Source organism: Microcella alkaliphila (assembly GCF_004216855.1).
GTDB classification, from domain to species: domain Bacteria; phylum Actinomycetota; class Actinomycetes; order Actinomycetales; family Microbacteriaceae; genus Microcella; species Microcella alkaliphila.
In genome coordinates this window covers 57672-171211 of record NZ_SGXT01000018.1, presented here as the reverse complement: position 1 = coordinate 171211, position 113540 = coordinate 57672, and the positions used below count along the sequence as shown (strand labels likewise).

The window sequence follows — 113540 nt, the reverse complement described above, 5'->3', positions numbered from 1 at the left end:
TCGCGAGCATGAGGGTCGCACGCTCCATCGCCCAGAGTGCGGTCTTGGCGGCACGGGAGCCCGCCTCGGCACGCGGCTCAATTTGCGAGCGCTTGGCTGAGATCACCGCGAACTCGGCGCCCACGAAGAAGGCGTTGCCCGCGAGGAGCACGACGAGCCAGACGAGGCCCCACCAGTCTGCTGACGTGATCACAAGGCGCTTCCCGCCGACGGGGCGTCCACCGTGACGGGGGTGAAACGCACGCGGTCGATGCGGCGACCGTCGAGCCGTTCGACACGGAAGACGCCGGCGTCGAGCTGCACGGTATCGCCGACGCGGGGCAGGCGGCCGAGCTCAGCCATGAGCCAGCCGGCCACCGTCTCCCACGGGCCGTCGTCGGGCACGGTGACGCCCGCTCGGTCCGCCAACTCGTCGGGTCGCAGGATGCCCGGGAACGTCAGCCAGTCACGGGCGCGAACGACGTCCACGACCGCCCGATCGTGTTCGTCGGCGACCTCACCGACGAGCTCCTCGACGAGGTCTTCGAGCGTCGCGACGCCGGCGGTGCCGCCGTACTCGTCGACGACGATCGCCATCTGATAGCCCTGACCGCGCAGTTCGGTGAGCAGGTGTCGAGGCGCATCGTCTCGGGCACCCGCAGCGCCTCGGACATGAGGGCCGAGGCCGGCACGTCGGCACGGCGGTCGTGCGGCACGGCGACCGCCTGCTTGATGTGCACGATGCCGACAACATCGTCAAACGACTCCCCGACCACCGGAAAGCGCGAGTGCCCGGTGCGGCGCGCCGCGGCAATGACATCGGTGGCCGAGTCGCCGCGTTCGACACTCACGAGTCGCGCGCGCGGCGTCATGACGTCTTGCGCGGTGAGCTGCGAGAACGCGAGTGTGCGCGACAGGAGCGTCGCAGTGTCGGCCTCGAGCAGGCCGTGCTGTGCCGACCGCCGCACGAGCGACGACAGCTCTTCGGCGGTGCGGGCACCGCTCAGCTCTTCCTTCGGATCGATGCCCATCGCCCGCAAGATGCGGTTCGCCGTGCCGTTGAGCACCCGGATCGCGGGGCGGAAGACGGTCGTGAAGAGCCACTGGAACGGGATGACCACCTTCGCGGTCTGGCGCGGCAGCGCGAGCGCAAAATTCTTGGGCACGAGCTCGCCGACGATCATCGACAGCAGGGTCGCGATGACGATGGCGGTGATCGAGCCGACCGGGCGTACCGCGCCCTCGGGAATTCCGATCGCGAGCAGGGGGCCGGCGAGCAGCCGCGAAATGGCCGGCTCCATCGTGTAGCCGGTCAAGAGGGTTGTCAGCGTGATGCCGAGTTGCGCGCTCGAGAGGTGCGTCGACGTGATCTTGAGCGCGGCAATCGTCATGCCCAGCCGGGTTTCGCCGCGGTCGCGCCGCGCCTCCAGCTCAGAGCGATCGAGGTTGACGAGTGCGAACTCGCTCGCGACGAACAGGCCGGTGCCGATGGTCAGCACGACCCCGATGCCGAGCAGGAGCCATTCGTCGCCGAGTAGCTCTGCGCCCACGGGTGTCCCTCAGTACGTCGAGGGTGGCGGTAGACGGAGGCTCCATGGTGCTGATGAGTATAGGTGTGCGCGAGCTACCAGGAGACGGGCAACGCCTTGCCCTCTTCGTAGCCGGCCGCCGACTGCACGCCCACCACCGCACGCTCGTGGAACTCGGGCAGCGTCGCGGCACCCGCGTAGGTCATCGAGCTGCGCAGCCCCGAAGTGATCATGTCGAGCAGGTCGTCGAGGCTCGGGCGCTGCGGGTCGAGGTAGATGCGTGACGACGAGATTCCCTCGGCAAACAGCGTCTTCTTCGCGCGCTCGAACGCGTCGAGGCGTCGGAAGCGCTGCTCGACCGCCTTCGTCGACGCCATACCCCACGAACTCTTGAACCAGCGACCGCTCTCGTCGCTTTCGATCTCGCCGGGCGCCTCAAGGGTGCCGGCGAACCACGAGCCGATCATGACGGCGGATGCACCGGCGGCGAGCGCGAGGGCCACGTCGCGCGGGTAGCGCACTCCCCCGTCAGCCCAGACGCGCGCCCCCAGCTCGCGCGCGGCCGCCGCCGTTTCGAGCACGGCCGAGAACTGGGGTCGCCCGACGGCGGTCATCATGCGCGTCGTGCACATGGCGCCCGGCCCCACCCCGACCTTGAGGATGTTCGCCCCGGCCTCCACGAGGTCGCGCACCGCGTCGGCCGTCACGATGTTGCCGGCGACGATCGGCACCCCGAGGTTTCGGGCGGAGACCGCACGCAGTGCGCTCAGCATCTGCTCCTGGTGGCCGTGAGCCGTGTCGAGCACGAGAACGTCGACACCGGCCTGCACGAGGGCGGCGGCCCGCTCGGCGGGGTCACCATTCACCCCGACTGCCGCGGCGACACGCAAACGGCCGTGCGCATCCACCGCCGGCGTGTACAGCGTCGCCCGCACGGCGCTGCGCGCACTCAGCGAGCCGACGATGCGCCCGTGGTGGCGGACGGCGACCGCGTCAGCGTCGGCCGCATCGATCAGGTCGAAGGCGGTGCGCGCATCCGTGACGTCTTCGTCGTCGATCGACGGGACGGGGTCGCCGACGAGATCGCCGATGACAGCGTCCGGCAAGGCGTGCCGCAGGCGCGCGGCCGGGATGCACGTGGTCGGCTCGCCGTCGGAATCGACGATCGTGACGAGGGCGCCCTCGGTGTCGGGCACGCGACGCCGGGCCTCGGCGACCGACGTCTCGCGGGTCACAGTCACGAGCGGGTCGAGCATCGTGGGCGCAGCCTTGACCTCGCGGATGGCCGCGTCGAGCTCTTGCAGCGGAAGGTCCTGCGGCAGCACGCCGAGGCCCCCACGACGGGCGAGGGCTGCGGCGAGACGAGAGCCCGTGACCGACGTCATGTTGGCCGCGACGATCGGGGTCTTCAAGCCCGCCGGGTCGTCCACGGTGAGGTCGACGCTGAGCCGGCTGCCAGCAGCCGAATGCTGTGGCGTCAGGAAGACGTCGGAGTAGGTCAGGTCATGGACGGGGGTCTCGTTCGCAAAGCGCACGCGTCAACGGTACAAGCCCGCGGATGCGCGCCCACAGCCCCAGCCCCATCGAGCGTTTGCCCCCGCGCAAGGCGTTACGCTTGTGCGGTGCCGCCATCGTCGGTGGCGCGTCGAGAATTAACCCTCCAGCAGAAGCGAAAGTGGGCGGTCGGCTGTGTCAAGCCACGTGTCCGGTACCGGCGCCGAGGGCGGCGCCTCCGGAGAGTTCGGTGCCAACGAATGGCTCGTCGATGAACTGTACGAGCAGTACCGAGAGAACAAGGATTCGGTTGACCCGTCGTGGTGGCCGATTCTCGAGAAGTACGAACAGTCAACCGCCACCGCGGCGACCAGCACAGCCGCATCGGTTGCGGTCGCGGAGGCGACTCCGGTGACGCCCACCACGGTCACCGGCGACGACGATCCGACGACGGCCCTGCCGAGCGCTACGACCGGCGGTTCCGTCGGCTCGATCAGCATCGGGTCGGCCCCCGTCACGGGTAGCCAGCCGATCGCGAAGACGACGGCGCGGGCCCCGCAGCCGCAGCCGATTCCCGCGCAGGCCCCCGCGACGGCCCCCGCCCCCGTCGTCGATGAAGAGGCGGCCGAGAAGCAGGACGAGGTCACGCCCCTGCGCGGCATGGCGAAGACGCTAGCGACCAACATGGATGCGTCGCTCACGGTCCCGACGGCGACCAGCGTCCGCACCATCCCCGCCAAGCTGATGATCGACAACCGCATCGTCATCAACAACCACCTGAAGCGCGCCCGCGGCGGCAAGGTCTCGTTCACCCACCTGATCGCGTGGGCCATGGTGCGCGCGCTGCGCGAGTTCCCGAGCCAGAACGTCTACTACGACGAGCAGGACGGCAAGCCGGTCGTCGTCACGCCTGCCCACATCAACCTCGGCATCGCGATCGACATCCCGAAGCCCGACGGCACGCGTGCGCTGCTTGTTCCCGGCATCAAGAAGACCGAGTCGATGACGTTCGGGGAGTTCCACGCCGCCTACGAAGACGTCGTCAAGCGCGCCCGCGACAACAAGCTCGCGGCCGCCGACTTCCAGGGCAACACGATCTCGCTGACAAACCCTGGCGGCATCGGCACCGTGCACTCGGTGCCGCGCCTCATGAAGGGGCAGGGTGCCATCATCGGCGCCGGAGCGCTCGAGTACCCGGCCGAGTTCCAGGGCATGTCGCAGGCGACGCTCGCTGAGCTCGGTATCGGCAAGACCATCACCCTCACGAGCACCTACGACCACCGCGTCATTCAGGGGGCCGGCAGCGGCGAATTCCTGAAGAAGGTGCACGAGCTGCTCATTGGTCAGCGCGACTTCTACGACGGCATCTTCTCCGACCTGCGGATCCCGTACGACCCGATCCACTGGGCGCAGGACATTCACGTCGACCTGGCCGACGAGGTCAACAAGACGGCTCGCGTTCACGAGCTGATCAACTCGTTCCGCGTGCGCGGTCACATGATGGCCGACGTCGACCCGCTCGAGTACCAGCAGCGCAGCCACCCCGATCTCGACATCTCGAGCCACGGCCTCACGTTCTGGGATCTCGACCGCGAGTTCGTCACCGGCGGCTTCGGCGGCAAGCGCACCATGCTGCTGCGCGAGATTCTCGGCGTTCTGCGCGACACGTACTGCCGCACCGTCGGTATCGAGTACATGCACATTCAAGACCCCGAGCAGCGCCGGTGGTTCCAGACGCGACTCGAGAAGCCGTACCAGAAGCCGACGCACGACGAGCAGATGCGCATCCTCGGCAAGCTCAACCAGGCCGAGGCGTTCGAGACCTTCCTGCAGACGAAGTACGTCGGGCAGAAGCGCTTCAGCCTCGAGGGTGGCGAGTCACTGATCCCGCTGCTCGACGAGATCGTGCAGCAGGCCGCCGACACTGACCTCGACGAGGTCGCGATCGGTATGGCCCACCGCGGCCGCCTGAACGTGCTGGCCAACATCGCCGGCAAGACCTATGGCCAGATCTTCCGCGAGTTCGAGGGCACCCAAGACCCGCGCACTGTTCAGGGCTCGGGCGACGTCAAGTACCACCTCGGCACGCAGGGCACCTTCACGTCGGCCAGCGGCAAAGAGATCGAGGTCTACCTCGCCGCGAACCCCTCGCACCTCGAGGCCGTTAACGGCGTGCTCGAGGGCATCGTTCGCGCGAAGCAGGACCGCAAGGGCGACGGCAAGTTCGGCACCCTGCCGGTGCTCGTGCACGGCGACGCGGCCATGGCTGGTCAGGGTGTCGTCGTCGAAACCCTGCAGCTGTCGCAGCTGCGCGGCTACCGCACGGGCGGAACCGTGCACGTCGTCGTCAACAACCAGGTCGGCTTCACGACGCCTCCCGGTGAGGCGCGCTCGTCGATCTACTCGACCGACGTGGCGAAGACCATCCAGGCGCCGATCTTCCACGTCAACGGCGACGACCCCGAAGCGGTCGTGCGCGTCGCCGAGATCGCGTTCGCCTACCGTCAGGAGTTCAAGCGCGACGTCATCATCGACCTCGTGTGCTACCGCCGTCGCGGTCACAACGAGGGCGACGACCCGTCGATGACGCAGCCGCTCATGTACAACCTCATCGAGGCCAAGCGCAGCGTTCGCACCCTCTACACGGAGGCGCTCGTCGGTCGTGGCGACATCACCGAGGAAGAGTTCGAGAACGCCCACAAAGACTTCCAGGATCGCCTGGAGGTCGCGTTCGCCGAGACGCACGCGGCGCAGACGGGTGCGATTCCGGTCGTCGGCGGTGACGCATCCGTCGAAGAGGGATCTGGTGAGCCGGAGAGCACCGGCGTCGACGTCAGCGTCGTGCAGCACATCGGTGACGCCCACGACAACCCGCCCGCCGGATTCACCGTGCACACCAAGCTGCAGGCGATGCTGAAGAAGCGCGTCGAGATGAGCCGCAACGGCGGCATCGACTGGGGCTTCGGCGAACTGCTCGCGCTCGGCTCGCTGCTCATGGAGGGCACGCCCGTCCGCATGGCGGGCCAAGACTCCCGTCGCGGCACCTTCGTGCAGCGGCACGCCGTGCTGCACGATCGCGCCAACGGCCAGGAGTGGCTGCCGCTCGCGAACCTCAGCGAGAACCAGGCGAAGTTTTGGATCTACGACTCACTGCTGAGCGAGTACGCGGCCATGGGCTTCGAGTACGGCTACTCGGTCGAGCGACCCGATGCTCTCGTTCTCTGGGAGGCCCAGTTCGGCGACTTCGCCAACGGCGCCCAGACGATCATCGACGAGTTCATCTCGTCGGCCGAGCAGAAGTGGGGTCAGCGCTCGAGCGTCGTGCTGCTGCTTCCGCACGGCTACGAGGGCCAGGGACCGGACCACTCGTCGGCTCGCATCGAGCGCTTCCTGCAGATGGCGGCGGAAGACAACATGACGATCGCCCGGCCCTCGACGCCGGCGTCGTACTTCCACCTGCTGCGCCGTCAGGCCTATGCGCGTCCGCGCCGCCCGCTCGTCGTCTTCACGCCGAAGGCGATGCTGCGCCTGCGCGGCGCGACGAGCGACGTGCTCGACTTCACGCAGGGTCGCTTCGAGCCGGTGATCGACGATGCGACGGTGACCGACCCGCAGGCCGTGCGGCGCGTTCTGTTCCACTCGGGCAAGATCCACTACGACCTGAAGAGCGAGATCGCGAAGCGCGACACGCAGGGCGTGGCGCTGGTGCGCCTCGAGCAGTTCCACCCGCTGCCGGCCGAGCAGATCGCGGCGGTCATCGACCGCTACCCCAACGCCGAGCTGGTGTGGGTGCAGGACGAGCCCGAGAACCAGGGCGCATGGCCGTTCTTCACGATCGAGCTCGCCAAGCGCGGCATGAAGCGCGTGCGCGTCGTCTCGCGCCCGGCCTCCGCGTCGCCCGCGACCGGCTCGTCGAAGCGCAGCGCGGAAGAGCACGCCGCCATCATGGACGCGGCGCTCAGCGACTAGTCGCAAACGCGAGAATCCCCGGGATGCTGAACGGGCATCCCGGGGATTCTTGCCTATCGGGGCGGTAGCCCCGCTGAACGTTAGGCGCGGTTGTCGAGGTTCGAGATCGCTCCGAGGACGAGCTCGCGCAACTCGTCGGGTGCCTTCTCTTGGCACGCCTCTTTCACCTTGTTGGTGAGGGTGAGGCCGACGAGGTGCTCAGCGGAGCAGTCGTCGCAGACGGCCATGTGGTCGCGGATGTCCTGGCACTGCTGGGGGCTCAGCTCGTTGTGCAGGAACTCCTCGAGCTCGGCCTTGGCTTTGTCGCAGCCGCAGTCGGTCATGTCGTGCTCCTGGTGGTGGTGGGGGTCGAGTCGGGGATGGCGTAGCCGCGCTCTCTCGCGTAGTCGGCGAGCTTCTCGCGCAGCTGTCGGCGACCGCGGTGGAGGCGACTCATCACGGTCCCGACCGGCGTTTTCATGATGTCGGCGATCTCTTGGTAGGCGAAGCCTTCGACGTCGGCGAGGTATACCGCCAGTCGGAAGTCTTCGGGGATCTCTTGCAGAGCGTCCTTCACGGCGCTCGCGGGCATCCGGTCGATCGCTTCAGCCTCGGCCGAGCGACCGGTGGACGACGTGGCGGACTCGGCACCGCCGAGCTGCCAGTCCTCCAACTCCTCGAGCGCACCCTGGTAGGGATTGCGCTGATTCTTGCGGTACTGGTTGATGAACGTGTTCGTGAGGATGCGGTAGAGCCACGCCTTCAGGTTCGTGCCCTGTTCGAACTGCGCGAACGCAGCGAAGGCCTTCACGAAGGTCTCTTGCACGAGGTCGGCGGCGTCGGCCGGGTTCTTCGTCATGCGCATTGCGGCGCCATAGAGCTGGTCCATGAACGGCAGAGCCTGCTCTTGGAACAGTGCTCGCTTGGTTTCGGCCTCGTCAGTCATCGAGCGCCAGTGTACTGACGGGGCATCCGTGACAAGCGTCGCGCTCAACGAGCACCGTCCTTTCATTCCCGTGCGTGCCGACTACCCTGATAACCGATGCTCGTCTCGAATAATTCCGGCCCCCGCTTTTCGCCGTACGGCGACGAAGACCGCACCGAGGCCGCGACCGGCGGCCCCGCGGACCGGCGCTGGGTCGCCCCGACCGCCGCGGACCCCCTGAACGCCCGCATCATGCTTCCCGGGTCGAAGTCGCTCACCAACCGCGAGCTAGTGTTGTCGGCTCTGGCCGATGCGCCGTCGCTGCTCCGCCGCCCGCTGCACTCGCGCGATACGCGCCTCATGGTCGAGGCCCTGCGCTCGCTCGGCGTTGACATCGAGGAGGTCGACGGCGACGGCGCCTTCGGCCCTGATCTGCTCATCACGCCGCCCGACGAGCTCACGGGATCCGTGTCGATCGACTGCGGGCTGGCCGGCACGGTAATGCGCTTCGTGCCTCCCCTGGCCGCCCTCGCGCTCGGCCCCGTCGCGTTCGACGGCGACGAGTCGGCGCGTCGGCGCCCCATGCGCACGACGGTCGAGGCCCTGCGAGCGCTCGGTGTCGACGTCAACGACGACGGCCGCGGCACGCTGCCCTTCAGCCTCTGGGGTCGCGGGGCGATTCGCGGCGGCGAGCTCGCGATCGACGCGAGCGCGTCGAGCCAGTTCGTCAGCGGTTTGCTGCTTGCCGCCCCCCGCTTCGAGGAGGGCATTGTGCTGCGCCACACCGGCGAACACTTACCGTCGATGCCGCACATCGAGATGACGGTGCAGTGCTTGGCCGACCGTGGTGTGCGCGTCGACAGTCCCGAGCCGGGCGTGTGGGTCGTCGAGCCCGCCCCGATCGCCGGACTCGATGTCACCATCGAGCCCGACCTCTCGAACGCCGCGCCGTTCCTCGGCGCCGCCCTCATCGCCGGCGGCACCGTGACGGTCGACGGCTGGCCTGCACGCACGACGCAGGTCGGCGCAGACCTCACCCACCTGCTACCGCACTTTGGTGCCACCGTTCGCCACGACGCCGACGGCGCTGTCACCGTCGACGGCGGGGAAGGTCTGCGCGGTGGCCGCGCGATTAGCGGCGTCACCCTCGACCTGTCGACCGGGGGCGAACTTGCCCCGGCCCTCGTCGCGCTCGCCGCGCTCGCCGCGGGTCCCAGCACCATCACCGGCATCGGGCACCTTCGCGGCCACGAGACTGACCGGCTCGCGGCGCTCACCGCCGAGATCACGGCCCTCGGAGGCGCGATTCGCGAACTCGAGGACGGCCTCGCCCTCGAACCCGCCACCCTCACAGGGGGCCCGTGGCGCGCGTACGAGGACCACCGGATGGCCACGGCGGGCGCGATGATCGGGCTGGTCGTCGAGGGCGTCGAGGTCGACGACATCACGACCACGGCGAAGACACTGCCCGAGTTCCCCGAACTGTGGCAGGGCCTGCTCGCATGAGTTGGCTGCCTCCCGTCGACGACGATGACGACGAGCCCTGGGGCGACTACGACGAGAGCGCGGTGCGCGAGCGGCCGAATCCGAAGGCAAACCGACCCCGCACGAAGCAACGTCCGGCGCACGACAACGCCGTGGTGGGCCGGGTGGTCACGGTTGACCGCGGCCGCTATCTCACCCTGATCGACGAGGGCACCGACACCGAGCGGGAGGTCCTGAGCACCCGCGCGCGCGAGCTGCGTCGCACCGCGATCGTCACGGGCGACCGGGTCGACGTGGTGGGCGACGTCAGCGGTGCCGAAGGAAGCCTCGGACGCATCGTGCGCGTGCACGAGCGACGTACCTTGCTGCGGCGGAGCGCGGATGACACCGACGCCGTCGAGCGGGTGATCGTCGCGAACGCCGACCAGCTCATGGTCGTGGTGGCCGCCGCCGATCCCGAGCCCCGCCCCCGCCTCATCGACCGCTATCTCGTCGCCGCCTATGACGCCGGCGTCACCCCGCTCGTCGTCGTGACGAAGACTGATCTCCGCGATCCTGCCGAGCTGATCGCGCCGCTGAGCGCGCTGGGGGTCGAGATCGTGACGAGCGCCGCATCCGACCCGCCGCTTGATCGGCTGCGCGCACTGCTGCACGGCCGCACCACCGTCGCTGTCGGACACTCCGGGGTCGGCAAGTCGACGCTCGTGAACGCGCTCGTGCCAGGCGCGGGGCGCGCGACCGGCGTTGTTAACGCGGTCACGGGCCGCGGGCGACACACGTCGAGTTCGACCGTGTCGCTGCGCCTGCCCGACGGCGACGGCTGGATCATCGACACCCCCGGGGTGCGTTCGTTCGGGCTCGGCCACGTCGACCCGGCGAACATCCTGACGGGCTTCGCCGACCTCGCCGCCGTGGCGGAGGGCTGCCCCCGCGGATGCACGCACTTGCCCGACAGCCCCGACTGCGCCCTCGTCGAGGCGGTGGAGGCCGGTGAGCTCGGCGAGGCGGGCGCCGCACGGCTCGACTCACTGCAGCGGCTGCTCGCCACCCTGATGCGGCCGAAGGACTACTAGATTCGGTCTGTGACCGACAGCGCATCGACCCACGCCGACGACCTCGCCCTGGCCCTTCGGCTTGCCGCCGCCGCCGACGAGGTGTCGCTCGCGCGCTTCCAATCGCTCGACCTGGAGGTGACGACGAAGCCTGACCGCACCCCCGTCACCGACGCCGACCGCGCGGTCGAAGAGACGATTCGTGCGGGCCTTGCCGCCGAGCGCCCCCATGACGCGATCTTCGGCGAAGAGTTCACGGCGGCAGCGGATCGGACAGAGGTCGCCGGGCGTCAGTGGATCATCGACCCGATCGACGGCACCGCGAACTTCTTACGCGGCGTGCCGATCTGGGGCACGCTCATCGCGCTCGCCGTCGACGGTCGCCCCGTCGTCGGCGTGGTCAGCTCCCCCGCGCTCGAGCGTCGATGGTGGGGCGCGACGGGCCTCGGGGCATGGACGACCCGCACCGGAGCCCTCGCGGGTGCCGAGCCGACCCGACTGCGGGTCAGCGGCGTCTCGACGCTCGCCGATGCCGTGGTGTCGTACAACAGCCTGCCCGGCTGGGCTGATGCCGGGCGCCTCGACCAGGCCATCGCCTTCGCCCGGAGCGCGTGGCGGGCCCGCGCCATCGGCGACATGTGGTCGTACATGCTTGTCGCCGAGGGCTCGCTCGACGCGGCCGGGGAGTTCGACCTGCAGCCCTACGATATGGCGGCGCTGCAGCCCATCATCGAGGAGGCGGGTGGCCGATTCACGTCGGTCGACGGTGAGGAGGGCCCGTGGCACGGCAGCGCGCTCGCCACCAACGGGGTTCTGCACGACACCGTGGTCGACTTCGTCAGAAATCGCTGACTATGCTCGCCGTGTGACCAGCCCCCGCCTCTTCGCCCGCCGCCTGTCGCTGCTCGCCGTCGCTGCTGCGGCAGTCGTCAGCGTCGCCGGATGCTCGCTTCTGAGCTCCACATTTGGCGCCGACTCGACGCCTCGCGGCGACGACGGCCAGGTTGTCGAACAGAACGACAGCGCCGACGTCTTCAGCATTCGCGTGGGCGACTGCCTGAACGACGCGTCTGCCAGTGACGAGGTCACCGAGGTTCCCCTCGTGCCCTGCAGCGAGCCGCACGACAGTGAGGTGTACGCGTCGATCATTATGACGGGCGACGCGTTTCCCGGGAACGACGTCGTGATCGCCGAGGCCGACGACGCATGCTTCGAGCGCTTCGAAGAGTTCGTCGGTATCCCCTACCTCGACTCGATCTACGACTTCAGCTACTACTTCCCGACGGAAGGCAGCTGGGCGAACGGCGACCGCGAGATCCTCTGCGTGATCTACGACCCCGCGGGCCAAAAGCTCACGGGCTCGCTCGCCGGAATCGCTCGCTAGCGACCGAGCGTCAGCACAAGTTTGCCCGCGACCTGCTTCGCGGCGAGCCTGTCGAGCGCGGCGCGCGCGTCTGCGAACGGCACCACCTCCGTCACCGCTGACGCGATGCTGCCCTCGGCCACCTGGCCCAGCACGCGGGCGACATCGTCGCCGGTCTCCGTCTGCATGACCGACGCAATACGCTGCGACGCCACCACGTTGGCGAGCGGAACCCGAAACAGCTGCCGGTCGAAGCCTTCGAACACCGGCCCGCCGACCCCGTCGGCGCCCACGATGACGAGCGTGCCGCATCGGGTGAGCGCGCGACGCAGCACGTGCAGCGGTCTGCCGTCGGCGGTGTCGATCACGACGTCGAACGTGCCCCAGCGCGATGGGTCACTCTCGCGCGCGTAGTCGATCAGCCGCTCCACGCCGAGGCTGCGCACGAAGTCGGACTTGCGGGCGCTGATGACGGCGGTCACGTCGGCTCCGGCGAGCGCCGCGTACTGCGCGACGAACGCGCCGACACCGCCGCGGGCACGAGCGCGAGCTTGCGTGCCGGCGCGATCGCGTAGTCGGCGAGGGCACCAACGCCCGACCCCGCGACGCGGTCCCCCACGGCGATAGTCGTCACCCCCTCGCCGACCGCGACAACGTGTCCCGCGAGGGCGAGCCCCGGGATGGGCTGACGAGGGGTGCGCCAGCCGACGGCGGGGCGCACCATGAGGGGTCGCCCGGCCAGGAGGTGAATCGTGCCCGCATCGGGACTCATGGCCTCGACGCGCACGAGCACGTCACCACGCCGCGGTGTCGGCACGGGGCGGGTCTGCTCGGCGAGCACATCGCTCGTGCCGTATCCACGCTGCACGAGGGCACGCATGGTGGTCGGGATGCTCGAGGCTGTGCGGGTCATCGGGTCGCCTTTCGTGGGCGGGCGCTCACGCGCCGTCGGGGTACTGGAAGACGTCGTCGAGGCCGACCCCGAAGACGCGCGCGATCTGGAAGGCGACTTCGAGCGAGGGCGAATACTTGCCCTGTTCAATCGCGTTGACCGTCTGCCGGGTGACGCCGAGCGCGTCAGCAAGTTGCCCCTGGGTCATGTCACCGTGCTCGTCCCGCAGGGCGCGAATACGGTTGGTGACACGCGTCGGCTTCACCACGACGGCACCCCCGTGCGGTGCATGACGATACGGGCGATCGACGACAGGATGCCCGAGGCGACAAAGCCGACGAGGATCGCGTTGGCGATCCAGAAGTGCTCAACCTCGAGGATGGCGAGGATCATCGCGGCGACGGCGCCGATGATGATGAAGGATGCGCCGACCTGATCGGAGAGCCGGTTGATGGCGCGGTCGCGCACATCGGTTCGCCGCGCACGCTCGCCGCCGAACATTCCGATGATGATCGTCAGCACGACGCCGACGACGATCGATCCCCCGATCATCCACGCGATGAGGTCGCCATACGGGGTTGCACTGAGCGGAGCGCCGTCTGCGCGGCGGACGAGCAGCGTCAGGTAGGTGGCGTAGGCGCCGATGGTGACGGCCAGTTGAATCCACGCGCCGCGGTGTTCGAAGCTCATCGCGAGCATCCCCTCAATCGTTCGGGTGTCAAGAATTCTTGACACCCGAACGGTAGGGCACGCGCAGCACGCGTGTCAATAATTTTTTACATGTCGACGATCTGCTTGCCGAGCGGCAGCAACGCGACGGGCACCATCTTCAGGTTCGCCCAGGCGAACGGGATGCCGATGATCGTGATTGCGAGGGCAAGAGCCGACAGGATGTGTCCGATCGCGAGCCACCAGCCGGCGAGGACCACCCACACGATGTTGCCGAGCGCGGACCCCACCCCGGCGGTGCGGCGATCGACCACGGTCTTGCCGAACGGCCATAGCGAATACACGCCGATGCGCCACGCGGCAATACCCCACGGAATCGTGACGATGAGCACGACCATGATCAGGGCCGCCAGCGCGTAGCCGAGGAACAGCCACAGGCCCGACAGAATGAGCCAGATCACGTTGAGGATGACGCGCATGGTCCCAGTCTTGCAGGGCAGCGCACAAACACGGGCGCGCGAACCCTCCGACAGTGCGTGACAACAACCCATGGTGGAGATGGGGGGAATCGAACCCCCGTCCACTGCTGTGAGCCTGAGCCTTCTACGGGCGTAGTCTGCTGAGACGTTCTGCTCGGCCCCGACCTTTGTTGCAGACCCCTAGGTCGACGGGCCCAGCCTCAGTTCGAGTCCCGCGTGGCCCTGAGACACAACCACGCAGCAAGCCCCCTCAATGACGCCAGCGACCGGGGCGGAGGCGAACCCGGGCTGACGGACTATCTACTCTGCCTTAGGCGGCGAGAGCGAAGTCGGTGCGCTTAGCATTGGCACCTGTTGGTTACAGGGAGCGTTTACGAGATAACCCTGCATCCTCGACCCGCTTCTCACAGTTTCGCAGGCAGTGTCGAAACCGATCATCCCCGTGGGACTCGCAGCGTGCATCCGCCCTCAAAAAATGAAAAACGGATGCCCGTGCGAGCGAAGCGCTGTCACGCACTGTGGAGTTTCGTAAGCCGTTGGCGGCCGTTCGGGCCGGCCACCGGCGTTCTCACACGCTCGCGGGACCCGCGGCGTAGCCCTTCAGTATAGCCGCCCTAGACCCTGTCGGGAACCCTGCCCGCACGCCGAGCACGAAGGTCGACGACGGCGACGATGAACGCGATCGACACGAACAGCACGATCACGCCCCCAGCGTTGCGGTAGGCGTCCTGGTAGACGACCAGCTGCGAGAACATGCCCTCCTCGCGGTAGACGGTCGCGTAGAAGGCCGAGACGGCCGCGGCGAGGCCGACGGCCGTGCCGACGCGCTGGCCGACCTGGCCGATCGAGCCGGCGACGCCGCCCGAGGTGACGGGCACCTCCGCAAGGGCGAGGGTCTGGTTGGGGGCGATGACGGCCCCTCCGCCGGCCCCGGCAACAAGCATTGCGACGGCCATCGCCCACGGCACGGCGATGGGCGGCAACAGCAAGGCCGAGGCGACCGCTCCGCCGAGACCGACGAGCACGCCGACGAGTCCGACGACGACGACGAGGCGCCCGTAACGATCGACGACCTTCCCCGAGTAGAAGGAGGTCACGGCGCTCGCCAGGGCGAACGGGATTGTGACCATTCCGGCGTACACGGCAGGAAGATCGAGCCCGAGCTGAAGGAACAGCGTGAGCGTGAGGAAGGTCGCCGGCATGGCGGCGAAGTAGGCCATCGCCAGCACGGTCGCGTTGCGGTAGCTGTGGATGCGGAACAGCGTGAAGTCGACGATCGCCGTGCGGCCGGCGGCGAGGTAGCGGCGCTCCCACGCGATGAACAGCGCGGCGATGGCGACGAAGACGCTAAGGAACCACCAGCGCGCGGGATTGTCGTCCGGGCTGCCCGTCGTCAGCACGAACGGCAGCATGAGCGCCAGCACGCCCGCGCCGAGCAACGCGGTGCCGACGAGATCGAGGTCGGCCGGTCCGTCGGAGGCAGGTTGGGTGCGGGGCAGCAGCTTGTACGCGAACGGGAACAGCAGCAGCACGAGCGGCACGTTCATCCAGAAGATGAGGCGCCAGCCGACGTCGTCGCTGCCGAGGCTGACGAAGAGGCCGCCCAGGGTCGGACCGAAGGCGGTCGAAAGCCCGATGACGGCGCCGAAGATGCCGAACGCGCGCCCGCGCGCCGGGCCCTGGAAGAGCTGCTGGGTGAGCCCGAGCACCTGCGGCATGAGCAGCCCCGCCGAGATGCCCTGCAGGATGCGCGAGGCGATCAGCACCTCGACACTCGGCGCGATGGCGCAGAACAGACTGGCGAGCAAGAAGACGACGAGCCCGGCGAGGAACATCCGTCGCCGCGAGTTCAGGTCACCCCAGCGACCGGCCGGCACGAGCACCACGCCGAACGCGAGCACGTAGCCGGCGACGATCAGCTGCACCTCGGTGGGGCCAGCGCCGAGCGCCTGCTCGATCGCCGGAATGCCGACGTTCACCTTCGACAGGTCGAGAATCGTGAGCGAAGCGACCGCGACGGCGATCGCGAACGCCTGCCAACGGGTGCGGTCGGAGTACGTCACCTCGTCGCGCGCGCCGTCTGCCACAAGGGTCGAGCATAGACCGGGGGATGCTGTGCGCCCGGTGAGCGCGCTCCCCTACTCGCCGAGGCGGTTGCGGCTGCGCATCGCGCGCTCGGCCTCGCGCTTGTCTTGCTTCTCGCGCAGCGTCTGGCGCTTGTCGTACTCGCGCTTACCCTTCGCGACCGCCAGTTCGACCTTCGCGCGGCCGTCGCTGAAGTAAATGCTCAGCGGAATCAGCGTGTAGCCGCCCTCTTTGGTCTTCTGGCTGATCTTGATGATCTGCTGCTTGTGCAGAAGAAGTTTCCGCTTGCGGCGCGGGGCGTGGTTCGTCCAGGTGCCCTGCGAGTACTCGGGGATGTGCACGGCATCAAGCCACGCTTCTCCGCCGTCGATGAAGCCGTAGCCGTCGACGAGGCTCGCCCGGCCTTGCCGCAGCGACTTCACCTCAGTGCCGCTCAGAACGAGCCCGGCCTCGAAGGTGTCCTCGATCGTGTAGTCGTGACGCGCCTTGCGGTTGGTCGCCACGACCTTCTGACCCTGCTCTTTCGGCATGGCGCCCCTCCTCTCGGCTCAGCGTTGCGAGTTCTCTCGCCCGGGCGCGCGGGGCAGCGCGCAGCCCTCCAGCATAGCCCGGCCCCGAGCATCCATTTCTGTTGGATGCTCGGTGCGCGTCGGTCGCGAGCGATCAGACGCGCAGATACCGGCTGATTGCGACGTTCGACGCGATCGCGGCGAGCAGCCCGCCGGCGACGAGCAGCACGGGCGCGACGATGAGCGCGTCGTTGACGGTGACGAAGCTCGTGCCCGGGAGAGTTTGCGTCAGATAGCCCTGTACGAAGAAGTGCACGATCGCGATGACGGCGCCGCCGGCGAGCAGCGAGCCGAGCAGGGCCGCGACGACGCCTTCGAGCACGAACGGGGTCTGGATGAAGCGGTTGGAGGCTCCGACAAGGCGCATGATGCCGAGCTCGCGTCGACGCGAGAAGGCGCTCAGGCGGATCGTGGTGGCGATCAGCAGGGCGGCGGCGACAAGCATGAGGGCGGCGATGCCCACCGCCGTGAGGCTCGACGCGTTCAGGATGGCGAAGATCTGGTCGAGGTAACTGCGCTGGTCGACAACCGACTCGACCCCGGCGAGGCCCGCGAGCGCGTCGGAGAGGATCTGGCTCTGCTCGGGGTCGACGAGGTTCACCCAGAATGCCTCGGTCATGAGTTCGGGCGTGACGAGGGAGGCGATCGCGTTGCCGGCGAATTGGTCTTGGAAGTTCTGGAAGGCGAGCTCTTGGTCTTCGAAGTAGTACGCGTCGATGAACGGTGCGAGCGTCGCGGACTGCAGCTGCGCTTCAACGGCGGCGATCTGATCGTCGGTGGCGGCCTGCTGGTCGCAGCTGCCGGCGGTCGTGAAGTCGGTGCAGAAGTACACCGCGACCTGGGCGCGGTCGAACCAGTACGTCTTCATTTGGGTGATCTGCGACTGCAGGAGGATCGCGGTGCCGACGAAGGTCAGCGAGATGAAGGTCACGAGCACGACCGAGACGACCATCGAGAGGTTGCGGCGAAGCCCCTGCCCGACCTCGCTGAGAACGAGTCCGAGTCTCACGGGGTGACCTCCGCCGGGCCGAAGGACTGCTCGCGCACAAGCGGCACGGCCTGGGTGTAGCTGCCGCCGCGCTCGTCGCGCACGATGCGGCCGCCGACGAGTTCGACAACGCGGCGCTGCAGCCGGTCGACGATGCCGACGTCGTGGGTGGCCATGACGACGGTCGTGCCGTTCGCGTTGATGCGCTGCAAGAGAGTCATGATGCCGTCGGAGGTTGCGGGGTCGAGGTTTCCGGTCGGCTCGTCGGCGAGCAGGATCGACGGCTTGTTGACGACGGCGCGCGCGATCGCGACGCGCTGCTGCTCGCCGCCCGACAGCTCGTGCGGGAAGCGCCCGCCCTTGCCGTCGAGGCCGACGGTCGCGAGCGCGTCGGGCACGGCCTCGTGGATGAATCCCTTCGACTTGCCGATGACCTGCAGGGTGAAGGCGACGTTGTCGAACACGGTCTTGTTCGGCAGAAGCCGGAAGTCTTGGAAGACGACGCCGAGGTTGCGGCGGAAGTACGGCACCTTGCGGCTCGAGATGCGGCCGAGGTCTTGCCCGAGCACGTGGATCTGCCCCGAGGTGGGGCGCTCCTCCTTCAGCACGAGGCGCAAAAAGCTCGACTTACCCGAGCCGGACGCGCCCACGAGGAAGACGAACTCGCCCGCGAGAATTTCGAGGTCGACGGCGTTCAGCGCCGGCCTCGCGTTGCCGCGGTACACCTTGGTGACCTCATCGAATCGAATCACGCCGGTCAGCGTAGGCGCGGGTTCAGGATGCGCGGGGCAGCCACGCCCGCATGGTCACGACTCCCAGCCGCCCCTTGTTCGCGATGGCCGGGACCTGCTGCTGCGGCCGGTGGGGTGCCGAGTGTCGCTCTCCCCCGGCGCGCGGCTGCGCCACGCCGGTCAGTCGGCAGCTGCCTCGGCGTGTCGGGCTCGTTACCGGGGCGACGCGACACGCAGTCCGCGGCACGCGGCGCACGAGTGGCCGAGTGGAGCGGGGCGGGGCAGTGAGAGGCAGTGCGGAGTGGCGGGGCGGGGCAGAGCGGTGCGCCACGGCGCGGCCTCTAGTCGGCCCGCGTCGGCGTGCCCATGCGGCGACCGTCGAGCACCGCGATGCGCTTCCCTAATCGACCGGTCGCTGCTTGCGCCACTTGATGCCGGCGGCGATGAACGCGTCGAGGTCGCCGTCGAACACCTTCGAGGGGTTGCCCTCTTCGTGCTCGGTGCGGAGGTCTTTCACCATTTGGTACGGCGCGAGCACGTAGGAGCGCATCTGGTCGCCCCAGCTGGCGGTGATGGTGCCCGCGAGCTCTTTCTTCGTCGCGGCTTCCTGCTCTTTCTGCAGCAGGAGCAGCCGCGACTGCAACACGCGCATGGCGGCCGCGCGGTTCTGGATCTGGCTCTTCTCGTTCTGCATCGACACCACGGTGCCGGTCGGCAGGTGCGTGATGCGCACGGCCGAGTCGGTCGTGTTGACGCTCTGCCCACCGGGGCCCGACGAGCGAAACACGTCGACGCGGATGTCGGATTCGGGAATCTCGATCTCGGCGGTCTCCTCCATGAGGGGAATCACCTCGACTGCGGCGAAGCTCGTCTGGCGTTTGCCGGCCGCGCCGAAGGGGCTCATGCGCACGAGTCGGTGGGTGCCCGCCTCGACGCTGAGCAGCCCGAACGCGTGCGGGGCGTCGATCTGGAACGTCGTCGACTTGATACCGGCCTCTTCGGCGTAGGAGGTGTCCATGACGGTCGCCGGGTAGCCGTGCTGCTCGGCCCAGCGCAGGTACATGCGCTGCAGCATCTCAGCGAAGTCGGCGGCGTCGACGCCGCCGGCGCCCGAGCGAATCGTCACGACGGCAGGGCGGTCGTCGTACTCGCCATCGAGCAGGGTCTGCACCTCAAGATCAGCGAGCGTCTTCTCGATGGATGCCAACTCGTCGGCGGCCTCGGCGGCCGCATCGGCGTCGTCGGCCTCGCGCGCCATCTCGATGAGCACGTCGAGGTCGTCGAGGCGCTGCTCGAGTTCGGTGATGCGCTTCAGTTCGGCCTGCTTGTGGCTGAGCGCGCTCGTCACCTTCTGGGCGGCGTCGACGTCGTCCCACAGGTCGGGGGCGGCGGCCTTCTCTCCCAGCTCGGCGGTCTCCGCGGCGAGGCGGTCGACGTCGACGACGGCGCGGATGTCGCGGAAGGTGGAGCGGGCGGCGGCGATGCGCTCAGAAAAATCGAGGTCGATCATTGTGCCCCCAGCCTATCGGCGTGGCCAGCGCCGCCCCCGAGCGTTAGGGTCGCAGTGACGTCGCCCCGTGCATCCCGATGTGTGTAAAGGAACCCCGTGTCGACCGCCACGCTGACTGCCGCGCTGACGCACCGCCTCGCGCTGTTCGCCGCCGGGCAGGTGCTGCTCACGCTGATCTTCGCGCTCGCGGGCGTCGCCGAACCGTTCGCGGCGGCCGGCGCCTGGTGGCCCCTCACGGCAATCGTGGTGAACGTCGTCTCGCTCGTGCTGATGCGATGGTGGCTGCACCGCCACGACAGACGCCTGCGCGACGTGTACCGCGTCGAGCCGCACCGCGTGCCGCGCGTGCTGGGGCTGGTCGCGCTCGTGACGGTGATCGCGCTGGCACTCGGAGCCGCGGGAAGCCTCGGTCTCGGTGCCCTGCTGTTCGGCGCTCCGCAGCTGGCGGTCGCCGCGCTCGTGCAGCCGCTGCCGGCGTGGGCGATCATCCCGGTCGTCGTCGTGTTTCCGCTGACAACGGCGGCGGTCGAGCTGCCGCTGTACTTCGGCATCGTGCTGCCCGAACTGCGCGAGCGGGGCCTCGGCGAGTGGAGCGCCGTTCTGATCGCCGGTGGCGCGCTCGCGGTGCAGCACGTGGCGCTTCCGCTGAGCGCCGACCCAGCGTTCATCGCCTGGCGGGCGCTGATGTTCGTCGCCTTCGCCGTGTTTCTCGCGCTCGCCCTGTCGCGTAGGCCCGTGCTGCTGCCCTACCTTGTGGGCATCCACTATCTGCTCGACCTGGCAGTCGCGCTGCAGTTCGCCGGCGTCGCGCGCTAAGTGCTGCTGTCGGGCGCGGGTGGGGCTGCCTGGGCACTCGACGGGGAGTGGGCGCTGGAGGCCGAGCGCACGCTCGACACCGACTGCGCGCTCGCGGCCGACTGCGTACTCAGCGGAGTGGCGACCTCGAGCGACATCTCGGCGGCCATCCGCGCCGCCGGATGCATGTCGGCGTCGACGGGATGCTCGGGGGCGGGAACTGTCTCGGTGGGCGCCGCCGGGATGTCGGTGAAGGCGGTCGACGGCAGATCCTTCTCACCGTTCACGATCGCCTCGACGATGCGAGCGGCGACCGCCTCGGGGAGGTACCCGGTGGGGAATTTCGGCGTCTCGCCCGCGATGGGGTGCCGTGACAGCTCGGTCTCGGTGTGGCCGGGCCGGGCATCCAGGACGCGGATTTTCTGGCGGCGCAGCTCACGCGCGGCGACCTGCGTGAACGCGTGCAGGGCCGTCTTGACTGCGGAGTAGGCGGCGAGACCGTTGGTGGGACTCTCGGCGACGAGACCCGACAGGGTGACGACGAAGGGCTCTCCCCCGGCTTCGGCGCTCGTCGCGAGCGAGTCGGTGGCGGCGCGCATGACGCGCACGGGCCCGGCGGCGTTGACCTGCCAGAGCTGCTCGAGGGTCTCATTGGTGAGTTCGGCGACGGGGCCGAACGCGACGACTCCGGCGGCGTTGATGACTCCGTCGAGCCTGCCGTTGGCGGTGACGGCCGTCGCGACGAGAGTGCGGGCGAAGGTGGGATCGGCCAGGTCGCCGGGCACGAGCGTCGCCGGGATACCGAGCGCTTCGAGGTTGGTCATGTTTCGGCCGCTCAGCGTGAGCTTCGCGCCGCGCTCGTGCAGCAGGCGCGCGATGTGCCGGCCGAGGCCGCCGGTTGCGCCCACGACGATGATCGACGCGCCCTCCAGGTTGGTCATGCGGTGAGCGTATCGGCCGCACTCTGGGAACGTGCATGGGGCACTCAGAAAACTCAGTGAGCGCGCAGGTTTTGTGCGGCCAGGTGTCGACGGCGCGGGGTGTGACGGCGCGGGTGCTGCGGACGCTACTGCAGCACGCTGCGGGCGGTCGCCGTCACCTCGATCGTGAGCCCCTCCGGCACGAACAGGGTGACGACGGGCGGGCGCCAGGCGGCCTCGAGCGTCACCTCGGCGGAGACCCCGTCGGGGGTGCGGGCGGCAACGAGGCGCAGGGCCTCGAATCCCGACGTGGGCGCCTCGCTCAGGTACGCGCTCACGTCGCGCGCGACGCCGGCATCGTCAAGCCTCGGTCGCAGGCTGCCGTCGGGCGCGCGCACCGCGTCGAGATCGAACGACTCAGCTCCGACGAGCGCGGCCCCGTCGGCCAGCGTGAACAGTCGCTTGCGTTCGAGGTAGAGCGAGGTGGCGGCCGAGACCAGCAGCACGACGACGAGTCCGAGCGCGGCGTACCCCGCAATCAGCGGGAGGATCGATCCGGTGTCGTCGGCGAGCATCCGGGATGCGCGGGGCGACGTCGCGCGCGCTCGTCGCCTCATCGCGCGCCCCAGAACCGCGAGACCTGCTGGGTGGCGGCCGCGTCGACGGGCACGGCGAGTGGGGTGCGCAGGTCGAGCGCGTCGGGGACGAGCGGCAGCGGAACGCGGGCGCTGACCTCGACCGTGACCCAGCCTCGGCGCGTGTGGCACGCGGTCGGGTTCGGCTGGCACGAGATCGTGATGTCGACGGCCTCGGCGGCGACCCCGTGATCGGCGAGCGCGAGCTCGAGCGCCCGCGCGGCCGCGGCACTTCCGGCCGCGGTGTCGGGAGCCTGCACGAACACGCGGGCTGCGTGGCGGGCCGCCCCCTCGGTGGCGAGCGCGGCCGACTGAATCGTGGCGAGCGCGACGATGAGGTACACGAGGGGAATGAGTAGGAGCATTCCGGCGGTGATGAATTCGAGCGAAGCGGAGCCGTCGTCGGCCGCCGCGCGGTCGAGGAGACGGCGCCGGGCGTCGCTCCGCCGTCGAATCTCAGCGCAGCGGTTCGAGCGCCGCACGGCCGCTCACCTCCAGGGCTCCGTCAATGCCGAACAGCCCCACCATCGGTAGCGGCGCGCGAACCGTCACCACGACAACGGGATGCTCGCCGAACGTTCCGAAGCCGGCGCCCACGTCGCCGGCGTAGCGCGGCCCGATCGCGGTCGCGATGAGCTCGCGGGAGCGCTCAACGCCCGCCTCGAGCGAATTGTCGGCAAGCGCCGCGAAGCGCGCCCCCTCGGCAGCGGCGTCGATCAGCGTGGTGCGCACGTGCAGGGCGAGAGCCAGCTGCAGCACGGCCAGCAGCACGAGGGTCAGGAGCGTGCCGACGAGCACGAACTCGACCGGGGCCGAGCCGCGGTCGTCGTCGAGTCGTCGAGTCGTCATGGGCGCCGAATGCGGGGGCGGGCGTCGCTGTCGTTGTCGTCGCGCGCCTAAAAGGTCGCTACGCGGTCGATCGCCTGCTGGAAGACGCCAGACAGGGCGGGGCCGGCGAGCGCCCAGATCAGGATGACGAGGCCCGCGGTCATGAGGGTGATGAGAACCCAGCCGGGCACATCCCCTCGGTCATCGTCGAGGTGGCGGGCGAGTCGGGCGCGGAGACGGGACATGACGATTCCTTCCGGGGGCGGGATGAACGCGAGCAATAATGCGCGTTCCAGTGAGGCGAGTGGTGACCTGTCCACAGGCGTCAGAAGCCGAACTGCAGGACGAGCAAACCCGGGTACACCGCGAACAGCACGGTCACCGGCAAGATGAGGAACACCAGCGGGATGAGCATCGCGACCTCGCGGGTGCCCGCCGCCTCGAGCAGCGAACGCTTGGCGTCGTCGCGGGCGTCGGCCGCCTGGGCTCTTAGCACCTCGGTCAAGGGCGTACCCCGTTCGATTGCCGCCAACACCTGATCGACCAGGCGCGACACCGGCGGGATCGCCAACTCGTCGCGCAGTTCGGCGAGGCCCTCCGCTATCGGCTGGCCAGCCGCCTGCCGAGACACCACGCGGTCGAGTTCGCCAGCAAACTCTCCACTGCCCGTGCGGGCAACCCGACGCAGCGCCTCCACGATGGACTCCCCCGCCGCCACGCTCAAGGCGAGGAACTCCACGACGGTGGGGAATTCCTGGGCGATGCGCTGGGAGCGGCGCTTCGCCGCCCGCGCGAGAAGAGCATCCACGAGGGCGATGCCGGCGATCGCGCCGGCGCCAATCCCGACAATGGCGACCGGGATGACGGCCAGCGACTCGCGGCCGGCGACGACTCCGAGCGCGGCACCGGCTGCGGCGCCAATCACGGCCCCGGAGAGTTGACGGGTGCGGTGGCCGCCCACCGTCGCGGAGGAGCCGGACTGCCGAAGTCGCGTGCGAATGGTCGTCTCGCCCCCGAGGACGGACTCGAGGAGCCGAGTGCCACGCTCGGCAAGCGGGGCGAGCAACGCGCCGAGCACGGGCAATGGGTCGGACCGTCGCGGGGCGACAAGCTGGGCGGCGACCGGGCTGACATCGACGAGGTAGGGCGCGAGGCGCTGGTCGAGCCGAGGGCGGCCGATGCGTGGCACGGTGCTCGCGAGCAACCACAGCCCGAGGCCTAGGGTGCCGCCGGCGACGAGGGCGGCCGCGAGGGCGGGATTCACCGGAACCACCGTCCTTCTTCGGGCAGGCGGCCGATCGCGACCATCAGTCGGTACGCCACGAGGGTTGCCGCGAGGCCCGCGGCGACGAGCGCAACGCCACCCGGAGTGTTGTAGGCGGCCTGAGCCTCAGGGCGCGAGCCGAGCATGAGCAGCACCACCCAGGGCGCTGCGACGCCGAGCCGCGCGGCCGTGCGCACCCACGACTGGCGCGCCTCAACCTCGCCGCGCACCGCCACCTCGGCACGCAGGTAGTGCGACAGCGACCGCAGCACCGCGGGCAGCTCGGTGCCGCCCACCTCCCGCGCCATGCGGAGCGTCTCGACGATGCGGTCGGCGACCGGGTCGGCGAGGCTTCGCTTCAGGGTGTCGAGGCTCTCATCGAAACGGGCGGTGCGCATCCAGTCGCGGCGAAACGCGACGAATGCCGGGCGGACCGCGTCGGGCGCGCTGTCGCCCAGCGCGCTGATCGCGTCGGGAAGCCCACGCCCCGCACGGATGCTCGACAACAGCAGGTCAACGACGTCAGGCCAGAGGGCGCGCAGCGCGCGGCGCCGGGCGGCGGCGCGAGCGCGCAGGAGCAGGATCGGAGCCACCGCGCATACGGCCGCCGCCGCCGGAGCGAGGGCGAGAACAGGGACCAGCAGGAGGACGAGGCCCGCGCCGATTACCGCCAAGACCACCATCACGGCGACGAGCACGGCGGGCGACACCGCGGCGAGGCCCGCGCGGGCGAGCAGGTCGGCGAGGCGTCCGGGGGAGCCGGGGCGAGCATCCGCCGGTTTCGGGGTTCGAGGCCAGAGCCAGGGCGAGGCGACCAGCAGTACTCCCGCGGAGAGGAGCAGGGCGACGACGACGGTCATGCGGCGTGGCCGATCACGGGGCGCGGGTCGAGCCCCGCGTCGGCGAACTTCTGCGGGCGGGGCGGAAGCGAGCCGGTGGCGACCAGATTGCCGAGAGCGTCGCGGACGAAGAGGGGCGCATCCGTGATTCCGTCGGCGGCGACCGCGCCGGTCGGGGCAACGATCTCGCGCACGCGACGGCCCCTGTCCGGAGCGAGTTCGAGGTGCACGACGATGTCGATCGCGCTCGCGACCGTCGGCACGACGAACGACGAGTCGATATTGCGGCCGGCCAAGAGGGGCAGCGTCGAGAGCTTGATGAGGGCATCCCGTGCGCTGTTGGCGTGCAGCGAGCACATGCCCGGCATTCCGCTATTCAGGGCGATGAGGAGGTCGAGCGACTCGGCCTCGCGTACCTCGCCGACGACGAGGCGGTCGGGGCGCATGCGCAGCGCCTCCTTGATGAGGCGGCGCAGCGTGATCTCGCCCGTGCCCTCGAGGTTTGCGCTGCGGCACTGCATCGCGACGACGTCAGGGGCGTCGAGGTCAAGCTCGAACGTCTCTTCCACCGTGATGATGCGCTCGCTCGGGCGGGCGCTCGCCAACAGCGCACCGAGCATCGTCGTCTTGCCGGTGTGCGTCGCGCCGCTGACGAGGATGTTGCAACCCGCCAGCACGCTCAAGCGCAGAAACTCGGCCGCCTGGGGAGTAAGCGAGCCGAGTTCGACGAGGCGCGTCAGCGAGCGGATGCGCTGCGAGAACTTGCGCACGTTCACCGCCCAGTGGCGTCGCGTGACATCGGGAATCGCGACGTGCAGGCGGGAGCCGTCTGGCAGGCTCGCATCGACGAAGGGGGAGCTCAAGTCGACCCGGCGACCGGTGGCCTGCAGCATCCGCTCGACGATGACGCGCACCTGATCGTCGGTGAGCGTGAGCGGCACGCGCTCGGTCACACCCGAGCGGGCGACGAAGATCGCGTCGGGCGCGTTCAGCCAAATCTCTTCGACCTCGGCGTCGTCGAAGTAGGGCTGGAGGGCGCCATACCCGGTGAGGCCGGCGAGCACCTCGCCGTGCGTGCGCACCTCATCGTGGATGCGCGGCAGCGCCCCCGACAGCGACCGCTCGGCGTAGACGCGCAGCTCTTCGCGCACGAGACGCTCGGCCGCGTCGGGATCGCGGTGCAGGTCGACGCGCTCGCTGCGCACGCGGGCCCGCACCCGGTCGGTGATGGTGGCGACGGGGGTGGACATGCGCGACATTGTGCGCGGGGGTGGGGCGGGCATCCGAGTTTCTGTCCACAAGCGGGCGCAGCTCGGGATGCACGCCATCCGAAAATGCCTATCGTTTGTTTCCGAATGAATCGCTAGGCTGGGGCAATGGCTGACCTCACCGGCTTCATGGCCCCGCAAACCCCCACCGGCAAGAGCGCGATCATTCCCGACATGCCGTGGTACTACTCCGGAACGCTACTCACCGCCGAGTACCGCACCGACCCCGCGAACGTCGCCGCACTCCTTCCCGAGGGCCTCGAGCTTGCCGACGACGACCCCGGTGCCGTGGCTCTCATCTGGGCCGACTGGCAGTCGTGCTCGGCGTCGGGCGCGGAACTGCTCGACCCACAGCGCTCGCAGTACCTCGAAACCTTCGCCGTCGTGCGCGTGAAGCACGACGGCCAGACCTACACCCGCTGCGTCGCCATCTGGGTGACAAGAGACTTCGCGATCGCCCGCGGCTGGTTCCAGGGCTACCCGAAGAAGCTGGGGAGCATGGCCGTCACGCGCGTCATGAACGTCGGGCGCGCCGCGCCGCGCCTCGCCCCGGGCGCGAAAATCGGCGCCTCGCTCGCCGCCTACGACCACCGACTGGCCTCGCTGGTCGTCACCCTCGAAGCCGAGAGCGACAGCAACGGCTTCGTCAACGGGCACCCCATGCTCCACTCGCGCTGGATGCCCTCAATCACACCCGGAGCCGGCAACTCACTCGACCAGCTCATCACCATGGGTGGAGTCGACGCCGAGGTCGGTGCCACCTGGCGCGGCGACTTCGAGCTCGAACTGCACGACTCCCCCTGGGACGAGCTCGCGTCGATCCTGCCCATCCACGAGAAAATCGGTGCCTACTACCGCGAAATCGGCGTGACCTTCAACGGCGGCACGCTCGTCGCCGACCGGTCGAACCCGAGCATCTAGCGTGTGCGCGGCAGGATGCCCTGCCGCCACGAACACCCGAGTGGTACCGTATGTGGTACGACTCGGGAGGCCGTCATGACCGCGATCAGTGCATCCGAAGCGCGAAAGACGCTCTTCGGGATCATCCAGCAGGTGAACGACGACCATGCGCCCGTTGAAGTGGTGTCGAAGCACGGCAACGCCGTCATTCTGTCGAAGGCCGACTATGACGCGATGGCCGAGACCGCCCACCTACTGCGGAACCCTGCCAACGCCGAGCGGCTGCTCGCGTCGATCGAGCGCGCCCGGCGCGGAGAGTTCGAGCAGCACGACCTCGTCGACCCGTGACTCGCGCCCTGGCGTTCGACGCCCACGGCTGGGAAGACTACGGCTTCTGGCAGAGCCAAGATCGTAAGACGCTAAAGCGCATCAACACCCTCATCGCCGACGCACTGCGTGATCCCTTCGCAGGGATCGGCAAGCCCGAGCCACTCAAGCACGTGCTGTCGGGCGCCTGGTCTCGCCGCATCGACGACACCAACCGGCTCGTGTACTACGTCACCGACGAGCACATCGTGATTCTGCAGGCGCGGGCGCACTACTAGAGGTCGAGACGGCACCCACGCTTCCTCGACTAGAGATCGAGACAGCACCCACGCTTCCTCGACTAGAGGTCGAGGAAGTACTCCTTGACCTCCCACTCGGTGACCTCGTCGGGCATCTCGGGGCCGACCGCCTCGGTGAAGCGCTCGATCTCGTCGCGCTTCATCACCTCGAAGACGTCGACCAGCGGGCCGCCCATCAGCTCGATGAGGCGCTCGTCGGCGCGCAGGGCATCGGCGGCATCCCCCAGGAACTTCGCGAGCACAGGGAAGAACTCGTCTTGGCGGGCGCAGGCAACGGCGTGGAAGACGCGGTGGACAGCCTAAGCTCACGACTGATTTCACCAACGGCCGTCGCAAATGTCGTCAGGTGTTTAACTGAGAATTATCCGACTGTATCGTGGCTGGTCGATGCGTCGCGTCTGGCGTGAGTGCGAACAAGAAACACCTGAGTCATGAGCCATCCTGCTGTGATTGCGAAGCCATGCCAGACCGGCTGGATCGTCCCAGCGAGTGCGGATAAGGCGACTCCCGTCGCGAGCGCAAGGCCGCTTCCGGCAAGCAGCGCCCACCCCGTATTGAACTTGCCTAACAAGAACGGCAGCGAGGCCGCAATACCCGCTAATGCTCCTACGCACACCCCTAGCAGCAAGTAAGAGACAGCGAGAGGGACCCACCCGCCGAGAACAGATACAGCGGTCGCTAGATAGAGCAAACTAGCGAGGCTACAACTAACGAGACCCGCGAGTAACCGACGTGTTCTCACGAAGCGTTCCTCAGATTGTTTGCGAAGACAGCCCAGTTTGCCGCGGCCGCCGCGCGGTACACCGCGTTATTGATCCATCCGTTGTTGATCCGAGCGTTCACATAGAAGGGCACCTAGCTTCACCGTGTCTCCGATCGTAGGTGATTCGGACAGTAACACACTCAAGCTAAATTGACCACTACTTGCTTACGCGGCCGCCCAGTGGGAGTCAACCGGCGACGATTTCGGCGGAACGTTTTCGAAAGAAGAGACGAGCGTGGAGCGCAGGAGTTGGCCCTCGCAACCTCGGCCTGTACGCGGCATTACGGTCGATCACATCGTCACATCGTCGTTCGTCGGGTTCACACCCACTACGTGTGTCGGCTTGGCGCTCCTCGACTAGAGGTCGAGGAAGTACTCCTTGACCTCCCACTCGGTGACCTCGTCGGGCATGTCGGGGCCGACCGCCTCGGTGAAGCGATCGATCTCGTCGCGCTTCATCACCTCGAAGACGTCGACCAGCGGGCCGCCCATCAGCTCGCGGAGGCGTTCGTCGGCGCGCAGGGCGTCGAGGGCGTCGCCGAGGGACATCGGCAGCACCGGGAACGACTCGTCCTCGTAGGCGTATCCGACGGCGACGGGCGGCGGCTCCAACTCGCGGCGGATGCCGTCGAGACCCGCGGCGAGCAGCGCCGCCGTCATCAGGTAGGCGTTCGCGGCACCGTCGCCGAGGCGAATCTCGAGTCGCGTGCCGCCGCCGCGCTCCGGCGGGATGCGCACCATCGCGCTGCGGTTGTCGAAGCCCCAGTTGGCGCGGTATGGCGCGAGCGTGTCGGGCCCGAGGCGGCGGAACGAGTTGATCGTCGGGTTGCAGATCGCGACCAGGGCGGGCGCGTGCTCCATGATGCCCGCGATCATGTGGCGGGCCGTCGTGCTCAGCCCGTCGGACGCCGACGCGTCGTGCATGAGGTTCTCGCCCGTCGGGCTCTCAAGCGATAGGTGCAGGTGGAACCCGCTGCCCCCTTCGTCGCTCCACGGCTTTCCTGAGAACGTGGCGGCCTGGCCGAGGCGGGCGATGACGTCCTTGACGCCGGCCTTGAGCATCCAGATGCGGTCGCACGCGTCGAGCGCCTCACCGTGCCAGATGTTGATCTCGTACTGGCTGGGGCTGAACTCGTGGTTGCCGGCGAACACGCCGATGCGCAGGCGGTCGAGCATGCGCAGCAGGTGCAGGAATGTTCCCTTGGGGTCGACCGTCGCGCCAGACGTGTAGACGCGGCCCGACGGGTTGATCGCGCGGCGGTAGGTGCCGTCGTCGTTGACGTCGGCGATGTAGAACTCGAGCTCGGGCCCGGCGACCGGCACGAGGCCGAGCTCTTCGTACTCGTTCACCATGCGCTCGAGCAGCGTGCGCGGGGCGAGCTCGTTCGGGGTCATGTCGGGGTTGTTCGCGCCTGCGACCACGTAGGCGACGCCCGGCTCCCACGGCAGCGCCCGCCACGAGTCGGGAACGATCTGCGTGACGAAGTCCTCCAGCCCGTTCGAGAGCACGTCGGCGCCGTCGAGCACGCCACCCTGCGTCGTCGTGACCCACACGCCCTGGCAGAAGGTCGGCCCACCGTGGTGGATCTTGTCGAGCTCGCTCACGAGCAGATCCTTCGAGCGGATCGTGCCGATAATGTCGGCGTAAATCACGCGGAGCACGTCGATCTCGGCGGCGATGAGCTCGCTCTGCAGGTTGGCGAGGCTGTGCGTCATGGTGCGACTCCCTTGTGGCACTCGTGGCGTATCTGGGCGACGCTACCGCTCGATTCGGGTGGTCGGTCGGGGCGCGCCCTGGCGAATCGTCACTGATTCGTTCGTAAACAAACGATACTGTAGTTGCGGCGGCGCGTCGATGGGCCGCCACGCCGATCCGAGCATCCCCCGCTCGCGTGAGGCGACCGCGATCTCAACGAGGAGTTCCCGCGATGCGTGCCCTGTTCATCCAGCACGACCACGTCTCACCGCTCGGCCCGGTCGGCGACCGCTTCGCCGATCACGGCTACGACATCGACACGGTGCTCGTCGTACCCGAAGAGCAGTTCGGCTCGCCCAATCTTGCGTTCGAGTTTCCCGACGCGGGCGCCTACGACGTCATCGTGCCGCTCGGCTCGCCGTGGGGCGCCTGGGACGACGCCTGCATCGGCAACTGGCTGCTGCCCGAAATCGAGTGGATGCGCGAGGTCGTCACCGACGACATCCCCGTTCTCGGCATCTGCTTCGGCGGGCAGCTGATTGCCCGCGCGATGGGCGGCTCGGTGGCGCCCGCCCCCAAGGGCGAGATCGGCTGGACCGCCATCTGGAGCGACCGCCCCGCGCTCGTGGGGCCGGGGCCGTGGTTCCAGTTCCACTACGACCGGTGGGAGGTGCCGCCCGGCGCCGTCGAGATCGCGCGTAACCCGGTCGCCTCGCAAGCGTTCACTATCCGGCGCTCGCTCGCCGTGCAGTTCCACCCCGAGCTCGACGCGGCCGGGCTGAAGGGCTGGCTCGACTGGGGAGGCGACGCGAAGGTGGCCGCCGACGGGCAAGACCCGGCCGTGATGCTCGCGCAGACGGTGGCCGAGCAGGGCGCCGCACGCCAACGCACGAACGCGCTCGTCGACGCGTTCCTCAGCGAGGTGGCCGGGCTGCCGACGCGGGCATAGCTCGGCTTCGCCCACCACCCAATCGACGACACGAATGAAGGGGGCCGGCCGCGCAGCGTGGGCGTGTCGCACCCAACACGCCACGTGAGGCGCCGCGGGGTCCTTCACTCGTGCGGACGCTAGCGCGCGATGCGCACGATGAGCTTGCCCCGCACGTGGCCGCTCTCGCTGTGCCGCACGGCGTCGGCGATGCGCTCGAGCGGGTAGACCTCGCCCACGACGACGCGGATCGCGCCCTCGCCGACCAGCGTCGCGAGCGTCGCCAGGTCGTCTGCGTCGCGGCGGGCCAGGATGCTCGCCAGCGTCTTCCTCGTGAACCGGTTCGCGACGGCCCGCCCCACAACGCTCGCGACCGGCGCGATCCAGTCGCCGCGGGGCGCCCCGACGACGGCGAGCACGCCGTGAGGGGTGAGCAGCCGGGCCAGTTCGCGGGTGGGACGGGAGCCTCCCGTCTCGACGATGAGGTCGTACCGCGCGAGCCCGTCATCGAGCGGGTCGGCGGCATAGTCGAGCGCCTCTTCGGCGCCGAGGCGCAGGGCGAGTTCGCGGTTGCCGGCGCTCGTGACGGCGGTGACGTGGGCGCCGAAGTGGGTGGCGAGCTGCGTGGCGATGCTGCCGACCCCGCCGGTGGCTCCGATGATCATGACGCGCGGCGGCATCGGTTCGACGCCGGCTCCGTCCCAGGTGCGCGGGGCGTCGAGCCCGCCGCGGCGGATGGCCTGGAGGGCGGTGACGGCGGCGATGCCGAGGCCGGCGGCCTCCTCGACGCTGACGCTGTCTGGTCGGTGAGCGAGCCCCTTCTCGGCGACGACCGCGTGTTCGGCCCAGGCTCCTGTGCCGTAGCCGAAGACCTCGTCGCCGACCGCGAAGCGGGTCACTCCGGGGCCGACCGCCTCGACCGTGCCCGCGAGATCGCTGCCGAGTGACGGGTCTTTCGGTTGCGGCATGCCGCGCGCGAGCCGAACCAGATGCGGCGTGCCGCGCAGCTCGTGCCAGTCGAGCGGGTTCACCGAGCTCGCGGCGATCCGCACGCGCACCTGACCTTCCCCGGGCTCCGGGAGGGACACATCCACGATCTGCAAGGTTTCGGGACCGCCGTAGCGGCGCGCAACGACAGCCTTCATGCCCCCAGCATGGCGGGTTGTGGGGACGAGCGTGACGTTTCTCAGGAGTAGAGACGCGCCGACGCCGAAACAGCGCGCGTTTTCGGGGCGAGCGGCGCTCTACTCCTGAGAAACGTCACGCAGCACAGCGGTACAGAGCGGCCAGCGCACCGGAGCCTCACCACGGTGGCGGCCAGCGCACCGGAGCCTCACCACGGTGGCGGCCAGCGCACCGGAGCCTCACCACGGTGGCGGCCAGCGCACCGGAGCCTCATCACGGTGGCGCGGCAGCGCACCGCGGTCGCACTACGCCTGCACGCACGAGCAACCAGCGTCGGGCGCCCCCGACGGCGGGCCGCGCCCGGTCGACTAGACCACCCGCACCGGCATGCGCTTGATGCCGTGCACGAAGTTCGAGCGCAGGTAGTCGACGGTGCCGGTGCGCTCGAATGTCACGTCGCGGGTGAGCAGGTCTTCGAACATGATGCGCAGTTCGATGCGGGCGAGTGCGTTACCGAGGCACATGTGCGGGCCGCCGCGTCCGAACGACATGTGCTCGTTCGGCGAGCGCCGCACGTCGAAGCGGTACGGCTCGTCGAAGACGGCGTCGTCGCGGTTGCCGGAGGCGAACCACACGACGACCTTGTCCCCCTCGGCGATGTCCGTGCCGGCGAACTCGGTGTCGGTCGTCGCCGTGCGACGGAAGTGGTACACGGGCGAGGCGAAGCGTAGGAACTCCTCGACGGCCCACGGGATGAGCGAGGGGTCATCGCGGAGGATGTCCATCTGCTCGGGGTTCGCGAGCAGATTGTTCATCGTGTGGGTGATGGTGTGGCGCGTGGTCTCGTTGCCGGCGACGACGAGCAACAGGAAGTTCGTGTTGAACTCGTCTTCCGTGAGCGGCTGACCGTCGGACGGCACGCCGTCGGCGAGCAGGGTGACCAGATCGGTGCCACCCTTACCTCGCCGCTCTGCCGCCATGTGCCGCCCGTACTCGTACACCTCGATCGCGGCTGGCGAGCGGAACGGCACGTGCTTGTACTTGTCGCTGTCGGCCGAGCTGATGAGCAGATCGGCGTGTTCGGGGTCGGTGTTGCCGATCATGCGGTTACCCCACTCGATGAGCTGCCCCGTGTCGCTGTCTGGCACGTCGAGCAAGCGCGCGAGCACCCGGATGGGGAAGTCGGCACTGACCTCGTCGACGAAGTCGAATGAGCCCTTCGCGATGGCCGCGTCGAGCGTCTTCGCGGTGATGCCGCGCAGGAACGTTTCGTACTTGGCGACCGCCTGCGGGGTGAACTGCCCCTGCAGCATGCGCCGCAGCGCCCGGTGCCGCAGTCCGTCGGTTTCGAGCAGCGACCGCCGCTTGTCTTGCAGCTCGGGGTCGACCTCTTCAAGGTTCGTGAACTTCGTCGACGTGAAGGTTTCGGTGTCTCGTAGCACGCGCACGATGTCGTGGTACCGGGTCACCGACCAGAAGCCGTGGTTGGGTGCGTCCTCGTCTGACCAGTGCAGTCCGGGGCTCGCGCGCAGTTCGTCGAAAGTCGACCAGGGGGCGCCGTTCGCGAACAGGTCGAGGTCGGCGAGGTTCGGCTGGGTGAGGGTGTGCGTCATTGCAGCGCCTTTACTCTGGGAACGATTGTTTGGATGCTAACGAATCCGCGCGCATCCGTCGAGTCCGCCGCGCGACGGACCCTCGGATCGGAGGCCTCACGGACGGCGCCGACGCAGCGAAACGCACGCGGTGGCGGGCCGCGCCGACGCGGCGCGAGAGCCGGAATCTCGGCCATTCGCCCCCGAATGGCGTTGAATGGTGCCTGACCAAACGGAAGGGTCAGCATGCCCAGTGCGCACACGCTCGTCGAAACCGAGCAGCAGGTCGCCGAGCGACTCGGCGGCCTGCCGATCGACTTTGAGGCGATGGCGGTGATCTCGAACCTGTTCCGCGCGGCGAACGCGACACGCAACTACTTCGAGCGCACCGTGCTCGCCCCCACCGACCTCAGCTGGACCGCCTTCGTCGTGCTCTGGGTCACCTGGATCTGGGAGCCCATCGAAACCCGCCAGATCGCGGAGGAGGGCGGCTTTTCGAAGGCGACCCTCACCGGCGTGCTCGGCACCCTCGAGGCGAAGGGCTACGTCACGCGGGCGCGCAGCGCCAGTGACGGCCGGCTCGTTATCGTGTCGATGACCGATGCGGGGCGCGAGCTCATGCTGACCCTCTTCCCAACCTTCAACGCCCACGAGCAGCAGGCCACCTCGACGCTCGACCCCGAGCGCCGACGCGAACTGGCCGAGATGCTGCGGCAGATCACGCGGCTTACCGAGCGCTGACCGCGCGAGTGGCCGCGGGATGCCCGATTCGCGGCACCGCGCACCGGACGACCGTGGGATGCTCGGCGCACTTTTCGTGCCCCGATCGCCGCCGCGCCCTACCGCTGCCCCGACCCCGTGGTCTACTATCGAAGGAATCGTTCGTACACGAATGACATACCACTGCAAGGGAGCAGCCACGTGCACCAGGTGACACTCGCCGGCCTCACCGTCGACACCCGCCACTACATCGGCGGGCAGCGTGTCGCAAGCGACGACACCTTCGAGTCGGTCTCGCCGATCGACGGCCAGGTGCTCGCGCACGTGGCGCGCGGCGGGTCCGCGGAGGTCGACCAGGCCGTCGCCGCCGCCCGTGCCGCGTTCCCCGGCTGGCGCGACCTCGGGGCCGAAGGCCGCCGCGAAATCCTTCACCGGCTCGCCGACCTCGTCGAGCGTGACCTCGAGGGCCTCGCGAACCTCGAGACCCTCGACAACGGCTCGCTCCTACGCAGTCACCGCCGCGGCGTCATGCCGCGCGTGGCCATGAACATTCGCTTCTTCGCCGACTGGGCGATGAACAAGCTCGATCACCCGGTGTGGCAGACCCGCGGCCACGACAACGTCGTCACGTGGGATCCGTCGGGCGTCGCCGTGATCATCACGCCCTGGAACGCTCCGCTGATGCTCGCCACCTGGCGCATCGGCCCGGCCCTCGCGGCCGGTGACACCGTGGTGCTGAAGCCTGCCGAGTGGACCCCGCTTACCGCGAGCGTCTTCGCCGATCTCTGCGAGCGGGCGGGCATGCCCGCGGGCGTCTTCAACGTCGTTCAGGGCTACGGCACCGAGGCGGGGGCCGCGCTCGTCGCCCACCCTGGCGTCGCCCGCATCGCCTTCACTGGCTCGGTGCCAACGGCGAAGGCGATCATGCGCTCGGCGGCCGACAACCTGACGCCCGTGAGCTTTGAGCTCGGCGGAAAGAGCCCGTTCATCGTCACCGACGACGCCGATCTCGACCTCGCCGTCGACATCGCCATCGAGCAGTACGACAACGCCGGGCAGGTGTGTCTCTCAGGCACGCGCCTGCTCGTGCACGAGAACATCGCCGACGCCTTTGCCAAACGCTTCGCTGAACGCGCGGCCCAGATCGTGCAGGGCGACCCGCGCGACGAGGCGACGCAGATCGGCCCGCAGATTCACCGCGTGCACCTCGACCGCGTCACCGGCTTCGTCGAGCGCGCCCGCGCAGAGGGCGCCCAGGTTGCGTTCGGAGGCGGCCCGAACGACGAGCTCGGTGGCCTGTACTTCCGGCCGACCCTGATCGCCGACGCCAAGCCCGGCAGTGAGATTCTCACCGCCGAGGTGTTCGGCCCGGTGCTCGCGATGCAGACGTTCGCAAGCGACGACGACGCCGTCGAGCTTGCCAACAACACCGAGTTCGGGCTCGCCGCCGTCGTCGTCTGCGGCGACCGTGAGCGTGCCGAACGCCTCACGAAGAACCTCGTTGCTGGCACGATCTGGGTCAACTGCTTCTTCGTGCGCGACCTCGCCGCCCCCTTCGGCGGCTCGAAGAAGTCGGGCATCGGCCGCGAGGGCGGCACCTGGTCGTTCGACTTCTACGCCGACGTCAAGAACACCGTCTACGCACCGACCGGATGGAAGGACTAATCATGGGAAAAGTCGTTGGAGCAGCGCTGCTCGCGCACGTGCCCACAATCATGCTGCCGCAGGACGTGCGCTACGACCTCAATGACGGCAAAGAGATCAGCCTCGTACCGGGGCTGAAGCGACTGCGCGAGGAGGTCTGCGAGACCCTCGACTATGACACCGTCGTCGTGCTCGACTCGCACTGGGCGACCACTGTCGAGTTCGTCATCACCTCGCACGCCGAACGCTCCGGCCTCTTCACGAGCGAAGAGCTGCCGCGCGGCATGTCGCAGATCCCCTACGCCTTCAAGGGCGACCCCGAGCTCGCGAACGCCGTGGCGAACTACGACGAGAAGAACGGCACCTGGGTCACCCCGATCTCCGACCCGCACCTGCCGATTTTCTACGCGACCGTGAACCTCTGGCACTACCTCGGCCGCGGCCTCGACAAGCGCTGGGTGAGCCTGTCGGTCTGCCAGACGGCGACGACGGAGGACTTCCTGCGCGCCGGCCGTGCACTCGGCGAGGCGATCCGTGACAGCGACCGCAAGGTGCTGCTGCTCGCCTCCGGCGCCCTGTCGCACACGTTCTACAAGCTGCGGGACCTCCGCCGCCACGAGTCGAGCGACCCGAGCCACATCTTCAGCGCCGAGGCGCGCGAGGCCGACCTCGAGCGCATCGAGTGGATGAGGCGCGGAAACCATAAGCGCATCCTCGAGACCATGCCCGAGTTCAAGAAGTACAAGCCCGAGGCGAACTTCAGCCACTGGCTGCAGATGGCGGGTGCCACGGGCGAGGAGGCGAACACCGCGAAGGGTGTCATGTACTCCGAGTACGAAAACTCGATCGGCACAGGCCAGGTGCACGTGTACTTCCCCGAGCCAGAGGGCGGCTTCCCGCTACCGAAGGACGTCACGCTCTCGCGCGACGACTCGGTCGAGGCGGGCGCCGCGTGACCGAGTATCGCCGCATCCTGCTGGGCGGCGCGCCCGTTCAGGTGACGCGCGACGGCGACGTGCTGCGCGCATCCGATGGTCGCGAAATTGCGATCGAGGATGCCGTTCACCTGCCCCCGACGGAGCCCCAGAAGATCATCGCCGTGCACCTGAACTACCAGAGCCGCACCGACGAGTTCATGACGAAGCTGCCGGCGGCGCCCACGTACTTCCACAAGCCCGTGACGGCGCTCAACAGCCACGGGGGCGACATCGTGCGCCCCGTCGGCTGCCAGTGGCTCAACTACGAGGGCGAGATTGTCATCGTGATCGGCAAGACCTGCCGCAACGTGAGCCCTGCGGAGGCAGGCGACTACATCGCCGGGTACACGGTCGGCAACGACTACGGGCTACACGACTTCCGCGACACCGACGCCGGCTCGATGCTGCGGGTGAAGGGCAGCGATACGCTCGCCCCCGTCGGGCCTGGCCTCGTCACCGACTGGGATTTCCGAGGCAAGACGATCCGCACGATCGTCAACGGTGAGGTCAAGCAGGAGGACTCGACGGCCAACATGGAGTGGGACATGCACTACCTGGTCGCCGACCTCGCCCGCACGATCACGCTCGTGCCCGGCGACATGATCTTCTCGGGCACACCCGCGAACTCGCGGCCCGTGGTTCCCGGCGACGTCGTCGAGGTCGAGGTCGAGGGCCTCGGCCGCCTGAGCAACACGATCGTCGAGGGCCCGACACCCATCCGCACCGACGTGGGCGCCCAGCCGACCTCGAGCGAGGAGGTCGTCTCGACCGCGCTCGGCGGCGACTGGGAGTTCCGCGGCAAGCGCACCCCGTCGAAAGACCTGTACCCGTCCCGCATCGAGGAATCGACCCCCGAGGAGAAGAACTGATGATCACAATCGACGTCGACATGAACAAGTGCCAGCACTACGGGCAGTGCGTCTTCGAGGCGCCCGAGGTGTTTCAGCTGAACGCCGACGACAAGCTCGAGTACCAGGCCGAGGCGCCCGACGAGATGCTCGGCGACCTCGAGGCCGCGGCCGACGTCTGCCCCATGCAGGCGATCACGCTCACGCGCGAATAAGGCCCCTTCATGGATGCTGACGCGCGCCTCGTACTGATCGTCGGCGCGTCGATGGCCGGCTTGCGCACGGCCGAGAACCTGCGCCGTGCCGGCTACGCCGGCCCGATCACGTTTCTCGGCGCCGAACCGCACGCGCCCTATAACCGGCCGCCGCTGTCGAAAGAACTGCTGCAGACCGAGGGGCAGGGTCACGACGACGTGGCCTTCCCGATCCGCTCGGCACTGGAAGAGAACGTCGAGTGGGTGCTGGGGCGCGCGGCCCAGTCACTCGATGTCGAGCGGCAGGTGGTGGTCGATGAGACCGGGGCCGAGCATCCGTATCGCGCGCTCGTGATCGCGACCGGGCTGCGACCGAAGCCGCTGCCGATCGACGACCACGGGCTCGCGGGTATCCACGTGCTGCGCACGCTCGACGACGCGGTGGCGCTGCGCGAGGCCCTGCGGCCGGGCGCGAATGTCGTGATTCTCGGCTCGGGCTTCATCGGCTGCGAGATCGCGGCAACGGCGGCGAAGGCGGGTGCCGCGAGCGTGTCGGTCGTCTCGCAGTCGCGCATCCCGCTCGAGCGGGCGCTCGGGCCGCTGCTCGGCGCTGAGGTGCGTCGGCGACACGAGGCCCAGGGCGTGCGCTTCTTCTGCGAGAACGGGCTGTTCGGCCTCGTCGGCGACCCGGGCGTCGAGCGCGTGATCCTGACGAGCGGCGTCATGCTCGAGTGCGACGTGCTCGTTGTGGCCATCGGGTCGGACGCGAACACCGAGTGGCTCGAGGGCTCCGGGCTCGACGCGAGCGACGGCGTGCTCGTCAACGGCGGCATGCAGGCGGTGCGCGCCGACGGCCAGGTGCTCGAGAACGTGTACGCGGTGGGTGACGTGGCCCGCTACCCGAACCCGCTGTTCGACGAGGTGGCGCGCCGGGTCGAGCACTGGAACCTCCCGACCGAGACCGGCAAGCGGGCCGGCCAGGTGCTCGCGGCGCACATCCGCGGCGACGACTGCGCGACGATTGTGGCGGCACCCTTCGCCCCCCTGCCGTCGTTCTGGTCCGACCAGTACGACATGCACCTGCTCGCCTTCGGCCTGACCTACCTTGCCGACCGCAGCGAGGTCGTCGCCGGGGATCTCACCGACGAGTGCGTGGTCGAGTACTTCCGTGGTGACGAGCTTGTCGGTGTCTGCGGCATCGGGATGCGCGGGGCGGTTCAGAGCTACCGCTCGCGGTTCGCGGCGCCGGTCGCCGCCCACTGAGCGCGAGCGGGCCCGACCGACTCGCTCGTCTTAGCTGCGGTAAACCTCGCGGCGGTGCCCGAGCGCAACAATGACCACAACGAGGACCCCATCGTCAACGGTGTACAGAATGCGGTAGTTGCCGACGCGCACTCGGTACCCAGCCCTGCCGCGCAGGGCAATCGCGCCGGGCGGTCGCGGGTCTTCGCCCAACAACGCGATCGCTCCGCGAATGCGGTCGGCGTCGCGCTTGTCGATCCGCTTTAGCGCTCGTAGGGCCGCGGGCGTGACCTCGATGCGATAGCTCACACCCACCCCAGGTCAGCCTTGACCTGATCCCACGGAATGTTGTCGCCCTCTTCCGCAATCGCCGCATCAAAGGCCGCAAGGTCTTCGGCGTCTTCGAGCGCCGTCATCATGCGGTCGTACTGCTCGGGGCTGATCACGACCGCCGCGGGTTCTCCCCGGCGGTCGATAAAAACGGCCTCCTCTTGCGCGCGCGCAACGACTTCGGCAAAGTTCTTGCGCGCGTCTGCCGCGCTCACTGTGGTCATGGTCAAATTGTACATTTAGGCTTTCTCTTTGTACATCAGAGCGTCACGCCAGAGGCGCGCCAGCTCGGTTCCGTCGGGCAAACGCTCGGGCCGTAGCACGAGGTCGTCGGCGACGAAGTACAGCGCAACGCTGATCTCGTCGAGGGGGCGACCCGTGCGGCGGGCGTAGGCGAGGCGGTACAGGGCGAGTTGCAGTTCTTTCTGCGCGCGATCGTCGACTGTGGTCGGGGCGCGCCCGGTCTTCCAGTCGACGATCTCGACCCCGTCGACGAATCGGCCATCGGGTCGGCGCAGCTGGGCCGGGTAGACGGCGTCGAGCTTGCAGACGAACAGGTGGCCGGCGAGCGGAAGGTGGATCTCGCACTCGACCTCGAGCGGCTCGCGGTCGCCCCACTCGGAGGCCGCGAAGCGCTGCTGCAGCTCGGCGAGCGCCTCCGGGTCGAAGCCGTCGCCGTCGACGTCGCGGTCGTCGAGACCGGCGTCGACGCGGTCGACGATCGCGCCGAGCCCAAAGCGTTCTTCGACCCAGCGGTGGAACACCGTGCCGAGTCGCGTCTGCCGGTAGGGGCGTTGCGGCATGGGCCGGCGCAGCCGCTCGGCCACGCCCTCGGGCTCGTTCACGTACTGCCGGAATGCCGAGGCGGGCACCCGATACGGCACCGCCACCTCGCCGGCGCGCCGTTCGCGCTCGGTGCGCTCCGCCAGCAGCAGGTCGATGTCGCGTTGCCAGCCGAGAGCATCCCGTTCGCCGCTCGCTTCGTCACCGCTCTGACGGATGCGCGCGGCCGCATTCTCGAGCGCCTCGCGCCGGCCGCTGAGCGGGTCGGCCGGCCACCACGGTTCATCGCTGTCGTCGACGGCGCGGGGGTTCTCGTCGTGTGCGGGGTCGGTCGGAACCGCGGGGAGGAGGCCCCGCTGGACGAGCGGGGCGAGGAAGGGACTGAGCGCGCGCGGCTTCGTCTGACCGGCCCAGAACGACGCGGTGAGCAGCAGGCGGTGCCGGGCTCGCGTGACGGCGACGTAGGCGAGGCGGCGTTCCTCGCGCTCAAGGTGCTCGCCGACCTCCTGCTGGAACACCTTCTGTCGGTCGAGCAGATCTTTGCGGCTCTCGGCGCCGCGCCAGCCGAACACGGGAAGCTCGGCGGCGTCGCCCCGCAGCTCGAACGGCAACACGCCGAGGGAGAGCCAGCCGCGGGTCGACCGGGGCTTCGACGGCAGCTCGTCGGCGACGAAGCGCGGCACGGCGACGTTGTCCCACTCGAGCCCCTTTGACCCGTGAATGGTCAGCACCTGCACGGTGCCGGGCTCGGCATCCTCGGTACGGGGTGACAGGTTGTCGCGCCATTCGGCTTCGCGCAGCCAGCGCAGGAAACCGCCGAGGCTCGCGTCGTCGGCGAGCCCGAGGTAGTCGTCGAGGGCGTCGAGGAACGCGTCGCGGGGCGACTCGCCGAGTACGCGGTAGGGGTTCGCGGTGACCTCGATGTCGAGCATCAGTTCGTGCTCGACGACGCCCACGAGGTCGGGGAGGTCGAGGGAGGTGCGCCGCCGCAGTGCGGCGAAAAGCCGGCCGGCTTCGCGCAGGCGCACACGGCCGAGCTCACTGAACGCCTCCAGCTGCCCGTGGCCGTCGGGTGCGTGGGCGACGAAGTCGAGCGCGTCGACGATCGACGCCGACTCCGAGCCGGCGACGCTCGCCCGTAGCGCCTCCCGCACCTCATCGCTGAAGCGCTGCTGCGCGAGGTCGCGCTCGCGCAGCCAACTCGCGACGCCGCGCAGGGCGTCGAGGTCGGCGAGGCCGATTGACCAGCGAGGCCCGGCGAGCAGGCGCACGAGCTCGGTGCCAGCGCTTGGGTCGTCGATGACGTGTAGCGCGGCGACGAGGTCGGCGATCTCGGGCTGGGTGAGGAGCCCGCCGATGCCGAGGACGTGGAAGGGCACTCCGCGTCGCCGGAGGGCGTCGAGGAAGATGGGCTGCGTCGACCGGCTGCGCATCAGCAGCGCGGCGGTCGGTGGCCGGGTTTCCGCGGTGTCGCCCGTCGCTTCCGCGCGCGCCGCCGCGTCTCGCCCCGATGGGTCGCGCGCCGCCGCCCCGCCCGCGGGGGTGCCGAGCCGCTCGGCGAACCACGCGGCGACGTGTTCCGCCTCGGCCTCGACCGTTTCGAGTTGCGCGAGTTCGACGTCGTGGTCGCTGGCGAAGGGTGCGGGCTCGAGCGTGCTGACGGCGACGCCCCCTCGCGCGGTGAGCGGCTCGACGAGCGCGTTGGCGACGTCGAGGATGCGCCGACCGTTGCGCCACGACGTGCTCAGCGAGTATCGGTCGACGCGGTCGCTTCCCGACTCGACGAAGCGGGTGGCGAAGTCGTCGAGATTGGTGGCGCTCGCGCCACGCCAGCCGTAGATCGACTGGTGCGGGTCGCCCACCGCCATGACGGGGGTGCCGGCAAACAAGCCGGAGAGGAGCCGCGTCTGGGCGACATTCGTGTCTTGGTACTCGTCGAGCAATACGACCCGGAATCGCTGCCGCAACGCCTCCCCGACTTCGGGGTTCCGGTCGAGCAGGTCGAGTGCGAGCGCGACCTGGTCGGAGAACTCGATGAGCCCGTCGCGGCGCTTGCGTTCGGCGTACTGCTCGGCGAGGTCGAGCAGCGGCAGCGTGGGGGCGAGGGTGGCGACGAGCGCGTCGACGTCGGCGTATGCCCCGCGCCCGCCCGGCGGCAGGTCGGCCACCGACGAGAACTCGCCGAGGGCCGCCCGCACGGCGTCGGGCTCGACGAGGTGCTCGGTGAGCGCGTGGGCGAGGTCGAGTACGGCGGTGGTGACCCGGTCGACGGTGAGGTCGTGGTCGGCGAGCCGCTCGTCAGTGGCGCGAGAAACGAGCCCCCGCGCGAGCTGCCACGCGGCGGCCGCGCCGAGCACGACCCCGTCGGGATCGCGGCCAATCAGCACGGCATTGTCGCGGTAGAGGCTCGAGGCGAACGCGTTATAGGTGGCGACGGTCGGCTGCGTGAACGCATCGACCACGGGCGGTGCGTCGCGGCCGTCAAACAGTGAACTCGAGCCGAGGGCGACGAGGCGCTCGCGGATGCGGTGAGCCAATTCCGACGCCGCCTTGCGCGTGAACGTGAGACCGAGCACCTGCTCGGGCGCGACGAGCCCGTTGGCGACAAGCCACAGCACGCGTGCGGCCATCGTCTCGGTCTTGCCCGAGCCGGCACCGGCGACGACGAGCGCGGGGCCGAGCGGCGCCTCGATGACGGACCGCTGCTCGCCGGTGGGCGACGGCTGCCCGAGCACCTCGGCGATCTGCAGGGCCGTGTAGCGCGGCGCGCTCATCGGTCGCCCGTCACGGGAGGAACCCGGTGGATGCTGTGCCGCCGCTGACCCGGCGGACCGAACGGATCGATGACCCGAGCCCCGGTGAGCTGCGCGACCGCGACGGCCGCGACCGCCTGGCGCAGCCGCTCGCGGAACGCGTCGAGCGCATCAGCGTCCAGAACAGGCTGCGTGGCCTCGCGGTACGACTCCCCCGCGCGTCCCTCCCGTACGAACAGCAAGCGTGCGCCGTCGGCGGTGTGCTCGCCGAGGGCGTCGAGCACCTCGTCGAAAGCGCCCTCGGCATAGGCCAGCTGGTAGGCGCCGAGCTGCGCGTTGTCGCGCGCCGTCGCGTCGGTGACGGGCTTCCCGGTCTTCACGTCAATGATGCGCACCCGGCCCTCGGCGTCACGCTCGATGCGGTCGACGATGCCCGACACAACTGCGCGGCCCTCCTCGACCTCGAAACGCTGCTCGGCGGCAGCGACGACCCGGCCGGCGGCCGCCGCATCGCGCAGGTAGTCGGCGACGCCGCGAGCGTAGCGCCGAGCGAGCCTCTTCTGCTGCGCGGCGAGCCACGGCGCGTCGAACACGAGCTCGCTCCAGCGCGCCTCGATCGCCGCCCACACCTCGTCGACACTGGGGTCGGTGAGCGTCTCGACGGCGGCGTGCACGATCGTGCCAATGCCCATGACGGCGTTGCCCTCCTCGGGGGCGATGCGGTCGAGGAACCAGTCGAGCGGCGACACCTCGATGGCCTCGAACTTCGACGGGGAGAGGCGCACAGGGTCGTCGCCGAAGAGCGGCGCCGTGGTCGACAGCGCTCCGAGCCCCCACCAGTCATCGGGTGAGGCTCCGGGGACGCCCTCTGCCGCGAGGCGCGTGAGGGCCGCGGCGGCCTCCCGCCGCACCGTCTCTCCCGACGTGGGGTCGGTGAGGCGGCGGCGCAGCTCGCCGACGAGCCGACGCAGGGACCGCGCGTGGGGTCGGCGGGGGCGCACCGTCTCGGCGGCCGGACCGGCGCCGGCGAGGTCGGCCAAAGCATCCCACAGGGCGCTCGGGCGGTCGTCGTCGCCCGCGACGGACGTGGCGATCAGCTGTCGACGGGCGCGGGAGGCGGCGAGCGCGGCGAGTCGTAGCTCGTCGTCGAGCACGAGGCGGCGCTCGTCGAGCGTCTCGGTAGCGATGCCGCGGTGCACGCGGCTGATCGTGGGGGCGTGCAACAGCGACCCACGCAGCCGCTGGTTCGGCCACAGCCCATCGGTGAGGCCAGCGATGATCGCGACGTCGACCTCGACGCCGGCGGCCGCCGCGGGGCTTGCCACGAGAACGGCCTCGTCGAGCCGGGTGGGCGCGAGCAGGTCGTCGGCGACGTCACTGTCGAGCATGCGGGTGAGGAACGTGTCGACAGTCGCGTCGGGCACCGTGTCGACGATGGTCGTGGCGGCGGCGAACACGGCGGTGACGGCGTCGAGGGCGCGGTCGGCTTCGGCCGCGGTCGTGCCGCTGCCGCGGGCTTCCGCATTCCACGCGTCGGCGACGCGGGCGTCGCTCCATGCCGTCCAGAGCAGCTCGTCCACGGTGGCGCCGGCGTCATGCTGCTCGCGCAGCGTCGCGAGGGTGCGCGCGACGCGGGCGGCCTGGCGGGCGGTGCGGTGGTCGATCGTGACGAGCCGGTCGGGGGCGGCGAGCGCCTCCACGAGCAGCTCATCGGCCGGCCGCACACCGTCTCCGGCAACCTCTTCGGCACGTAGGGCCCGGCGCAGCCGGCGCAGGGCGATGCGATCCAGCCCCCCGAGCGGCCCGAGTAGCAGTTCGGTGGCGGCGTCGGCGGCGAGCGGCGAGCGCCCCACCCCCACGTCAACGAACCGCACCAGGGCGCGCGCTGCGGGATGCTCGCGCAAAGGCCGCCCGGCGGTCGTCGACCGCACGGGAATCTCGGCGGCCGCGAGCGCCCGCACGATGGGAGGCACCAGCGCGCCGCTGCGCACGAGCACCGCCATGCGCGACCACGGCACCCCGTCGATCAGGTGTCGCTCGCGCAGCAGGTCGGCGATGAGTGCCCGCTCGCGCGCGGGGCTCGACGCGGTCAGCGCGATGAGCGCCCCGCCGAGCGGGGCCGCATCGTCGTCGTGGCCGGCCGCGGCGCGACGCTGTCGGCCCGCACCGGCGGTGCCGACGCGCTGCGTGTAGAGCGCGGTGAGCGCCCGCAATGGCGCCGACTGCCGGTGGGCAGTGTCGAGAACATAGGGATGCGCGTCCCCACCTCCGAGGGCGCTCGCGAGCCGTCCGAGCGCTTCGGGCTCCGCCCCGCGAAACCCGGTGGTGGCGACATCGGGGTCTCCCACGACCAGCACCCGGGAGCCTGCAGCGGCGAGGGCCAGCACGAGGTCGATGCCGGCCGGGGTGAGGTCGTGCGCGTCATCGACCAGCACGAGCTGCGGCAGCACGACGCCGGGCACATCGCGCAGACGAGGCACGGCATCCGCCGCCGCCCGCACGAGCTCGGCCGGGTCGAGTTGACCGGCGCGGGCGCCCCCGAGCACGAGCCGGTACTCGTCGACGAAGTCGGCGATCGCAGGCCACTCGGGCCGCCCGTGTGTGGCTGCCCCGGCGCGCAGCCGCTCGGTCGTCCAGTCGTGTTCCGACAGCCGCGCGATGGCGTCGCGCAGCTCGGTGCGGAACGCCTCGAGCCGTCGCACGTCGGCCCCGAGGTGCTCGGGCCACGCGGGCCCCGTGCCGTCTTCCTCGTGGCCGGCGAGCAGCTCGGCAATGTCGGCGTCCTGATCGGAGCCGCTCAGCAACCGGGGCTCCTCCTCGCCTCGGGCGCGGGCCTCGGCCGACAGCAGGGCGTGCGCGAACGCCGCGACGCTGCGCGCGAGCGGCCCCGGCAAGGCGATGTCGGGCTGCGCGGCGGCGAGGTGCTCGGCGAGAACGTCGCGCAGCGCGGTGGCCGACCGACGCGAGGGCGTGAGCACCATGACCCGGTCGACCGCGACTCCCCGCGCGGTGACCGCCTCGACGACGGCGGCAACGATCAGTGCGGTCTTTCCCGTGCCGGGCGCACCCAGCACCACCACGCCGGACCCGGCGCCGTCGAACAGCGCGCCAAGTGACGCGCGCTGGGAGGCGTCGAGCGGGACCAACGCGGGGCGAGCATCCGGATCACGGGCGATCAGGCGGGGCATACAGCCACGCTAACGGCGACCCCCGACGCGCACCGTGCGCCCCCGCCGCTCCGCTCACGGTGAACAGCGAGCATCCGCCCGCCCGCGCCGACTACGCTTCAGAACGTGGACATTCGCATCGGAATTCTGAACAGCCCGCGTGAGGTCGCCTTCGAGTCGTCGCAGAGCGCCGACGAGATCGAGAAGGCCGTCAGCAGCGCGATCGAGAAGGGTGCGCCGCTCGTCACGTTCAGCGACGACAAGGGCAAGCGCTACGTGATCCCGACGGCCACGATCGGCTACGTCGAGATCGGCACCGACTCCGCCCGCCGCATCGGCTTCGTGGGCTAACGATGGGCCTCGCGCTCATCCCCGCCGCCGTCATCGGCGCGCTCATCGGCCTCGGCCTGCGCTACCTGATTGCCGGCCGCCAGCAGTACGGCCTGCTCCTCCTGCCTGCCGCGGGTGCCGCAGCCGTGTGCGTCACCTGGGTCATCGGCATCTGGTCGGGACTCAGCCACGAAGCGCTGTGGATCTGGCTGATCAGCTTCTCGATCGCTTCGATCGTGTGCATCGCCCTCGCGAAGGCGCTGCCGCCGAAGCGCGAACAGGCGGACGCCGACCTTCTCGCCGAGCTGATGCGGCCAGCGGCTCGCTAAGGCCCGCACCGGATGCTCGGGGCCACGCCCCACGCATCCGCCCGGCAGGCGAGGCGCTTACGCCGTCAGCCCGAGCCGGTCCATGCGGCGCGTGTGCCGCCCGATCAGCTCAGTGAAGACCGGCTCGATCTGGGCCTCGTCGCGGGTGTGGTCGTCGTGCATGACGAGCGCCGTGCGCGCCTGCAGCAGCGTGTCGCCGACGAGGCGCCGGCACCACAGCGCCAGGCGCGATGCGAGCCGCGGGTTCGCGGCGATCGAGCGCGCGACGATGGCGTGCAGGGTGTCTTCGACGTCGTCGTTCCCGAGCGCCTGTTCGACCGCCTCGCGGTCGTCGCGCTCGAGGCCGGCGGCGAGGTTCAGCCAGAAGTCGGTCAGGAATCCGATCGTCACGTGGGCGCTCGCGACCTGCTCGTGCCAGTCGGCACCCATGACGCGGCGCTCGAACTCACCGACGCCCGCGAGGTGAGGTTGCATGGTCGCCGAGCGATCGAGCCGGTGCTGATCGATGCGGGCGACCAGCGCGCGGTAGCGATCGAGCATGAGGCCGGCGGCCCGCGCGAGTGCGTCTTTGTCGGCGACGAGCGGGGCGTTCGCGGCGGCGTGACTGAGCTGTTCGAAGAATGTCAGATGGAGCGCGGCGCACTGGCCGAGAAAGTGGTCGGCCGGCGGGGTCAACTCGTGCAGGTCGATCTTGAGCGCGGCAACGGCGGCGTCGCGCGCCCGAAGCGTCGGAGCTTGGGCACGCGGGCGGGAGCGTCGGAACCACAGAGCCACGGGTCAAGAGTAGGCGATGCGCGAAGCCCCGCCGGAACCCGGCGGCTAAACTGAGGACTTCCGATAACAAGACAGGGTGCACAGACACGTGACTTTCACCGACCTGGGCGTCGAGGCAGACATCGCCGACGCCCTCGCAGCACAGGGCATCACCGAGCCTTTCCCCATTCAGCAGCAGACCATCCCGCTCGCGCTCACCGGCCAAGACATCATCGGTCAGGCGAAGACCGGCACCGGCAAGACTTTCGGTTTCGGCCTGCCCCTCATCCAGAAGCTCGGTACGAACCCGGGGCCCGGCGTCAAGGCGCTCATCGTCGTACCCACTCGCGAGCTCTGCGTGCAGGTCACCGAAGACATCGAGTTGGCCGCGTCGAACCGGCCGACGACCGTCGTGTCGATCTACGGCGGCAAGGCCTACGAGGGCCAGATCGACCAGCTCAAGGCCGGCGCGCAGATCGTCGTCGGTACGCCCGGTCGCTTGCTCGACCTGGCCGGCCAGCGCCTGCTCAGCCTCGCCGACGTCGAGGTGATGGTGCTCGACGAGGCAGACAAGATGCTCGACCTCGGCTTCCTCCCCGACATCGAGAAGCTGTTCGCACAGACGAAGCCGACCCGCCACACGATGCTGTTCTCCGCAACCATGCCGGGGCCGATCGTGGCGCTCGCGCGTCGCTTCATGACGCGACCGATTCACATTCGCGCGACCGACCCGGATGAGGGCCTCACGCAGGCGAACATCAAGCACATCGTCTATCGCGCTCACGCGCTCGACAAAGACGAAGTCATCGGCCGCATCCTGCAGGCCGAGGGCCGCGGCAAGACCGTCGTCTTCACACGCACGAAGCGCGCAGCGGCGAAGCTCGTCGAAGAGCTGAACGACCGCGGCTACAACGCCGGCGCCGTTCACGGCGACATGAGCCAGGAGGCGCGCGAGCGCTCGATGGCGGCGTTCAAGGCGGGCAAGAAAGACATCCTGATCGCCACCGACGTGGCCGCCCGCGGCATCGACGTGAATGACGTCACGCACGTCATCAACCACACGGTGCCCGACGACCACGACACGTACCTGCACCGCGCGGGCCGCACGGGTCGCGCCGGCAAGACCGGCATCGCGGTCACCTTCGTCGACTGGGCCGACATGCACAAGTGGGCGCTCATCAACCGCGCGCTCGAGATGGGCATCCCCGAGCCGGTCGAGACCTACTCGTCGTCGCCCCACCTGTACACCGACCTCGACATCCCCGAGGGTTCGAAGGGGCGCCTCAAGGCGACCCCGATCCCGAAGGCCGAGAAGGAGGCGTCGCGTCCGCCGCGCGAGCGCAGCCGACGCCGCTCCGGCGGCGCGGGCGGCGGCTCCGGCTCGTCCAGCACGCAGGATGCTCGCGGCGGCGACCGCGTCGAGAACGCGCGCCCCGAGGGCGACGCGCCCCGCGCATCCGGCGAGGGCGGTGCGCCGCGGAAGCGTCGTCGCCGCCGTCGTGGCGGAGGCGGCGGAGCCGGCGGCCAGGGTGCGAGCGGCGCGGCGGGGAATGCCGCGGCGGGCGCCTAGGTTTCCGGCCTGGTGACCACCACGAACAGTCCCGCCCCGCCCGCGTCAGCGCCGGTGACCGCCGCTCAGCGTCGCATCGTGCTGGGCGTCCTCATCGGCTCAGCCTTCGTCGTCATCCTGAACGAGACGCTGATGGGCGTCGCAATTCCGCGGTTCATTCAAGTGTTCGGCATCACGGCGACAACCGCCCAGTGGCTGACCACCGCGTTCATGCTGACCCTCGCGGTCGTCATTCCGATCACCGGCTGGCTGTTGCAGCGCTTCAGCACGCGCGCGCTGTTCGTGACGGCGATGTCGCTGTTCACGTCGGGCACCCTGCTCGGCGCCCTGGCCCCGTTTTTCGAGCTGCTGATCGTCGCGCGCGTCATTCAGGCGAGCGGCACGGCGATCGTGATGCCCATGCTGTTCACAACCGTGTTCGCGCTGGTCGCCCCGGGACGCCGCGGGCAGGTCATCGGAACCGTGTCGACCGTGATCGCGGTCGCCCCGGCGGTCGGACCAAGCCTGTCGGGCTTCATTCTGAGCATCGCCGACTGGCACTGGCTGTTCATCACGATGCTGCCGCTGACGACGACGGCCCTCGTGGTCGGCGCTCTGCGCATGGTCGACGTCAGCCAGCGCCGCGGCTCCCGCCTCGACCTCGTCAGCATCATGCTGTCGGTTCCGGGATTCGGTGGACTCGTGTTCGGGCTCGCCCAACTGGGCGAGGGCGGTCACGCCGACGGCGGCTCTGGCTCCGAATCTGTCGTGGTCGGCACCATCTCGCTCGGGGTCGGCGTCGTTGCCCTGACCGTCTTCGTTCTGCGTCAGCTGCGCCTACAGCGCACCGACGACGCGCTGCTCGACATGCGCACGTTCGCCGAGCGTCAGTTCGCGCTCTCGATCGGCATCATCACGGTGGCCTCGATGTCACTGTTCGGCGCGATCATCATCATTCCGTTGTACGTCCAAGAGGTGCTGGGAGCCTCGCCACTCGTCTCGGGGCTGGTCATTCTGCCGGGTGCGCTGCTGCAGGGGCTCATGGCCCCGCTGATCGGCCGCCGCTACGACAAGGTCGGGCCGCGCTCGCTCGTGATTCCCGGCATCGTGTTGATGGCGAGCACGCTATGGGGCATGTCGATGTTCACCTCGGCCACCCCCATCTGGCTCGTCGCCGTCGCGAACATCGGCATCGGGCTGGGGCTCGCCCTGTTGTTCACCCCGCTGCTGACGAACGGACTCGCGGCTCTTAGACCGCAGTTGAACCCCTACGGGTCGGCGATCGTCGGCACCGTGCAGCAGGTCGCCGGGGCCGCGGGTATCGCACTGTTCCTGTCGGTCGCGGCGTTCGTCGCCCCGGCGACGGGCGAGGCGTCGATCTCGGCCGACGGCGTTCGGGCCGCCTTCACGGTGGCTGCGGCTCTCGCCACCGCGGTGATTCCCCTGGTGCTGCTCGTGCGCTGGCAGCGCGGCACCGGAGGCCCCGAGGGGACGACCGAGACTGGGTCGACCCGCGTCGTCGAGTCGGCGTAAAGCTCCAGGTCGCGTCGCGGCGGCTTAACCCCGCACCGGCTCCACGCCGCGGGCGGCGGCGATGATGCGCTCGAGCGCGTCGGGGCTCGTCGTGTTCTCGGCGAGCCGGTTCGGCTTGCCCTCGCCGTGGTAGTCGCTCGACCCCGTGACGACGAGGTCGTATTTCTCGGCCCACCGCTCGAGCGTCGCCCGCCCCGCGTCGGTGTTCTCACGGTGGCCGATTTCGAGACCGACGAGGCCGGCGTCGATGAGCTGGACTAGCATCCGTTCGTCGATGACGGCGTCGGCGCCGCGGGTGGCGGGGTGCGCGATCACGGGGGCTCCGCCGGCGTTTGCGATGAGCCGCACGCCGTCGAGCACGGTGGGGGCGGCGTGCGGCAGATAGTAGCCGCCGCGGAAGTGCAGGATCGAGGCGAACGCCTCGCTGCGGGTGCGCACGATGCCGCGGGCGACCAGCGCGTCGGCGATGTGCGGCCGTCCGATCGAGACGCCGCCCGACTGGGCGAGCACGTCCTGCCAGGTGACGTCGAAGTCTTCACTCAAACGGCCCACCATGCGCTCGGCGCGGGTCAACCGGTCGTCGCGGATGCGCGCCGTCTCGGGCACGAGATCGCCGTCGTTCGGGTTGAACAGGTAGCCGAGCACGTGGACGCTGCGCCACTCGTCGCGGGTCGACAGCTCCATGCCGCGAATCACCTGCAGGCCTGTGCCCGCGGCGGCGGCCACTGCCTCGTCCCACCCGGCGGTCGAGTCGTGGTCGGTGATCGCGATCGTGTCGAGCCCCGCCTCGAGCGCGGCGCGAATCAGCTGGGTCGGCGTCTCGGTGCCGTCGCTGACGCTCGAGTGCGCGTGCAGATCGATCAGCGGATGCGCCATATCGCCATCGTAGGACGCACGGGCTGGCAAGGTGCCCGCGTTAGGCTCGACCCATCATGGTTGTGAAGGTGATCTCAGCGGCGACGCTCGTGATCATCGGCATCGTTCTTCTCGTCGTCGCCTGGCCCAGCCTCTTCGGGCTCACGCTCTCTCCGTATATCGCCCAGATGGTCGCCCTGCGATCGGCGGCGGCAGCAGCAGCCCTCATCGCCGCTCTTGTTGTCGTAATTCTGGCGCTCATCGTCGCGCCAGCCCGACGCTTCTTCGCCGCGATCGCGCTCATGCTCATGGTGTTCGCCGGGCTTAACGTCGCCGTGCAGTCCGTGCGCGGCTTCGGCAACGAGACCTTCCCGCTGCGGGCCCCCGCCGAGCTGAGCGTGCTCGCCTGGAACACCCTCGGCAACGCACCCGGCGCCGAGCGCATCGCGGCGCTCGCGCTCGACGAGCAGGCCGACATCGTCGTGCTGCCCGAGACGACGGCCGAGGTCGCCGAGCAGACCGCCGTGCTGATGCGCGAAGCGGGCAGTCCCATGTGGGTCTACACGGTCGCGTTCGACCAGATCGCCGCGGCCCGCTCGACGAGCGTGCTCGTGTCGGCGTCGATCGGGCAGTACCGCATCGACGACACGGTCGGAAACACGCGCGTCTTGCCGAGCATCGTGCTGCGCCCGCTCGACCACGACGGCCCCACCATCTTCGGCGTGCACCCCGTCGCGCCGATCCCGCAGCAGCTCGACAACTGGCGGGCCGACCTCGCCTGGGTCGATTCCATCTGCCGCGGTGACCACGTCATTCTCGCCGGCGACTTGAACGCCACGCCCGACCACTTCACGGCCCTCGGCGACCCCGACGGCCTCGGCACCTGTGACTCGGCGAACATCGTCACCGGCAACGGCGCCGTCGGCACCTGGCCGACCAGGCTGCCGCCACTCCTCGGCGCGCCCATCGACCACATCATGACAACCGACGACGTCGCCGTGACGGGATTCCGCGTCATCACCACCGAGGACGGCACCGGCAGCGATCACCGCCCGATCGTCGCGCGCGTCATTCTGAACTGAGCCCCGCGCATCCGGAGCGGTCGGCGCTCGTCGGGGCGCGCGGTGGAACAATGGTCGGCATGGCTGAGACCGACAAGGCAACCACTGAGGCTCCTCGCGCGACCGAGAACCGATCCACCACCCCCGGGTCGGAGAAGTTTCGCGACTTCATTTCAAGCGGCTGGGCCGAGCGCCCGGCAGGCGTGGGCGAGGCCCGCGAGCAGGCTGTGTATGCGGCGGCGCGGCGCGCGCGCATCTCGTCGCTGTTTCCCGGCCAGCGGCTGATCATTCCGGCGGGCCCGGCGAAGCAGCGCTCGAACGACACCGACTACCCGTACCGCGCCCACTCGGCCTTCGCGCACCTCACCGGCTGGGGCAGCGACACCGTGCCGGGCAGCGTGCTCGTGCTCGAGCCCACGGCTGACGGCCATGAGGCGGTGCTGTTCTTCCGCGAGGCGGCGGGGCGCGACTCCGACGAGTTCTACGCGAACCCCGAAATCGGCGAGTTCTGGACGGGCCCGCGGCCAAGCCGCGACGACGTCGCCGTCGACCTCGCGCTCGAGGCCCGCGGTCTCGGCGAACTCGACGCCGTGCTCGACGCCGTCGACGACGCAACGCTTGTGGTGCGCGAGGCGGATGCTCGCCTCACCGACCGCGTCGATTCCGCGCGACTGGTCGGCGGCTTCCGCACCGCGGCCGCGGGCGCCGGGGTCGACACGGCGGGCGACGACGAACTCGCCCGCGACGTGAGCGAACTGCGGCTCGTGAAAGACGAGTACGAGGTCGACGAGATGCGCCGCGCCGTCGCCGCGACCGCGCAGGGCTTTAACGACGTCGTGCGCGACCTTCCGCAGATCATCGAGCACGCCCGCGGCGAGCGCCTCGTCGAGGGCACCTTCAACCGGCGCGCCCGCGCCGAGGGCAACACGGTCGGCTACGACACGATCGCCGCCTCCGGCCCGCATGCGTGCATCCTGCACTGGACCCGCAACGACGGGCCCGTGCTGCCCGGCGACCTCATCCTCATCGACGCCGGCGTCGAGCTCGACAGCTACTACACGGCCGACATCACGCGAACCCTGCCCGTCGCGGGCACCTTCAGCCCCGTGCAGCGCATGGTCTACGAGGCGGTGCGCGAGGCCGCCGATGCGGCGTTCGCGATCGTGAAGCCCGGCATCCGGTTCCGCGAGGTGCACGCCACCGCGATGGCCGTCATCGCCGCGAAGACCGCCGAGTGGGGCTTCCTGCCGGTCAGCGCGGAGGAGTCGCTGAAGCCCGACGCTGGCTACCACCGCCGCTACATGGTGCACGGCACCTCGCACCACCTCGGGATCGACGTGCACGACTGCGCGCAGGCCCGCCGCGACCTCTACCTCGATGGCGAACTGCAGGCCGGCATGGTGTTCACGATCGAGCCGGGACTGTACTTCCAGCCCGACGACCTCACCGTGCCGGAGGAGTTCCGCGGCATCGGCGTGCGCATCGAAGACGACATCCTCGTCACGGAGGACGGCGCCGAGAACCTGTCAGCGTTCATCCCCCGCACCGCCGACGAGGTCGAAGAGTGGATCGCCGGCCGCGCGCCCGAATGGGGCGACGAGGAGGAGTAGCGCGCTCTACAGCCCGAGCACGGCCGCCGCGACGAGGAAGTAGATGATGAGGCCCGTCGCGTCGACGAGGGTCGTGACCATGGGGGCGGAAATGACGGCCGGGTCGATCCGTACGGCGCGGGCGAGCAGCGGCATGGATGCGCCGACGGTCGCCGCCCAGGCACAGATCAGCACGACCGAGATGCCGACGACGGTCGCGACGGAGAAGTCGACGACGATCGAGCCGATAGCCAGCGCGACGATGCCGAGGCTGACGCCGAGCAAGAGCCCCACGCGGCACTCGCGCCAGGCGACGCGCAGCACGTCGCTCGGGCGCACCTCGCCCAGCGCGAGGGCACGCACGGCCGCGGTCGCTGCCTGCGCGCCGACGTTACCGCCGGTGCCGACGAGCATCGGGATGAACAGGGCGAGCGCTGTCACTTGCTCCAGCGAGTCTTCGAAGATCTGCAGCACGGAGACGGTCAGTGCCGCGGCGACGATCAGGATGAACAGCCACACGACGCGCAGGCCTGCGAGCCGCCAGACGCTCGACGAGAAATAGTGGCCAGCACTCGGCAGGGCACCGGCCTGACGCGCGATGTCTTCCGAGTCGGCCTCCTCAATGATCTCGAGCGCGTCGTCAACGGTGAGAATGCCGACCACACGGTCTTCGCGGTCGACGATAACCAGGCCGGTCAGGTTGTACTCCTGCAGCAGACGCGCTGAGGCCTCCGCCTCGTCGTCGACGTGCGCGATCGGGTGGTCGTCGTCGGCAATGTCGATGACGGCCTGCTCGGGGTCGGCGAGGACGAGCTGCTTGAGCGCGACCGTTCCCCGGTACGCGCGCGACGCATCCACGACCGCGACGAGGTCAATCGTCTCGGCGTGCTCAGCGCGCGCCCGCAGACGAGCGAGCGCCTGGCCGACGGTCGTCGTGTCGTGCACCGAGATGATCTCGGGACTCATCACGCGGCCGACCGAGCCGGCCGGATAGCCAAGCAGTTCGGCGGTCATGCGCCGCTCGCGCGGGCTGAGCCCCGCCAGCACCTTCTGCACGAACCCGGCAGGCGCCTCACCGAGCAGGCGAGCTCGGTCGTCCGGGTCCATGTTTTCGACGAGTTCGGCGAACAGGTGGTCGCGCATGCCCCCGAGCAGCTCTTGCTGCTGGGTCGAGTCGAGCTCTTCGAACACCTCAAGCGCGCGGCCCTTCGGCAACAGCCGCCAGGCGAGGGCCGAGTCGACGGCGCGCAGACGCGTCAACTCGTCGGCGATCTCGTGGGGAGCGTGGTCGGCCAGCCACTGCGCCGCCGCGCGCACGTCGCGCTTCTCGATCAGGTCCTGCAGATCCTCGGTCATTCCACACCTCCCGGAAATCGCGCCCCGCGGGGCGCACGTGTCGGTAGTGCTCGCGGCGTCTGGTGCCGCGAGCGGGGTCGGGGGCGGCTCAGGGTTTAGGAGGCGCGGGATCCGCGTCGGCGGATCCCTCGGCCAACAGATGCTGCGCCCGGGTCACGAACCCGGGCTCGACGACGATCTCGTAGCGTGATGCGACGACGCGGCTCGTCGAGGTGAAGTCGCGTCGGCGACGCTGCAGCGCATACTGCACGACCGAGAGCACGAGGCCGAAGCCCGCGCCGACGAGAGCGGCCGCGGCGAGGAACTCGAACTGCGGGTCGGGCGAGAACAGCACGAGCAAGAGGCCGATGAACAGACCAAACCACGCACCCGTGGCGGCACCACCGAAGGCGACGCGGCCGTAACTGAGCTTGCCGGTGACGTTCTCGACCATGGTGAGGTCGTGGCCGACGATCGCGAGGCGCTTCACGTCGAACTCGGCCTTCGAGAGCCGGTCGACGACCTGCATGGCGTCGGCGTACGTGTCGTACGTGCCCAGCACGTCGCCGCGCGGCACCCGCTGGGTGGCCGCGCCGGCGCGACGAAAGAGTCCGGGCGCGTTGCTCATGGCTCCCATTCTGTCAGGCGTCGCTAGCCTGTGGGTGTGCCTGCCGCATCCGACACCTCTGACTCGAGTGACCGTTCGGTGAATGTTTCTCTCGAGGAGGCTGTGCGCGCATCCTTGTCGCGAGTGATCGACCCCGAATTGCGGCGCCCGGTCACCGAGCTCGACATGATTCCGGCGGTGCGGGTCGTCGAGGGCGATGCCGGCACAACGCGCGCCGAGATCGACCTGCAGCTCACCATCGTCGGCTGCCCCGCCGCCGACCGCATCGAACGCGACGTGCGCGAGGCGGCCGCGCGCGTCGACGGCATCGACGAGGTCGCCGTCGACGTCGGCGTCATGGACCGGCAGACCCGGGATGCGCTCATCGCCCGACTGCGCGGCGGTAAGGCCCGCATGCCCTTCACCCCCGACTCGACCACCCGCGTGATCGCCGTGACGAGCGGCAAGGGCGGTGTCGGCAAGTCGACCATCACGGCGAACCTCGCCGTGGCCCTCGCGGCGCACGGTTTGCGGGTCGGGCTGATCGACGCCGACGTGTTCGGCTTCTCGATTCCCGGGCTGCTCGGCATCGAGGGCGCGAAGCCCACCCGCGTCGGCGAGGCGATCATGCCGCCGCGCGCCCACGACGTCGCGGTCATCTCGATCGGCATGTTCGTCGACCCCGGTGCCGCCGTGTCGTGGCGCGGGCCGATGCTGCACCGCACGGTCGAGCAGTTCCTCACCGACGTGTACTTCGGCGACCTTGACGTTCTCGTCATCGACATGCCGCCCGGAACGGGTGACGTCGCCATCTCGGTCGGGCAGCTCCTGCCGCACGCCGAGGTCATCGTCGTCACCACGCCGCAAAAGGCGGCGGCCGATGTGGCCGAGCGCTCCGCGATTGTGGCCCGGCAGACAGGGCAGACCGTCATCGGGGTCGTCGAGAACATGGCGGGACTCACCCAGCCCGACGGCTCCGTGCTCGAGCTGTTCGGCTCGGGAGGCGGCGACGACACAGCAGCCCGCCTCGACGTGCCGCTGCTCGCGCGTGTGCCCCTGTCGGTGGGCTTGCGCGAGGGAGGCGATCAGGGCATCCCGATCGTGACCAACGAGGGCGACGCGGCGGGCGCCGCGATTCGCGAGCTGGCGGCCGCCGTGGCTCGGCGCGGGCGAGGGCTCGCCGGGCGGCCCCTCGGCGTCACGCCACGCTGACCCCGCGGTCGCCGGCGCCGCCCGTCAACGACGAAAGCCGCCTGGGCCCGACCCCACCCCTGGAATGGTGGGCTCGAGCACAGACGGCTCTCGCGGTGATCACGCCCACGAGGGCGCGATACGGGATGCCCCTTAGACAGCGAGCGTCGGAACGCGGCGGTAGCCATCGCGCACAGCGACGACCACGCTCGCGACGACGGCCCACGCGCCCAGCGCTGCGATGACGATGATTCCGGCGGTCATAACGATCTGCTCCTTCGAGGCGGGTACTGCGTCCTGAACACCTCTAGTGAACCGCCGACAACGCTAAAGAACAAGCTATTGTTTCTGAACTAATCATGTAGCGTTACTACATGGATGTGCGCCGGCTCGAACTGCTGCGGGAACTCGCCGACCGCGGCTCGGTCGCCGCCGTCGCCGCCGCCACGCACCGCACGCCGTCGGCCGTGTCGCAGCAGCTCAAGGTGCTGGAACGCGAGGCCGGCGTGCCGCTGACCGAGCGCGTGGGCCGCGGCATCCAGCTCACCGGAGCGGGCGAGGCACTCGCTGCGACCGCCCGGCAGATCGCCACCGCCATTGAAGCCGCGGAGGCGCTGTGGAGCGAGTTCACGAAGCTGCCACAGGGCACCGTGAGCCTCAGCACCTTCCCCACGGCCGGCCAAATGTTGCTGCCCGGCCTGCTCACGATGCTCGACGACGAGCCCGGGCTCGAGGTCGTCGTGACCGACCACGACCTCGACCGGCCCGACTTCGCAAGCCTCACCCCCGACTACGACATCGTGCTGGCGGATTCGCAAGGAATTCCCGAGCACTGGACCCGTGACGGGCTGCGCGCCGTCACCCTCATGACCGAACCGTTCGACATCGCGATGCCACTCGACCACCCGCTGGCCGAGCGCGCCGTGCTGAAACCCACCGACCTCGTCAGCGAGCAGTGGATCGGGGCGCCCGTCGGCTACCCCTACGACAAAGTGCTCGACGGGCTGGCCGCAGCGACGGGCCGCGCACCGCGGGTCGTGCAACGCATCATGGACAACCTGCTCGTTGAACGCCTCGTCGCCGCCGGAATCGGCTTGGCGATCCTGCCGCGGTACACGACGCGCATCCACGACAGCGGCATCGTGACCCGGCCCATCACGGGCATCCCCGCCGAACGACAGATCACGGCCCTACTGCGCGCTGACCGGGCGGAGCGGCCCAGTGTGCGGCGCGTCATCGAGCTGCTCGAGCTCGAGGGGCGACGCGTCTCCGCCCGGTACGCGCACCCCGCGCACCGGCGCTAACCGCCTCAGGAGCGCCCGGGCACCGCGGCGCCAGGCTGCTAGGTCGCCTCGGAGTCGAAGGGCGCGGGGCGACCCTCCCTCTGCAACCGCTGACGCTGGGCGTACGCCGACTCGCGCTTCGGCGCGGTGACGGTTGCCGCCCCGGCCGCGGCACCCGGCCGCACGGGCTGAGCCTCGTCTTCGAGCAGCGCTTCGCGGATGATGCGGCGAGGGTCGTACTGCCGCGGGTCGAGCTTCTTCCAGTCGACGTCGTCGTAGTCGGGCCCCATCTCCTCGCGCATGCGCTCTTTCGCACCGTTCGCCATATCGCGGAGGCTGCGAATGAGCCGGGCGAACTGCGCGGCAAGCGCCGGCAAACGGTCGGGGCCGATGATGAGCACGGCGATGAGCCCGATGAGCAGAAGCTTCTCGAACGTCAGGCCGAAGGACACGTCCCCAGAATAGCCAGGGAAACCGAGGGGTTCCCCCTAGGCTGGGCCGACGAGGAGGCCCGAGGTGCCGAGCAAAGATCTGTCCTGGAAGTACGTCGAGGGTTCCGTCGTCGAACCCGACGTGATCGCCGCTGCGCGCGTCACCGCCGACGAGCTGGGCACCGATCCGGTGAGCCCCGCGACGGGTGCGCACCTCGCCTTCACGACCGCCGCCGTGGGCGCGAAGACCATCATCGAGATCGGCACCGGCGTCGGCGTCAGTGGACTCTGGATGCTTCGGGGCGCGCCCGACGCGCACCTCACCTCGATCGACATCGAAGCCGACCACCAGCAGGCGGCCCGCCGCTTCTTCAGCGATGCCGGGCATCCCGCGTCGCGCGTGCGCCTCATCACCGGCGCCGCGACCGAGGTACTGCCGCGCATGAACGAGTCGAGCTACGACGTGGTGCTCGTCGACGCCGACCCGAAGGGCTTGCTCGACCTGCTCGAGCACGCTCTGCGTCTCGTGCGGGTGGGAGGCGTCGTGTTGGTGCCGCACGCTCTCTGGCGCGACACGGTCGCCGACCCGGCGAAGCGCGAGCAGGTCACCACCGACCGCCGCGGCATCATCGCCGAACTGTCGCAGTCGCCCGCCGTGCACGTGGCGCTCTCGCCCGTGGGCGACGGCCTGCTGCAGCTCGTCAAGCGCTCGGCCTGAGTCGCGGCTCGAGCGAGCCCGGACACGAGAAAACCCCCGGCCAGTCGGCCGGGGGTGCACTCGGTCTAGGAGATCGCCGCGCTCAGCGCGTCACGCAGTTCGGTGGCCTCCGCGTCGTTGACGGAGACAACCAGTCGACCGCCGCCCTCGAGCGGCACTCGAACGATGATGAGGCGACCCTCCTTGACAGCCTCCATGGGTCCGTCGCCGGTCCTGGGCTTCATGGCTGCCATAGTGTCGTTCCCCTTTCGAGACGAAAATTCCGCTTCCTATTATCCCCGGTTATCGCTCCGTCGCTAAATCGACGCTGAGAGCCATGCCGTCAATCCGCGCTCCACGTCCCGGATCTGCGCGATCGGCACCCGCTCGTCATCGGCGTGGGCGAGCGATGGATTGCCGGGGCCGTAATTCACAGCAGGAATTCCCAACTCACTAAAGCGCGCGACATCGGTCCAGCCGTATTTCGGGGCGGGGGCGCCGCCGACCGCCGCCATAAAGCGCTCCGCGAGCGGAGCATCCAGACCGGGGCGGGCGCCAGAGGCAGAGTCAGTGACTGTGACCTCGACATCGAGGCCGTCAACGAGCGCTCGCACGTGCGCTTCAGCGTCAGCGACCGAGCGCGAGGGGGCGAAGCGGTAGTTGACGGTGACCGTGCACGCGTCGGGGATGACGTTCCCTGCCACTCCCCCGCTGATGCCGACCGCGTTCAACCCTTCGCGGTAGTCGAGGCCGTCGACCGTCACCGTCTGCGGCTCGTAGCCGGCAAGTCGCTCGAGGATCGGCGCGGCGGCGTGGATCGCGTTGACGCCCATCCAGGCGCGGGCCGAGTGGGCGCGGCGGCCGCGGGTCGTGATGTCGGCGCGCAGAGTGCCGTTGCAGCCGCCCTCCACGGCGCCGTTCGACGGCTCGCCGAGGACGGCGAAGTCAGCGGCGAGCAGCTCGGGGCGCGTGCGGGCGAGGCGGCCGAGACCGTTCAGGCTCGCCTCGACCTCCTCGTGGTCGTACCAGACGAAGGTGACGTCGACGGCGGGCTCGGGGAGGCGACAGGCGAGAGCGAGGGCGACGGCGCATCCGCCCTTCATGTCGACGGTGCCGCGGCCGACGAGAATGTCGCCGTCGTCGGGGTCGGTGACGCGGGTCGTCGGCAGATTGCCGTTCACCGGCACCGTGTCGATATGCCCGGCGATGATGACGCGCTGCTCGCGGCCGAGCTGCGTGCGGGCAACGATGGCGTCGCCGTCGCGCATCACCTCCAGGTGCGGGGCGTGGGCGGCGAGCGTCGCCTCAATGGTGTCGGCGAGCTGCGTCTCGTTGCCGGAGACGCTCTCGATGTCGCACATCGCGGCGGTCAGGGCGACGACGTCGGCAAGCAGCTCGGGGGCGAAGGGGCGGGGGTCGGGCACCGTTCCAGCCTAGTTCGCGAGCGCGCGACTAGCCTGGATGCCATGAGTGACAGCGCCACCGCAACGCCCGCAACCCACGCCTGGGGCTACGGCCTCGCGACCGTCCGCACCGCGACCGGGGAGGTGCTCGACACGTGGTTCCCCCACCCCGCGCTCGGCACCCTGCCCGAGGGCCGCGACCCGCACATCGTGTCGGCCGAGATCGAGCACCTCGAGGCTGAGGACGAGCGGCGCGGCGTGCGCCTTCAGGCGCGCACCGTCGCCATCGAATTGGATGCTGCCCCCGCCTCGACCGAGGACGCCTACCTTCGCCTCCACCTCCTTTCGCACCGCCTCGTGCAGCCGAACGGGCTGAACCTCGAGGGGATCTTCGGCCACCTGCCGATCGTGACGTGGACGACGGCGGGCCCCGTGCATCCCGACGATTTCGATGCGCGGAGGCCCGCCTTGCAGCGAGCCGGCATCTCGGCGCTCGGGGTCGACAAGTTCCCGCGGATGCTCGACTACGTCACCCCGCCGCGGGTGCGCATCGCCGACGCCTCGCGCGTGCGTCTCGGCGCCTACCTGTCGCCCGGCACGACCGTCATGCACGAGGGATTCGTGAACTTCAACGCGGGAACCCTCGGCGCCTCGATGGTCGAGGGGCGCATCAGCCAGGGAGTCGTCGTCGGCGACGGCAGCGACATCGGCGGCGGCGCCTCGATCATGGGCACGCTGTCGGGCGGCGGCACGCACCGCGTCTCGATCGGCGAACGCGCGCTGCTCGGCGCGAACTCAGGGATCGGCATCTCGATCGGCGACGACACGGTGGTTGAGGCGGGGCTGTATGTCACGGCGGGCACGAAGGTCGCGGTCATCGACGGAAGCGTCGACTCGTACGGACAACCGCGCACGGTGAAGGCTGCTGAACTGAGCGGTGTGGCCGGGCTGCTGTTCCGCCGCAACTCTGTCACCGGCGGAGTCGAGGTGCTGCCGCGCACCGGCGCGGGCGTGCAGCTCAACACCGCCCTGCACGCGTAGGGCGGCGCCGCGCGTCGGTGTCGCTTCCACCCGGAGGTGTGCGCAACTCGGCGCGCGTCGGTGTCGCTCACCGGCGTTTCAGCCCAATCACCGGGCGCACGCGACACAACCCTGAGGGCGATCGCTCGAGTGGGCTCTGGCGGAGGCGACAGTGCGTCCGCCTGCAGTGCCCCGCCAACACTCATGACGACCTACCCGACTTCCACAACAGCGGAAAGGCGACCGCCGTTCGGCGTCCCGCTGTTGTGGAAGGTGCTGGGGACGCAGGCGGTCGGACCGGTGGCAGTGGGAACGCAGGCGGTCGGAACGCAGGCGGCCAGCACGAATTGCGTATTCGCGGCGGCGCCATCTCGCGGGCAGGACGCGAGGAGTCCGCGAGGTCAGCTGACGGGGCCGACACGCCGACCCAGCCGCACAACGCGCCGCGTGTGCTGCGGCACAGCTGATCCCGCGGACACGCACGCTGGAAGCGACGCACACCGGGCACCACTCACGCCAGCGGAAGAAGCAGCCCTACCGCCCCTGCGGCCAGTCGCGCGCGCCCGAGCCGATGTACAGCTGCTGCGGGCGGCCGATCTTCGTCTGCGGGTCGGCGTTCATCTCGCGCCAGTGCGCGATCCAGCCGGGCAGTCGGCCGATCGCGAACAGCACCGTGAACATGCGGGTCGGGAAGCCCATCGCCTTGTAGATGACGCCCGTGTAGAAGTCCACGTTCGGGTAGAGCTTGCGCTCCTTGAAGTAGTCGTCGTCGAGCGCGATCTGCTCGAGCTCGCGGGCGATGTCGAGCAGCGGGTCGCTGATGCCGAGGTCGGCGAGCACCGCATCCGCGCTCTCCTTCACGAGCTTCGCGCGCGGGTCGTACGACTTGTAGACCCGGTGGCCGAAGCCCATGAGCTTGATGCCGTCTTCCTTGTTCTTGACCCGCTCGACGAAGCGCTCGACGCTCTCACCCGAGTCGCGGATGCGCGCCAGCATCTCGAGCACCGACTCGTTGGCTCCACCGTGCAGCGGGCCCGAGAGCGCGTTAATGCCGGCCGAGATTGAGGCGAACATGTTGGCCTCGGTCGAACCGACGAGACGCACAGTCGAGGTCGACGCGTTCTGCTCGTGGTCTTCGTGCAGGATCAGCAGGCGCTCGAGCGCCTTCGACAGCACAGGGTTCACCTCGTACGGCTCGGCCATCGTGCCGAAGTTCAGGCGCAGGAAGTTGTCGACAAAGCTCAGCGAGTTGTCGGGGTACAGGAACGCCTGCCCGATCGACTTCTTGTGCGCATACGCGGCGATCACCGGCAGCTTCGCGAGCAGGCGGATCGTCGAAATCTCGACCTGCTCGGGGTCGTGCGGGTTGAGCGAATCGCCGTAGTAAGTCGACAGGGCCGACACGGCGCTCGACAGCACCGACATGGGGTGCGCCTGGTGCGGCAGCGCGTCGAAGAAGCGCTTCAGGTCTTCGTGCAGCAGCGTGTGGCGGCGCACCTTCTCATCGAAAGCGCCCAGCTCGTCGGCGGTCGGCAGTTCGCCGTAAATCAGCAGCCACGCGACCTCGAGGAAGGTGGCGTTGGCCGCGACATCCTCGATCGCGTAGCCGCGGTAGCGCAGCACGCCGTTGGCGCCGTCGATGTAGGTGATCGCGCTCTTCGTCGAGGCGGTGTTGACAAAACCGTAGTCGAGGCCGGTGTACCCGGTCTGCTTCGTCAGCGTCGACAGGTCGATGCTGGATGCGCCGTCGACGCTGTCAAGAATCGGGAACTCTGCGGCTCCGCCGGGATAGTGCAGCGTGGCCTTCTTCTCGGCGTCGCTCACATCGCCTCCTCGCGTGGGTTGGACTCGGTGGGGGCGGGATCCCGGCTCGCGCCAAAGGGTGGTGGCGGCGCGGGTGACCCGGGTTACAGCCTAGGCGTAAACCCTGACCAGTAGCGCATCGACCAATGACCCGGCCGATCCGTTGTGGATTAGCGCCTAACGCAGGCGTGCAGCGGCCGCCGCCACCCGCTCGTCGGTGGCCGTCAGGGCGATGCGGACATGCGTCGAGGCATCCCCCTCGTAGAACGTCCCCGGTGCCGCGAGAATGCCCCGCTCCGCAAGCCATGCGATCGTCTCGAGGGCGGGCTCCCCGCGCGTCACCCACAGGTAGAGCCCCGCCTCGGAATGATCGATTCGGAAGCCGGCCTCCGTGAAGGCGGCAACGAGCATCCCCCGCCGCCGCGCGTAGCGCGCCTTCTGGGCGGCGACGTGCACGTCGTCGTCGAGCGCCGCCACCATGGCAGCCTGCACGGGAGCCGGCGGAATCAGCCCGGCGTGCTTGCGCACGGCGAGGATGCGGCCGATGAGCGCCGGGTCACCCGCGACGAACGCCGCCCGGTAGCCGGCCAGGTTCGACTGCTTCGACAGCGAATAGACGCTGAGCACGCCGTCGAGCGCACCGTCCGAGCTCGTGTCGCCGATGACGTCGTGATCGAGGATGCTCGTCACCGGCCGGTCGGCGAACGGCGCCTCCCAGCCGAGCTCCGCATAGCACTCATCGTTCACGATGACGGCACCGAGCGCGCGGGCGGCGTCGACCCGAGCGCGCAGGGCGCCGGCGTCGAGAACCGCTCCGGTCGGGTTGCCGGGCGAGTTCAGCCAGACCAGTTTCGTGTCGTCGGGCCAGGCGCCGGGGTCGTCGGCCGCCACCGCGCGTGCGCCCGCGATTGCCGCTCCGACGGCATATGTCGGATACGCGGTCTCGGGGTGCACCACGGTGTCGCCCGCGCCCGCGTCGAGCAGCAGCGGCAGCAAGCCGACGAGCTCTTTCGAGCCAATGGTCGGCAGCACGGCGTCGACGCTCGGCAGGGTGACGCCGCGACGGTGCGCGTACCAGCGCACGATCGCCTCGCGGAGCGCCGGCGTGCCCATGGTTTGGGGGTAGGCGTGCGCGTCCGTCGCGGCGATGAGGGCGTCTCGCACAACGTCGGGGGTGGGGTCGACGGGAGAACCGACCGAGAGGTCGACGATGCCGTCGGCGTGTTCGCGGGCCCGTGTCGCGAAGGGGGCGAGCGAGTCCCAGGGGAAGTCGGGTAGCGCCGGCACGGCGGCGTCGCCTAGTTCTGGGGCGGAAGGGCTGCGACGATCGGGTGGTCCGAGTGGATCACGCCGACCTTTGCCGCCCCACCGGGCGAGCCGATTTCGGTGAAGAACTCGACGTTCGCGGTGTAGTACTCGGCCCACTGCTCGGGCACATCGTCTTCGTAGTAGATGGCCTCGACGGGGCACACCGGCTCGCACGCACCGCAGTCGACACACTCGTCGGGGTGGATGTAGAGCATGCGGTCGCCCTCGTAGATGCAGTCGACGGGGCACTCGTCGATGCAGGCACGGTCTTTCACATCGACGCAGGGCAGGGCGATCACGTAGGTCACGGTGCGACGGTTTCCTTCTCGTTGAGGGACTCGTTCATGCTATCCGCCCGCCGCTGGGGAGCGCGCTGTATGCGCGGCCACGACACGACGATCGCACTCATCGCCATCACGCCGATGAGCCAGGCGTACCCGACGGTGTTGCCGGGAACGACCAGGCTGCCGCCGGTAGCTGCCGGTGCAGCGAGCAGGGTCGTGACACCGAGCAGACCTGCTGCGGCCCCCACAACGCCCGCGCGACTCGGCGCGGCCAGGCGAGCGCCGACGAGGAAGACGGTGGAGGTCACCAGCGCGAGGCTGATGCCCACGGGCGGCATGGACTGGTGGGCGAAGGTCGCGACGAGTCCGACGAGTGCACCGAGCAGCGCACCCGCAGCAAGCAAGCTAGCGCGCAGTAGCCAGCGCGCCCGGGCGCCGGAACGGTCAGGCATTAGGAATCCAGGCGGAGCATCCACCCGTGGGGGTCGTCCGCCCGGCCGTACTGGATGTCGGTGAGGGCCTGTCGCAACTCCATCGTGAGCGCTCCGGGCGTCGCGTCGGGGCTGCCGATCGTGAAACCGTCGCCCTTCAGCTGGCCGATGGGCGTCACAACGGCTGCCGTGCCGCAGGCAAACGCTTCAACGATGTCGCCCGCCTCGTAGCCCGCCCTCCACTCGTCGAGTTCGACGGGTCGGCGCTCAACACGATGACCGCGATCCTCGGCGAGCTGCAGGATCGAGTCGCGCGTGATGCCCTCGAGAATCGAGTCGCTGTGCGGGGTCACGAGAGTGCCGTCCTTGTAGACGAGCACGATGTTCATGCCGCCCAGCTCTTCGAGGTACTTCTGCTCGACCGAGTCGAGGAACAGCACCTGCTGGCAGCCGTGGTCGGCGGCCTCGGCCTGCGCCACGAGCGAGGCCGCGTAGTTGCCGCCGGTCTTCGCAGCACCGGTGCCGCCGCGGCCGGCGCGCGAGTACTGCGTCGACAGCCAGATCGACACGGGGGCGGGGCCCGAGGTGAAGTAGGCGCCGGCGGGCGACGCGATGACGTAGTAGTTGACCTTCTTCGCCGGACGCACGCCGAGGAAGGCCTCCTTGGCGAACATGAACGGGCGCAGGTAGAGGCTCGTCTCGGGAGCGCTCGGCACCCAGTCGCCGTCGACGGCGATGAGCTGCTTGAGGGACTCGATGAAGTAGTCGACGGGCAGCTCGGGGAGCGCCAGACGCTTCGCCGAGCGCCGCAGGCGCCGCGCGTTCGCGTCGGGGCGGAACGACCAGATCGACCCGTCGGCGTGGCGGTAGGCCTTCAGCCCCTCGAAGATTTCCTGCCCGTAGTGCAGCACGGCGGCAGACGGGTCGAGCGAGATTGGGCCGTATGGCTGCACGCGCGGGCGGTGCCAGCCGCCCCACTCGCTCCAGCAGATGTCGACCATATGGTCGGTGAAGTTCTGCCCAAACCCGGGGTTCGCGAGGACTTCTGCGCGCTTCTCGTCGCTCGCCGCGTTGTCGTTACGCGTGACAGCGAACTCCAGGTTCTTCGGAGCCAGGGGCAGAAGGTTCGTCATGGCGGTCCTCGTCGATCGAGCGGTGTTGCTCAAGAGTACTGCCGCTGCTGGTGTCGCGGGTGCGGCCGATCAGGTCGACGACGCGACGAACTCGGCGATGGATGCTCCGATCTCGCCGGTCGTGCGCGCAGCGTTTCCGCGCCCAGCGAGATCGTGCTCGACGGCGCGCTCGATGCGGGCCGCGGCCTCGTCGAGCCCCGACTGCCGCAGCAAGAGAGCGGCCGAGAGGATCGCCGCCGTCGGGTCGGCTTTCTGCTGCCCGGCGATGTCGGGCGCAGAACCGTGCACGGGCTCGAACATGGAGGGGTGAGCGCCCGATGGGTCGAGGTTGCCGGAGGCGGCGATGCCGATGCCGCCGCCGACGGCGCCGGCGAGGTCGGTCACGATGTCGCCGAACAGGTTGTCGGTGACGATGACGTCGAAGCGCGCCGGATCGGTGACGAGGAAGATCATGGTCGCATCCACGTGCAGGTAGTCGACCGTGACGTCGGGGTTCTCGGCCGCGACCCGGTCGACGGTGCGCTGCCAGAGCGACCCGGCGTGAACGAGAACGTTCGTCTTGTGCACGAGCGTCACGCGGCGGCGGCGCTTCTCGGCCTCGGCGAAGGCGAATCGCACCACCCGCTCGACACCGTAGGCGGTGTTGACGCTCGTTTCGTTCGCGACCTCGTGCGGCGTACCCACCCGAATCGCCCCGCCGTTGCCGACGTAGGGCCCTTCCGTGCCCTCACGCACGACTACGAAGTCGATGTCTCCGGGCGATGAGAGCGGCGACGTCACACCCGGGTACAGGCGCGTCGGGCGGAGGTTGACGTGGTGATCGAACGCGAACCGGAGCTTCAGCAGCAGGCCGCGCTCGATGATGCCGCCGGCGAGCTTCGGGTCGCGTGGGTCGCCTCCCACCGCTCCGAGCAGGATCGCGTCGTGTTGTCGCAGCGCATCAAGCGTTGCGTCATCGAGGATCTCGCCGGTCGCCAGGTAGTGCCCCGCCCCCAGCGGGTACCGCGTCTCGTGCACCTCCACGCTGTCACCGACGGCGGCCCGCAGGACGGTGAGCGCCTCGGCGATGACCTCCGGTCCGATGCCGTCTCCGGGAATCACAGCCAGGTCGAGTGTGCGGGTCACGGGTCCTCCTTGAGTGTTCGGAACACGCTTCCTGCCCCCGAATGGGGGACATGTCAGGCGATTCCCAGCATGACGCTACTTCCCCGGAAAACCGGGCCATATCGCGTTTCAGGCTACCGCCTGGAAGCGCGCGGATGCCCGCGGGGGCTTTCGCGAAACGTCCAGGCAGCGCTAATTTTTTTCCCGGCCCACATCCGGGCGAGGCCCGACCACGGGTCAACCGAGAAAGGAAACAGTGTCATGAGCATTGGTTTCGGCATCTTCCTGTTCGCCGTCGGCGCGATTCTTGCGTTCGCCGTGAACGTCGCCGTCGAGGGCATTGAGCTCGTCACGATCGGCTACATCCTGATGGTCGCCGGCATTGTGACCGTCATCATCGGCATCGCGCTGATGATGCGCCGCCGTTCGGCGGTAACCACGGAGCGTTCGGGTGTCGACCCGGCGAGCGGTGAGCGCGTGACGCGCCGCGAGGCGTCGATCGACGACCCGCCCGTCGCGTAACCAGAGACCTGCGGTCGCGGACCCGATCCCGCGATCCGCGCATCCCGATCAGGCGAATGGCGCCGGCCCTCTGAGGCCGGCGCCATTTGTCGTGTGCGCGATGGTGCGTCAGCGCGCCATTGCGCTGATGAGTTCGTAGGCGACGTGCGAGGCGGCGACAGCCGTGAGCTGGGCGTGATCGTAGGCCGGGGCGACCTCCACCACGTCCGCACCAACGATGCGATGCTCACCGAGCGCGCGCAGCATGGCCAGCAGCTCTCTGCTCGTCAGGCCTCCCGCCTCCGGCGTGCCGGTGCCGGGCGCGTGCGCGGGGTCGAGCACGTCAATATCGATCGAAACGTACACGGGGCAATCGCCAAGGCGAGCATGCATGCGCTCGATAGCACGCGCGAGGCCTTCGGTCTCCAGCTCGACCGAGCTGATGATTGCGAAGCCGAGGCGTTCGTCGTCGCGCAGGTCCTCCTTGCCGTACAGCGGCCCGCGAATGCCGACGTGCAGGCTGGCCTCCTGATCGATGAGCCCCTCCTCGCTCGCACGACGGAAGGGGGTGCCGTGCGTGACGGGTGCCCCGAAGTAGGTGTCCCAGGTGTCGAGGTGTGCGTCGAAGTGCACGACCGCCACGGGGCAACCCTCGCGCTCGGCGGCGACGCGAAGAAGTGGCAGGGCGATGGTGTGGTCGCCGCCGATCGTGACGAGGCGCGTGCCACTCTCGGTCAGATCGCGCGCGGCGGCCTCGATGGCGGCAACAGCTTCGGTGATGTCGAAGGGGTTCGCGGCAATGTCGCCGGCGTCGACGACCTGCTGCACGGCGAACGGGTGCACGTCCTGTGCAGGGTTGTACGGCCGCAGCAACCGGCTCGCCTCGCGCACGTGCGCCGGGCCGAAACGCGCCCCGGGGCGATAGCTCACCCCTGAGTCGAACGGCACGCCCACGACCGCAATGTCGGCGCGCTCAACCTGATCGAGGCGCGGCAGCCGGGCGAACGTCGCAATGTCGGCGAACCGCGGGCGGGTGCTCGCGTCGACGGGTCCGATCGGGTCGGGGCTCATGTCACAAGAGTAATCAATTGGTGTCTGTGGGTAAACACACAGACCAGGAAGTCTGCTGTCGCCACTACAGTAAAGGTGAGGAGGTCGCAGATGAAGCCCGTGCATCCCCGAGCAAGCCGTGAACCCGTCCGTATCGGCGCGAAACTGCGGGCTTCGCGCCTTGCTCAAGGCCTCACCGTCGCGCAGGTTGCTGAAGCATCGGGCCTCACCCGCGGGTTTCTCAGCCGCGTCGAACGCGACGAGACCTCCCCCAGCGTTTCCACGCTCATCACGATCTGCCAGGTTCTCTCCCTCCCCGTCGGCGACCTGTTCGAGACGGTCGAGAGCGACCTGATTCGTCTCGACGACGCCCCACTCATCAACATGGGCGGCAGCGATGTCGTCGAGCGCATGCTGACCCCGCGCGGGCAGGGCCGGGTACAGATCCTGCGCTCGGTGATGCAGCCGGGCGCGACGGGCGGCGACGATCCCTACACCGTCAACTGCGACGTCGAAGTGCTGCACATCGTGTCGGGCGAACTGCGCTTGCGCCTCGGCAACGAGTGGCGCGAGTTGGCCGCGGGCGACACGATGACGTTCCCCGGGCGCGAGCCGCACACGTGGCGAAACGAGTCCGGCACCGAAACCGTCGCCCTGTGGATGCTCGTACCCGCCCCCTGGAGCGGCTCGCAGTAACGCTTCGGGCGCGCCGCTACTGCTCGATGATGGTGATGGCTCGCACGAGGTCGGCGTCGATCGCCTCGCGCACCCGGTCGAGCAGATCGTCGGGCACGCGCGAGTCGACGGTCAACACACTGAGCGCGGGGCCACCCGCGGTGTGCCGCGCGATCTGCATGCCCGCGATGTTGATCTCGGCCTCGCCGAACTCTTTGCCGTATACCGCGACGATGCCGGGCCGGTCGGTGTAGAGCATGACGATGAGGTTCTCGGCCATCGGCACCTCGACGTCGTAGCCGTTGATCTCGACGATCTTCTGCACCTGCTTCGCGCCCACGAGCGTTCCCGAAACCGACAGCTGCGTGCCGTCGGCGAGGGTGCCGCGAATCGTGAGCAGGTTGCGATACTCGTCACTCTTCGCGTCGGTCACGAGCCGCACGGTGACGCCGCGCTGCTCGGCGAACAGCGGCGCATTGACGTAGCTGACCTGCTCGCTCGAGATACGACTGAAGACACCCTTCAGCGCGGCAAGCTTCAGCACCCCGACGTCGTGGGCGACGATCTCACCGCGCACCTCAACGTCGATCGCGGCGAAGGAGTGGTCAGCGAGGGTCGCGAAGACCTGGCCCAGCTTCTCCATGAGCGGGATGCCCGGGCGAACGCTCGGATCGATGACGCCGCCGGCGACGTTGACGGCGTCGGGCACGAGCTCGCCGTCGAGCGCGAGGCGCACCGACTTCGCTACCGAGACACCCGCCTTTTCTTGCGCCTCGTCCGTCGAGGCGCCGAGGTGCGGGGTGAGCTGGATGCGTGGGGCGTCGATCAGGGGTGAGCCCGTCGGCGGCTCGTTGACGAAGACGTCGAGGCCGGCGCCCGCAATCTGGCCCTCGGTGAGCGCCGTGAGCAGAGCATCCTCGTCGATGATGCCGCCGCGGCTGGCGTTCACGATGCGCAGGGACGGCTTCGCGAGCGCGAACTGCTCGGCGCTGATGAGGTTCGTCGTTTCGGGCGTCTTCGGAATGTGGATCGTGATGAAGTCGCTGCGCTGCATGAGCTCGTCAAGGGTGACGAGCTGCACGCCCAGCTGCTGCGCGCAGGCCGGCGGCACAAACGGGTCGTAGCCGATGAGCTCGACGCCGAAGCCGGCGAGGCGCTCGGCGACGAGCGTGCCGATGCGGCCGAGGCCCACGATGCCGATCGTCTTCTCGTACAGCTCGACGCCGGTGAAGGCGCTGCGCTTCCAGGCGCCGTCCTTCATCGAGGCGTCGGCGGCCGGCAGGTGACGCGCGAGCGACAGCAGGTGGGTGATGGCGAGCTCAGCGGCCGAGATGACGTTGGAGGTCGGGGCGTTGACGACCATGACGCCGGCGGTCGTCGCCGCCTTCACGTCGACGTTGTCGAGGCCGACGCCCGCGCGGGCGATGACCTTCAGGCGGCGGCCGGCGGCGATCGCGTCCTCGTCCATCTGCGTGGCCGAGCGGATCAGAACGGCGTGTGCCTCGGCGAGCGCCTTGAGCAGCGCCGGCCGATCGGTGCCGTCGACGTGGCGAATGTCAAAGTCGGGGCCGAGAGCGTCGACAGTGGCGGGGGACAGCGTTTCGGCGATGAGCACGACCGGCTTGGGCACAGAGATTCCTTATGACGCGGGGCGACGCGGGCGAGGCGCGACAGGGGTGACGTCGTCGCCGCACACCATCGGGGGCGACCGGTGCTCCCAGGCTATCGCAGGCAGAATGGCCCGCATGACGCCCGTCGACATTGCCCGCTGGATCACGGCGATCGTGTTTGTTGTGATCGGCGTTACCCACTTCATCCCGCCGGTCGTGCGCGGCATGGCCGCGATGGTGCCCGCGGTCTTCCACGGTCGCCCGTTCTCGGCGGTCGGCTGGGTGTGGGTGACGGGTGTCGCCGAGATCGCCGGCGGGCTGGGGCTGCTGTGGGAGCCGACGCGGGCGGCGGCGGGCATCGCGCTCGCGGTGTTTCTCGTGTGCGTGTTCCCGGCGAACGCTCACGCTGCGGGCAAGCGGGAGAAATTCGGCGTGTTTGCGGTGCCGTTCTGGCCGCGGCTCGCGATGCAGCTCGCGCTGATCGCGATTGTGCTGTGGGTCGGGCTGGCACCCTAGCCTCGCGGCTAGGTAACGATCACTCCCGAGGCGATCGCGATGATGCTCAGTCGAACGGCGGCGATCGACGCGACCGCAACCATCAACCCAAGCGCAAACTGCCCGATGGGCCTCCTCCGGAGCACCAGAACGGCCCCGACAAAGAAGACCGGCACCTGAAGCAGTCCGATCCAGAGAGCTGCCCAAGGTGTCGAGTCGGCAACACCCTGCTGCTCGAGAACCAGAGGGAACTCGATCAGCTGGCTGAGGCCCTGGAACAAGAACCACGCGGCGATGAGGCCGAAGATCACGGTGACGACGATGTGCGCGATTCCGAACCGGGTCGGGGCCGTCGATCGATCGGTCGTCACGATGCTCCCCCGGTCGAGATCAGCCCGATGAGAAACGGCCACGGGGCAAGAATCAGCAGACCGATCGCGAGCCAGCCAAGACGTCGAGTCGCCGACCCTGCCGTCAGCACCACGACCGCGATGAACCACAAAGGCGTGGCAATGATGGCGAGAAACTCGGCGAAGCGGTAGGCGTTAAGCTCGAGCACCCCCGCTCCCGAGTCGCTGAGTGACTGGAAGATCGACTGCGACAGGCGAAGCCCTCCGATCAGCCAGCCGACGACATACATGATGTAGATGCCGCCGAAGACGCTCGTGGCCACGAGCAGTGCGCTACGGCCCCGCTCCCCCGCGGCTCGACCCGCTTCCCCCGTCTCGGCAGCGGCGTCCGCCGCGGCGGTCTCCGGCTCCTCACCGGGAGCCGGCCCGAGGTCGTAGCTCGCATCGTCGACGTCGTCCCAGCGGAGGGCGGCATCGTCATCCGGGTCGTCGGGGCGCGCCATGGGATAACCCTAGCCGCCGTGTCCGGGCGAGCACCTAGGGTCGAGGGTGCCCCCACCGAAGGAGCCGCGCATGCCGTTCGAGACGATTGACGGGAAACCGCTCGACCGCCTCGCCTTGCTGTACCGGCGCGGGCGCGACTTCCAGGTCGTCGAGCCGTTTCAGTACCGCGAGCGGGCGTCGGGAGCGGTCACGCGCATCCCCGCTCACGATCTGACCCAGCCGCCGGGCCCCGGCAACAGCACCGACTTCGCGTCCGTTCCCCCGTTCCTGTGGGGCCTGATCGCGAATTACGGGCCGCAGACGCTACCCGCCGTCATGCACGACGCCGAGGTGGCGGCCGCCGTGGCCGCGTCCGCGCCCGAGCGACTGGCGCTGCGCCACGCCGCCGACGAGCGCTTCCGCCTCGCGCTGATCGACGAGGGCGTGCACCTGTTGCGCGCACGCACGATGTGGGCGGCCGTCGGCCTCGAGAGCTGGTGGCGCCACGGCGGCGCGGCCGGCCGCACACTGATCGCGCAGGTCGCCCTCGGCACGCTCGCGCTCACCGCGATGGTTCCGCTCGCCGTTCTGCTGTCCCCCTGGTGGATGCTCGTGGCCGTCGCCCCCGCGGCGCTCGCGCCGCTGTGGCGCCGCGACGTCACGCTCGTCACCGCCGCCAGCTACCTCGGCGCGCTCTACCTGCCGCTCGCGCTCGGCGCGTACGCGGCAGCGCACGTCGAGAACGCCATCGCGATGGTCGTCTGGCTCGTGACGGGCAGGCGCGGCCCGCGGCCGTCGGCCGAGCCGAACCCCGCCTGGCGCGACGAATACAGCCACGAACGGCCCGCCCCGCGCTGAGCGCGAGACGGGCCGTCTGTGGGGTGAACGCGATTGTCTAGCGCGCGGCCGAGCCCTCGGTGTAGTCGGCGTCCTGCTGCTTCCACGCGAAGAGGGCGCGCAGGCCGCGGCCGGTCTCCTCAATGGGGTGCTGGGCGGCCTTTTCGCGCAACTGCTGGAACTCGACGGCCCCGGCGTCCTGGTCGTCGATGAAGCGCTTCGCGAACGCTCCCGACTGGATGTCGGCGAGCACGGCCTTCATGTTCTCCTTGACGCTCGCGTCAATGACGCGCGGGCCCGAGACGTAGTCGCCGTACTCGGCTGTGTCCGACACGCTCCAGCGCTGCTTGGCGATGCCGCCCTCCCACATGAGGTCGACGATGAGCTTCAGCTCGTGCAGCACCTCGAAGTACGCGATCTCGGGCTGGTAACCGGCCTCGGTGAGCACCTCGAAGCCGTACTGCACGAGCTGCGAGGTTCCGCCGCAGAGCACGGCCTGCTCGCCGAACAGGTCGGTCTCGGTCTCCTCCGTGAAGGTGGTCTTGATGACGCCGGCGCGGGTGCCGCCGATCGCCTTCGCGTACGACAGCGCGGTGTCCCACGCGGTGCCCGAGGCGTCGCGCTCGACGGCGACAATGTCGGGGATACCGCGGCCGGCGACGAACTCGCGACGCACGGTGTGGCCGGGGGCCTTCGGCGCGACGAGGATCACGTCGACGCCGCCTGGCGCCTCGATGTAGCCGAAGCGGATGTTGAAGCCGTGCGCGAAGGCGAGCGTCTTGCCCTCGGTGAGCTTGTCCTTGATCGAGTCGGCGAAGATCGCGCGCTGGTGCTGGTCGGGCGCGAGAATCATGATCAGGTCGGCCCACTCGGCGGCGTCGGCGACGCTCAGCACGCGGAAGCCGTCGTTTTCGGCCTTGGGCTGCGATTTCGAGCCCTCCTTGAGGGCGATGACGACTTCGACACCCGAGTCGCGCAGGTTCTGCGCGTGGGCGTGGCCCTGCGAGCCGTAGCCGACGATCGCGACCTTCTTGCTCTGAATGATCGACAGATCGGCGTCCTTGTCGGTGATGACGGAAGTCATGCGGGGATCTTCTCCTTTGGGATTTTCTGTGCGGAATCGGGCGGATGTTCGGGGCTGGCCCCGCGCATCCGGTTCAGTTCTTGAGAACGCGCTCGCTGATGCTCTTGCCGCCGCGGCCGATCGCGAGGAGGCCCGACTGGGCGATCTCCTTGATGCCGTACGGCTCGAGCACGCGCAAGAGCGCCTCGACCTTTTGGGTGTCGCCAGTGACCTCGATGACGAGGGCGTCGGTGGCGACGTCGACGACGCGGGCGCGGAATAGGTTCGCGGCCTCGAGAATCTGCGAGCGCGTGGAGTTGTCGACGCGCACCTTGATGAGCATGTGCTCGCGCTGCACCGACTGGCTGGGGTCGAGCTCGACGATCTTCAGAACGTTGATGAGCTTGTTCAGCTGCTTCGTGATCTGCTCGAGCGGCAGGCCCTCGACCTCAACCACGACGGTGATGCGCGACAGCCCCTCGATCTCGGTCGTGCCGACCGCGAGCGAGCGAATGTTGAAGCCGCGTCGGGCGAACAGGCCCGCGACGCGAGTGAGCAGGCCGGGCTTGTCCTCGACGAGCAGGGAGAGCACGTGATAGGTCATCTTGGTTACTCCCTGTCCCACTCGGGGGCGTGATCGCGGGCGTACTGCACCGACGAGTTGCCGACACCCTGCGGCACCATCGGCCACACCATCGCGTCGCGGCTGACCACGAAGTCGATGACGACCGGGCGGTCGTTCGTCTCCATGGCGAGCGTGATGGCCGGCTCGACCTCCTCCTTCGTCGTGACGCGAATGCCGAGCGCGCCATAGGCGTCGGCCATCTTCACGAAGTCGGGGATCATGACGGTGTCGTGGCCCGTATTGAGGTCGGTGAACGAGTGGCGGCCGTCGTAGAACAGGGTCTGCCACTGGCGCACCATGCCGAGCGACGAGTTGTTGATGACGGCCACCTTGATCGGGATGTTGTTGATCGTGCAGGTGGCGAGCTCTTGGTTGGTCATCTGGAAGCAGCCATCGCCATCGATCGCCCAGACGAGGCGCTCGGGCTCGGCGACCTTCGCCCCCATGGCGGCGGGAACGGCGTAGCCCATCGTGCCGGCACCGCCCGAGTTCAGCCACGAGCCGGGTCGCTCGTACTTGATGAACTGGGCGGCCCACATCTGGTGCTGGCCGACGCCCGCGGCGTAGATCGCCTCGGGGCCCGACATTTCGCCGATCTTCTCGATGATCCACTGCGGCGACAGCAGACCGTCGTCCGGCTCGGTGTAGCCGAGGGGGTACTGCTGCTTGAGCGTCGAGAGGCGCTTCCACCAGTCGGCGTAGTCGGGTGTGGTGTCGACCGCAGCCTTCTGGAAAGCGGAGAGGAGGTCGGCCAAGACCTCACGCGCGTCGCCCACGATGGGCACATCGGCGGCGCGGATCTTGCCGATCTCGGCCGGGTCGATGTCGATGTGGACGATCTTCGCGTGCGGGGCGAACTCGCTGACTTTTCCGGTCACCCGGTCGTCGAAACGAGCGCCGATGGCGACGAGCAGGTCGGCCTCCTGCAGGCCGAGCACCGCGGGCACCGTGCCGTGCATGCCCGGCATGCCGAGGTGGTGCGGGTGCGAGTCGGGGAATGCCCCGCGCGCCATCAGCGTCGTGACGACGGGGGCACCGGTGGCCTCCGCGAAGGCCAGCAGTTCGGCGCGGGCTCCGGCGCGGATGACGCCGCCGCCGACGTACAGCACCGGCTTGCGGCTTTCGACCATCAGCTGGGCGGCGGCCTGAATCTGCTTACCGTGCGCCTTCGTTACGGGGCGGTACCCGGGCAGGTCGATCTTCGGCGGCCAGATGAACGGTGCCGTCTTCTGCTGGGCGTCCTTCGTGATGTCGACGAGGACGGGGCCGGGCCGGCCGGTCGTCGCGATGTGCACGGCGGCGGCAAGCACGCCGGGCACATCGGCCGGGTCGGTGACGAGGAACGAGTGCTTCGTGATCGGCATCGTGATGCCGGTGATGTCGACCTCCTGGAACGCGTCCGTGCCCATCGAGGTCGAGAAGACCTGGCCGGTGATCGCGAGCAGCGGCACCGAGTCCATGTGCGCATCCGCGATCGCGGTGACGAGATTCGTGGCACCGGGGCCGGACGTGGCGATGCAGACGCCGAGCTTGCCGCTCGCGGCGGCGTAGCCCTCGGCCGCGTGGCCGGCGCCCTGCTCGTGGCGCACGAGGATGTGACGAATCGAGGTTGATGCCATCAGCTCGTCATAGAACGGCATGATGGCGCCGCCGGGCAGGCCGAACACGTCGGTCACACCGAGCTTCTCGAGGCTGGCAAGGATCGCACCCGATCCGGTCAGCAGCGGGGGCTCGGTGGATGCCGGGCGCGCGGGAGGTGCAGGAGTCGGCACGGGGGTCGATTCCGTTGGCATGGATATCAGCTTCCCTGACAGGTTGGCGATCGGGCGATGTACGGCCCGCAGTTATCCCGTCACGGCGCCCTGAGAGGCGGAGCGCACCAGTTTGGAGTACTTGGCAAGGACCCCACGGGTATAACGCGGTGGCAGGGGCGCCCAGTCGGTGCGGCGCGCCTCCAGCTCGGCTTCGTCGACCAGTAGGTCGAGGGAGCGAGCAGCGATATCGACCCGGATGAGATCACCATCGCGCACGAAAGCAATAGGACCAGCGTCTACTGCTTCGGGAGCTACGTGGCCGATGCACAGTCCGGTTGTGCCGCCTGAGAATCGACCGTCGGTCAAGAGTAGTACATCTTTTCCGAGCCCCGCGCCCTTGATGCGAGCCGTGATCGCCAGCATCTCGCGCATACCGGGACCGCCCTTCGGCCCTTCGTAGCGAATGACGATGATGTCGCCCTTGTTGATCTGGCCGGCAGCGAGAGCATCCATCGCGGCACGCTCACGCTCGAACACGCGAGCTGGCCCCTCAAAGACCACCGAATCAAACCCAGCGGTCTTGACAACCGCCCCCTCCGGCGCCAACGATCCGTGCAGGATTGTGATGCCGCCTGTCTGGTGGAAGGGATTGTCAAGCGAACGCAGCACCTTGCCGTCAAGGGGCGCGGGATTGAGCGCTTCAAGGTTCTCGCGCATGGTCTTGCCCGTCACCGTCAACGCGTCCCCGTGAAGCAAACCCTCATCGAGGAGCGCCTTCATGAGAACGGGAAGACCACCCTGTCGATCGACATCGTTCATCAAGTAGTTTCCGAACGGCTTCACGTCGGCAATGTGGGGGACCTTGTCGCCGATTCGGTTGAAGTCAGCGAGCGTCAGAGGAACTTCCGCCTCATTCGCGATGGCCAGAAGGTGCAGGACGATGTTGGTCGAGCCGCCGAGCGCCATACCCACAGCAATCGCGTTCTCGAACGCTTCCATCGTGAGAATGTCGCGGGCTGTGTGACCCCGCTCAAGCATTCCGACGACCGCTTCTCCCGATCGATGAGCGAAGACATCCCGCCGACGATCAGCTGACGCGGGGCTCGCCGAGCCCGGCAAACTCATGCCCAGCGCTTCCGCAACGCTCGCCATCGTGTTCGCGGTATACATGCCGCCGCAGGTTCCTTCGCCGGGCGCGAACGAGCACTCGATTCGATGAGCATCTTCCAGCGACATGGTGCCCGCCTGGACGGCGCCAACCGCCTCGAAGCTGTCGATGATGGTGATTTCCTTTTCTGTACCGTCACTCAGCTTCACCCAGCCAGGGGCGATGGAACCGGCGTACAGAAAAACGCTTGCGAGGTCGAGCCGAGCGGCGGCCATCAGCATTCCCGGGATCGACTTGTCACACCCCGCAAGAAGAACTGAACCGTCAAGCCTTTCGGCCTGCATGACCGTCTCGACGCTATCGGCGATGACCTCGCGACTCACGAGCGAGAAGTGCATACCCTCGTGCCCCATCGAGATGCCATCGGAGACACTGACTGTCCCGAACTGCAGCGGATACCCACCTCCCGCATGCACACCCTCTTTGGCGGCCTGCGCGAGGCGCCCAAGCGAGAGATTGCAGGGCGTGATCTCATTCCATGAACTGGCGATACCGACCTGAGGCTTGTCCCAGTCGTCGTCACCCATACCCACGGCGCGGAGCATGCCGCGCGCCGTCATGGCCTCGATTCCATCGGTAACAACGCGGGAACGGGGCTTGCGATCGACTTCGGCCATAGTCCGATTCTATAGTGAGCCACGACCCTCGTCGTCGCGCCGAGAACTGACCTGATCGTCTCGGGACGGCAGGCGTCGGCCCCCGAGTTCGGGGGCCGGCTCCGGGAAGGCGCGCTGTGCGCGTTCAAGATCAGCAGACAGCTCGTCGTCAACAAGGGTGGCCGGGTCGAACGTGCCGGTTCGATAGCCGGCACGACCCACCATGTGGGCGGCAATGGGCGCTGTCAGCATCTGCAAGACCACGACCGGAATCAGCAGCAGCAAGACTTGCCAACTGCGCACGCTGACGGCGATGGCGAGCACGACCGCGATCAACCCGAGAATTTGCGGCTTTGTCGCAGCGTGCAGGCGTGCGAGAGCGTCGGGAAACCGCAGCAAGCCGATCGCCGCCGCAAGCGACAGGAAGGCGCCGAGGCCCAGCAAGACGGCGGCGACAAGATCGAGCAGGTCGTCGAACGGTTCGGTATCGGACATGCCGATGACCCCCTGGGTGAGCACCTCGATCATCATGCTCACTCCGCACCGGTGACGCCGGGTGCTTCCGATGGCCCGGCGGGCCTCGTGACGAATCGACTCACCGCGACCGTTCCAAAGATCGCTGTGGCGGCGAGGATGACCATGAGCGGAACGGTACGGGTGTGGCTGTTGATCGCCATTTCGGCGCCGATCACGAGCATCAGCGTGGTCAAGATCACGTCGGACGCGATCATGCGGTCGAGGATGCTCGGGCCCGTGATCACGCGCCAGAGGCACAGCACGGCGGTCGCCGCCAGCATGGCACCAGAGACCCACAGGAGGATCGCCGTCGCAAGCCCCATCACCGCACCGCCTCCCACTCGTCTCGCGCGCCGAGGGCCCGCACCAAACGACGCTCGGTGGCGAGGATGTTTGCCTTGGCCAGTGCGACGTCTTCGTGGGAGTCGGCGCCGAGAACGTGAACATACAAAATGGCATGTTCTCGATCAACCTCGAGGATGACGGAACCGGGCACCAGCGAAATAGCGATGGATGTGCCAGTCAGGATGAAATCAGATCGCGTCCGCAGGTGCACCTTCACGATCGCGCTGCGTTGGATGCGCCGGCTGAAAACGGCTTGGAACGCGACCTGGAAGGACGCCATGACCAACTGACCGAAGAACACCGCCAAGAACACGACGAACCAGACGGGATTGAACCGGGGCGCCAGAATGACGCGGGGAAGATACAGAGTGCGCGTGACGAGGACGGCAACGACCACGCCCGTGAGGATGGTGAGTGGCGTGATCGATCCCCACAAGAGCATCCAAAAAGCAATGAGAGCCACGAGTAGCGGCGAAAGCTGCAGGAACGTGATGGGGCGCTTGGGCTCAGCGGGCGGTTCGGGCGCGGAGGCCGGGCTCGGAACGCGGCCGTGATCGCTCATCGGTCAAGCACCTCCTCGATTACGTCGGTGGAGTTCGGCTCGGTACCGCTCGGGAAGATGCTGAGAACGTAGCGCCCTGGCCCATCGAGGTTCTCGCCCGCCCGCTCAGCGACGCCGTACAGTGGGCCCGCAAAAACGGTGAGCGCCACTGACACGATGACCATCCCCGCCGTCGAAGCAGTCATCAGGAAGGGCGTCGTGCGGGCCCCGCTGATGGTGGAGGTGTCGAGCGGCGCCTCGTTCACGTGCTTGAGCAGGCGCGACGACCCACGCTCGACCTCGTCAGCACCGCGCCAGAAGGCGAGGTTCCAGACGCGAACAAGCGCGTATAGGGTAAGCAACGAGACGAGAGCCCCTCCGCCGAGCAGGATGTACGCAAGCGCGTCGCCCTGAGCCGCCGTCGCTTGAAACAGGGCGAGCTTGCCGATGAACCCTGAGAACGGGGGGATGCCGCCGAGGTTGAGCGCCGGAATAAAGAAGAGCAGCGCAACGAGCGGGGCGCTCGCGAGCAGACCCCCGATGCGGCTGATCGAGGTGGACCCGGCCTCGCGTTCTATGAGCCCCGCCGCGAGGAAGAGGGTGGTCTGCACGACGATGTGGTGGGCGATGTAGTACACGGCCGCGGCCGTGCCTTCGGCGGTCCCCAGCGCCACCCCGAGAATCATGTAGCCGATGTGGCTGACGAGGGTGAATGACAGAATCCGCTTGATGTCGGCTTGAGCGACCGCACCCAAGGCCCCGACGACCATGGTCAGCAACGCGAGGACCATCAGCGCCGGGTTGAGCTCTTCCCCGGGGAAGATCACCGTTTCTACGCGGATGATCGCGTATACGCCAATCTTGGTAAGCAGGCCCGCAAACGCGGCCGTCACGGGTGCTGGCGCACTGGGGTAGCTGTCGGGCAGCCAGAACGATAGGGGGAACACGGCTGCCTTGATACCGAAGGCCACGAGCAACATGACGTGAAGAACGATTTGTGTGTCGATCGGAATGTCAGCGATGCGGATGGCGATCTGGGCCAGGTTCACCGTTCCGAGGGCGCCATAGACCATCGCGATCGCGGTGAGGAATAACACGGATGACACAAGGCTCACAACCACGTAGGTCACACCGGCGCGAATACGAGACTCGGTGCCGCCCAGGGTGATGAGCACATAGCTCGACACGAGCAGCACCTCGAACCCGACATACAGGTTGAACAAGTCACCCGCGACGAAGGCGATCATGACGCCCGTCGTCAAAATCAGATAGGTCGGGTAGTAGATCGACACCGGAGTCTCGTCGTCGCCGTCGGCGAGACCCTGTCCGATCGAGAAGACCAGCACGGCAAGCAACACGATCGCCGAAATGAGCACCATGAGTGCGCTCAGACGGTCGACCACAAGCACGATCCCGAACGGGGCCTGCCAACTCCCAACCTCGACGACAACCGATCCGCCAGCATCGACCCCCATGAGGAGGGTCGCACCAACGAGAACGACAGCCACGAGCGCGATCAGCGCAACGATTCGCTGCGCGCGTGCGCGCCGGCCCACAACCAGCGTCACACCCGCCGCGACAAGCGGAATCAAGACGGCGAGGGGAACGAGAACACCCAACTCGGCCGTCATCGCGTCTCGCCCCGTTCGGTGCGCTCAGCGACCTCGGTGCCCGGCACAGCCTCGGTCGGGTCGAGCGGGTCGGGAAGAAACTCGGTGGTGGCCTCGTCCGGAGCCGTCTCCTCAACGGGCACAACCTGCGCTCCGGTGCGCAGTGCAAGGTCGTCAGCGTCGTCGTCGAGGTCGTCGGCGTTGGCGAGGCGCCAGCTACGGTAGATGAGAGCGAGCATGAATGCCGAGACGGCGAAGGTGATCACGATGGCGGTCAACAGCAGCGCTTGTGGCAGCGGATCGGTGTATTGGTCTGCGTCGGCTGCGGGATCCTCGACGATCGGCGCGATTCCCTGTGCCCCTGCCATAAGGATGATCAACAGGTTCGCGGCGTTACCCACGAGCAGGAAGCCCAGGACGACACGGGTGAGGCTGCGCTCGAGCATCAGGTAGATACCGCAGGCGAACAGCACAGCCATGACAATGACGAGGGTGAGCGAAAGGGTCATCGTGCGCCCTCCGATGCGCCCAAAGGCGCCGACGCGTCTCCGCCTACAGTGAGCGCCTGGCCACCTCGGCCCTGCCTGTCGACCTCTGCCCCGAGACTGCGCAACACGTCGAGCACGAGACCAACCACGACGAGATAGACGCCAATATCGAAGATCGTCGAGGTCACGAACTCGACGTCCCCGAGCAGCCACAGTTGACCCTCGAAATACGTACTTGTCATCACCTCCGCACCGACGAAGAGTGGGGCAAGCGCGTAGCCGGTGGCGATCAGGATGCCCGCTCCGAGCAACGCTCCGGCGCTGAAGGGGGCAGCGGCTCCGAGTTCGTAGCGCCCACCCGCCAGATACCGTGCAACGAGCGCGAGACCCGCGACTAGGCCGCCCGCGAAGCCGCCGCCCGGCAGATTGTGCCCCGCGAACAAGAGGTAGAGAGACAGGACGATGACGGCGTGGAACGTCAGCCTGACGACCACTTCCAGCAGGATCGATCGGTTTCGCGGGTCGAGCGTCAGCCCGGCAAGAATCCAGGCGCTACGCTGCGAGCCGCGAGCGTCGCGCGCGAGTCGGTCTCGCACGGTTCTTTCGAGCTCGGCACGCGGCACGCGCGGGAGCGAGTCAGTGCGACCGCGCAAGAACAGCAGACTCGCCACACCGGTCGCCGCAGCGATCACGACGGCCAGTTCACCCATGGTGTCCCACGCGCGCAGATCCACCAGAGCGACATTCACGACGTTGGCACCGTGGCCGATCACGCGGCTCAGCGCTGGCCACGCCGCCGAGATCGGTTCGGCCGTGCGGCTCGCCGACGCGACCAGTGCAACGAGCGCCATGACCACACCGACCGAGATGCCGATGATGGCGCGCAGCAGTTTGTGGGTACTGCCGTGGCGGTCGCCCAGGCGTGCCGGCAGTCGGCGCAGCACCAGAATGAACGCGATCAGCGTGACGATCTCGACGAGTGCTTGGGTGATGGCCAGGTCAGGCGCTCCGCCCATCGCGAAGATCGCCGTCATGCCAAAGCCCGTGACACCGACGACGATGAGGGCGGCAAAGCGCTTCTCTGCGCGAGTGGCAGCGATCGCCGCACCGATCATGACGGCTCCGACCGCGACTTGCGCAGGGGTATCCCAGAGGCGCACGTCGGTCGGCCAGGTGTCGGTGAACACAAGCGCGGCGCCCGTGCCGAGCACAAAGACGCTGAGAATCACCGCGAGGTAGAAAGGCAGCGAACCGCGCTGGGTCAGGGTGGTGACGCGGTTGGCGATTCGGTCAACCCCACTCATGGTGCGCCAGTAGGCGTCGGAGGCATCAACCCCCGTTGAGAGGCGCGCCTGAAGGCGCTCAACGCGCGTTCGGGCTAGGAACATGCCGACACCGCCGGCAATCGTCAGGATCGACAGTCCGAGCTCGAGTCCGACGCCGTGCCAGAGTGCGAGTTCGTATTCGTACGCACGCGGTCGAGCGGGCGCCAGTGCAGCGACCTCTCGCAGGCCACGATGAGCGAGAGCTGCCAGGGGCCCGAGAGCAAGTGAAGCTGTCGCGAGCACCGCCGATGCGACCGTCATCGACGGTCGCGCGCGCACATCATCGGCGAGGGCCGTGACCCCGGGTTTGGTACGGAACGCACCCCAGAAGAAGCGCAGGGCGTACGCGACCGTCAGGGTTGATCCCAGCACCACGCCGATCAGCGCGGCCAAGGCGACGGGGTCACCCGCCCCGTCGGCGGGCGCAGCAGCGACGAGCAGCCCGTGCAGCACGGCTTCCTTGGCGACGAAGCCGAACAGGGGCGGCACGCCGGCCATCGACGCGAGTAGCAGGGCGGCGATGCCCGCGACGACGGGCATTCGTCTGCCCAGCCCGGTGAGGGCTCGCAGGTCGCGCGTTCCCGCCTCCACGTCAATGATTCCGACAATGAGGAAGAGGCCCGACTTGAACAGGGCGTGCGCGAGCAGCAGCGCCGCAGCGGCGAGCGCCGTGTCTCGCGTGCCGTAACCACTGATCACGACGAGGAACCCGAGTTGGCTCACCGTGCCGTAGGCGAGCAACAGCTTGAGGTCGGTTTGCCGCAGGGCTGCCCAACCTCCGAGCACCATCGTCGCAACTCCGAGCGCGACGAGCGCGAGCCGCCAACCCGGCACATCGGCGAATGCCGGTGCAAGGCGAAGTACAAGGAAGACGCCGGCCTTCACCATGGCCGCCGCGTGCAGGTAGGCACTCACCGGGGTCGGCGCCGCCATCGCCCCGGGAAGCCAGAAGTGAAGAGGAACGATTGCGGATTTCGAGAGCGCGCCGACCAGGACCAGGAAAATCGCCGTGGTCGTCAGCGCACCCGATGGTGTCTCGGCGAGAATCACCGGGATGCTCGATGAACCCGCCTGAACGGCGAGAATCACGAGACCCACCAGCATGACGAGGCCACCGACCGTCGTCGTGATGAGGGCCTCCAGCGCTGCCCCTCGACTCGCTCGACGGCTGGTGTAGTGCCCGATGAGGAGGTACGAGAACACGCTCGTCGCCTCCCACATGACGAACAGCAGATACACATCGTCGGCGACGACCAGCCCGTACATCGCGCCCACAAAGGCAAGGAGGACGGCGGCGAAGCGCCCGACAGTGGGGTCGGTGGGTCGGAAGTACGTGCCGCAGTAGAGCAGTACGAGGGCTCCAATGCCCGTCACGATGAGGGTCAACAGCCACGACAGCGCGTCCATGCGCAGATCGAGGGTGAGCTGCAACTGCGGAATCCACGAGAGCCGCTCAACGGGCGCGTCGGCGACCGATGTCAGCACGGCGGGGCTGAGAGCCAGCGTGTGAATGAATCCACCTAGAGCGACAGCGGAGGCGACGAAGAACACCCTGCCACCCATATACCGGGCGAGGAATGGAACGAGAACCGACGCCAGCGCGAGCACCGCGAGCACGACGATCATTCGTCCTCCTCGCGAGTTGTGGGGGTTGTGGCCAAGAAGCGCGGAGGGCACCGACCTCGAGACAGCAGTCTACGGGTGCGCCGACCCCCCTTGCGCGGGCTCGGCCCTGAGAGACGCCAACAGACGCAAGACGTCAGACATTCCCTGCGGATCCGACACGCGGTGTGACGCAACCGTCGGGGCAGCACCAACCTTGATGCCGAGATCATCGTGCGTCAGCATGGCCAGAGCGTCTTCGTCGGTGACATCATCGCCGGCGAACAGAACCGCGTCCGGTCGAAATTCCTCACGGAGCACGGCGAGTCCGTCGCCTTTGGTCGCGTCGCGCACCGCGAACTCGATAAGGTTCTTCCCATCGCGCACCGTCAGGTCGGGGTCGGCTCGTCGCGCCGCCTCGCGGACGGTTTCCGTGAGCGCCCGAGCAGACGGAGGATCGACTGTTCGGGTATGCACGGCGAACCCAGCAGGCTTTCGCTCGATCCACGCACCGTCTACCATCTCGACGAGTGGCGCGATCACTGCCCGAAGCGCGTCGACGCGAGCGCGATCCGCGGGGGTCGCCGCTGGCCGCACATCGTCAACGGCAAGTCGCACCTCCAAACCGTGCGAACCGACGAGCGGAACACTACTCGGCACCCGCCCCGCCCGCGCCAGGCTGTCGAGCGACCGCCCGGAAACCAGGGCGACCACGGTGTTCGGTGCCGCAGCGAGGTCGCGGATCGCCTCGTGGGCTTCCGGCAGAGCACGCGCCTCATCGGGCACGTCGACTTCCGGCGCCAGGGTGCCGTCAAAGTCGAGGGCGACGAGCACGCGCGGGAGGGCCGCGAATCGGGTGACCGCCTCAATCAGGGCGGGGTCAAGGGCGACGCTCATCGCGCATCCCGAATGGCGTCGAGTTCGGTGAGGAACGACGCCGACCAGCGAGCCACATCGTTCTCGCGAACACGCTTGCGCAAAGCCCGCATGCGGCTCGCGCGCTCTCTCTGCGGCATGGAGGCGGCGACGAGCATCGTCTCCTTCAGACCATCGATGTCGTGCGGGTTGACGAGGAGCGCGTTCTTCAGCTCGTCGGCCGCTCCGGCGAACTCGCTCAGGATCAGCACCCCGTCGTTATCGTGGCGACAGGCCACGTACTCTTTCGCAACCAGGTTCATGCCATCACGCAGCGCGGTCACGAGCATGACGTCGGCGGCGAGGTACAGCGCGACCATCTCCTCGCGCGGATAGCCGTGGTGCAGGTAGGCGATCACCGAGTTGCTGATCGTCGCGTAGTCGCCGTTGATGCGGCCGACGGTCAGCTCGATCTCATCCCGCAGCTGCATGTACGCCTCGACGCGCTCGCGGCTGGGGCTCGCGACCTGCACGAGCACGCTCTCTCCGGCGCGGGTGCGTCCGTCGCGCAGGAGCTCGCCGAACGCCTTCAGGCGGTGGCGGATGCCCTTCGTGTAGTCGAGACGGTCGACGCCGAGGTAGATGGTGTCGGGGTTTCCCAGTTCGTCGCGAATCTCGGCCGCGCGCGCCTGGATGTCGGGACGCCGCGCCATCTCTTCGAACATGGCTGCGTCGATCGAGATGGGGAAGGCCTTCGCGATCGCCGTGCGGGGCGCGGCGCCCTCGGCGACGGGCACGCGCACCTCGTTGCCCTTCGTGCTGGTCGCGCCGAACAGCCGGCGAACGGCACGCGTGAAGTTGCCGGCGTCGGCGACGCGCTGAAAGCCGATCACGTCGGCGCCGAGCAACCCCTCGACGATCTGCTTGCGCCAGGGCAGCTGCGCGTAGATGCCGTAGGGCGGGAATGGGATGTGGTTGAAGAACCCGATGATCAGGTCGGGGCGCAGCGCTCGCAGCATCTTCGGCACGAGCTGCAATTGGTAGTCCTGCACCCAGACGGTCGCGCCCTCGGCGGCGATCGCCGCACTCGCCTCGGCGAAGCGTCGATTGACGCGCACGTACGCATCCCACCACTCACGGTGGAAACTTGGGGGCGCGATCACGTCGTGGTACAGCGGCCACAGGGTGTCGTTGCTGAAACCCTCGTAGTAGTCGGCCACCTCGTCGGCACTGAGCGCGACGGGTACGAGATACGTGCCATCGGCGCTGAACGGCTCGAGTTCCAGGTCGGGCTTGCCCGCCCAGCCGACCCACGCGCCATCGGATGCGCGCATCACCGGCTCGAGGGCCGTCACCAGACCGCCGGGCGATCTCTGCCACCGCTCAGTGCCGTCCGGGTCGACGACCCGGTCGACGGGGAGTCGGTTGGAGACGACCACGAAGTCGTAGTGGTGGCGATCGGTCATGCGCTGGCTCGTTCCTGCCGCCTCGGCGGCGGTGTTCGGGGGCTGCTCGTGAATCCGACGTGACCGTATCAGCCGAGATTCAGAGTTCTCTCAGAGACCAGGTGCGGGGCGCGGTGTTGCCCGCCGTACAACCCCGCGTTTTAACTCGCCGCCGAGTGTGGCTACGACGGCGTCGAGGTCATAGTCACCAGTGACCGCGCGACGCAATCGGCTCGAAGCCTCACCCACGTGCGCGACCTGTCCGACACTGACGACGTCACTGTCGCGGTCGAGAACATGTCCTCCGAGCGCGGTGGTTCAGCGCGCGATGTCGTCGCTCCGAGTTGGAATCCCGGTGAGCTCGATATCGACGCACTGACGCTCGACTTCTCCCACGCGGGCATGACCGGCAGGCCCGTGAGCGAGCTCGCCGCGGCCTGGGGAAATCGGCTTCGGCACGTGCACCTGTGCGACTCCAGCAGGGATAGTCCTCAAGGTCCGCTGGTGGGTGAGCACCCGCCCCCAGGCCACGGGGTACTACCCGTCGACGACGTCGTGCGGGCGCTGGCCGATCACCATTTCGAGGGCCTCGTCGTCGCCGAGATCACCACTCGGCACCGCGGCCGCGATGAGGAGGAGCGCGCCACGGTGCTCGCGGGGACCATGCGGTTCGCTCGCACGCATCTGCGCGTAAACGCCACCTGACCGCGTCGGCTCACCCGGCCGCGTAGGCGGTTCGCACGGCCTGCGAGCGCCGACGCCGCGCAGCGAGCATGCTCAGCAGCATCGCTGCGACAGTGAGCAGCACGCTCACGACGAGGGCAGCGATCACACGGCTGGCGTCTCCCCCGGCGAGTGCCGCGAGCATCCCATCGGCGACGATTGGGATTGGCAGCACCGCAGCGAGCGCGGGGAACGGCGCGACGAGGGCATCGACGGGAATGACGACTCCCACGACGACCGCCTGAACGCCGAGCAGCACAAGCGAGCCGATCACGGTCACCGTCCTGCCGAGCGCGAGGGAGGCGGCCAGATGCAGGGCGGCGAAGGCGAACGAAGCGACGAGCGCGAGGCCGAGCAACGCCGGCAGCGTCGACCACGCCGCCCCCGCGAGCAGCGGAGCGAGGAGCGCGACGAGCGCGCCCTGCGCCACCGCGACCCCGGCCATGGCGGTGACCCGTCGTCGCAGCTGGGCACGAGCACCGAGGGCCGAGCCGACGAGGGCAGCGCCGCCCCGCGGCGCCGCGACGGCGGCGGCGAGCGCGCCGAGCCAGAGGGCGATCGGAGCGAGCACCGCGACGATGACGCCCCCGATGCCGTCCACCGGGTTGACTCTCTCGCTGTTGAGAGCGACGGGGTTGAGGATCACCGCCGGGTCGAGGTCGTCGGCGCTCGGAACCTCCGCGGCACCCTCCGTGAGTCCCGACCCTAGTTCGTCGGCACCGTCGGCGAGCTGGCTCGCCCCATCGGCCGCCTCCGCGGCACCGTCGGCGATGAGCGTCGCGCCGTCGGCGAGCGCCGTGGCGCCCGACGCGGTCTGGCCGACACCGCCTGCCAGCTGGTCGAGGCCGCCGGCCAGCTCGCCCAGACCGTCGGTGAGCCCGTCCAAGCCACCGACAAGCGGGGCGCCGCCTGCGGCAAGCTGGGATGCGCCGTCGGCGAGCGGCGCCCCGTTATCGGCGAGCACTCGCGCACCAGCGGCCGACTCGGCAACCCCGCCCGGCAGGGCGACGAGAGCGGACTCGGCCTGCGACGCGACCTGACCGGACGCCGTGGACAGTTGAGTAGCTCCCGCGGCGAGTTCCCCGAGGGCGAGAATCAGACCCTGCTGCTGCTCCTTCGGCAGGCCGGGGGTCGCCAGCGCACTCGCGATCACGCTCAGGTTGTCGGCCAAGAGGCCCCACTGCTCGTCGATTCCGACGACGGCGGCACCGAGCGTGGGAAGTGGCTCCACCTCGGCAGCGAAGGTCTCAAGACCGGTGGCAAGCTGGTCAACCCCGCCGACATAGGCCGTCACGCCGTTGGAGACTCCTTCGACGCCGCCGACGTAGTTCGCGAGCCCGTCGGCCAGCTGACGAGCGCCGTCGCTCGACTGCGCGGCACCGCCCGCCGCCTCGCGCGTGCCGTCGGCGAGAGCGCCCAACCCGACACCGAGTTCTCGAGCACCGGAGCCGATTCCGGCCGCACCCTCCCCCAGCGCCGCGACGCCGTCACCCAGCTCGCGCGTGCCGTCGGCGAGCTGACTCGCGCCGTCCCCCGCCTCGGCGAGGGCGGTTCCGAGCTCGCCGAGCCCGCCGACGACCCCCGCCAGAACTTGCTCGGTGATCTCCGCTCCGAACTGCGCGATGAGCCCTTCGCCAAGCGCCTGCGTGACGCTGCCGGCGAGGTAGCTGTGGGCGTCGTCCGTCTGGATGCGGATGGTCGCGATGCGGGCATCCGGCTCGCCGAGCGTCGCGATCGTGGCCGAGAAGTCGGACGGGATGGTGACGACCGCGTACACGTCGCCGGCCGCGAGCGCTCGCTCGGCCTCGTCAGCGCTCGTGGGACGCCAGTCGAAGCCGGGCGCATCGGGGCCGGTGAGCTCGGTGACGAGCAGGCGCCCGGCGAGAATCAGCTGCTCGTCGCCGTCGGGCCCGACCGTTGTGACGAACTCGTCCTCGTTGACAACGGCGGCGGGGATGCGCGCGAGCGGGTCGTCGTCGCCGCTTCCGAGGGCGGCGAGCGCCACCCCGACGATCGCGGCGGGCACGAGGGCCGCGGCGGTGAGGGCCGCGACGACGCGGGAAGGTCGACGGGTCATGAGGAGATCGCCTCCGAGTCAAGAATGCGAGTGGTCGGTGTGGGGCGCAGGCGGCCGGCCGCGCGGCCGTCCGCGGGAAGCGCAGCGACATGGTCGCCGACGAGGATGCGCGCCGCCGTCGGCGCCGCGACCTCCAGCAGCCGGTCGGCTGACGTGACGGTTGAGGGCGGCAGGTGACCGGCATCGACGAGCACGATCGGCGCCTCGTCGATGGCGCCGAGGGCGGCCGCGACGAGCGCGCGCGTGTCGGGGTCGAGCGCGGCGAGTGGAGCGCCGGGGTCGACGCGCTCGATGACGCGCGCAAGCTCGGGCTCGTCGGCCGCACGCAGTCGAGACGCGAGCGACGACAGCCAGCTGCCCGCGGTGCGCCGCGAGCGGGCTGCCGCCAGTCGCTCGCCGGCGAGGGTCGCCAGCGTGACTCCGGCGGGCAGCCGCACGGGGTCGAGGTCGACGAGGGTCACGCGCCGCGCGACGCGGGAGGGCTGTGACGGCAGGAGCCCATCGGCGACGCGCGCGCGGCCAGCGGTGACCGGCAGGTAGCCGGCGAGCGCGGCGAGCAGCGGGCGGCGCGATGCGGCGTCCATCGTCAGCGCCAGGCGCGCCCCGGCGGGCACGTCGGCGTCGAGCACGCCATCGACGCCCTCGGTCGCGAGCCCGTCGACGACGAGAGTCGACGATGCGTGCTCGACCGCCCAGACCTCGGCCTCGCGGTGCGCTCCGAGCGCCTCCCCCTCGATGTCGAGGTTGGGCAGGGCGCGATCGAGCGGCCGCGGGAACCACCAGCCGGCCTGTCCGAACAGCGTCATGAGGGCGGGCCCGAGCGTCATGCGCACGACGAAGGCGTCGACGGCGATACCGACGGCAAGGCCGAGCGCGACGGGCTTGATGAGGTTGAGGCCCTCGGGCACGAAGGCCGCGAAGACGAGGAACATAATGAGGGCGGCGGCCGTCACGACGCGGGCGCCGTTCGTGAAGCCCTCCTCGATGGCCTCGCGGGGACCCGCGCCGTGCACGTGCTGCTCGCGCATACCCGAGACGAGGAACACCTCGTAGTCCATCGCGAGGCCAAACAAGACCGCCATCAGGATGATCGGCATGAAGCTCAGAATCGGGCCGGGCTCGACGTGCAGCAGCTCGGCGCCGTAGCCCCACTGGAAGACGACCACGGTCACGCCGAGCGCGGTACCGACGGACAGCAGGAAGCCGAGCGCGGCCTTCACCGGCACGAGCACCGAGCGGAACACGGCCATCAGCAGCACGATCGACAGCCCGACCACGATGAGGGCAAACGGCACGAGCGCGTTTGTCAATCGTTCGGAGATATCGATACCGATCGCGGTGACGCCGGTGACGGCAATCGGGGTGCCGTAGCGAGCATCCAATTCGACGCCGAGGGCGCGAATGTCGGCGACGACCTGCTTCGTCTCCGCCGCGTCGGGCGCGGTCTCGGGCGCGACCCGGAAGATGGCGCGCTCGGTTCCCGGCGACGGGATGCCCTGGCTGACGTTCGCGACGCCCGGCACGCCCTCCAGCTCGGAGCGAATCGCGTTGAGGTCGTCGAGAATCTCAGTGGTCTGGGTGATGTCGACGGTGACGAGCAGCGGCCCCGCCGTGCCCGGGCCGAACGCGTCCGCGATGATGTCGTACGCCTCCCGCTGGGTCGTACCGGTCGGCTCCTTGCCACCATCGGGCAGGTTGAGGTCGAGGCTGAACGCCGGCAGCGACACGGCACCCAACACGGCGACGACGCCAAAGGTCGTCAGCAGCGGCCGGCGCATGACCCCGCGCACCCAGCGGCGCCCCATGGTCGGCTTTCCGCCGGCAACGGGATGCGCGCGCCGCCACGCCCGCGATCCCTCGCGCGGGATCAAGCGGTCGCCCGCAAGCCCCATGAGGGCGGGCAGCAGGGTCAGCGCGGCGACGACCGCCACAGCCACGGCGGCAGCGCCGCCGATCCCCATGATCGACAGGAATGGGATACCGACGACGAGCAGCCCCGTGAGGGCGATGATGACCGTGCCGCCGGCGAAGACGACGGCGCTTCCCGCGGTGCCCGCCGCGACGCCGGCCGACTCGTACGGCGACATGCCCGTCGCCAGCTGCGTTCGGTGCCGCGACAGGATGAACAGGGCGTAGTCGATGCCGACTGCGAGCCCGATCATGAGAGCCAGCAGGGGGGCCGCACTCGAGACGGGCACGAGCGAGGCGATGAAGAAGATGCCGCCCATCGAGACGCCGACCCCGAGCAGAGCGCTCACGATGGGCATGCCGGCGGCGCGCAGCGAGCCGAACGTGACGAGCAGGACGATGCCGGCGATGCCGACGCCGATCGCCTCGATGATCGAGATGCCGGGCACCTGGTCGGCGAAGATCTGCCCCGCGAACTCGACCCGGGCATCCCGCCCGTCGCCCGTGGCGACGACCGCCTCCAGCGTCTCGTCGGTGATCTCGGCCTGCTGGCCGACCAGGGTGGTCTGGATGATCGCGACCGAACCGTCGTCGCTCACCTGGTTGTCGGCGAACTCGTCGAACGGGCCGAGCACCTGGTCGACGCCGTCGATCGCGGCGAGATCGGCAGCGATGTCGGCAATCTCGGCGCGCACGCTTGCGTCGTCGACGCGCTGGCCCTCGGGCGCGACGACCACCGCCTGAACCGTGGCGCCCGACACCTGCGGGAAGAGTTCGCCGAGCTCGTCGAGGGCGTCCTGTGACTCGGTGCCGGGGATGGTGAAGGTGTCGTCGGTCGAGCCGCCGAGCCCGAAGCCGAGGCCGAGCAGGCCGATGGCGGCGAGCAGCCAGATGGCGAGGACGGTGCGGGCGCGCCGGTACGCGGCGCGGGCCAGGCGGTAAAGGAGGGTCGACACGGTTTAGTCCTTGGATTCGGGGGCGAGCAGTTCGCGCAGGACGGTGTTGAGGGCGGGGCGAATCTCATCGACGGGAGGGCTGTCGAGCCCGAGCAGGTCACTGGCGGCGAGCGTGTAGGCGGCGCCGGCGAGCGCGATGCCGTACCGCAGCTTCTCGAGGGTGCTGCCGGCGGCCAACTCGAATGCCTCGGAAAGCTCGCGCATGAGCGCTTGGGCGCGCGCGAAGGCGGGCACGTCCTGCTGGGTCGCCGACTGGTTGACGATGAGGTGCACGACTTCGCGGTGCGCGAGCAGGGCGTCGACGAAGCGCTCGAGGAAGGCGATGCGTTGGGCGCGGTCGGCGGCGACGTCGCCGATGCCGCTCACGATGGCGGTCAGCTCGTCGAGGGCGGGGGCCATCGCGTCGGCGAGCAGCTGCTCTTTGGAGGCGTAGTGGTAGAGCACGCTCGCCTTCGAGGTGCCGGCGAGGTCGGCGATGCGCTGCAGGCTCGTTGCCGCGTAGCCGGCGGACGCGAATTCGGTCAGCGCGATCTCGCGCAACTGGTCGTGGAGGCTCACGAGCCACCAGCGTATGTGACCGATTGGTCAGGTTCTGACCGATCGGTCAAAATCCGGGGATGCCCGGGGCCGATTCCCAGCCACGCCCGCGAATCTGGGCGCGCGCTGAGCGCAACGTGCATCCCGTGAGAGCGTCGCGATAGCGTGAAGGCTCCGATCACGCGAAGGGGATCCGATGCGCAAGTACCTGACCAACGGGGCCGTGCTGAGTTCGGTGTTCGGCGCCGTCGGCGTACTGAAGGCCACAAAACAGGGGCCCCGCGACTGGCGGCTCGCCCTCATGTGGGTGAGTTGGGGCATCAGCGTCGCGATCGCCGTCGGCACCGTGATCGAAGACAACAAAGAGCAGGACGCGATCGAGCGCTAGCAGCGGGAGGGTGCGCACCCGGCTGGGGCCAGCGCCGAAAAAACGTGCCGGGAGGCCCACCCCGAGGCCGAGGGCGACGAGGGCCGCCCCTCCCCCGGCGCGGACCACCGCGATGCGCGCCGCTTTCGTGGCGAACCAGTTACGCGCCGAGCCGACCGACACCTCATCGGCGCTGATGGCGTTGCGGTGCCGGATCGACTGGATGCCGACCCACACGAGCACGAGCGCCCCGCCGAAGGGGTGTGGTTACCTCTGCAGGGGCAGCAGCACCCCGATGCCGACGAATAGACCGCCCGTCACCCGGTTGAAGGTGCGCCCGACGCGCGCGAGCCAGGGTTGCACCGACTGCGATGCGCGGGCCACGACGAACTCGAAGACGATCTCGACGATCACGAACGTGGCCGCCATGGCGACGAACTGGGCGAGCAGGCTGGCGGTCGGGTCGAGAAATTGGGGCAGGAACGCGACGAAGAACAGGATGCCCTTCGGGTTGGTCGTCGCCGCGAGCAAACCCTGGGCGAACAGGCCACATGGATGCGCGGGGCGCGCCCCCGACGGCTGGTTCACCTGAATCGGCGGCGAGCGCCAAACCACGATGCCGAGGTAGACGAGGTACGCGCCGCCGGCGAGCTTGAGCCAGAACAGCAGGTCAGCGCTCGCGGCGAGCAGGGCTCCGATGCCGAAAAGTGACAGGGCGATCACGGCGGTGAATCCCAGGGCGCCACCAAGGATGGTGAAGGCCGTGCGCCGCACGCCGTGAAGTGCGCCGTGGGTGAGCGCGAGCAACCCGTTCGGCCCGGGCGTCAGCGACAGCCCGGCGCACGCCGCGAGGTACAGCCACCAGGTCTCGATCGCCACAGCGTCAGTATGGGGCCGACGGCCCCGTGCCGACAATGCGAAAGGCCCCGCACTGGCGAGAGTGACGGGGCCGTTCGTACACCCCCCGGGACTCGAACCCGGAACCCGCTGATTAAGAGTCAGCTGCTCTGCCAATTGAGCTAGAGGTGCGCAGCCCAGCGTGCGGGCCGAGAGGAAACGATAGCACCTGCGCGACCCCCTCGGCCACTCGGCGGGCACCCAGCCGCCGGAGGGCGAGCATCCATACACTGTCGAGCGGATGCGCGGACGACGGCGTCCGCACCGACCACCACATCGCACGCCCCGACACTCGAGGAGCCCGCCATGGCCGACCGTCTGGAAGCCGGAAACCCCGCCCCCGCCTTCACCCTCACCGATAAGGACGGCGCCGAGGTGTCGCTGTCGGAATACGCCGGCCAGAAGGTCGTCATCTACTTCTACCCGGCCGCCTCGACCCCGGGATGCACGACGCAGGCCTGCGACTTCCGCGACAACCTGAACTCGCTCGAGGCCGCCGGCTACCGCGTGCTCGGCGTGTCGAAGGACTCGGCCGACAAGCTGCAGAAGTTCGCCGACGACGAAGGCTTGACGTTCCCCCTGCTCAGCGACCCCGATCTCTCCGTGCACAACGCGTACGGCGCGTACGGCGAGAAGTCGATGTACGGCAAGACGGTCACCGGCGTGCTGCGCTCAACCTTCGTCGTCGACGAGGAGGGCGTACTCACCCACGCGCTCTACAACGTGAAGGCGACCGGCCACGTCGCGAGCCTGCGCAAGAAGCTCGGCATCGACGCGTAAGCCCCGCTGCGGTACTAGTCGCGCTCCGACAGGTACTCGGTCAGCGTCGGCGTCAGGATGAAGACGATGCCGAGCACCGACGGGATGATGATCCAGGAGGCGATGTCGGGTCGCGGCACGAATCCCTGCACGCTTCCCACTCCGATCGCCAGCTGCAAGAAGTGGTAGGTCAAAACGCTCCCGCGGGTCCACCCGCGGGCGCGGAGAAGGCCGATCACGGTCAGCACGAGCCACAGGCCGACGAGTGCCGCGCAGATCAAGAACGCCACCGCGGTTGCGGGAAAGTCCGCTGATTCGGCAGCAAATCGCAGGGCGAGAAACGTCGTGAAGCCGACGACGAACACCGTCTCGAGCACCACCAAGGCGATCATTGCGATTACCAGAGGTGTACGGCGGGTGTCTGACACGGTAAGAAATTGCTCCAAAAGTATTGATTTGACGTTCTCGACATGAGACTCTATAGGCCGTTGTTGTGACGCCTACAGCGCCGTGGGCGACGAACACTCTGTTCGTTTTCTGACCTACCCCCGATTCATTTCGGGGTGTAGCGCGTCCCCCAACCCTCGTGGCGCGCTATCGCCCAATGCTAAGGAGCTGTGCCATGGACTGGCGTGACAAGGCCGCGTGCTTGACCGCTGACCCCGAGCTGTTTTTCCCCGTCGGTAACACCGGCCCCGCGGTCGACCAGATCGAGAAGGCGAAGGCCGTCTGCGGCAACTGCCCCGTGACCGAGATCTGCCTGCAGTACGCCCTCGAGACGAATCAAGACTCGGGCGTCTGGGGTGGCCTCAGCGAAGACGAGCGCCGCGCCCTGAAGCGCCGAGCCGCGCGCGCCCGCCGCGCGTCCTAAGCGACTCGCACCGCGCATCCGCGCAGGGCGTCGGCCCGTGTTTCGGCACGGGCCGTTTCGCGTTGTGCGGGTAATCCGCTAGTCGCTCCGCGGGCGCAGGTACAGCAGCGGCACCTGGATCGTCACCTCGGTGCCTTCACCGGCGAGGGTGTGCCAGTCGATAGTGCCGCCGAGTTCACCCTGAATGAGGGTGCGCACGATCTGCGTTCCGAGCCCTGAGCCGACCTTCCCCTCGGCGAGGCCGCCGCCGTTGTCGCGCACTTTGACGCTCAGAGACTCCTCCGTCCGCGTCGCCTCGATCGCCACCTCGCCGTCGGTGCGGCCGGCAAGCCCGTGCTCGACGGCGTTCGTGACCAACTCGGTCAACGCGAGAGCGAGCGGCGTCGCGTAGGCGCTTGGCAACACTCCGAAGCTGCCGACCGAGCGCGGCCGCACGACGGTGTTGTGGCTCGACGCAACCTCGGCGATGAGCTTCAGCACGCGGGCGAAGACGTCGTCGAAGTCGACGTTCTGGGTGAGCCCCTCCGAGAGGGTGTCGTGCACGACGGCGATTGCCGAGACGCGCCGCATCGCCTGCGTCAGCGCCTCGCGCGTGGTCTCGGAGTGCGCGCGACGCGCCTGAATGCGCAACAGCGAGGCCACCGTCTGCAGGTTGTTCTTCACCCGATGGTGAATCTCGCGGATCGTCGCGTCCTTCGTGATGAGCTCGCGCTCTTGCAAGCGAACCTCGGTGACATCGCGGCACAGGACGATCGCGCCGATGCGCTGCCCGGCCTGCCGCAGCGGAATCGCCCGCAGGCTCACGGTGACGCCGCGGGCGTCGATGTCGGTGCGCCAGGGTGCACGCCCGGTGACTACGAGCGGCAGCGATTCGTCGACCTGCAGCTTGCCGGCCAGGAGGCGCGTGGTGACGGCGGCGAGCGACTCACCCTCCAACTCTCCCTGGAAGCCCATGCGGTTGAAGGCCGAGAGCCCGTTGGGGCTCGCGAAGGTGACGACCCCGTCGACATCCAGCCGAATCAACCCGTCGGATGCTCGGGGCGCGCCGCGACGCGGACCGCTCGGCGCGCTCGGGTCAGGAAAATCTCCGGTGGCCACCATGTGGAAGATGTCGGCGGCGCACTCGTTGAACGTGACCTCCTGCCGGGAGGGCATGCGCGCCTCCGACAGGTTGGTGTGTCGGGTGATCACGGCGATCGGCCGCGCCGGCGCAGTCGGCTCTGCCGGTCCGGAGCGACGCTGCACGGGCACCGCGAGCACACGCGTCGGCGTCTCCTCGTACCAGTCGGGTGCCGTCGAGTCGACGATGGACCCCGTCTCGAACGCCTCGCTCACGAGGTCGGCCCACTCGGGCCGCACCGCCTGGCCGACAAAGTCGCGGTAGAACAGCGTTGCCGAGCTGGACGGCCGCGAGTGCGCGACGGCGACGTAGCTGCCGGCGCGGTCGGGAACCCACAGCACGATGTCGGCAAAGGCGAGGTCGGCGATCAGCTGGCCCTCGGCGGTGACGAGGTGCAGCCAGTCGATGTCGCCGTCTGTCAGCGCACTGTACTCATGGACCAGATCGGAAAGCGTCGACACGCGGCAAGGCTACCCGGTGCGCCGCCACGCAAACGGCGAGCGGCGACCGGTCGACCGGGGGACGGCGTAACCGAGCGCGTCAGCCAGGCGGGCGACCCCCGCGCGCAAAGCCGACTTCGGCGCGGCGAGGGGAACGGGCAGCGCCCGCAGAAGAGCGGCATCCGCCGCGGCCGGGTCGTCGTCCACGAGCACGGCGTCGCGGATCCCCGCGAAGCGATCGAGCGTGTGGCGCACCTGGCCTGCCGGGTCGAGCCCGAGAATGCTCGAACGCACCCGCGTGATGACGACCTGCACGGGGACGTCTGTGACCGCCTCGACGAGGTCGGGGTAGGTGCGCAGGAATCGAGCGAGGCCGAGCGGGTCGGCAGCTCCGACGGCGACGACGCGATCGGCGGCACGCAGCGCGGCGATCGTCGCGGCATTGCGCCGCGGGGCGAAGATGTCGCTCGACAGCTCCTCGTCGGACTCCAGGTTGAAGCCCGCGTCGACGACCACGACGTCGCACCACTCGCGACACGCGTCCAGAGCCGCGGTCACGCGGTCGCTCGACAGTTCGGGCCAGCGCGAGGGTCGTCCGATGCCCGTCAACACGCGCAAGCGGTCGGCAGAAACCCCGGACTCGGCGCTGAGCGGCTGCGACACACGGGTGAGCTCGTCGGCGCTCAGGGCTCGCGACCCGGCGAGGCGACAGGCCGCGGCGAACCCGGGCGACTCGTCGAGCAGCCCGAGCGCCGGAGCGATCGTGCCCCCGTAGGTGTCGGCGTCGACCAGAGCGACCCGGCGTCCTCGCAGCGCCAGTTCGGCCGCGAGCGCCGTCGCGGTCACCGTGCGCCCGGGCGCGCCCGTCGGCCCCCACACGGTGATCACCCGCGACGGAATCGGCTCGGGATGCTCGCCCTCCGTCTCGACCGGATGGTACGGAATGCGCGTGGGCGCCACCGGCTCGGGTTCCGGCTGGGATCGCGGTTCAGGCCGCGCCGCCGGATCAGGCTCGTGCGCTGGCGCGAGCGTGGGCTCGGGCGCGCGTACCGGCGTGGGCGGCGACGCCGGCTCGGCCACGGCAGGAGCGCCGAAGGTGACGGCCTCGGGCGAGAGGGCGGGGGCGGGCGCCGCATCGAGCAGGGACACGTCGGGGGGCGCATCGTTCTCGAGCGCGATGCGGTCGGCCACGTCGAGCCGCGCACCCTGGGCGCTCACCGTGCCGCGGTGCACGAGCACGCTGCGCACGCGCAAAAGGTCAGCGGTTCCGACGATGTCGGCGCGGGTGAAGGCGGGGTCGTCGAGAATGAGCACCGCATCGGGGGCCCGCTCCGCAAGCAAACTGATCGCCTCATCGGCGCTGTGCGCCCGCCACTCGATGCGGTGACCGGCCCGCAGCAGAGCCAGCTCCAGGGGTTCGAGCGGGCGAGCCCCGATGGCAAGACCGACGCTCAGACTCACGGCGCCACCGCGAGCGAGGCGGGAACGGCCGAGAGCGCGTCACGGTTCGCTTGCGCATGCAGGATGCGCGCGACATCTCGGCGAGGAACGAGCAGCTCCACGCGCCCCGCCTCCCCCGTCGCGACAACGCCCTCAGCCGCGATCGTGCGCACCAGCTGCGCGGACGATGCGATCACCGACGGGGCACCGAAACGTCCGCCCTCGATCGCCGGTGCCGACCACAGGTCGAGCGTGTCGCCGGCGCGCACCGTGGCGCTGAGAGGCGTGGCGAGCGCGACGACCACCGTCGTCGATTGCGCGCCGCGAGCATCCCCGACGGCGCCGAGGGGCACGAGTTCCCCCGCGCCAACCGTGCGCGCCACGATGACGCCGCCCTCGTCGAGGGTGGCCGGGTCGAGGTAGTGGCGCGCGTCGGCGCCGAGGCCGAGGGTGCGCAGTTCGAGGTCGGCGGCGGTCACCAACTCGCCGGCGACCAGCGCGCGCGGCGCCGCGTACACCTCGACCCCGTCGTCGTTGACTGCAACGATGCCGACCACCGCAGCGACGGACGCGGCGACCAGAGCGAGGCCGATGATGAGGCGCGGATCGGTAACGCGGCGGGGTCGGTCGGCGGCGCGGAGGGGCATGCGGGCTCCTATTCGACGGGGGCGGGGTGCCGCGTCGATAGTGGGCGGATGCTTGGATTCTGGATCAGAGTTATCCACAATCCGGCGCACCCTCAGCCCGCCCCGCCATAATCGGGGCATGTCCGATCACCCGCCCGGCGCAGTGGGGCGCTTCTTGAGCCTCACCGACGTTGCCGAAGTGCTCAGCCTCACGGCCGCCGAGGTGATGGCACTCGTGCGTTCCGGCGAGCTGCCGGCGATTCGTCTGGGCGCGATCGGACAGTGGCGCGTCGAGCACTCCGTCCTCGAGTCGTTCATCGCCGACAAGTACGAGGAGACGCGGCGCATCGCGCTCTGGAACGAGGCGGAGTACGCCGACGTCGCCGAGCTCTTCGGCGATACCCGCGGTCACAAGCGCAGCACCACCACCTGATCGAGTCGCACGAGGCGCACTCCCCGCACGACATCGCGCCGACGCGGCGTGTCGAGATCATGTTCGGCAAGGTCGAGGTGATCGCGACCGACGCGGTCGATCGTGCCGGTCAGCGATGAGCTCACGGTGTCGATCCGCACAGCGACCCGACGACGGCAGAGGTCACGCAGCAGAAACGGCAACCCGAGTCTGCTCGACAGGTCAGGCTTCGGCTCCTCCGGCGTCAGCGATGGAGTGATCTGTTCGTCGCGCAGGGTGATCGACTCGATCGCGTCGAACGGCACGACGGCCTGAGCGTCGTCACGCCCATCGATGTCGCCCGCCATCCAGTCGCGCCCGACCGTCATCGGCTCGAGGCGGATGCGCGCTCCGTTACGCAAGGTGACGGCGACCTCCATGAGCGCGTGATCTCGGGTGCGCTTGAGCGCCACGATGCGCTCGCGCACGCCGAGACGGCCGAGGCGGAGGCGTTCTTCTTCCTTCTGCAGGTCAGCCTCTTCCGCCGTCAGCTCGTGCTCGAGCTGGCCGGCAAGGTCATCGAAGAGGTGGTCCCAACGCATGCGGGCACCGTAGTGACGGCGACCGACAGCGGCGACATGGTTTTCCACAGAACCGCGTCGGTATAGACAGATGAGGAATGCATCTGCTTAGGTGTGTTCTACCCCCATAAGGGGGTAAACATCAGGGTCTGTGGTCAGTAGGGATCACGGCGGGCGCCGCACGACGGCCATGCGACCCCTCTAGGGGAGAGGAGACACGAGTGAGCACTGCATCCGCGCACGCCTTGCTCGACCAAGACGAGGGTCGTCAGCCCATTCGGCGCGGGCGTTCGCTCAGCGCTCGCATCGCGCAGGAAGAGTTCTTCGACTACCAGCCGACCTCGACTGTCGACCTCCCCGACCCGCAGCCCCTGGTCGAGAATCTCACGCGGTGCGTGATCGAGGTGCTCGCCGGGGCTCGGGAACTCGAGCAGATCGCCCGCTGGGTCACCGACGACGTCTACCGAACGCTCCTCAAGCGTCAGACGATCAGCGCGCGTGCCCGAGCAGCCCGTGGCACCCCTGCCATCCGCCCGGCATTCGCGCTCGGCGGGGTTCGTCTCTGCGAGCCGCGCGACGGCGTCATCGAGGCCGTCGTCGTCGTGAACTCGCGTGCCCGCTCGCGCGCCGTGGCGATTCGCCTCGAGGGCCTCGACCGGCGCTGGCGAGCGAGCGCCATCCACGTTCTGTAACTCAACACACCCGCCCCCGCTGACCCGGTCCCCGCCGGATGCGGGCGGAGCGGCACCGGCGCTGGGGTGCGCCGAGCGCCGCGACCCGTGGATGCGCTGCATCGCACCGTGGGAATGCGAACGCCCCCGGGATGGCCTCTCCCCCGGGGGCATTCGCTCACGCGCTCGTCGCGCGGACTACTTCTTCTTCTTGCCCTGGGCGCGACGCTGCGCGCGGTTCGCGGCGGGAGCAGCGGCGCCGCCTCCGGAGCGCTGCCCGAAGGCACCCGTCTGGCCGCCCTGTTGGCTGCCGCCTGCCGCGCCGGTGCGCGCCGCGGGACGAGCGCCCTGCGCCGCCGCCGGACGCCCAAACGCCGGGCTGACGGCCGGAGCCGCCTCCCGCGCGCGGTCGGTGGCCGACTGCTGCAACTGGCCGCGCTGATTGCGCACCTCGACGTCCCCGTCGGCGCTCGGCGCCGTGTAGCTCAGGTTTTGCGGCGTCTGCGGGGCGTTGAGACCCTTCGCGGTGACCTGCGCGCTTCCCTTTGAGCCGGTGACCTCGACCTCGAGGTTGAACAGGAAGCCGACGGCGTCCTCGCGAATCTGCCCCATCATCGTCTGGAAGAGGGCGAAGCCTTCGCGCTGGTACTCGATCAGCGGATCGCGCTGGGCCATGGCGCGCAGGCCGATGCCGTCCTTGAGGTAGTCCATCTCGTAGAGGTGGTCGCGCCAGCGGCGGTCGATGACGCTCAAGACCACGCGGCGCTCGAGTTCGCGCGTGGCGGTGCGGCCCAGGCTTTCTTCGCGACGCTGGTACGCCAGCTTCGCATCGGAGATGAGCTCGCGCTTCAAAAACTCCGGGGTCAGCTTTGCTCCGGCCTCGCTCAGCACCTCATCGATCGTCAGGGAGATCGGGTACATCGTCTTCAGCTCGGTCCAGAGCTGGTCGAGGTCCCAATCGTCGGAGTGTCCGATGGCGGTCGCCTCATCGACCACGTCGGTGATGACCTGCTCGATGAACGTCTGCACGCGATCCTGGAGGTCATCGCCCTCGAGGATGTGCCGACGGTCGGTGTAGATCGCCTCGCGCTGACGGTTCAGGACGTCGTCGTACTTGAGCACGTTCTTGCGAATCTCGGCGTTGCGGCTTTCGACCTGCGACTGGGCCGAGCGGATGGCGCGACTCACGACCTTCGACTCGATCGCCATGTCGTCGGGCACATTCGTGCGGGTCATGAGCGACTCAGCGGCGCCGGCGTTGAACAGGCGCATGAGATCGTCCTGCAGCGAGAGGTAGAAGCGGCTCTCGCCCGGGTCACCCTGACGGCCGGAGCGACCGCGCAGCTGGTTGTCGATGCGGCGAGACTCGTGCCGCTCGGTGCCGAGCACGTACAGACCACCGGCAGCGATCACCTTCTCGGCTTCCTGCTTGACCTCCGCCTGAACGCGCTTGAACACGGCATCCCACTCGGCCTCATACTCATCGGGCGTGTCGACGGGTGAGAGTCCGCGGTTGTTCATCTCAGTGACGGCGAGGAACTCGGCGTTGCCGCCGAGCATGATGTCCGTTCCGCGGCCGGCCATGTTGGTGGCCACGGTGACGGCGCCCAGCCGTCCGGCCTGGGCGATGATCGACGCCTCGCGAGCGTGGTTCTTCGCGTTCAGAACCTCGTGCTTGACGCCCTTTTTCGCGAGCATCCGGCTGATCGTCTCGCTCTTCTCGACGCTGGTCGTGCCGACAAGCACCGGCTGACCGGTCGCATGACGCTGCACGATGTCGTCGACGACCTGCTCAAACTTGCCCTGCTCGTTCTTGTAGACGAGGTCGGGCTGATCGATGCGCTGCATGGGCTTGTTCGTCGGGATCGGAACAACGCCCAGCTTGTAGGTGCTCATGAACTCAGCAGCCTCGGTCTCGGCCGTACCGGTCATGCCCGACAGCTTCGAATACAGGCGGAAGTAGTTCTGCAGGGTGACGGTCGCGAGCGTCTGGTTCTCGGCCTTGACCTGGACGCCCTCTTTAGCCTCGATGGCCTGGTGGATTCCCTCGTTGTAGCGGCGACCGACCAGGATTCGGCCGGTGTGCTCGTCGACGATGAGCACCTCGCCGTTCATGACGACGTAGTCCTTATCGCGCTTGAACAGGGCCTGCGCCTTGATGGCGTTGTTGAGGAAGGAGATCAGCGGGGTATTCGCCGACTCGTAAAGGTTGTCGATGCCGAGGTAGTCTTCGACCTTTTCGATACCGGGCTCAAGCACACCCACCGTGCGCTTCTTCTCGTCGACCTCGAAGTCGACACCGGCCTTCAGCTTCGTCGCCATGCGGGCAAATTCCGTGAACCAGCGGTTCGCCTCGCCCGACGACGGGCCCGAGATGATGAGCGGCGTGCGAGCCTCATCGATGAGGATCGAGTCGACCTCGTCGACGATCGCGAAGAAGTGGCCGCGCTGCACCATGTCGCTCGACTGCCACGCCATGTTGTCGCGCAGGTAGTCGAAGCCGAACTCGTTATTGGTGCCGTACGTGATGTCGGCGGCGTACTGTTCGCGGCGCACGTCGGGCGTCTGCCCCGAGAGGATGCACCCAGTCGTCATCCCGAGGGCGCGGAAGATGCGGCCCATCAGCTCGCTCTGGTAGCTCGCGAGATAGTCGTTGACCGTGATGATGTGCACGCCCCGCGAGGCGATCGCGTTGAGGTACGCAGGCAGGGTGGCGACGAGGGTCTTGCCCTCGCCCGTCTTCATCTCGGCGATATTGCCGAGGTGCAGCGCAGCCCCACCCATCAGCTGCACGTCAAAGTGGCGCATGCCGAGGGTACGCTTGGCCGCCTCACGAACCGCGGCGAACGCTTCGGGCAGCAAGTCGTCGAACGACTCGCCGTTGCCGTACCGCTCGCGCAGCTCGGCGGTCTCGTTCTTCAGCTCGTCGTCAGTGAGGTCGCTGAAGTCTTCTTCGAGCCGATTGATCGCCTCTGCGTAGGCCTTCAGGCGCCTGAGGGTTCGCCCTTCGCCGACACGCAAGACTCGTTCGAGAACATTCGCCACGTCGATTTACTCCAGTCATTGGGGCCGAAAGAACCACTGCGCGGTTGAGCGGGGACACATCGAGGCCCGCCGCGCGGTGCGGCGGGCCCCATGCTAGCAAGCGCGGTCAGACGCGAGCCGAACGCATCTGTACCACGATCATCCGCGCCCCCGCTTGGCGGGCACTTCATCGGCCTCGTGTTCAAGGCTGATGACGCCGTAGTTCCAGCCCGTGCGGCGGTACACGACGCTCGCCCGGTCGGTTGCGGCGTCGATGAACAGGAAGAAGTCGTGCCCGACCAGCTCGAGCTGGTCGACAGCCTCGTCAACCGTCATGAGGGACGCCGGGAACACCTTCTGCCGCACAACGACGGGCGTGTAAACGGGCTCATCGGACTCGTCGGCCTGCTGCACGGGAATGGACCCGGTCGACACGCTCTCAATCACCTCGGGGCGCGCGGGCGTGATGTCGACGACGCTGAACCCGTCGGCCGACGCCTCGCGCAGGGAGACGGGCCGATGCTTGCCGCGGTGCACCTTCTTCTTATCTTTGGCGCGCCGCAATCGCTCCATGAGTTTGTCGATCGCGAGGTCAAAGGCCGCGTACTTGTCGCTCGCCGACGACTCGGCGCGCACGACCGGTCCCGGTCCGATCAGGGTCATTTCCACACGGTCGTCGCCCGGCTTGCCGTTCTTCTCGTGGTGCCGCGACACCTTGATTTCGAGAACCTGGGGGCGGTCGGCGAGGTGCTCGACCTTCTCGCCCTTCTCGGTGGCGTAGTCGCGGAACCGGTCGGTGATGCCAATGTTGCGTCCGGTGATTGTGATGTCCACGTCGACCTCCTTGACCGTCGGCGCGTCGCCTGAGGGTCAGGCGAGTGTCGCGCCGTCCATGACCTAACGCTAGTCCGTGGCACCGGAAGCGCAAGAGAACCCTCGCCCCGATTGTGGACACTCGAGGAGAGGTCTACTGAGATGCCCAGGGGATGCTCGACTCGCCGTCTCGACGCGGCGTCGCCATGACGGCCGCGCACGCCACAACCTCGGCCCCGGCCGCGCGCACGACAGCGGCCGCCGAACGCAGCGTCGCGCCCGACGTGACGACATCGTCGATCAGCACGACCCGACGGCCGAGCAAGCGCTCGCCGGCCCGCACGACGACGGCGCCATCGCGGGCGAGGCGCTCATCGATGCGCCGCGACTTCTGCGCGGGAGCGTTCGCGCGGGCAGGGACGAGCGCCCGGGTGGCGTGAAAGCCTGCCCGGCGCAGGAGCGCATCGGTGGGGTGGAAGCCGCGCCGCGCGAGCCCCGCGCGACTGCCCGGCACCGCCACGAGCAGCGGCGACTCGCGCCGGTTTACGGTGTAGCGGGCCGCCTGTCGGTAGGCCTCGACCACGGCCGCGTCGACCGCGGCGGCGAGCGGGCCCGCGAGCTCGGTGCGCCCCTCCTCCTTCAGCGCGAGTAGGGCCCGCCTCGGCACCCCTTCGTAGTCGAGTGCCGCGACGAGGGGAACGTCGTCACGGCCCACCGTGAGCGGTGCGGTGCGCACGCGGGGTTCGAGCTCGGCCGCGCACGCCGCGCACACCACCACGTCGGGCTCGTCGCAGCCCACGCACTCGACCGGAGCGACCAGCGCCCAGGCCGAGCGCAGCGCAGCGGCGATGATCGGCCGCGGCGGCCGCAGCGGAGACGAGGGCGAACGGGACGAAGACAGGGGCGTGAGCGCGTCGGCCATGCCCGGGAGGGTGCCCGAGGGGTGAGCTGCGCGGAGTGCCCGCACGGGCATCCGTGGACAGTCGCTACTGCTGCACGCCGAGGAAGGAGGCGCGGACGCCCGTGGACTGCCAGCCGTTGCCGCGCGGCTCGACGACGACTCCCGTGTCGGTGAGAACCCTGAGGCCTGTGACACCGCCGTTGCCACCGACGATCTGCACGGCGCCGGGCGGTCGGCCGAGCGAGCGCGAGCGTCCGCCGAGTTCGTGCAGGTCGACAGCGGTGCCCTGTGAGGACTCAATCACCGACGCCACGCGCACCTCGTCGACCCAGGCCGCGTCGACGGCCGTGGCGCCCGCGGCTCCGTCGATCGGGATGTCGAGCAGGTCGCCGATGCGCAGCGGGCGCCCGCTCGCCTCGTCGCGAGCGATCGCGCCGACGACGAGGCGCGGGCCGCTCTCGCCCTGCAGCAGCATGAGGATGCGCGCATCGTCACGCGAGACATCGATCGACACGAGACGCGTGCCCTCCGGCAGCACGACGTCGACGGGGATCACCTCGCCTCCGGTGGTGATGGCGCTCAGCCCCTCACTCGCGTCGCTCGTGGCCGTCCACATGAGCTGGAACCCGTCGAAGCTCGGCGGCACGAGGTCGGCGCGATTATCGAGCAGCAACGGTTCCAGATCGTTGCTGCGCACGATCCACGCGCCCTGCTCGGTGAGCATGGCGCCCACCGTGCGGGTCGGTCCGAGGGCGAGGGATACGGCGCCCAATTCGATGGCGCGCTCACTGAGCCGGCCGACCGGCTCGACCGTGGCTCCGCCGCTCGAGAAACCGAAACGGTCGCCATCGGGGCCCATCAGCAACAGGCGTCCGTCGACCTGAGGATTCACCTCGGGAACCTCGGTCGTCGCCGCGATCGTGACGGGCGTCTGGTCGACCGTGAGCTGCACGCCGGCGACGTTGCCGAGCGAGCCGAAGCTCGCGCGGAACTGCGCGAGCAGGCGTTGACGTTCGACGTCGCCCAGCTCGAGAATCTCGGAACTCAGGTCAACGACCGCCTGGCCGTCGACGATTCCCACCGGCGCGGCGACCAACGCGACCCCCTCCGGAATGGCCGACACGGTCGCCCCCTGGTCGAGCCAGGAGGACGGGCCGTCGAGCAGCGCACGAACGATGCGCGTCGGCACACCGGACCGGGTCGGGAACCAGCGAAGGTCGGGCACAAGATTCGTGAACGTCGGGTCGTAGAAGTACAGAACGTGCTGGCTGAACGCGCTCGGGAACGCCTGCTGCGAAATCAGGATGCCGTCCCCCAGCTCGGCGATGCGCCACTCGCCGCCCTCTCGGGTGAAGCGGAACTCGGGCAGGGTCTGCTCGGTTGCCTCGGGCGCGACGCGGTAGCGGCCGACCGCATCGACCTCCGCGATCACCTGGACCGAATACTCGAGCGTCGTGTCGTCGAGACGCTCGACGAAACCCTCCTGTGCCCGCACGAGCGTCGACTGGTAGGGATTCCACTCCGACGAAATCGCGTCGCTCAGGTACGACCTGGCGATGCGGTAGTTCTCCTGCGAGGCGGTTGTCGCGGCGAAGAAGCCCTGCAAGATCTCCTCCTGCGTCGCGCCCGGCGTCGGCCCCGCGGGCAGAAACTCGAAGTCGGTGTCGACCGGGTCCGTGACGGCGTCGCCCTGCTCGACCGGCCCCGCCATGGGCACGCTGACGCAGCCCGCGACGAGGAGCACGGGGGCGAGCAGCACCGCGATCAGGCCGCGCCGTCGGTTACGCATCGTGTCCCCCCTCCGTGAGTACAGCATCCACCGGGTCGCTGGGCGGGAGGTCCAGCGGCGAGTGCCGAACGATGCCGCCGGGGCGCCGCGGCAGCGTGAGGCGGAAGCAGCTGCCCTGCATCGGCTCGCTCCACACGTCGAGAACGCCGCCGTGCAGGTGCGCGTCTTCCGTCGCGATCGCGAGGCCGAGACCCGTGCCTCCGGTCGTTCGCTGGCGGGAGGGGTCGGCGCGCCAGAATCGGTCGAAGACCCGCTCGAGTTGGGCCCCGTCCATGCCGATGCCGTAGTCGCGCACGGCGATCGCGACCGCCCGCGCGTCGGAGTCGACGTAGGTGACGACCGGGCGACCCTCCCCGTGATCGACGGCGTTGCCGAGCAGGTTCTGCAGGATGCGGCGGATGCGGCGCGCATCGACGTCAGCCTCGAAGTAGCCGCCGGGGGCGACGAGACGCAGTTCGGTGCCCTTTTGCTCGGCGAGGGGGCGGATGCTGTCAATCGACTCTTCGACGAGGCGCACGAGATTCGTCGGCTCCGTCTCGAGGTCGACGGCGCCCGCGTCGAAACGGCTCATCTCGAGCAGGTCGGCGAGCATCGTCTCGAAGCGCTGCACCTGCGTGTGCAGCAGTTCCGCCGTGCGGGCCGTCGTCGGATCGAACGACCTCCGCCGGTCGTAAATCACGTCGCCCGCGAGGCGGATCGTCGTGAGCGGCGTTCGCAGCTCGTGACTGACGTCGCTCACGAAGCGCTGCTGCACACGCGACAGGTCGGCCAGCTGCGTGATCTGACGCTGCAGGCTGTCGGCCATGCGGTTGAACGAGCGGGCGAGGGTGGCGACCACGTCTTGGCCGCGCTCCGGAATGCGCTCCTCCAGCTGGCCGTCGGCGAGCTTCTCGGCCGTCTGCGCCGCAAGCCGCACCGGGCGGATGGCGAAACGCACGACCACGAAGGTGACGAGCCCGATCGTGAGAACGAGAAGCAACGAGCCGATGAGCAGCGTCTGCTGCACGAAGTCGAGGGTGCGCTGCACGTCACTCACGCCAAACACGAGGTACAGCTCATACTGGCCGGCGGTCGGCACCTCGATGGTCGAGCCGACGATGATGCCCGGCTCGAGCGTCGTGCCCCCGTTTATGCCGATGGGCTGGGAGAACACGGCGTCGCCGCCCTCGGCGACCGCCGCCTGCAGCTCGCTCGTGATGACGCCGAGGTCGAAGCCGGGGCTCTGCCGCTGCTGCATGATCTGCGGCGTCGACTGGCCGGGCGTGCGCAACAGCGCGAACTGGGTGGGTGAACTCGTCGACAGCCTGATCGTGCGGCTCACCGCCTCAGCGGCGGTCTCCACGTCAATCGCGCCGGTCTGCGTGACCGACGAGTCGAACAGCAGCTGCGCGCTCGCCGTCGCCTGCCGCGCCTCGGCGAGCACCTGGTCTTTGCGCGACTCGTAGAGGTTCGTGGCGATCGTGACGGCCATGTAGCCGCTGATGACCGTGACGGCGAACAGGGTGGCGAGCACCGTGATGGCGACGGTGCGCAGTTGCAGCGAGCTGCGCCAGAGCCTTATCAGCCGCACCAGCAGCCGGCGAAGGCTGAACGGCGTCATCGCCTCAACGCGGCGCGCCCGCGCGGTAGCCGACGCCCCGCACGGTCATGACGATGCTCGGGTTGTCGGGGTCGGTCTCGACCTTCGCCCGCAGGCGCTGCACGTGCACATTCACGAGGCGCGTGTCGGCCTTGTACTGGTAGCCCCACACCTGCTCGAGCAGCATCTCGCGTGTGAACACCTGATTCGGCTTCATGGCGAGCGCCAGCAGCAGGTCGAACTCGAGCGGCGTGAGGTTGATCGCCTGGTCGCCCCGGCGCACCTCGTGGCCGGTCACATCAATCGTGACGTCGCCGATGTGCAGCCGCTCGACCGAGGAGTCGGGAGTCGGCCGCAGACGCGTCCTGATGCGGGCGACGAGTTCCTTCGGGTTGAACGGCTTCACGATGTAGTCGTCGGCCCCCGACTCGAGACCCTCGACGACGTCGTTGGTGTCGCCCTTCGCGGTCAGCATGATGATGGGCGTGCCGGTGGTCTCGCGCAGCCGCCGGCATACCTCGATGCCGTCCATGCCGGGCAGCATGACGTCGAGCAGCACGAGGTCGGGCGAGACCTGCGCGAAGGCGTTCACGGCGTCGGCGCCGTCGTGCACGAGGTGAGGTTCGAAACCCTCGCCGGTGAGAACGATGCTGATCATCTCGGCGAGCGCCGTGTCGTCGTCGACGACGAGGATGCGCGCGGTCATTGCCAGCCTCCGCTCACTGACCCGGGCGCCATCGCCCGAGGATGCGATCATTGTTCGCTCCAGCCTAGACGAGTGTGAAACCATACGGCCTGTGAGCAACGACTCCTCCTGGACCTCGCCCGGCTGGGCTCCGCCCGGTGGCGCCCCCGGCGGTGACCCCTCGACGACGCCTCCTCCCGCGCCCCCCGGCGCAGGTGCCCCGAGCGGCCCGGAGGCGCCGGGCTCACCGAGTGCGGCGCCCGCGTACGGGCCCGGAGCAACGGGAGGGTGGGCCCCTCCGCCGAAACCGGGGTTGATTCCGCTTCGGCCGATCGACTTCGGCACGCTGTTCGGTGCGACGTTCCAGGTGTTGAAGCGCAACCCGCGGCCCACGTTCGGCGCGGCGCTGCTGCTGAACGCGCTCGTCACGATTCTGGCGTTCGGGCTCGTCTTCGGCCTGTCCATCGTGAGCCTCGACCGCCTCGAGCGCGCGAGCGACAGCGAGGCGGATGCCATCGTCGCCGGCACCTTCGGGCTGATCGTGCTGGCCGGCGTCGTCGCCACCGCCGTCGCGCTCGTCGCGCAGGCCCTCTTGCAGGGGCTCATTACGATCGAGGTGTCACGCCAGATCCTCGGCGAGAAGAACACGTTGAAGCACCTGTTCGCCCGCGGCAAGGGCCGCTGGGGCGCTCTGATCGGGTGGACCGTCCTGCTGTCCATGGCTCTCACGGTCGCCATCGTGATCCTCGTCGGCCTCGTGACCCTGATGATCGTCATCGGCGGCCCCGCGGGCATCGCCGTCGGCGTGACGATCGGCGTGCTCGGCGGGCTCGGCCTCGCCGTCCTCGGCGTGTGGCTGTGGATCAAGCTCGCCCTCGTGCCCGCCGCGATCATGATCGAGCGCCTCACGCTGGGGGCGGCGATCGGCCGAGCATGGCGCCTGATTCGCGGATCCTTCTGGCGCACCCTCGGCATCCTGCTGCTGTTCACCGTCATCGTGCAGGTCGCGGCGAGTGTCGTATCGGCGCCCTTCAGCATCGCCGCGACCTTCGGCGGTGCGCTGTTCAACCCGGCGGGCGACGAACTTTCGGCGATCGTCGTGCTGATCGGCGCGAACCTGTTGAGCATCGCTGTCACCATCATCGTGGGCGCGATCGGCGCCGTCCTGACGACCTCGGCGGTCGCGCTCATCTACACCGACATTCGGATGCGCTCGGAAGGCCTCGACATCGACCTGCAGCAGGCGGTCGAGCAGTCGGCCGCCGGCCGGACCGTCGACGACCCCTATATGCGCGGCCTCGGCGGCGAGACCCTCCCCGCCTCAGCCGCGTGATCTCCCCGCCGACGTCGATGCCGCTGGGCGCGGTCGTCGCGCGCGCGCCGCTGGAACCGGACGCGCCCGGGGGCCGCGAGCTGCTCAGCGCCGAGCTCGCTGACCCGCGGTACGCCGAGGCGCTTCCGAACTGGTTCGACCTGCTGTCGCAGCGGGTGCTCGAGTGGTTTCTCTCGCTGTTCGACCAGGGCGTCGCCGGCCCTCCGGGGCTCGGCTTCGTCATCGTGCTGCTGATCATCGCCAGCCTCGTCGCCATCGCTATCGCTGTGTACGGTCTGCCCGCCCGACGGCGCCGCAGCCAGCTGTCGGATGAGTTGTTCGGTGCGAGCGACCGGCGAAGCGCCCGCGAACTGCGCAAGGATGCCGAATCCGCGGCCTCGCGCGGCGACTGGGCCGCCGCGATCGCCGACCGCTTCCGGGGGATCGCGCGGTCGCTGGATGAGCGCACGATTGTCAGTGTGCATCCCGGAACGACGGCCCACGGCTTCGCGGCGATGACGGGGCGCGCCTTCCCCGATCAGGCTGCGGCCCTCGAGGAGGCAGCGGATGCCTTC

General features: G+C 69.0%; 113 protein-coding genes, 1 tRNA gene, 1 other RNA gene and 1 pseudogene (2 of these 116 cut by a window edge). 38 read left to right on the top strand and 78 right to left on the bottom strand.

Features of this window, described 5'->3' with window-relative positions; translation table 11 throughout:
• The 3 genes and pseudogenes from EV140_RS12065 to guaB1 form a co-directional block, all read right to left on the bottom strand.
• A protein-coding gene (locus EV140_RS12065) for a hemolysin family protein (RefSeq protein ID WP_241971436.1) crosses the window boundary here: on the bottom strand, nt 1–193 show its 5' portion. It extends 863 nt beyond the left edge of the window; the window shows 193 of its 1056 coding nt (coding positions 1–193); its start codon is at nt 191–193; its stop codon lies off the left edge, out of view.
• Nucleotides 190–1496, bottom strand: a pseudogene (locus tag EV140_RS12060) (hemolysin family protein). The gene EV140_RS12065 and the pseudogene EV140_RS12060 overlap by 4 nt, the downstream one beginning before the upstream one ends.
• 107 nt (nt 1497–1603) lie before the next feature.
• The gene (guaB1, locus tag EV140_RS12055; protein ID WP_130284253.1) at nt 1604–3043 is read right to left on the bottom strand and encodes a GMP reductase; all 1440 of its coding nucleotides are present in this window, start codon (nt 3041–3043) and stop codon (nt 1604–1606) included.
• Nucleotides 3044–3209: 166 nt separating this feature from the next.
• On the opposite strand from guaB1, the gene EV140_RS12050 reads away from it, so the two are divergent.
• Nucleotides 3210–6971 (top strand): multifunctional oxoglutarate decarboxylase/oxoglutarate dehydrogenase thiamine pyrophosphate-binding subunit/dihydrolipoyllysine-residue succinyltransferase subunit, encoded by a 3762-nt coding sequence (locus tag EV140_RS12050; RefSeq protein ID WP_241971435.1) that lies wholly within the window; start codon nt 3210–3212, stop codon nt 6969–6971.
• 80 nt (nt 6972–7051) lie between these two features.
• Here the strand turns inward: EV140_RS12050 and EV140_RS12045 are convergent, their stop codons facing one another.
• Nucleotides 7052–7294, bottom strand: a complete 243-nt coding sequence (locus tag EV140_RS12045; RefSeq protein ID WP_096422484.1) for a zf-HC2 domain-containing protein — start codon at nt 7292–7294, stop codon at nt 7052–7054.
• Entirely contained in the window at nt 7291–7962 is a 672-nt protein-coding gene (locus tag EV140_RS12040; RefSeq protein ID WP_130284249.1) for a sigma-70 family RNA polymerase sigma factor, read from the bottom strand. Before EV140_RS12040 ends, EV140_RS12045 begins: the two co-directional genes overlap by 4 nt.
• A 30-nt stretch (nt 7963–7992) precedes the next feature.
• Between EV140_RS12040 and aroA the strand changes: the two genes are divergently transcribed.
• From aroA to EV140_RS12020, 4 genes are read left to right on the top strand one after another with little or no spacing between them, the layout of a single operon-like run.
• On the top strand, nt 7993–9381 hold the full coding sequence (gene aroA, locus EV140_RS12035) for a 3-phosphoshikimate 1-carboxyvinyltransferase (protein WP_130284247.1): 1389 nt from the start codon (nt 7993–7995) through the stop codon (nt 9379–9381).
• Nucleotides 9378–10433, top strand: coding sequence for a ribosome small subunit-dependent GTPase A (gene rsgA / locus EV140_RS12030; RefSeq protein ID WP_130284245.1), 1056 nt, complete (start codon nt 9378–9380; stop codon nt 10431–10433). The genes aroA and rsgA overlap by 4 nt, the downstream gene beginning before the upstream one ends.
• A gap of 9 nt (nt 10434–10442) precedes the next feature.
• Nucleotides 10443–11264: an inositol monophosphatase family protein gene (locus tag EV140_RS12025; RefSeq protein WP_130284243.1), complete on the top strand. Its 822-nt coding sequence runs from the start codon at nt 10443–10445 to the stop codon at nt 11262–11264.
• 13 nt (nt 11265–11277) lie between these two features.
• Nucleotides 11278–11796, top strand: coding sequence for a septum formation family protein (locus EV140_RS12020; protein ID WP_130284241.1), 519 nt, complete (start codon nt 11278–11280; stop codon nt 11794–11796).
• Here EV140_RS12020 and EV140_RS12015 read toward each other — a convergent pair.
• The 12 genes from EV140_RS12015 to prfB form a co-directional block, all read right to left on the bottom strand.
• Complete coding sequence (locus EV140_RS12015) at nt 11793–12257, bottom strand: zinc-binding dehydrogenase (RefSeq protein ID WP_157985658.1); 465 nt, start codon at nt 12255–12257, stop codon at nt 11793–11795. The genes EV140_RS12020 and EV140_RS12015 overlap by 4 nt on opposite strands.
• A complete protein-coding gene (locus EV140_RS13275; protein WP_157985657.1) occupies nt 12254–12688 on the bottom strand; it encodes an alcohol dehydrogenase catalytic domain-containing protein in 435 nt (144 codons plus the stop codon). Before EV140_RS13275 ends, EV140_RS12015 begins: the two co-directional genes overlap by 4 nt.
• Before the next feature lie 25 nt (nt 12689–12713).
• On the bottom strand, nt 12714–12935 hold the full coding sequence (locus EV140_RS12010; protein ID WP_130284237.1) for a helix-turn-helix transcriptional regulator: 222 nt from the start codon (nt 12933–12935) through the stop codon (nt 12714–12716).
• Nucleotides 12929–13366, bottom strand: coding sequence for a hypothetical protein (locus EV140_RS12005; protein WP_130284235.1), 438 nt, complete (start codon nt 13364–13366; stop codon nt 12929–12931). Before EV140_RS12005 ends, EV140_RS12010 begins: the two co-directional genes overlap by 7 nt.
• A 77-nt stretch (nt 13367–13443) precedes the next feature.
• The gene (locus EV140_RS12000) at nt 13444–13815 is read right to left on the bottom strand and encodes a YccF domain-containing protein (protein ID WP_130284233.1); all 372 of its coding nucleotides are present in this window, start codon (nt 13813–13815) and stop codon (nt 13444–13446) included.
• Between the two features lie 71 nt (nt 13816–13886).
• Nucleotides 13887–14257: a transfer-messenger RNA gene (gene ssrA / locus EV140_RS11995) on the bottom strand.
• A 172-nt stretch (nt 14258–14429) separates the two neighbouring features.
• Nucleotides 14430–15902 carry an MFS transporter gene (locus EV140_RS11990; RefSeq protein ID WP_130284231.1) on the bottom strand — a complete coding sequence of 491 codons (1473 nt, stop codon included), beginning with the start codon at nt 15900–15902 and terminating at the stop codon, nt 14430–14432.
• A gap of 51 nt (nt 15903–15953) precedes the next feature.
• On the bottom strand, nt 15954–16430 hold the full coding sequence (gene smpB / locus EV140_RS11985) for an SsrA-binding protein SmpB (protein WP_130284229.1): 477 nt from the start codon (nt 16428–16430) through the stop codon (nt 15954–15956).
• A gap of 133 nt (nt 16431–16563) precedes the next feature.
• The gene (ftsX, locus tag EV140_RS11980; protein WP_130284227.1) at nt 16564–17478 is read right to left on the bottom strand and encodes a permease-like cell division protein FtsX; all 915 of its coding nucleotides are present in this window, start codon (nt 17476–17478) and stop codon (nt 16564–16566) included.
• Nucleotides 17475–18209, bottom strand: a complete 735-nt coding sequence (gene ftsE / locus EV140_RS11975; protein WP_096422510.1) for a cell division ATP-binding protein FtsE — start codon at nt 18207–18209, stop codon at nt 17475–17477. The genes ftsX and ftsE overlap by 4 nt, the downstream gene beginning before the upstream one ends.
• Before the next feature lie 22 nt (nt 18210–18231).
• Nucleotides 18232–18363 carry a hypothetical protein gene (locus EV140_RS13570; RefSeq protein WP_277871114.1) on the bottom strand — a complete coding sequence of 44 codons (132 nt, stop codon included), beginning with the start codon at nt 18361–18363 and terminating at the stop codon, nt 18232–18234.
• Between the two features lie 225 nt (nt 18364–18588).
• On the bottom strand, nt 18589–19698 hold the full coding sequence (gene prfB / locus EV140_RS11970; protein ID WP_130284225.1) for a peptide chain release factor 2: 1110 nt from the start codon (nt 19696–19698) through the stop codon (nt 18589–18591).
• Nucleotides 19699–19794: 96 nt separating this feature from the next.
• Here prfB and EV140_RS11965 point away from each other — a divergent pair, with 96 nt between their 5' ends.
• Nucleotides 19795–20514, top strand: coding sequence for a hypothetical protein (locus EV140_RS11965; protein ID WP_130284223.1), 720 nt, complete (start codon nt 19795–19797; stop codon nt 20512–20514).
• Here EV140_RS11965 and EV140_RS11960 read toward each other — a convergent pair.
• The 8 genes from EV140_RS11960 to EV140_RS11930 all read right to left on the bottom strand — a co-directional run bounded on the left by EV140_RS11960 (nt 20511) and on the right by EV140_RS11930 (nt 26229).
• A complete protein-coding gene (locus tag EV140_RS11960; RefSeq protein WP_130284221.1) occupies nt 20511–21434 on the bottom strand; it encodes an SDR family NAD(P)-dependent oxidoreductase in 924 nt (307 codons plus the stop codon). The two genes, EV140_RS11965 and EV140_RS11960, sit on opposite strands and share 4 nt — an antisense overlap.
• Nucleotides 21435–21559: 125 nt before the next feature.
• Entirely contained in the window at nt 21560–22030 is a 471-nt protein-coding gene (locus EV140_RS11955; protein WP_130284219.1) for a pilus assembly protein TadG-related protein, read from the bottom strand.
• The gene (locus EV140_RS11950) at nt 22027–22530 is read right to left on the bottom strand and encodes a hypothetical protein (RefSeq protein WP_241971434.1); all 504 of its coding nucleotides are present in this window, start codon (nt 22528–22530) and stop codon (nt 22027–22029) included. The genes EV140_RS11955 and EV140_RS11950 overlap by 4 nt, the downstream gene beginning before the upstream one ends.
• Nucleotides 22505–22897: a TadE/TadG family type IV pilus assembly protein gene (locus EV140_RS11945; protein WP_130284217.1), complete on the bottom strand. Its 393-nt coding sequence runs from the start codon at nt 22895–22897 to the stop codon at nt 22505–22507. The genes EV140_RS11950 and EV140_RS11945 overlap by 26 nt, the downstream gene beginning before the upstream one ends.
• Nucleotides 22898–22944: 47 nt before the next feature.
• Complete coding sequence (locus EV140_RS13385) at nt 22945–23121, bottom strand: hypothetical protein (protein ID WP_173826884.1); 177 nt, start codon at nt 23119–23121, stop codon at nt 22945–22947.
• A gap of 80 nt (nt 23122–23201) precedes the next feature.
• The gene (locus tag EV140_RS11940) at nt 23202–24149 is read right to left on the bottom strand and encodes a type II secretion system F family protein (protein WP_241971433.1); all 948 of its coding nucleotides are present in this window, start codon (nt 24147–24149) and stop codon (nt 23202–23204) included.
• Nucleotides 24137–25000, bottom strand: a complete 864-nt coding sequence (locus tag EV140_RS11935; RefSeq protein WP_130284215.1) for a type II secretion system F family protein — start codon at nt 24998–25000, stop codon at nt 24137–24139. Before EV140_RS11935 ends, EV140_RS11940 begins: the two co-directional genes overlap by 13 nt.
• Nucleotides 24997–26229, bottom strand: coding sequence for a TadA family conjugal transfer-associated ATPase (locus EV140_RS11930; protein WP_419866105.1), 1233 nt, complete (start codon nt 26227–26229; stop codon nt 24997–24999). The genes EV140_RS11935 and EV140_RS11930 overlap by 4 nt, the downstream gene beginning before the upstream one ends.
• 126 nt (nt 26230–26355) lie before the next feature.
• Here EV140_RS11930 and EV140_RS11925 point away from each other — a divergent pair, with 126 nt between their 5' ends.
• From EV140_RS11925 to EV140_RS11915, 3 genes are all read left to right on the top strand, one after another.
• Nucleotides 26356–27168, top strand: coding sequence for an acetoacetate decarboxylase family protein (locus EV140_RS11925; RefSeq protein WP_130284213.1), 813 nt, complete (start codon nt 26356–26358; stop codon nt 27166–27168).
• Between the two features lie 75 nt (nt 27169–27243).
• Nucleotides 27244–27495, top strand: coding sequence for a type II toxin-antitoxin system Phd/YefM family antitoxin (locus EV140_RS11920; protein ID WP_096422528.1), 252 nt, complete (start codon nt 27244–27246; stop codon nt 27493–27495).
• Nucleotides 27492–27752: a Txe/YoeB family addiction module toxin gene (locus tag EV140_RS11915; protein WP_130284211.1), complete on the top strand. Its 261-nt coding sequence runs from the start codon at nt 27492–27494 to the stop codon at nt 27750–27752. The genes EV140_RS11920 and EV140_RS11915 overlap by 4 nt, the downstream gene beginning before the upstream one ends.
• A gap of 62 nt (nt 27753–27814) precedes the next feature.
• On the opposite strand, the gene EV140_RS11910 is transcribed toward EV140_RS11915, so the two are convergent.
• Both EV140_RS11910 and EV140_RS11905 read right to left on the bottom strand, forming a co-directional pair.
• Nucleotides 27815–28015 (bottom strand): hypothetical protein, encoded by a 201-nt coding sequence (locus EV140_RS11910; protein WP_130284209.1) that lies wholly within the window; start codon nt 28013–28015, stop codon nt 27815–27817.
• A gap of 878 nt (nt 28016–28893) precedes the next feature.
• Nucleotides 28894–30252: a glutamine synthetase family protein gene (locus EV140_RS11905; protein ID WP_130284207.1), complete on the bottom strand. Its 1359-nt coding sequence runs from the start codon at nt 30250–30252 to the stop codon at nt 28894–28896.
• 212 nt (nt 30253–30464) lie between these two features.
• On the opposite strand from EV140_RS11905, the gene EV140_RS11900 reads away from it, so the two are divergent.
• Nucleotides 30465–31181, top strand: coding sequence for a type 1 glutamine amidotransferase (locus EV140_RS11900; protein WP_130284205.1), 717 nt, complete (start codon nt 30465–30467; stop codon nt 31179–31181).
• A 119-nt stretch (nt 31182–31300) separates the two neighbouring features.
• Here the strand turns inward: EV140_RS11900 and EV140_RS11895 are convergent, their stop codons facing one another.
• On the bottom strand, nt 31301–32305 hold the full coding sequence (locus tag EV140_RS11895) for an NAD(P)-dependent alcohol dehydrogenase (RefSeq protein ID WP_130284203.1): 1005 nt from the start codon (nt 32303–32305) through the stop codon (nt 31301–31303).
• A gap of 348 nt (nt 32306–32653) precedes the next feature.
• The gene (locus tag EV140_RS11890; RefSeq protein ID WP_130284202.1) at nt 32654–33898 is read right to left on the bottom strand and encodes a cytochrome P450; all 1245 of its coding nucleotides are present in this window, start codon (nt 33896–33898) and stop codon (nt 32654–32656) included.
• Between the two features lie 225 nt (nt 33899–34123).
• On the opposite strand from EV140_RS11890, the gene EV140_RS11885 reads away from it, so the two are divergent.
• The 6 genes from EV140_RS11885 (at nt 34124) to EV140_RS11860 (ending at nt 39523) form a co-directional block, all read left to right on the top strand.
• Nucleotides 34124–34618 (top strand): MarR family winged helix-turn-helix transcriptional regulator, encoded by a 495-nt coding sequence (locus EV140_RS11885; RefSeq protein ID WP_130284200.1) that lies wholly within the window; start codon nt 34124–34126, stop codon nt 34616–34618.
• 180 nt (nt 34619–34798) lie between these two features.
• The gene (locus tag EV140_RS11880) at nt 34799–36262 is read left to right on the top strand and encodes an aldehyde dehydrogenase (protein ID WP_130284198.1); all 1464 of its coding nucleotides are present in this window, start codon (nt 34799–34801) and stop codon (nt 36260–36262) included.
• Nucleotides 36263–36264: 2 nt separating this feature from the next.
• Entirely contained in the window at nt 36265–37197 is a 933-nt protein-coding gene (locus tag EV140_RS11875; protein ID WP_130284196.1) for a DODA-type extradiol aromatic ring-opening family dioxygenase, read from the top strand.
• Nucleotides 37194–38087 carry a fumarylacetoacetate hydrolase family protein gene (locus EV140_RS11870; RefSeq protein ID WP_130284194.1) on the top strand — a complete coding sequence of 298 codons (894 nt, stop codon included), beginning with the start codon at nt 37194–37196 and terminating at the stop codon, nt 38085–38087. Before EV140_RS11875 ends, EV140_RS11870 begins: the two co-directional genes overlap by 4 nt.
• Nucleotides 38087–38281, top strand: a complete 195-nt coding sequence (locus EV140_RS11865; RefSeq protein ID WP_130284192.1) for a ferredoxin — start codon at nt 38087–38089, stop codon at nt 38279–38281. Before EV140_RS11870 ends, EV140_RS11865 begins: the two co-directional genes overlap by 1 nt.
• 9 nt (nt 38282–38290) lie before the next feature.
• On the top strand, nt 38291–39523 hold the full coding sequence (locus EV140_RS11860; RefSeq protein ID WP_130284190.1) for an NAD(P)/FAD-dependent oxidoreductase: 1233 nt from the start codon (nt 38291–38293) through the stop codon (nt 39521–39523).
• Between the two features lie 30 nt (nt 39524–39553).
• On the opposite strand, the gene EV140_RS11855 is transcribed toward EV140_RS11860, so the two are convergent.
• The 4 genes from EV140_RS11855 to EV140_RS11840 are packed head-to-tail and all read right to left on the bottom strand — an operon-like array spanning nt 39554 to nt 46556.
• Entirely contained in the window at nt 39554–39817 is a 264-nt protein-coding gene (locus EV140_RS11855; protein ID WP_338418552.1) for a type II toxin-antitoxin system RelE family toxin, read from the bottom strand.
• The gene (locus EV140_RS11850) at nt 39808–40056 is read right to left on the bottom strand and encodes a type II toxin-antitoxin system Phd/YefM family antitoxin (RefSeq protein ID WP_130284188.1); all 249 of its coding nucleotides are present in this window, start codon (nt 40054–40056) and stop codon (nt 39808–39810) included. The genes EV140_RS11855 and EV140_RS11850 overlap by 10 nt, the downstream gene beginning before the upstream one ends.
• A 15-nt stretch (nt 40057–40071) precedes the next feature.
• Nucleotides 40072–43389 (bottom strand): ATP-dependent DNA helicase, encoded by a 3318-nt coding sequence (locus EV140_RS11845; RefSeq protein WP_130284186.1) that lies wholly within the window; start codon nt 43387–43389, stop codon nt 40072–40074.
• Entirely contained in the window at nt 43386–46556 is a 3171-nt protein-coding gene (locus EV140_RS11840) for a UrvD/REP family ATP-dependent DNA helicase (RefSeq protein ID WP_130284184.1), read from the bottom strand. Before EV140_RS11840 ends, EV140_RS11845 begins: the two co-directional genes overlap by 4 nt.
• Nucleotides 46557–46661: 105 nt before the next feature.
• Between EV140_RS11840 and EV140_RS11835 the strand changes: the two genes are divergently transcribed.
• Nucleotides 46662–46886, top strand: coding sequence for a DUF3107 domain-containing protein (locus tag EV140_RS11835; protein ID WP_130284182.1), 225 nt, complete (start codon nt 46662–46664; stop codon nt 46884–46886).
• 2 nt (nt 46887–46888) lie between these two features.
• Nucleotides 46889–47194: a hypothetical protein gene (locus EV140_RS11830; protein WP_130284180.1), complete on the top strand. Its 306-nt coding sequence runs from the start codon at nt 46889–46891 to the stop codon at nt 47192–47194.
• A 57-nt stretch (nt 47195–47251) separates the two neighbouring features.
• Here the strand turns inward: EV140_RS11830 and EV140_RS11825 are convergent, their stop codons facing one another.
• Nucleotides 47252–47968, bottom strand: coding sequence for a ferritin-like fold-containing protein (locus EV140_RS11825; RefSeq protein ID WP_130284178.1), 717 nt, complete (start codon nt 47966–47968; stop codon nt 47252–47254).
• A gap of 88 nt (nt 47969–48056) precedes the next feature.
• On the opposite strand from EV140_RS11825, the gene EV140_RS11820 reads away from it, so the two are divergent.
• Nucleotides 48057–49517, top strand: coding sequence for a DEAD/DEAH box helicase (locus tag EV140_RS11820; protein WP_130284176.1), 1461 nt, complete (start codon nt 48057–48059; stop codon nt 49515–49517).
• A 12-nt stretch (nt 49518–49529) separates the two neighbouring features.
• The gene (locus EV140_RS11815; RefSeq protein WP_157985656.1) at nt 49530–51029 is read left to right on the top strand and encodes a DHA2 family efflux MFS transporter permease subunit; all 1500 of its coding nucleotides are present in this window, start codon (nt 49530–49532) and stop codon (nt 51027–51029) included.
• Between the two features lie 24 nt (nt 51030–51053).
• Here EV140_RS11815 and EV140_RS11810 read toward each other — a convergent pair whose 3' ends face one another.
• On the bottom strand, nt 51054–51905 hold the full coding sequence (locus tag EV140_RS11810) for a PHP domain-containing protein (protein ID WP_130284172.1): 852 nt from the start codon (nt 51903–51905) through the stop codon (nt 51054–51056).
• A gap of 56 nt (nt 51906–51961) precedes the next feature.
• Between EV140_RS11810 and EV140_RS11805 the strand changes: the two genes are divergently transcribed.
• Together EV140_RS11805 and EV140_RS11800 are read left to right on the top strand one after the other, a co-directional pair.
• Nucleotides 51962–52966, top strand: coding sequence for an endonuclease/exonuclease/phosphatase family protein (locus EV140_RS11805; protein WP_130284170.1), 1005 nt, complete (start codon nt 51962–51964; stop codon nt 52964–52966).
• A 59-nt stretch (nt 52967–53025) separates the two neighbouring features.
• The gene (locus EV140_RS11800) at nt 53026–54555 is read left to right on the top strand and encodes an aminopeptidase P family protein (RefSeq protein WP_130284168.1); all 1530 of its coding nucleotides are present in this window, start codon (nt 53026–53028) and stop codon (nt 54553–54555) included.
• Nucleotides 54556–54561: 6 nt separating this feature from the next.
• Here the strand turns inward: EV140_RS11800 and mgtE are convergent, their stop codons facing one another.
• Nucleotides 54562–55890: a magnesium transporter gene (mgtE, locus tag EV140_RS11795; protein ID WP_130284165.1), complete on the bottom strand. Its 1329-nt coding sequence runs from the start codon at nt 55888–55890 to the stop codon at nt 54562–54564.
• Between the two features lie 88 nt (nt 55891–55978).
• Nucleotides 55979–56497 (bottom strand): YflT domain-containing protein, encoded by a 519-nt coding sequence (locus EV140_RS11790; RefSeq protein WP_130284163.1) that lies wholly within the window; start codon nt 56495–56497, stop codon nt 55979–55981.
• A gap of 78 nt (nt 56498–56575) precedes the next feature.
• Here EV140_RS11790 and EV140_RS11785 point away from each other — a divergent pair, with 78 nt between their 5' ends.
• Both EV140_RS11785 and EV140_RS11780 read left to right on the top strand, forming a co-directional pair.
• Nucleotides 56576–57688: an Mrp/NBP35 family ATP-binding protein gene (locus EV140_RS11785; RefSeq protein ID WP_130284341.1), complete on the top strand. Its 1113-nt coding sequence runs from the start codon at nt 56576–56578 to the stop codon at nt 57686–57688.
• Between the two features lie 353 nt (nt 57689–58041).
• Nucleotides 58042–58971 (top strand): LysR family transcriptional regulator, encoded by a 930-nt coding sequence (locus EV140_RS11780; protein WP_096422588.1) that lies wholly within the window; start codon nt 58042–58044, stop codon nt 58969–58971.
• Between the two features lie 38 nt (nt 58972–59009).
• Here the strand turns inward: EV140_RS11780 and EV140_RS11775 are convergent, their stop codons facing one another.
• The gene (locus tag EV140_RS11775; RefSeq protein WP_130284162.1) at nt 59010–59402 is read right to left on the bottom strand and encodes a sec-independent translocase; all 393 of its coding nucleotides are present in this window, start codon (nt 59400–59402) and stop codon (nt 59010–59012) included.
• 64 nt (nt 59403–59466) lie between these two features.
• On the opposite strand from EV140_RS11775, the gene EV140_RS11770 reads away from it, so the two are divergent.
• The gene (locus EV140_RS11770; RefSeq protein WP_130284160.1) at nt 59467–60099 is read left to right on the top strand and encodes an O-methyltransferase; all 633 of its coding nucleotides are present in this window, start codon (nt 59467–59469) and stop codon (nt 60097–60099) included.
• Nucleotides 60100–60164: 65 nt separating this feature from the next.
• Here the strand turns inward: EV140_RS11770 and EV140_RS11765 are convergent, their stop codons facing one another.
• Together EV140_RS11765 and dapE are read right to left on the bottom strand one after the other, a co-directional pair.
• Nucleotides 60165–60332 (bottom strand): DUF3117 domain-containing protein, encoded by a 168-nt coding sequence (locus EV140_RS11765; RefSeq protein ID WP_096422594.1) that lies wholly within the window; start codon nt 60330–60332, stop codon nt 60165–60167.
• A gap of 63 nt (nt 60333–60395) precedes the next feature.
• Nucleotides 60396–61502 carry a succinyl-diaminopimelate desuccinylase gene (gene dapE / locus EV140_RS11760; protein ID WP_277871113.1) on the bottom strand — a complete coding sequence of 369 codons (1107 nt, stop codon included), beginning with the start codon at nt 61500–61502 and terminating at the stop codon, nt 60396–60398.
• Nucleotides 61503–61544: 42 nt separating this feature from the next.
• Here dapE and dapD point away from each other — a divergent pair, with 42 nt between their 5' ends.
• The gene (dapD, locus tag EV140_RS11755) at nt 61545–62522 is read left to right on the top strand and encodes a 2,3,4,5-tetrahydropyridine-2,6-dicarboxylate N-succinyltransferase (protein ID WP_130284158.1); all 978 of its coding nucleotides are present in this window, start codon (nt 61545–61547) and stop codon (nt 62520–62522) included.
• Between the two features lie 513 nt (nt 62523–63035).
• Here dapD and EV140_RS11750 read toward each other — a convergent pair.
• From EV140_RS11750 to EV140_RS11725, 6 genes are all read right to left on the bottom strand, one after another.
• On the bottom strand, nt 63036–64325 hold the full coding sequence (locus EV140_RS11750) for a citrate synthase (RefSeq protein WP_130284156.1): 1290 nt from the start codon (nt 64323–64325) through the stop codon (nt 63036–63038).
• A 156-nt stretch (nt 64326–64481) separates the two neighbouring features.
• A complete protein-coding gene (gene dapC, locus EV140_RS11745) occupies nt 64482–65591 on the bottom strand; it encodes a succinyldiaminopimelate transaminase (protein WP_130284154.1) in 1110 nt (369 codons plus the stop codon).
• Between the two features lie 11 nt (nt 65592–65602).
• On the bottom strand, nt 65603–65920 hold the full coding sequence (gene fdxA, locus EV140_RS11740) for a ferredoxin (protein WP_096422601.1): 318 nt from the start codon (nt 65918–65920) through the stop codon (nt 65603–65605).
• The gene (locus EV140_RS11735; protein ID WP_130284152.1) at nt 65917–66348 is read right to left on the bottom strand and encodes a DUF6113 family protein; all 432 of its coding nucleotides are present in this window, start codon (nt 66346–66348) and stop codon (nt 65917–65919) included. Before EV140_RS11735 ends, fdxA begins: the two co-directional genes overlap by 4 nt.
• Nucleotides 66348–67460: a branched-chain amino acid aminotransferase gene (locus EV140_RS11730; protein ID WP_130284150.1), complete on the bottom strand. Its 1113-nt coding sequence runs from the start codon at nt 67458–67460 to the stop codon at nt 66348–66350. Before EV140_RS11730 ends, EV140_RS11735 begins: the two co-directional genes overlap by 1 nt.
• A gap of 69 nt (nt 67461–67529) precedes the next feature.
• Nucleotides 67530–68585, bottom strand: coding sequence for a 3-isopropylmalate dehydrogenase (locus EV140_RS11725; RefSeq protein WP_130284148.1), 1056 nt, complete (start codon nt 68583–68585; stop codon nt 67530–67532).
• A 240-nt stretch (nt 68586–68825) separates the two neighbouring features.
• On the opposite strand from EV140_RS11725, the gene EV140_RS11720 reads away from it, so the two are divergent.
• Nucleotides 68826–69086, top strand: a complete 261-nt coding sequence (locus EV140_RS11720; protein ID WP_130284146.1) for a DUF6458 family protein — start codon at nt 68826–68828, stop codon at nt 69084–69086.
• Nucleotides 69087–69194: 108 nt separating this feature from the next.
• Here EV140_RS11720 and speB read toward each other — a convergent pair whose 3' ends face one another.
• Nucleotides 69195–70136 (bottom strand): agmatinase, encoded by a 942-nt coding sequence (gene speB, locus EV140_RS11715; RefSeq protein WP_130284144.1) that lies wholly within the window; start codon nt 70134–70136, stop codon nt 69195–69197.
• A gap of 90 nt (nt 70137–70226) precedes the next feature.
• On the opposite strand from speB, the gene EV140_RS11710 reads away from it, so the two are divergent.
• Nucleotides 70227–70811, top strand: a complete 585-nt coding sequence (locus EV140_RS11710) for a helix-turn-helix domain-containing protein (protein ID WP_130284143.1) — start codon at nt 70227–70229, stop codon at nt 70809–70811.
• A gap of 16 nt (nt 70812–70827) precedes the next feature.
• Here EV140_RS11710 and serA read toward each other — a convergent pair whose 3' ends face one another.
• Nucleotides 70828–72420, bottom strand: a complete 1593-nt coding sequence (serA, locus tag EV140_RS11705) for a phosphoglycerate dehydrogenase (RefSeq protein WP_130284141.1) — start codon at nt 72418–72420, stop codon at nt 70828–70830.
• 115 nt (nt 72421–72535) lie between these two features.
• Here serA and EV140_RS11700 point away from each other — a divergent pair, with 115 nt between their 5' ends.
• The gene (locus EV140_RS11700; RefSeq protein ID WP_130284139.1) at nt 72536–72916 is read left to right on the top strand and encodes a DoxX family protein; all 381 of its coding nucleotides are present in this window, start codon (nt 72536–72538) and stop codon (nt 72914–72916) included.
• An 8-nt stretch (nt 72917–72924) separates the two neighbouring features.
• Here the strand turns inward: EV140_RS11700 and EV140_RS11695 are convergent, their stop codons facing one another.
• Together EV140_RS11695 and EV140_RS11690 are read right to left on the bottom strand one after the other, a co-directional pair.
• Nucleotides 72925–73266 (bottom strand): hypothetical protein, encoded by a 342-nt coding sequence (locus EV140_RS11695; RefSeq protein WP_130284137.1) that lies wholly within the window; start codon nt 73264–73266, stop codon nt 72925–72927.
• Nucleotides 73263–73748, bottom strand: coding sequence for a hypothetical protein (locus EV140_RS11690; protein ID WP_130284135.1), 486 nt, complete (start codon nt 73746–73748; stop codon nt 73263–73265). Before EV140_RS11690 ends, EV140_RS11695 begins: the two co-directional genes overlap by 4 nt.
• A gap of 70 nt (nt 73749–73818) precedes the next feature.
• Between EV140_RS11690 and EV140_RS11685 the strand changes: the two genes are divergently transcribed.
• Nucleotides 73819–74586, top strand: coding sequence for a DUF1353 domain-containing protein (locus EV140_RS11685; protein ID WP_130284133.1), 768 nt, complete (start codon nt 73819–73821; stop codon nt 74584–74586).
• Nucleotides 74587–74623: 37 nt separating this feature from the next.
• Here EV140_RS11685 and ilvC read toward each other — a convergent pair whose 3' ends face one another.
• From ilvC to EV140_RS11625, 12 genes are all read right to left on the bottom strand, one after another.
• Nucleotides 74624–75649, bottom strand: coding sequence for a ketol-acid reductoisomerase (gene ilvC, locus EV140_RS11680; protein WP_130284131.1), 1026 nt, complete (start codon nt 75647–75649; stop codon nt 74624–74626).
• A gap of 73 nt (nt 75650–75722) precedes the next feature.
• Nucleotides 75723–76232: an acetolactate synthase small subunit gene (ilvN, locus tag EV140_RS11675; RefSeq protein ID WP_096422627.1), complete on the bottom strand. Its 510-nt coding sequence runs from the start codon at nt 76230–76232 to the stop codon at nt 75723–75725.
• Nucleotides 76233–76237: 5 nt separating this feature from the next.
• Entirely contained in the window at nt 76238–78046 is a 1809-nt protein-coding gene (locus EV140_RS11670; RefSeq protein ID WP_130284129.1) for an acetolactate synthase large subunit, read from the bottom strand.
• Between the two features lie 51 nt (nt 78047–78097).
• Nucleotides 78098–79792 (bottom strand): dihydroxy-acid dehydratase, encoded by a 1695-nt coding sequence (gene ilvD / locus EV140_RS11665; RefSeq protein ID WP_130284127.1) that lies wholly within the window; start codon nt 79790–79792, stop codon nt 78098–78100.
• A gap of 9 nt (nt 79793–79801) precedes the next feature.
• On the bottom strand, nt 79802–80302 hold the full coding sequence (mnhG, locus tag EV140_RS11660; RefSeq protein ID WP_338418553.1) for a monovalent cation/H(+) antiporter subunit G: 501 nt from the start codon (nt 80300–80302) through the stop codon (nt 79802–79804).
• Nucleotides 80303–80304: 2 nt separating this feature from the next.
• A complete protein-coding gene (locus EV140_RS11655) occupies nt 80305–80610 on the bottom strand; it encodes an MrpF/PhaF family protein (protein WP_130284125.1) in 306 nt (101 codons plus the stop codon).
• Nucleotides 80610–81194: a Na+/H+ antiporter subunit E gene (locus EV140_RS11650; RefSeq protein WP_130284123.1), complete on the bottom strand. Its 585-nt coding sequence runs from the start codon at nt 81192–81194 to the stop codon at nt 80610–80612. Before EV140_RS11650 ends, EV140_RS11655 begins: the two co-directional genes overlap by 1 nt.
• Nucleotides 81191–82804 carry a Na+/H+ antiporter subunit D gene (locus tag EV140_RS11645; RefSeq protein ID WP_130284121.1) on the bottom strand — a complete coding sequence of 538 codons (1614 nt, stop codon included), beginning with the start codon at nt 82802–82804 and terminating at the stop codon, nt 81191–81193. Before EV140_RS11645 ends, EV140_RS11650 begins: the two co-directional genes overlap by 4 nt.
• A complete protein-coding gene (locus EV140_RS11640; protein ID WP_130284119.1) occupies nt 82801–83292 on the bottom strand; it encodes a Na(+)/H(+) antiporter subunit C in 492 nt (163 codons plus the stop codon). The genes EV140_RS11645 and EV140_RS11640 overlap by 4 nt, the downstream gene beginning before the upstream one ends.
• Nucleotides 83289–86222, bottom strand: coding sequence for a Na+/H+ antiporter subunit A (locus EV140_RS11635; protein WP_130284117.1), 2934 nt, complete (start codon nt 86220–86222; stop codon nt 83289–83291). Before EV140_RS11635 ends, EV140_RS11640 begins: the two co-directional genes overlap by 4 nt.
• A gap of 69 nt (nt 86223–86291) precedes the next feature.
• Nucleotides 86292–87095 carry a trehalose-phosphatase gene (gene otsB / locus EV140_RS11630; protein WP_096422644.1) on the bottom strand — a complete coding sequence of 268 codons (804 nt, stop codon included), beginning with the start codon at nt 87093–87095 and terminating at the stop codon, nt 86292–86294.
• Nucleotides 87092–88519, bottom strand: a complete 1428-nt coding sequence (locus EV140_RS11625) for an alpha,alpha-trehalose-phosphate synthase (UDP-forming) (RefSeq protein WP_130284115.1) — start codon at nt 88517–88519, stop codon at nt 87092–87094. The genes otsB and EV140_RS11625 overlap by 4 nt, the downstream gene beginning before the upstream one ends.
• Nucleotides 88520–88699: 180 nt before the next feature.
• On the opposite strand from EV140_RS11625, the gene EV140_RS11620 reads away from it, so the two are divergent.
• On the top strand, nt 88700–89203 hold the full coding sequence (locus EV140_RS11620) for a sugar phosphate isomerase/epimerase family protein (protein WP_130284113.1): 504 nt from the start codon (nt 88700–88702) through the stop codon (nt 89201–89203).
• 10 nt (nt 89204–89213) lie between these two features.
• On the opposite strand, the gene EV140_RS11615 is transcribed toward EV140_RS11620, so the two are convergent.
• The 3 genes from EV140_RS11615 to EV140_RS11605 are packed head-to-tail and all read right to left on the bottom strand — an operon-like array spanning nt 89214 to nt 94720.
• Entirely contained in the window at nt 89214–91298 is a 2085-nt protein-coding gene (locus tag EV140_RS11615) for a YhgE/Pip domain-containing protein (protein WP_130284111.1), read from the bottom strand.
• The gene (locus tag EV140_RS11610) at nt 91295–94162 is read right to left on the bottom strand and encodes an MMPL family transporter (RefSeq protein WP_130284109.1); all 2868 of its coding nucleotides are present in this window, start codon (nt 94160–94162) and stop codon (nt 91295–91297) included. Before EV140_RS11610 ends, EV140_RS11615 begins: the two co-directional genes overlap by 4 nt.
• A gap of 3 nt (nt 94163–94165) precedes the next feature.
• The gene (locus EV140_RS11605) at nt 94166–94720 is read right to left on the bottom strand and encodes a TetR/AcrR family transcriptional regulator (RefSeq protein ID WP_198674437.1); all 555 of its coding nucleotides are present in this window, start codon (nt 94718–94720) and stop codon (nt 94166–94168) included.
• A 175-nt stretch (nt 94721–94895) separates the two neighbouring features.
• Here EV140_RS11605 and EV140_RS11600 point away from each other — a divergent pair, with 175 nt between their 5' ends.
• Nucleotides 94896–95087, top strand: a complete 192-nt coding sequence (locus EV140_RS11600) for a hypothetical protein (RefSeq protein ID WP_096422656.1) — start codon at nt 94896–94898, stop codon at nt 95085–95087.
• Nucleotides 95088–95333: 246 nt separating this feature from the next.
• Here the strand turns inward: EV140_RS11600 and EV140_RS11595 are convergent, their stop codons facing one another.
• Both EV140_RS11595 and EV140_RS11590 read right to left on the bottom strand, forming a co-directional pair.
• Nucleotides 95334–95945, bottom strand: coding sequence for a LysE family translocator (locus tag EV140_RS11595; RefSeq protein ID WP_157985653.1), 612 nt, complete (start codon nt 95943–95945; stop codon nt 95334–95336).
• Between the two features lie 77 nt (nt 95946–96022).
• Nucleotides 96023–96095: transfer RNA gene (locus EV140_RS11590), tRNA-Lys, on the bottom strand.
• Between the two features lie 174 nt (nt 96096–96269).
• On the opposite strand from EV140_RS11590, the gene bcp reads away from it, so the two are divergent.
• Nucleotides 96270–96743 (top strand): thioredoxin-dependent thiol peroxidase, encoded by a 474-nt coding sequence (gene bcp / locus EV140_RS11585; RefSeq protein ID WP_130284105.1) that lies wholly within the window; start codon nt 96270–96272, stop codon nt 96741–96743.
• A 14-nt stretch (nt 96744–96757) separates the two neighbouring features.
• On the opposite strand, the gene EV140_RS11580 is transcribed toward bcp, so the two are convergent.
• Nucleotides 96758–97114: a hypothetical protein gene (locus EV140_RS11580; RefSeq protein WP_130284103.1), complete on the bottom strand. Its 357-nt coding sequence runs from the start codon at nt 97112–97114 to the stop codon at nt 96758–96760.
• 230 nt (nt 97115–97344) lie between these two features.
• Here EV140_RS11580 and EV140_RS11575 point away from each other — a divergent pair, with 230 nt between their 5' ends.
• Entirely contained in the window at nt 97345–97593 is a 249-nt protein-coding gene (locus EV140_RS11575; protein ID WP_130284101.1) for a WhiB family transcriptional regulator, read from the top strand.
• Nucleotides 97594–97671: 78 nt separating this feature from the next.
• Here EV140_RS11575 and EV140_RS11570 read toward each other — a convergent pair whose 3' ends face one another.
• From EV140_RS11570 to EV140_RS11560, 3 genes are read right to left on the bottom strand one after another with little or no spacing between them, the layout of a single operon-like run.
• A complete protein-coding gene (locus tag EV140_RS11570; protein WP_130284099.1) occupies nt 97672–99174 on the bottom strand; it encodes a sensor histidine kinase in 1503 nt (500 codons plus the stop codon).
• Between the two features lie 9 nt (nt 99175–99183).
• Entirely contained in the window at nt 99184–100614 is a 1431-nt protein-coding gene (locus EV140_RS11565) for a CpaE/TadZ family protein (RefSeq protein WP_130284097.1), read from the bottom strand.
• Nucleotides 100611–101240, bottom strand: coding sequence for a hypothetical protein (locus EV140_RS11560; protein WP_130284095.1), 630 nt, complete (start codon nt 101238–101240; stop codon nt 100611–100613). The genes EV140_RS11565 and EV140_RS11560 overlap by 4 nt, the downstream gene beginning before the upstream one ends.
• 118 nt (nt 101241–101358) lie before the next feature.
• Here EV140_RS11560 and EV140_RS11555 point away from each other — a divergent pair, with 118 nt between their 5' ends.
• On the top strand, nt 101359–101652 hold the full coding sequence (locus EV140_RS11555) for a helix-turn-helix domain-containing protein (RefSeq protein WP_096422674.1): 294 nt from the start codon (nt 101359–101361) through the stop codon (nt 101650–101652).
• Here EV140_RS11555 and EV140_RS11550 read toward each other — a convergent pair.
• Complete coding sequence (locus EV140_RS11550; RefSeq protein WP_130284093.1) at nt 101628–102212, bottom strand: hypothetical protein; 585 nt, start codon at nt 102210–102212, stop codon at nt 101628–101630. The genes EV140_RS11555 and EV140_RS11550 overlap by 25 nt on opposite strands.
• 254 nt (nt 102213–102466) lie before the next feature.
• Here EV140_RS11550 and EV140_RS11545 point away from each other — a divergent pair, with 254 nt between their 5' ends.
• Nucleotides 102467–102883 (top strand): Rv3235 family protein, encoded by a 417-nt coding sequence (locus EV140_RS11545; protein WP_422386124.1) that lies wholly within the window; start codon nt 102467–102469, stop codon nt 102881–102883.
• A 177-nt stretch (nt 102884–103060) separates the two neighbouring features.
• Here EV140_RS11545 and secA read toward each other — a convergent pair whose 3' ends face one another.
• The 6 genes from secA to mtrA form a co-directional block, all read right to left on the bottom strand.
• Nucleotides 103061–105907, bottom strand: a complete 2847-nt coding sequence (secA, locus tag EV140_RS11540) for a preprotein translocase subunit SecA (protein ID WP_130284091.1) — start codon at nt 105905–105907, stop codon at nt 103061–103063.
• 138 nt (nt 105908–106045) lie between these two features.
• Nucleotides 106046–106720: a ribosome hibernation-promoting factor, HPF/YfiA family gene (hpf, locus tag EV140_RS11535; RefSeq protein ID WP_130284089.1), complete on the bottom strand. Its 675-nt coding sequence runs from the start codon at nt 106718–106720 to the stop codon at nt 106046–106048.
• Nucleotides 106721–106853: 133 nt separating this feature from the next.
• Nucleotides 106854–107621 (bottom strand): ComF family protein, encoded by a 768-nt coding sequence (locus EV140_RS11530; RefSeq protein WP_157985652.1) that lies wholly within the window; start codon nt 107619–107621, stop codon nt 106854–106856.
• A gap of 64 nt (nt 107622–107685) precedes the next feature.
• The gene (locus tag EV140_RS11525) at nt 107686–109389 is read right to left on the bottom strand and encodes an LpqB family beta-propeller domain-containing protein (RefSeq protein WP_198674436.1); all 1704 of its coding nucleotides are present in this window, start codon (nt 109387–109389) and stop codon (nt 107686–107688) included.
• Nucleotides 109382–110989, bottom strand: coding sequence for an MtrAB system histidine kinase MtrB (gene mtrB / locus EV140_RS11520; RefSeq protein ID WP_130284083.1), 1608 nt, complete (start codon nt 110987–110989; stop codon nt 109382–109384). Before mtrB ends, EV140_RS11525 begins: the two co-directional genes overlap by 8 nt.
• 4 nt (nt 110990–110993) lie before the next feature.
• Nucleotides 110994–111674 carry an MtrAB system response regulator MtrA gene (gene mtrA / locus EV140_RS11515; protein ID WP_130284081.1) on the bottom strand — a complete coding sequence of 227 codons (681 nt, stop codon included), beginning with the start codon at nt 111672–111674 and terminating at the stop codon, nt 110994–110996.
• A gap of 91 nt (nt 111675–111765) precedes the next feature.
• On the opposite strand from mtrA, the gene EV140_RS11510 reads away from it, so the two are divergent.
• On the top strand, nt 111766–112986 hold the full coding sequence (locus tag EV140_RS11510) for a DUF7847 domain-containing protein (RefSeq protein WP_130284079.1): 1221 nt from the start codon (nt 111766–111768) through the stop codon (nt 112984–112986).
• Nucleotides 112983–113540, top strand: partial view of a DUF4129 domain-containing protein gene (locus EV140_RS11505; protein WP_130284077.1) — the 5' portion only. It continues 111 nt past the right edge of the window; 558 of the gene's 669 nt are visible here — the first part of the coding sequence; the start codon lies at nt 112983–112985; its stop codon lies off the right edge, out of view. The genes EV140_RS11510 and EV140_RS11505 overlap by 4 nt, the downstream gene beginning before the upstream one ends.

Coding starts and splice junctions, on each gene's coding strand:
- prfB (WP_130284225.1), bottom strand. CDS start 19,698: ATGATCGACCTCGATTTTTCTGAGCGCATCGCCGCCGCCCGCTCCACC.
- EV140_RS11840 (WP_130284184.1), bottom strand. CDS start 46,556: ATGCCCCGCCTGATCGCCCGTGATCCGGATGCTCGCCCCGCGTTGGTC.
- EV140_RS11690 (WP_130284135.1), bottom strand. CDS start 73,748: ATGGCGCGCCCCGACGACCCGGATGACGATGCCGCCCTCCGCTGGGAC.
- EV140_RS13385 (WP_173826884.1), bottom strand. CDS start 23,121: ATGTCCCGTCTCCGCGCCCGACTCGCCCGCCACCTCGACGATGACCGA.
- EV140_RS11560 (WP_130284095.1), bottom strand. CDS start 101,240: ATGCCCCTCCGCGCCGCCGACCGACCCCGCCGCGTTACCGATCCGCGC.
- EV140_RS11960 (WP_130284221.1), bottom strand. CDS start 21,434: ATGACCAACCTGGAGGGCGCGTCGATCATCGTCGTGGGCGCAACCGGC.
- EV140_RS11890 (WP_130284202.1), bottom strand. CDS start 33,898: ATGACGCACACCCTCACCCAGCCGAACCTCGCCGACCTCGACCTGTTC.
- EV140_RS12040 (WP_130284249.1), bottom strand. CDS start 7,962: ATGAAAGGACGGTGCTCGTTGAGCGCGACGCTTGTCACGGATGCCCCG.
- dapD (WP_130284158.1), top strand. CDS start 61,545: ATGAGTGACAGCGCCACCGCAACGCCCGCAACCCACGCCTGGGGCTAC.
- mnhG (WP_338418553.1), bottom strand. CDS start 80,302: ATGATGATCGAGGTGCTCACCCAGGGGGTCATCGGCATGTCCGATACC.
- EV140_RS11765 (WP_096422594.1), bottom strand. CDS start 60,332: ATGGCAGCCATGAAGCCCAGGACCGGCGACGGACCCATGGAGGCTGTC.
- bcp (WP_130284105.1), top strand. CDS start 96,270: ATGGCCGACCGTCTGGAAGCCGGAAACCCCGCCCCCGCCTTCACCCTC.
- EV140_RS11685 (WP_130284133.1), top strand. CDS start 73,819: ATGCCGTTCGAGACGATTGACGGGAAACCGCTCGACCGCCTCGCCTTG.
- EV140_RS11780 (WP_096422588.1), top strand. CDS start 58,042: ATGGATGTGCGCCGGCTCGAACTGCTGCGGGAACTCGCCGACCGCGGC.
- EV140_RS11575 (WP_130284101.1), top strand. CDS start 97,345: ATGGACTGGCGTGACAAGGCCGCGTGCTTGACCGCTGACCCCGAGCTG.
- EV140_RS11720 (WP_130284146.1), top strand. CDS start 68,826: ATGAGCATTGGTTTCGGCATCTTCCTGTTCGCCGTCGGCGCGATTCTT.
- EV140_RS11655 (WP_130284125.1), bottom strand. CDS start 80,610: ATGGGGCTTGCGACGGCGATCCTCCTGTGGGTCTCTGGTGCCATGCTG.
- EV140_RS11650 (WP_130284123.1), bottom strand. CDS start 81,194: ATGAGCGATCACGGCCGCGTTCCGAGCCCGGCCTCCGCGCCCGAACCG.
- EV140_RS11580 (WP_130284103.1), bottom strand. CDS start 97,114: ATGATCGCCTTGGTGGTGCTCGAGACGGTGTTCGTCGTCGGCTTCACG.
- EV140_RS11865 (WP_130284192.1), top strand. CDS start 38,087: ATGATCACAATCGACGTCGACATGAACAAGTGCCAGCACTACGGGCAG.
- EV140_RS11700 (WP_130284139.1), top strand. CDS start 72,536: ATGACGCCCGTCGACATTGCCCGCTGGATCACGGCGATCGTGTTTGTT.
- EV140_RS11640 (WP_130284119.1), bottom strand. CDS start 83,292: ATGACCCTTTCGCTCACCCTCGTCATTGTCATGGCTGTGCTGTTCGCC.
- mtrB (WP_130284083.1), bottom strand. CDS start 110,989: ATGACGCCGTTCAGCCTTCGCCGGCTGCTGGTGCGGCTGATAAGGCTC.
- rsgA (WP_130284245.1), top strand. CDS start 9,378: ATGAGTTGGCTGCCTCCCGTCGACGACGATGACGACGAGCCCTGGGGC.
- EV140_RS11645 (WP_130284121.1), bottom strand. CDS start 82,804: ATGACGGCCGAGTTGGGTGTTCTCGTTCCCCTCGCCGTCTTGATTCCG.
- mgtE (WP_130284165.1), bottom strand. CDS start 55,890: ATGACCGAGGATCTGCAGGACCTGATCGAGAAGCGCGACGTGCGCGCG.
- EV140_RS12000 (WP_130284233.1), bottom strand. CDS start 13,815: ATGCGCGTCATCCTCAACGTGATCTGGCTCATTCTGTCGGGCCTGTGG.
- ilvD (WP_130284127.1), bottom strand. CDS start 79,792: ATGGCCGAAGTCGATCGCAAGCCCCGTTCCCGCGTTGTTACCGATGGA.
- ilvC (WP_130284131.1), bottom strand. CDS start 75,649: ATGACTTCCGTCATCACCGACAAGGACGCCGATCTGTCGATCATTCAG.
- EV140_RS13275 (WP_157985657.1), bottom strand. CDS start 12,688: ATGACCCGCACAGCCTCGAGCATCCCGACCACCATGCGTGCCCTCGTG.
- EV140_RS11790 (WP_130284163.1), bottom strand. CDS start 56,497: ATGAGCAACGCGCCCGGACTCTTTCGTCGCGCCGGCGCGGCCACCCAG.
- EV140_RS11730 (WP_130284150.1), bottom strand. CDS start 67,460: ATGACGAACCTTCTGCCCCTGGCTCCGAAGAACCTGGAGTTCGCTGTC.
- EV140_RS11805 (WP_130284170.1), top strand. CDS start 51,962: ATGGTTGTGAAGGTGATCTCAGCGGCGACGCTCGTGATCATCGGCATC.
- EV140_RS11930 (WP_419866105.1), bottom strand. CDS start 26,229: ATGTCCACCCCCGTCGCCACCATCACCGACCGGGTGCGGGCCCGCGTG.
- EV140_RS11525 (WP_198674436.1), bottom strand. CDS start 109,389: ATGCGTAACCGACGGCGCGGCCTGATCGCGGTGCTGCTCGCCCCCGTG.
- smpB (WP_130284229.1), bottom strand. CDS start 16,430: ATGCCGAAAGAGCAGGGTCAGAAGGTCGTGGCGACCAACCGCAAGGCG.
- EV140_RS11935 (WP_130284215.1), bottom strand. CDS start 25,000: ATGACCGTCGTCGTCGCCCTGCTCCTCTCCGCGGGAGTACTGCTGGTC.
- otsB (WP_096422644.1), bottom strand. CDS start 87,095: ATGAGCGTCGCCCTTGACCCCGCCCTGATTGAGGCGGTCACCCGATTC.
- EV140_RS11925 (WP_130284213.1), top strand. CDS start 26,356: ATGGCTGACCTCACCGGCTTCATGGCCCCGCAAACCCCCACCGGCAAG.
- EV140_RS11600 (WP_096422656.1), top strand. CDS start 94,896: ATGCGCAAGTACCTGACCAACGGGGCCGTGCTGAGTTCGGTGTTCGGC.
- EV140_RS12045 (WP_096422484.1), bottom strand. CDS start 7,294: ATGACCGACTGCGGCTGCGACAAAGCCAAGGCCGAGCTCGAGGAGTTC.
- EV140_RS11875 (WP_130284196.1), top strand. CDS start 36,265: ATGGGAAAAGTCGTTGGAGCAGCGCTGCTCGCGCACGTGCCCACAATC.
- EV140_RS11895 (WP_130284203.1), bottom strand. CDS start 32,305: ATGAAGGCTGTCGTTGCGCGCCGCTACGGCGGTCCCGAAACCTTGCAG.
- EV140_RS11920 (WP_096422528.1), top strand. CDS start 27,244: ATGACCGCGATCAGTGCATCCGAAGCGCGAAAGACGCTCTTCGGGATC.
- mtrA (WP_130284081.1), bottom strand. CDS start 111,674: ATGACCGCGCGCATCCTCGTCGTCGACGACGACACGGCGCTCGCCGAG.
- EV140_RS11900 (WP_130284205.1), top strand. CDS start 30,465: ATGCGTGCCCTGTTCATCCAGCACGACCACGTCTCACCGCTCGGCCCG.
- EV140_RS11845 (WP_130284186.1), bottom strand. CDS start 43,389: ATGAGCGCGCCGCGCTACACGGCCCTGCAGATCGCCGAGGTGCTCGGG.
- EV140_RS11860 (WP_130284190.1), top strand. CDS start 38,291: ATGGATGCTGACGCGCGCCTCGTACTGATCGTCGGCGCGTCGATGGCC.
- EV140_RS11550 (WP_130284093.1), bottom strand. CDS start 102,212: ATGCGTTGGGACCACCTCTTCGATGACCTTGCCGGCCAGCTCGAGCAC.
- EV140_RS11625 (WP_130284115.1), bottom strand. CDS start 88,519: ATGACCGATCGCCACCACTACGACTTCGTGGTCGTCTCCAACCGACTC.
- speB (WP_130284144.1), bottom strand. CDS start 70,136: ATGAGCCCCGACCCGATCGGACCCGTCGACGCGAGCACCCGCCCGCGG.
- EV140_RS11735 (WP_130284152.1), bottom strand. CDS start 66,348: ATGCCTGACCGTTCCGGCGCCCGGGCGCGCTGGCTACTGCGCGCTAGC.
- ilvN (WP_096422627.1), bottom strand. CDS start 76,232: ATGACCTATCACGTGCTCTCCCTGCTCGTCGAGGACAAGCCCGGCCTG.
- EV140_RS11885 (WP_130284200.1), top strand. CDS start 34,124: ATGCCCAGTGCGCACACGCTCGTCGAAACCGAGCAGCAGGTCGCCGAG.
- aroA (WP_130284247.1), top strand. CDS start 7,993: ATGCTCGTCTCGAATAATTCCGGCCCCCGCTTTTCGCCGTACGGCGAC.
- EV140_RS11955 (WP_130284219.1), bottom strand. CDS start 22,030: ATGAGGCGACGAGCGCGCGCGACGTCGCCCCGCGCATCCCGGATGCTC.
- EV140_RS11530 (WP_157985652.1), bottom strand. CDS start 107,621: ATGGCCGACGCGCTCACGCCCCTGTCTTCGTCCCGTTCGCCCTCGTCT.
- EV140_RS11905 (WP_130284207.1), bottom strand. CDS start 30,252: ATGACGCACAGCCTCGCCAACCTGCAGAGCGAGCTCATCGCCGCCGAG.
- EV140_RS12005 (WP_130284235.1), bottom strand. CDS start 13,366: ATGCTCGCGATGAGCTTCGAACACCGCGGCGCGTGGATTCAACTGGCC.
- EV140_RS11670 (WP_130284129.1), bottom strand. CDS start 78,046: ATGCCAACGGAATCGACCCCCGTGCCGACTCCTGCACCTCCCGCGCGC.
- EV140_RS11800 (WP_130284168.1), top strand. CDS start 53,026: ATGGCTGAGACCGACAAGGCAACCACTGAGGCTCCTCGCGCGACCGAG.
- EV140_RS11615 (WP_130284111.1), bottom strand. CDS start 91,298: ATGACCCGTCGACCTTCCCGCGTCGTCGCGGCCCTCACCGCCGCGGCC.
- EV140_RS11830 (WP_130284180.1), top strand. CDS start 46,889: ATGGGCCTCGCGCTCATCCCCGCCGCCGTCATCGGCGCGCTCATCGGC.
- EV140_RS11945 (WP_130284217.1), bottom strand. CDS start 22,897: ATGACGACTCGACGACTCGACGACGACCGCGGCTCGGCCCCGGTCGAG.
- EV140_RS11810 (WP_130284172.1), bottom strand. CDS start 51,905: ATGGCGCATCCGCTGATCGATCTGCACGCGCACTCGAGCGTCAGCGAC.
- EV140_RS11710 (WP_130284143.1), top strand. CDS start 70,227: ATGAAGCCCGTGCATCCCCGAGCAAGCCGTGAACCCGTCCGTATCGGC.
- EV140_RS11555 (WP_096422674.1), top strand. CDS start 101,359: ATGTCCGATCACCCGCCCGGCGCAGTGGGGCGCTTCTTGAGCCTCACC.
- EV140_RS11635 (WP_130284117.1), bottom strand. CDS start 86,222: ATGATCGTCGTGCTCGCGGTGCTCGCGCTGGCGTCGGTTCTCGTTCCA.
- EV140_RS11850 (WP_130284188.1), bottom strand. CDS start 40,056: ATGACCACAGTGAGCGCGGCAGACGCGCGCAAGAACTTTGCCGAAGTC.